This is a genomic window from Burkholderia cepacia (genome assembly GCF_001718835.1).
GTDB classification, from domain to species: Bacteria; Pseudomonadota; Gammaproteobacteria; order Burkholderiales; family Burkholderiaceae; genus Burkholderia; species Burkholderia cepacia_F.
In genome coordinates this window covers 173,014-288,356 of record NZ_CP013442.1, presented here as the reverse complement: position 1 = coordinate 288,356, position 115,343 = coordinate 173,014, and the positions used below count along the sequence as shown (strand labels likewise).

At 65.2% G+C, this 115,343-nt stretch carries 101 protein-coding genes and 5 pseudogenes (2 of these 106 only partly in view); 26 read left to right on the top strand and 80 right to left on the bottom strand.

All coding sequences use genetic code 11. The features are described from left to right. The 3 genes from WT26_RS01070 to WT26_RS01060 form a co-directional block, all read right to left on the bottom strand. Positions 1-1,410, bottom strand: partial view of an ABC transporter substrate-binding protein gene (locus WT26_RS01070; protein WP_059524003.1) — the 5' portion only. The gene continues 174 nt to the left of window position 1, outside the view; the window shows 1,410 of its 1,584 coding nt (coding positions 1-1,410); the start codon lies at positions 1,408-1,410; its stop codon lies beyond the left edge, outside the window. A 110-nt stretch (positions 1,411-1,520) separates the two neighbouring features. Continuing rightward, positions 1,521-1,760, bottom strand: a complete 240-nt coding sequence (locus WT26_RS01065; protein ID WP_069271988.1) for a hypothetical protein — start codon at positions 1,758-1,760, stop codon at positions 1,521-1,523. A gap of 112 nt (positions 1,761-1,872) precedes the next feature. Next, positions 1,873-2,541, bottom strand: a complete 669-nt coding sequence (locus WT26_RS01060) for a haloacid dehalogenase type II (RefSeq protein WP_069271987.1) — start codon at positions 2,539-2,541, stop codon at positions 1,873-1,875. Positions 2,542-3,007: 466 nt separating this feature from the next. Between WT26_RS01060 and WT26_RS01050 the strand changes: the two genes are divergently transcribed. The 5 genes from WT26_RS01050 (at position 3,008) to WT26_RS01030 (ending at position 8,524) form a co-directional block, all read left to right on the top strand. After that, positions 3,008-3,868, top strand: a complete 861-nt coding sequence (locus WT26_RS01050; RefSeq protein ID WP_069271985.1) for a GNAT family N-acetyltransferase — start codon at positions 3,008-3,010, stop codon at positions 3,866-3,868. Positions 3,869-3,880: 12 nt separating this feature from the next. Continuing rightward, on the top strand, positions 3,881-4,807 hold the full coding sequence (locus WT26_RS01045) for a 2-hydroxyacid dehydrogenase (protein WP_069271984.1): 927 nt from the start codon (positions 3,881-3,883) through the stop codon (positions 4,805-4,807). Positions 4,808-4,974: 167 nt separating this feature from the next. Continuing rightward, complete coding sequence (locus tag WT26_RS01040) at positions 4,975-6,375, top strand: aspartate aminotransferase family protein (RefSeq protein ID WP_059666817.1); 1,401 nt, start codon at positions 4,975-4,977, stop codon at positions 6,373-6,375. 85 nt (positions 6,376-6,460) lie between these two features. After that, positions 6,461-6,952: an Lrp/AsnC family transcriptional regulator gene (locus tag WT26_RS01035; protein WP_006749694.1), complete on the top strand. Its 492-nt coding sequence runs from the start codon at positions 6,461-6,463 to the stop codon at positions 6,950-6,952. Between the two features lie 99 nt (positions 6,953-7,051). Next, positions 7,052-8,524: an NAD-dependent succinate-semialdehyde dehydrogenase gene (locus WT26_RS01030; RefSeq protein WP_069271983.1), complete on the top strand. Its 1,473-nt coding sequence runs from the start codon at positions 7,052-7,054 to the stop codon at positions 8,522-8,524. A 306-nt stretch (positions 8,525-8,830) separates the two neighbouring features. On the opposite strand, the gene WT26_RS01025 is transcribed toward WT26_RS01030, so the two are convergent. From WT26_RS01025 to WT26_RS00995, 7 genes are all read right to left on the bottom strand, one after another. Then, entirely contained in the window at positions 8,831-9,094 is a 264-nt protein-coding gene (locus tag WT26_RS01025; protein ID WP_010100378.1) for a hypothetical protein, read from the bottom strand. Between the two features lie 127 nt (positions 9,095-9,221). Further along, positions 9,222-11,150 carry a molecular chaperone DnaK gene (dnaK, locus tag WT26_RS01020; protein WP_069269499.1) on the bottom strand — a complete coding sequence of 643 codons (1,929 nt, stop codon included), beginning with the start codon at positions 11,148-11,150 and terminating at the stop codon, positions 9,222-9,224. A gap of 89 nt (positions 11,151-11,239) precedes the next feature. Continuing rightward, entirely contained in the window at positions 11,240-12,862 is a 1,623-nt protein-coding gene (gene groL, locus WT26_RS01015) for a chaperonin GroEL (RefSeq protein ID WP_069269498.1), read from the bottom strand. A 65-nt stretch (positions 12,863-12,927) separates the two neighbouring features. After that, on the bottom strand, positions 12,928-13,230 hold the full coding sequence (locus WT26_RS01010) for a co-chaperone GroES (protein WP_069269707.1): 303 nt from the start codon (positions 13,228-13,230) through the stop codon (positions 12,928-12,930). Between the two features lie 156 nt (positions 13,231-13,386). Further along, positions 13,387-14,526: an RNA polymerase subunit sigma-28 gene (locus WT26_RS01005; RefSeq protein ID WP_069269497.1), complete on the bottom strand. Its 1,140-nt coding sequence runs from the start codon at positions 14,524-14,526 to the stop codon at positions 13,387-13,389. Between the two features lie 426 nt (positions 14,527-14,952). Continuing rightward, positions 14,953-15,234 (bottom strand): hypothetical protein, encoded by a 282-nt coding sequence (locus tag WT26_RS01000; RefSeq protein WP_231130442.1) that lies wholly within the window; start codon positions 15,232-15,234, stop codon positions 14,953-14,955. A 120-nt stretch (positions 15,235-15,354) separates the two neighbouring features. Next, positions 15,355-15,738, bottom strand: coding sequence for a hypothetical protein (locus WT26_RS00995; protein WP_059902928.1), 384 nt, complete (start codon positions 15,736-15,738; stop codon positions 15,355-15,357). A 249-nt stretch (positions 15,739-15,987) separates the two neighbouring features. Between WT26_RS00995 and WT26_RS00990 the strand changes: the two genes are divergently transcribed. The 4 genes from WT26_RS00990 to WT26_RS00975 all read left to right on the top strand — a co-directional run bounded on the left by WT26_RS00990 (position 15,988) and on the right by WT26_RS00975 (position 17,823). Beyond that, complete coding sequence (locus WT26_RS00990) at positions 15,988-16,428, top strand: Hsp20/alpha crystallin family protein (protein ID WP_059524269.1); 441 nt, start codon at positions 15,988-15,990, stop codon at positions 16,426-16,428. 15 nt (positions 16,429-16,443) lie between these two features. After that, a complete protein-coding gene (locus WT26_RS00985) occupies positions 16,444-16,851 on the top strand; it encodes an Hsp20/alpha crystallin family protein (RefSeq protein WP_059524271.1) in 408 nt (135 codons plus the stop codon). 151 nt (positions 16,852-17,002) lie between these two features. Further along, positions 17,003-17,209 (top strand): hypothetical protein, encoded by a 207-nt coding sequence (locus WT26_RS00980; protein WP_069271982.1) that lies wholly within the window; start codon positions 17,003-17,005, stop codon positions 17,207-17,209. A gap of 50 nt (positions 17,210-17,259) precedes the next feature. Further along, positions 17,260-17,823, top strand: coding sequence for an Hsp20/alpha crystallin family protein (locus tag WT26_RS00975; protein ID WP_059733177.1), 564 nt, complete (start codon positions 17,260-17,262; stop codon positions 17,821-17,823). 120 nt (positions 17,824-17,943) lie between these two features. Here the strand turns inward: WT26_RS00975 and WT26_RS00970 are convergent, their stop codons facing one another. The 3 genes and pseudogenes from WT26_RS00970 to WT26_RS00960 all read right to left on the bottom strand — a co-directional run bounded on the left by WT26_RS00970 (position 17,944) and on the right by WT26_RS00960 (position 18,928). Further along, positions 17,944-18,162 carry a hypothetical protein gene (locus WT26_RS00970; protein ID WP_059529829.1) on the bottom strand — a complete coding sequence of 73 codons (219 nt, stop codon included), beginning with the start codon at positions 18,160-18,162 and terminating at the stop codon, positions 17,944-17,946. Next, a pseudogene (locus WT26_RS00965) lies at positions 18,159-18,567 on the bottom strand (ATP-binding protein); the annotation flags it as partial. The pseudogene WT26_RS00965 and the gene WT26_RS00970, both read right to left, overlap by 4 nt. A gap of 7 nt (positions 18,568-18,574) precedes the next feature. Then, a complete protein-coding gene (locus tag WT26_RS00960; protein ID WP_059529826.1) occupies positions 18,575-18,928 on the bottom strand; it encodes a winged helix-turn-helix transcriptional regulator in 354 nt (117 codons plus the stop codon). Between the two features lie 91 nt (positions 18,929-19,019). On the opposite strand from WT26_RS00960, the gene WT26_RS00955 reads away from it, so the two are divergent. Together WT26_RS00955 and WT26_RS36990 are read left to right on the top strand one after the other, a co-directional pair. Next, positions 19,020-19,769: an SDR family NAD(P)-dependent oxidoreductase gene (locus WT26_RS00955; RefSeq protein WP_059529823.1), complete on the top strand. Its 750-nt coding sequence runs from the start codon at positions 19,020-19,022 to the stop codon at positions 19,767-19,769. A 331-nt stretch (positions 19,770-20,100) separates the two neighbouring features. Beyond that, the gene (locus WT26_RS36990; protein ID WP_155123023.1) at positions 20,101-20,343 is read left to right on the top strand and encodes a hypothetical protein; all 243 of its coding nucleotides are present in this window, start codon (positions 20,101-20,103) and stop codon (positions 20,341-20,343) included. On the opposite strand, the gene WT26_RS36985 is transcribed toward WT26_RS36990, so the two are convergent. From WT26_RS36985 to WT26_RS00930, 5 genes are all read right to left on the bottom strand, one after another. Continuing rightward, positions 20,318-20,698, bottom strand: coding sequence for a hypothetical protein (locus tag WT26_RS36985; RefSeq protein WP_155123022.1), 381 nt, complete (start codon positions 20,696-20,698; stop codon positions 20,318-20,320). The genes WT26_RS36990 and WT26_RS36985 overlap by 26 nt on opposite strands. Positions 20,699-20,782: 84 nt before the next feature. Then, positions 20,783-21,037, bottom strand: a complete 255-nt coding sequence (locus WT26_RS00945; RefSeq protein ID WP_059529991.1) for a hypothetical protein — start codon at positions 21,035-21,037, stop codon at positions 20,783-20,785. Positions 21,038-21,145: 108 nt separating this feature from the next. Beyond that, positions 21,146-22,768: a chaperonin GroEL gene (gene groL, locus WT26_RS00940; protein WP_059912144.1), complete on the bottom strand. Its 1,623-nt coding sequence runs from the start codon at positions 22,766-22,768 to the stop codon at positions 21,146-21,148. Between the two features lie 77 nt (positions 22,769-22,845). Continuing rightward, entirely contained in the window at positions 22,846-23,163 is a 318-nt protein-coding gene (locus tag WT26_RS00935) for a co-chaperone GroES (RefSeq protein WP_060214222.1), read from the bottom strand. Between the two features lie 170 nt (positions 23,164-23,333). Continuing rightward, positions 23,334-23,972: a diguanylate cyclase gene (locus WT26_RS00930; RefSeq protein WP_069269494.1), complete on the bottom strand. Its 639-nt coding sequence runs from the start codon at positions 23,970-23,972 to the stop codon at positions 23,334-23,336. Positions 23,973-24,263: 291 nt separating this feature from the next. Here WT26_RS00930 and WT26_RS38265 point away from each other — a divergent pair. Together WT26_RS38265 and WT26_RS00925 are read left to right on the top strand one after the other, a co-directional pair. Then, positions 24,264-24,500: pseudogene (locus WT26_RS38265) on the top strand (hypothetical protein); the annotation flags it as partial. Between the two features lie 41 nt (positions 24,501-24,541). Then, a pseudogene (locus WT26_RS00925) lies at positions 24,542-24,906 on the top strand (phage integrase family protein); the annotation flags it as partial. Between the two features lie 49 nt (positions 24,907-24,955). On the opposite strand, the gene WT26_RS00920 reads toward WT26_RS00925, so the two are convergent. Beyond that, entirely contained in the window at positions 24,956-26,548 is a 1,593-nt protein-coding gene (locus WT26_RS00920; RefSeq protein WP_418219970.1) for a glycoside hydrolase family 68 protein, read from the bottom strand. A gap of 396 nt (positions 26,549-26,944) precedes the next feature. On the opposite strand from WT26_RS00920, the gene WT26_RS00915 reads away from it, so the two are divergent. From WT26_RS00915 to WT26_RS00900, 4 genes are read left to right on the top strand one after another with little or no spacing between them, the layout of a single operon-like run. After that, entirely contained in the window at positions 26,945-27,748 is an 804-nt protein-coding gene (locus WT26_RS00915) for a transporter substrate-binding domain-containing protein (protein ID WP_080485593.1), read from the top strand. A gap of 3 nt (positions 27,749-27,751) precedes the next feature. After that, positions 27,752-28,486, top strand: coding sequence for an ABC transporter permease (locus WT26_RS00910; protein WP_069269491.1), 735 nt, complete (start codon positions 27,752-27,754; stop codon positions 28,484-28,486). Next, positions 28,483-29,250, top strand: a complete 768-nt coding sequence (locus tag WT26_RS00905) for an ABC transporter permease (RefSeq protein ID WP_069269490.1) — start codon at positions 28,483-28,485, stop codon at positions 29,248-29,250. The genes WT26_RS00910 and WT26_RS00905 overlap by 4 nt, the downstream gene beginning before the upstream one ends. A gap of 26 nt (positions 29,251-29,276) precedes the next feature. Next, positions 29,277-30,659: an LLM class flavin-dependent oxidoreductase gene (locus WT26_RS00900; RefSeq protein WP_060228054.1), complete on the top strand. Its 1,383-nt coding sequence runs from the start codon at positions 29,277-29,279 to the stop codon at positions 30,657-30,659. A gap of 70 nt (positions 30,660-30,729) precedes the next feature. Here the strand turns inward: WT26_RS00900 and WT26_RS00895 are convergent, their stop codons facing one another. Genes WT26_RS00895 through WT26_RS00860 form a run of 8 tightly spaced genes read right to left on the bottom strand, consistent with a single transcriptional unit; the run spans position 30,730 to position 38,283 of the window. Next, on the bottom strand, positions 30,730-31,713 hold the full coding sequence (locus WT26_RS00895; protein WP_069269489.1) for an alpha/beta fold hydrolase: 984 nt from the start codon (positions 31,711-31,713) through the stop codon (positions 30,730-30,732). A gap of 6 nt (positions 31,714-31,719) precedes the next feature. Then, positions 31,720-32,139, bottom strand: a complete 420-nt coding sequence (locus tag WT26_RS00890) for a PaaI family thioesterase (protein WP_059529789.1) — start codon at positions 32,137-32,139, stop codon at positions 31,720-31,722. Between the two features lie 13 nt (positions 32,140-32,152). Further along, positions 32,153-33,955, bottom strand: a complete 1,803-nt coding sequence (locus WT26_RS00885; RefSeq protein ID WP_069269488.1) for a fatty acyl-AMP ligase — start codon at positions 33,953-33,955, stop codon at positions 32,153-32,155. Then, entirely contained in the window at positions 33,952-34,938 is a 987-nt protein-coding gene (locus WT26_RS00880; protein WP_059804259.1) for an amidohydrolase family protein, read from the bottom strand. The genes WT26_RS00885 and WT26_RS00880 overlap by 4 nt, the downstream gene beginning before the upstream one ends. Before the next feature lie 39 nt (positions 34,939-34,977). Next, positions 34,978-36,003 (bottom strand): acyl-CoA desaturase, encoded by a 1,026-nt coding sequence (locus tag WT26_RS00875; RefSeq protein WP_069269487.1) that lies wholly within the window; start codon positions 36,001-36,003, stop codon positions 34,978-34,980. Further along, positions 36,000-36,926 (bottom strand): class I SAM-dependent methyltransferase, encoded by a 927-nt coding sequence (locus tag WT26_RS00870; protein WP_059634600.1) that lies wholly within the window; start codon positions 36,924-36,926, stop codon positions 36,000-36,002. Before WT26_RS00870 ends, WT26_RS00875 begins: the two co-directional genes overlap by 4 nt. Before the next feature lie 12 nt (positions 36,927-36,938). Then, positions 36,939-37,223: an acyl carrier protein gene (locus tag WT26_RS00865; protein WP_059674244.1), complete on the bottom strand. Its 285-nt coding sequence runs from the start codon at positions 37,221-37,223 to the stop codon at positions 36,939-36,941. Between the two features lie 25 nt (positions 37,224-37,248). Beyond that, positions 37,249-38,283: an acyl-CoA desaturase gene (locus WT26_RS00860; protein WP_059776686.1), complete on the bottom strand. Its 1,035-nt coding sequence runs from the start codon at positions 38,281-38,283 to the stop codon at positions 37,249-37,251. A 351-nt stretch (positions 38,284-38,634) separates the two neighbouring features. On the opposite strand from WT26_RS00860, the gene WT26_RS00855 reads away from it, so the two are divergent. Beyond that, positions 38,635-40,041 carry a GGDEF domain-containing protein gene (locus WT26_RS00855; protein ID WP_069272162.1) on the top strand — a complete coding sequence of 469 codons (1,407 nt, stop codon included), beginning with the start codon at positions 38,635-38,637 and terminating at the stop codon, positions 40,039-40,041. 25 nt (positions 40,042-40,066) lie between these two features. Here WT26_RS00855 and uvrA read toward each other — a convergent pair whose 3' ends face one another. The 21 genes and pseudogenes from uvrA to WT26_RS00745 form a co-directional block, all read right to left on the bottom strand. Further along, positions 40,067-45,952, bottom strand: coding sequence for an excinuclease ABC subunit UvrA (gene uvrA / locus WT26_RS00850; protein WP_069271981.1), 5,886 nt, complete (start codon positions 45,950-45,952; stop codon positions 40,067-40,069). 594 nt (positions 45,953-46,546) lie between these two features. Beyond that, the gene (locus WT26_RS00845) at positions 46,547-47,269 is read right to left on the bottom strand and encodes a carboxypeptidase-like regulatory domain-containing protein (RefSeq protein WP_060154585.1); all 723 of its coding nucleotides are present in this window, start codon (positions 47,267-47,269) and stop codon (positions 46,547-46,549) included. A 26-nt stretch (positions 47,270-47,295) separates the two neighbouring features. Beyond that, entirely contained in the window at positions 47,296-49,632 is a 2,337-nt protein-coding gene (locus tag WT26_RS00840; protein WP_060154583.1) for a YjbH domain-containing protein, read from the bottom strand. A 67-nt stretch (positions 49,633-49,699) separates the two neighbouring features. Continuing rightward, positions 49,700-50,758 carry a hypothetical protein gene (locus WT26_RS00835; RefSeq protein WP_059867439.1) on the bottom strand — a complete coding sequence of 353 codons (1,059 nt, stop codon included), beginning with the start codon at positions 50,756-50,758 and terminating at the stop codon, positions 49,700-49,702. Further along, positions 50,755-51,969, bottom strand: coding sequence for a glycosyltransferase family 4 protein (locus WT26_RS00830; RefSeq protein ID WP_059719099.1), 1,215 nt, complete (start codon positions 51,967-51,969; stop codon positions 50,755-50,757). The genes WT26_RS00835 and WT26_RS00830 overlap by 4 nt, the downstream gene beginning before the upstream one ends. Further along, positions 51,970-53,310: a murein biosynthesis integral membrane protein MurJ gene (gene murJ / locus WT26_RS00825; RefSeq protein ID WP_230461549.1), complete on the bottom strand. Its 1,341-nt coding sequence runs from the start codon at positions 53,308-53,310 to the stop codon at positions 51,970-51,972. A gap of 101 nt (positions 53,311-53,411) precedes the next feature. Continuing rightward, positions 53,412-54,437: an NAD-dependent epimerase/dehydratase family protein gene (locus tag WT26_RS00820; RefSeq protein WP_069269485.1), complete on the bottom strand. Its 1,026-nt coding sequence runs from the start codon at positions 54,435-54,437 to the stop codon at positions 53,412-53,414. 53 nt (positions 54,438-54,490) lie between these two features. Continuing rightward, a complete protein-coding gene (tviB, locus tag WT26_RS00815) occupies positions 54,491-55,765 on the bottom strand; it encodes a Vi polysaccharide biosynthesis UDP-N-acetylglucosamine C-6 dehydrogenase TviB (RefSeq protein WP_069269484.1) in 1,275 nt (424 codons plus the stop codon). A gap of 65 nt (positions 55,766-55,830) precedes the next feature. Continuing rightward, complete coding sequence (locus WT26_RS00810) at positions 55,831-58,065, bottom strand: polysaccharide biosynthesis tyrosine autokinase (protein ID WP_060154576.1); 2,235 nt, start codon at positions 58,063-58,065, stop codon at positions 55,831-55,833. 92 nt (positions 58,066-58,157) lie between these two features. Further along, the gene (locus tag WT26_RS00805) at positions 58,158-58,592 is read right to left on the bottom strand and encodes a low molecular weight protein-tyrosine-phosphatase (protein ID WP_060137051.1); all 435 of its coding nucleotides are present in this window, start codon (positions 58,590-58,592) and stop codon (positions 58,158-58,160) included. A 7-nt stretch (positions 58,593-58,599) separates the two neighbouring features. Beyond that, positions 58,600-59,661 carry a polysaccharide biosynthesis/export family protein gene (locus WT26_RS00800; protein WP_059719109.1) on the bottom strand — a complete coding sequence of 354 codons (1,062 nt, stop codon included), beginning with the start codon at positions 59,659-59,661 and terminating at the stop codon, positions 58,600-58,602. 255 nt (positions 59,662-59,916) lie between these two features. Beyond that, entirely contained in the window at positions 59,917-61,050 is a 1,134-nt protein-coding gene (locus WT26_RS00795; RefSeq protein ID WP_059982395.1) for an MraY family glycosyltransferase, read from the bottom strand. Positions 61,051-61,139: 89 nt separating this feature from the next. Next, positions 61,140-62,297 (bottom strand): putative glycoside hydrolase, encoded by a 1,158-nt coding sequence (locus WT26_RS00790; RefSeq protein WP_157380425.1) that lies wholly within the window; start codon positions 62,295-62,297, stop codon positions 61,140-61,142. A gap of 120 nt (positions 62,298-62,417) precedes the next feature. Next, positions 62,418-63,533 (bottom strand): glycosyltransferase, encoded by a 1,116-nt coding sequence (locus WT26_RS00785; RefSeq protein WP_231130441.1) that lies wholly within the window; start codon positions 63,531-63,533, stop codon positions 62,418-62,420. Positions 63,534-63,552: 19 nt separating this feature from the next. Then, a complete protein-coding gene (locus WT26_RS00780; RefSeq protein WP_060025654.1) occupies positions 63,553-64,698 on the bottom strand; it encodes a glycosyltransferase family 4 protein in 1,146 nt (381 codons plus the stop codon). A 41-nt stretch (positions 64,699-64,739) separates the two neighbouring features. Next, positions 64,740-65,239: pseudogene (locus WT26_RS35035) on the bottom strand (transposase); the annotation flags it as partial. A 1,700-nt stretch (positions 65,240-66,939) separates the two neighbouring features. Beyond that, positions 66,940-68,331, bottom strand: coding sequence for a dihydrolipoyl dehydrogenase (gene lpdA / locus WT26_RS00765; protein WP_069271979.1), 1,392 nt, complete (start codon positions 68,329-68,331; stop codon positions 66,940-66,942). A gap of 5 nt (positions 68,332-68,336) precedes the next feature. Beyond that, positions 68,337-69,641: a dihydrolipoamide acetyltransferase family protein gene (locus WT26_RS00760; RefSeq protein ID WP_069271978.1), complete on the bottom strand. Its 1,305-nt coding sequence runs from the start codon at positions 69,639-69,641 to the stop codon at positions 68,337-68,339. 1 nt (position 69,642) lies between these two features. Further along, positions 69,643-70,683 carry an alpha-ketoacid dehydrogenase subunit beta gene (locus tag WT26_RS00755; protein ID WP_059527357.1) on the bottom strand — a complete coding sequence of 347 codons (1,041 nt, stop codon included), beginning with the start codon at positions 70,681-70,683 and terminating at the stop codon, positions 69,643-69,645. A gap of 2 nt (positions 70,684-70,685) precedes the next feature. Then, a complete protein-coding gene (locus WT26_RS00750) occupies positions 70,686-71,918 on the bottom strand; it encodes a 3-methyl-2-oxobutanoate dehydrogenase (2-methylpropanoyl-transferring) subunit alpha (RefSeq protein WP_059527360.1) in 1,233 nt (410 codons plus the stop codon). Positions 71,919-72,184: 266 nt separating this feature from the next. Then, positions 72,185-72,667 (bottom strand): annotated as a pseudogene (locus WT26_RS00745) (porin); the annotation flags it as partial. Positions 72,668-72,761: 94 nt separating this feature from the next. Here WT26_RS00745 and WT26_RS00740 point away from each other — a divergent pair. Then, positions 72,762-74,699: an SMP-30/gluconolactonase/LRE family protein gene (locus WT26_RS00740; protein ID WP_069271977.1), complete on the top strand. Its 1,938-nt coding sequence runs from the start codon at positions 72,762-72,764 to the stop codon at positions 74,697-74,699. A 213-nt stretch (positions 74,700-74,912) separates the two neighbouring features. Beyond that, entirely contained in the window at positions 74,913-76,109 is a 1,197-nt protein-coding gene (locus tag WT26_RS00735; RefSeq protein WP_069269703.1) for a Tat pathway signal protein, read from the top strand. Positions 76,110-76,292: 183 nt separating this feature from the next. Here WT26_RS00735 and WT26_RS00730 read toward each other — a convergent pair whose 3' ends face one another. From WT26_RS00730 to hyfB, 8 genes are all read right to left on the bottom strand, one after another. Beyond that, positions 76,293-76,505, bottom strand: coding sequence for a twin transmembrane helix small protein (locus WT26_RS00730; RefSeq protein ID WP_042585510.1), 213 nt, complete (start codon positions 76,503-76,505; stop codon positions 76,293-76,295). A gap of 2 nt (positions 76,506-76,507) precedes the next feature. Beyond that, a complete protein-coding gene (locus WT26_RS00725) occupies positions 76,508-76,852 on the bottom strand; it encodes a hypothetical protein (protein WP_059956709.1) in 345 nt (114 codons plus the stop codon). Positions 76,853-76,935: 83 nt separating this feature from the next. Continuing rightward, positions 76,936-77,445 carry an NADH-quinone oxidoreductase subunit B family protein gene (locus tag WT26_RS00720; protein ID WP_042585508.1) on the bottom strand — a complete coding sequence of 170 codons (510 nt, stop codon included), beginning with the start codon at positions 77,443-77,445 and terminating at the stop codon, positions 76,936-76,938. Further along, the gene (locus tag WT26_RS00715) at positions 77,445-79,004 is read right to left on the bottom strand and encodes an NADH-quinone oxidoreductase subunit C (protein ID WP_069269480.1); all 1,560 of its coding nucleotides are present in this window, start codon (positions 79,002-79,004) and stop codon (positions 77,445-77,447) included. Before WT26_RS00715 ends, WT26_RS00720 begins: the two co-directional genes overlap by 1 nt. 3 nt (positions 79,005-79,007) lie before the next feature. Further along, a complete protein-coding gene (locus WT26_RS00710) occupies positions 79,008-80,471 on the bottom strand; it encodes a hydrogenase 4 subunit F (RefSeq protein WP_045565666.1) in 1,464 nt (487 codons plus the stop codon). Further along, the gene (locus WT26_RS00705) at positions 80,464-81,123 is read right to left on the bottom strand and encodes a hypothetical protein (RefSeq protein ID WP_059476922.1); all 660 of its coding nucleotides are present in this window, start codon (positions 81,121-81,123) and stop codon (positions 80,464-80,466) included. Before WT26_RS00705 ends, WT26_RS00710 begins: the two co-directional genes overlap by 8 nt. Then, positions 81,124-82,074: a respiratory chain complex I subunit 1 family protein gene (locus WT26_RS00700; protein ID WP_059739246.1), complete on the bottom strand. Its 951-nt coding sequence runs from the start codon at positions 82,072-82,074 to the stop codon at positions 81,124-81,126. After that, the gene (gene hyfB / locus WT26_RS00695; protein WP_059851876.1) at positions 82,068-84,074 is read right to left on the bottom strand and encodes a hydrogenase 4 subunit B; all 2,007 of its coding nucleotides are present in this window, start codon (positions 84,072-84,074) and stop codon (positions 82,068-82,070) included. The genes WT26_RS00700 and hyfB overlap by 7 nt, the downstream gene beginning before the upstream one ends. Before the next feature lie 251 nt (positions 84,075-84,325). Between hyfB and WT26_RS00690 the strand changes: the two genes are divergently transcribed. Together WT26_RS00690 and WT26_RS00685 are read left to right on the top strand one after the other, a co-directional pair. Next, on the top strand, positions 84,326-85,093 hold the full coding sequence (locus WT26_RS00690) for a YoaK family protein (RefSeq protein WP_069271976.1): 768 nt from the start codon (positions 84,326-84,328) through the stop codon (positions 85,091-85,093). Positions 85,094-85,173: 80 nt separating this feature from the next. Then, positions 85,174-85,359, top strand: coding sequence for a CopG family transcriptional regulator (locus tag WT26_RS00685; RefSeq protein ID WP_069271975.1), 186 nt, complete (start codon positions 85,174-85,176; stop codon positions 85,357-85,359). Positions 85,360-85,453: 94 nt separating this feature from the next. On the opposite strand, the gene WT26_RS00680 is transcribed toward WT26_RS00685, so the two are convergent. The 10 genes from WT26_RS00680 to WT26_RS00635 form a co-directional block, all read right to left on the bottom strand. Next, a complete protein-coding gene (locus WT26_RS00680; RefSeq protein WP_231130439.1) occupies positions 85,454-87,019 on the bottom strand; it encodes a sigma-54 dependent transcriptional regulator in 1,566 nt (521 codons plus the stop codon). Then, a complete protein-coding gene (locus WT26_RS00675; protein WP_059799939.1) occupies positions 86,943-88,322 on the bottom strand; it encodes a hypothetical protein in 1,380 nt (459 codons plus the stop codon). Before WT26_RS00675 ends, WT26_RS00680 begins: the two co-directional genes overlap by 77 nt. A gap of 115 nt (positions 88,323-88,437) precedes the next feature. Beyond that, positions 88,438-89,265, bottom strand: coding sequence for a hypothetical protein (locus tag WT26_RS00670; protein ID WP_059909376.1), 828 nt, complete (start codon positions 89,263-89,265; stop codon positions 88,438-88,440). Positions 89,266-89,271: 6 nt separating this feature from the next. Then, positions 89,272-89,982 (bottom strand): C39 family peptidase, encoded by a 711-nt coding sequence (locus WT26_RS00665; RefSeq protein ID WP_059909426.1) that lies wholly within the window; start codon positions 89,980-89,982, stop codon positions 89,272-89,274. 68 nt (positions 89,983-90,050) lie between these two features. Continuing rightward, on the bottom strand, positions 90,051-91,496 hold the full coding sequence (locus WT26_RS00660; RefSeq protein WP_069269479.1) for a cell wall anchor protein: 1,446 nt from the start codon (positions 91,494-91,496) through the stop codon (positions 90,051-90,053). 24 nt (positions 91,497-91,520) lie between these two features. Continuing rightward, positions 91,521-92,183 carry a hypothetical protein gene (locus WT26_RS00655; protein WP_230461546.1) on the bottom strand — a complete coding sequence of 221 codons (663 nt, stop codon included), beginning with the start codon at positions 92,181-92,183 and terminating at the stop codon, positions 91,521-91,523. Continuing rightward, positions 92,180-92,662, bottom strand: a complete 483-nt coding sequence (locus WT26_RS00650) for a hypothetical protein (RefSeq protein ID WP_069269478.1) — start codon at positions 92,660-92,662, stop codon at positions 92,180-92,182. The genes WT26_RS00655 and WT26_RS00650 overlap by 4 nt, the downstream gene beginning before the upstream one ends. Positions 92,663-92,715: 53 nt before the next feature. Then, positions 92,716-93,075 (bottom strand): hypothetical protein, encoded by a 360-nt coding sequence (locus WT26_RS00645; RefSeq protein WP_080406417.1) that lies wholly within the window; start codon positions 93,073-93,075, stop codon positions 92,716-92,718. 369 nt (positions 93,076-93,444) lie between these two features. Next, the gene (locus WT26_RS00640; RefSeq protein WP_069271973.1) at positions 93,445-94,287 is read right to left on the bottom strand and encodes a spermidine synthase; all 843 of its coding nucleotides are present in this window, start codon (positions 94,285-94,287) and stop codon (positions 93,445-93,447) included. Positions 94,288-94,341: 54 nt separating this feature from the next. Beyond that, positions 94,342-94,686, bottom strand: a complete 345-nt coding sequence (locus tag WT26_RS00635; RefSeq protein ID WP_021158207.1) for a zinc ribbon domain-containing protein YjdM — start codon at positions 94,684-94,686, stop codon at positions 94,342-94,344. Between the two features lie 193 nt (positions 94,687-94,879). Between WT26_RS00635 and WT26_RS00630 the strand changes: the two genes are divergently transcribed. The 4 genes from WT26_RS00630 to WT26_RS00615 are packed head-to-tail and all read left to right on the top strand — an operon-like array spanning position 94,880 to position 96,708. Next, a complete protein-coding gene (locus WT26_RS00630) occupies positions 94,880-95,341 on the top strand; it encodes a hypothetical protein (protein WP_059956691.1) in 462 nt (153 codons plus the stop codon). Continuing rightward, a complete protein-coding gene (locus WT26_RS00625) occupies positions 95,281-95,619 on the top strand; it encodes an HPr family phosphocarrier protein (RefSeq protein WP_231130438.1) in 339 nt (112 codons plus the stop codon). Before WT26_RS00630 ends, WT26_RS00625 begins: the two co-directional genes overlap by 61 nt. A 5-nt stretch (positions 95,620-95,624) precedes the next feature. Further along, positions 95,625-96,437 carry a fused MFS/spermidine synthase gene (locus WT26_RS00620; protein WP_059821202.1) on the top strand — a complete coding sequence of 271 codons (813 nt, stop codon included), beginning with the start codon at positions 95,625-95,627 and terminating at the stop codon, positions 96,435-96,437. 49 nt (positions 96,438-96,486) lie between these two features. Further along, positions 96,487-96,708, top strand: coding sequence for a hypothetical protein (locus WT26_RS00615; protein ID WP_059529724.1), 222 nt, complete (start codon positions 96,487-96,489; stop codon positions 96,706-96,708). A 19-nt stretch (positions 96,709-96,727) separates the two neighbouring features. Here WT26_RS00615 and WT26_RS00610 read toward each other — a convergent pair whose 3' ends face one another. From WT26_RS00610 to WT26_RS00555, 14 genes are all read right to left on the bottom strand, one after another. Then, entirely contained in the window at positions 96,728-97,888 is a 1,161-nt protein-coding gene (locus tag WT26_RS00610) for a vWA domain-containing protein (RefSeq protein ID WP_059634552.1), read from the bottom strand. A gap of 14 nt (positions 97,889-97,902) precedes the next feature. Continuing rightward, entirely contained in the window at positions 97,903-100,170 is a 2,268-nt protein-coding gene (locus WT26_RS00605; protein ID WP_069269476.1) for a DUF5682 family protein, read from the bottom strand. Next, on the bottom strand, positions 100,170-101,261 hold the full coding sequence (locus WT26_RS00600) for an ATP-binding protein (protein WP_042585495.1): 1,092 nt from the start codon (positions 101,259-101,261) through the stop codon (positions 100,170-100,172). The genes WT26_RS00605 and WT26_RS00600 overlap by 1 nt, the downstream gene beginning before the upstream one ends. Then, a complete protein-coding gene (locus WT26_RS00595) occupies positions 101,258-102,832 on the bottom strand; it encodes a DUF5691 domain-containing protein (RefSeq protein WP_069269475.1) in 1,575 nt (524 codons plus the stop codon). Before WT26_RS00595 ends, WT26_RS00600 begins: the two co-directional genes overlap by 4 nt. After that, a complete protein-coding gene (locus WT26_RS00590) occupies positions 102,832-104,157 on the bottom strand; it encodes an SWIM zinc finger family protein (protein WP_069269474.1) in 1,326 nt (441 codons plus the stop codon). Before WT26_RS00590 ends, WT26_RS00595 begins: the two co-directional genes overlap by 1 nt. Before the next feature lie 175 nt (positions 104,158-104,332). Next, a complete protein-coding gene (locus WT26_RS00585) occupies positions 104,333-104,863 on the bottom strand; it encodes a GNAT family N-acetyltransferase (protein WP_069269473.1) in 531 nt (176 codons plus the stop codon). Between the two features lie 142 nt (positions 104,864-105,005). Beyond that, the gene (locus WT26_RS00580) at positions 105,006-106,112 is read right to left on the bottom strand and encodes a hypothetical protein (RefSeq protein WP_059799910.1); all 1,107 of its coding nucleotides are present in this window, start codon (positions 106,110-106,112) and stop codon (positions 105,006-105,008) included. Positions 106,113-106,188: 76 nt separating this feature from the next. Continuing rightward, on the bottom strand, positions 106,189-107,949 hold the full coding sequence (tssF, locus tag WT26_RS00575; protein WP_069269702.1) for a type VI secretion system baseplate subunit TssF: 1,761 nt from the start codon (positions 107,947-107,949) through the stop codon (positions 106,189-106,191). A gap of 74 nt (positions 107,950-108,023) precedes the next feature. Beyond that, complete coding sequence (locus WT26_RS00570) at positions 108,024-111,587, bottom strand: ImcF-related family protein (protein ID WP_069269472.1); 3,564 nt, start codon at positions 111,585-111,587, stop codon at positions 108,024-108,026. Further along, positions 111,568-112,929: a hypothetical protein gene (locus WT26_RS00565; RefSeq protein ID WP_069269471.1), complete on the bottom strand. Its 1,362-nt coding sequence runs from the start codon at positions 112,927-112,929 to the stop codon at positions 111,568-111,570. The genes WT26_RS00570 and WT26_RS00565 overlap by 20 nt, the downstream gene beginning before the upstream one ends. Before the next feature lie 2 nt (positions 112,930-112,931). Next, entirely contained in the window at positions 112,932-113,192 is a 261-nt protein-coding gene (locus WT26_RS00560; protein ID WP_069269470.1) for a PAAR domain-containing protein, read from the bottom strand. A 21-nt stretch (positions 113,193-113,213) separates the two neighbouring features. Then, positions 113,214-113,921: a hypothetical protein gene (locus WT26_RS36980; protein ID WP_155123021.1), complete on the bottom strand. Its 708-nt coding sequence runs from the start codon at positions 113,919-113,921 to the stop codon at positions 113,214-113,216. A 37-nt stretch (positions 113,922-113,958) separates the two neighbouring features. Further along, complete coding sequence (locus WT26_RS36975) at positions 113,959-114,561, bottom strand: hypothetical protein (protein WP_155123020.1); 603 nt, start codon at positions 114,559-114,561, stop codon at positions 113,959-113,961. Beyond that, positions 114,558-115,343 carry the 3' portion of a M23 family metallopeptidase gene (locus tag WT26_RS00555; RefSeq protein WP_069269469.1) on the bottom strand. 1,596 nt of this gene lie beyond the right edge of the window, so only the last 786 of its 2,382 coding nucleotides appear in the window; its start codon lies off the right edge, out of view; the stop codon is at positions 114,558-114,560. The genes WT26_RS36975 and WT26_RS00555 overlap by 4 nt, the downstream gene beginning before the upstream one ends.

The following is a 115,343-nucleotide window of genomic DNA, read 5'->3' as shown; positions in this document are numbered from 1 at the left end:
GCGCTTCGCATCGTCGGTTTCCGAACGCGCGGCGAGCAGCAGCTGGTCGAACTTCACGTTCTTCCAGCCCGACTCGTTCCACGGCGCATCCGACTTGAAGAACTGCGTGAACAGCACGTCGGCGCTCGAGCGCGGGTTGATGTTGCCGAAGGTGAGCGGGTGCTTCATCCAGTGGTTCGACCAGTAGCCGTCGGGCGACGCGCGGTTGACCTGCAGGTTCAGCCCGATCTTCTGGCCGGCCTGCTGCAGCAGCACGGCCATTTCGATCGACCCGTTCGCGTCGGACGTCGCATAGATCGGCGGCAGCGACGCGCCCAGCGCGCCGGCTTTCTGGAACAGGAACTTCGCCTTGTCCGGATCGTGCGCGCGCTGCGGCAGCGACGCGTTGAAGTAGCGATGCCCCGGCGGAATCGGCTGGTCGTTGCCGATCACCGAGTAGCCGCGGAACACCGCCGTGCGGATCTGCGCGCGATCGAACAGGTACTTCATCCCTTCGACGAAATCGGGATTGGAGACGATCGGGTTGTCGCTGCGCATGATCAGGTCGGTATAGAGCCCCGACTTCGTTTCCTTCAGCGCATAACCGGGCGTCGACGAAACCCGCTGCGTCGAGCGCGGATCGATCGCGTTGATCAGGTGCACGTCGCCCGACAGCAGCGCGTTCAGGCGCGCGGCGCTGTCGCTGATGCCGATCATCTCGATCTCGTCCAGATACGGCATGCCCGGCTTGAAGTAGCTGTCGTTGCGCACGCCGACGGTCGACACGCCCGGCTTGAACGACTTCAGCTTGTACGGGCCGCAGCCGATGCCGGTGCTGAAGTCGGTCGTGCCGTCCTTGACGATCACGAGCTGCGGCGTCGCGAGGATCACCGGCAGATCGGCGTTCGCGCTGGCGAGCGTCAACGTGACTTCGTCCGGACCGCTCGCCTTCACGTCGGCGAACTGGTCGGCGAGCGGCTTGACCTTCGACGCGGTGGCCGCGTTCTTGTGGCGCATCAGCGAAAACACCACGTCGGCCGGGCCGACGGGCTTGCCGTCGTGGAACGTGACGCCCTTGCGCAGCTTGATGATCCACGTCTTCGCATCGGTCGTCTGCAGCGACTCGGCGAGGTTCATCTGCGGCGTGAGGCTCGCATCGAGCTGCGTGAGGCCGCTGTAGAACATGAAGAAGCGGATGTAGTCCGCGCCCGTCGAGCCCTTGGCCGGGTCGAGCGTATCGGCCGTCGAGCTCGATTCGTTCGCGACCCGGATCTTGCCGCCGCGCTTCGGCGCCGGCGCGGCGAACGCCGACTGCGCACCCGCCAGCAGGCCGCCGCCGCCGACGGCCATCATGCCGCTCGCCGCCATGACCCGCATCATGTCGCGACGCGTGAAGCCGCCCTTGCCGCCGTTGTCGATATCGTCGCTCATCCGAACTGCTCCTGACTGTGGAAAGTGGGTCAAAGGGTCCAGCGTGGTTGTTCAATGCCGCCGAGCCCGCTTGCTGGTGGCGGGCGCGACGTCGTACACATGCAATTCATTTAAGCATCGCCAAAATGCGGTTTGTCGCGATTCGGGCCGCCCGCACGATACGAATCGACCGTTTTGAGCGGCCCGCGCAGCATGAATTGCTGCGTGCCCCGGCGGCGGTCGAAGCGAGCGGAATCCTGATCGAGCACGGCGCGTACATGCTGCCGGACGCCATCCAGGACTGCCGCATGAAAGTTCAGAGGATTGCCCGTCTTGTCGAAGCCGTGGCGAGCACACGAGACGATGCGCACCGTCCATGTGACCTTTTGATGCCGACGAGCCGCCGCGTGCGCGGGTTTTCCCGGACATCGCGGCGGGCCGGCAGCAGGCTGCGCGACGAACGCCGCGCAGGCGGCGCGGCGCTTACAGCCCGAGCTGCGTCGCCAGTTGGCCGATGTCCGACACTTCGTAATAGTTGTAGAACGGCGTACCCGGCTCGTGGCCGCGGTTGACGAACGCCTTGTGCTTGATCCCGAGATCCTCGGCCGTCATCAGGTCGTAGCGCAGGCTCGACGACACGTGCAGCACGTCCTCCGGCTTGCAGCCGAGCCTGTCGAACATGTATTCGAAGCCCTGCATGCGCGGCTTGTACGATTGCGCCTGCTGCGCGGTGAATACGGCATGGAACGGCGCGCCGAGCTTGTCGACGTTGCTCATGATCTGCTCGTCCATCGCGTTCGACAGGATCACGAGCTTGTACTTCGTCGCCAGCCGCGACAGCCCGGCCGGCACGTCCGGATGCGGGCCCCACGTCGGCACCGCATGATAGAAAAGCTCGGCCTCGGCTTCGTCGAACTTCACGCCGAGCCGCGCGCAGGTACGGCGGACCGAGTTGACGACGACGTCACGGTACGGCTTCCACGCACCGAGCACCTCGTCGAGCCGATAGGCGGCGAACGCGCGCACGAATGCCTCCATCGCGGCCGGCGACAGCCGGTCCGCATAGAGTTCGCGCGCCGTCTCTGCCATCCGGAAATGGGTCAGCGTGCCGTAGCAGTCGAAGGTGATGTACTTCGGTTCAAACTGGATCATGATGACGTCCTGTCGGTGTGAAGCCCCGGCAGGGCCGGGGATGGGCTGGGTTTAACGAAATTGAATCAGGGCAAAAAGTCGTTCGCGCATCGTTCGGCGCCCGTCAAAACGCAGAATCGCCGCGTGTTGCCCCGCACGTGCAGCACGATCTGCGGCGCGATCGCGCGGGGCGCTGCGGCGCCGGCCGGCGGCTTCGCGAAACCGCAACGCGGTCGTAGCCCGGCGAGGCTCGCCGGCAAGCGGCAGCGCCACCGCGTTTTCATCGTAGTGGCATTCACACAGCAGAAGCTGTCGGAATGACGGGCCTCGCCGGCACGTCGCGCGCGTTCGCCCGTGCCGATCGAGCCGGTTTGCGTCGATCTCGCGCGACCGCCCGCCGACGCCGTAAAACAGGCGAATCGTCCTATCCGTGCCGCCGTGGCGCTGGCAGAGTCGACATGTCATTCCCACCCATCCGGAGTCCGGCGTGTCCGACCTCAATTCTTCCCGCACGCTTACCTATCGCCCGTTCGCCGAAACCGACCTGCCGGCCGCGCATCGTCTGTCGGAAGCCGTCAAGTGGCCGCACCGGCTCGACGACTGGCGCTTCGCGCTCCAGCTCGGCGGCGGCTTCGTCGCCGAGGACGAAACCGGCATCGTCGGTACCGCGCTCGGCTGGCGCTTCGACGACGCGCATGCCTCCCTCGGCATGGTCATCGTGTCGCCCGAGCGCCAGGGCCGCGGCATCGGGCGCGAACTGCTCACGCGCGTCGTCGACTGCCTCGGCGCGCGGACCGTGTTCCTGCACGCGACGCCGGCGGGCGAACCGCTGTACGCGAAATTCGGGTTCGACGTGATCGATACGATCGATCAGCACCAGGGTGCCGCCTTCCAGCCGCCGCTGATCTCGCTGCCGCCCGGCGAGCGCCTGCGGCCCATCGGCGCAAACGACGGCCCGCGACTTGCCGCGCTCGCGTCGCGGGCCGCGGGCTATCGGCGCGACGAGGTGATCGACGCGCTGCTCGGCGTCGCGAACGGCATCGCGCTCGATCGCGACGGCGAACTGCTCGGCTTCGCGCTGTTCCGCCGCTTCGGCCGCGGCCATGCGGTCGGCCCGGTGGTCGCGCCGGACGCGCAGCGCGCGCAGGCGCTGATCAGCCACTGGCTCGCGCTGCACGAAGGCAAGTTCGTGCGGCTCGACGTGCCGGGCGACAGCGGGCTGTCCGACTGGCTGCAGGGGCTCGGGCTGCCGCGCGTCGATACCGTCGTCGCGATGGCGCGCGGCGCAACGCCCGCGCGCGACCCGGCGCTGCGCGCGTTCGCGATCGTGAACCAGGCGCTCGGTTGAGCGGCGCGCACGATGAGCTTTCTCTACAAGGCCGACGCGGTGCGCGGTGCGCAATGGGCACGGCGCTTCGCGCAGCAGGCGCCCGAGCTTCCGTTCCGGATCTGGCCGGACCTTGGCGATCCTGACGCCATCCGTTATCTCGCCGCATGGCAGCCGCCCGACGATCCGGCCGCGCTGCTGCCGAATCTCGAAGTCGTGTTCTCGGTCGGCGCCGGCATCGACCAGTTCGACCTGTCGCGCGTGCCTGCGCATATCCCGGTCGTGCGGATGATCGAGCCGGGCATCGTCGAAGGCATGGTCGAGTACGTGACGCAGGCCGTGCTGACGATCCACCGCGACCTGTTCGACTACGCCGCACAGCAGCGCGCGCAGGTATGGCGCGAGCAGCCGGTGCGCGCGGCCGCGGCGCGGCGCGTCGGCGTGCTCGGGCTCGGCACGCTCGGCCAGGCCGTGCTCGATACGCTGCGCCGCTTCGGCTTTCCGTGCGCCGGCTGGAGCCGCACGCCGCGCACGCTCGACGGCATCGACTGCTACGCGGGCGACGCGGCACTCGGCGCGTTCCTCGCCCGCACCGACATCCTGATCTGCCTGCTCCCGCTCACCGACGGCACGCGCGGGCTGCTCGGCGCACGCGTGTTCGATGCGCTGCCGGCGGGCGCGTCGCTCGTGCAGGTCGGGCGCGGTCCGCAGCTCGACGCAACCGCGCTGCTCGCGGCGCTCGCGAGCGGCCGGCTCGACAGCGCGATCCTCGACGTGACGGACCCCGAACCGTTGCCGGCCGGCCATCCGTTCTGGACGCACCCGCGCATCCGGATCACGCCGCACATCGCGAGCGCGACACGGCCGGACACCGCGGTCGACGCCGTGCTCGCGAACCTCGCGCGCCATCGCGCGGGGCAGCCGATGATCGGCGTCGTCGATCGCGCGCGCGGCTACTGACCTGCTGGCGCGCGCCCGGCCGGCCGGGCGCGCAGCACAAAATGCCGAAGCGCCCCGCACAAACACCGCGCGCATACGTTTCGGGCCGCAAATTGAAGACGCAAGCGGATTTCTCGCCCGTTAGCATGAACTCACCCGCTGACACCTGACGAGAGTCCCGCCTTCCCATGAACCACGCCGCGCTGATCGAAGCCGATCGTCAACACCTGATCCACCCCGTCGTCAACTACCGTGCGCACGAGGCGCGCGGCGTCACCGTGCTCGAATCCGCCGACGGCGTGTTCCTGCGCGACGCCGCGGGCCATACGCTGCTCGACGCGTTCTCGGGCCTGTGGTGCGTGAACGTCGGCTACGGCCGCGACAGCATCGTGAAGGCCGCCGCCGACCAGATGGCGAAACTGCCCTACGCGACCGGCTATTTCCATTTCGGCTCGCAGCCCGCCATCGAATTGGCCGAACGGCTCGCGGCGCTCGCGCCGCCGTCGCTGAACCGCGTGTACTTCACGCTCGGCGGCTCGGATGCGATCGATTCCGCGGTGCGCTTCATCACGCACTATTTCAACGCGACGGGCCGCCCGACGAAGAAGCAGATGATTGCGCTCGAACGCGGCTATCACGGCTCGTCGTCGATCGGCGCGGGCCTCACCGCGCTGCCCGCGTTCCACCGCCATTTCGACCTGCCGCGCGCGGACCAGCACCACATCCCGTCGCCCTACCCGTACCGCCATCCGCTCGGCGGCGATCCGCAGGCGCTGATCGCCGCGTCGGTGGCCGCGCTGGAAGCCAAGGTTGCCGAACTCGGCGCCGACAACGTCGCCGCGTTCTTCTGCGAACCCGTGCAGGGTTCCGGCGGCGTGATCGTGCCGCCGGCCGGCTGGCTGAAGGCGATGCGCGACGCGTGCCGGCGCCTGGGCATCCTGTTCGTCGCCGACGAGGTGATCACCGGCTTCGGCCGCACGGGCCCGCTGTTCGCGTGCGAGACCGAACAGGTCGATCCGGACCTGATGACCGTCGCGAAGGGGCTGACGGCCGGCTATGCGCCGATGGGCGCCGTGCTGATGTCCGACGAAATCTACGAAGGGATCGCGGGCAGCCGCGCGGAGTCGGCCGCGGTCGGCCACGGCCATACGTATTCCGCGCACCCGGTCAGCGCGGCGATCGGCCTCGAGGTGCTGAAGCTCTATCACGAAGGCGGGCTGCTCGCGAACGGCCAGGCGCTGGCGCCGCGCTTCGCGGCGGGGCTCGATGCGCTGCGCGCGCATCCGCTCGTCGGCGACGCGCGGTCGGCCGGCCTGCTCGGCGCACTCGAACTGGTCGCCGACAAGGCGCACAAGACGCGCTTCGACGCGGCGCTGAACGTGCCGGACAGGATCGCGGCGGCGGCCTACGCGAACGGCGTGGTGTTTCGCGCGTTCGGCGACGGCGTGCTCGGTTTCGCGCCGGCGCTGAGCTTCACCGCGGGCGAGTTCGACCTGATGTTCGAACGCGTGCGCAAGACGCTCGACGACGTGCTGGCCGACCCGGGCGTGCAGCGCGCCCTCGACGCCGCGCACGCGCAGCCGGCCTGACCGGGCAAGGGAAAGCCGGGCTTGTGGCGGCCATCGTTCGACTCTAAAGTAACCGGACATTCCATTTTTTCCGACTCACGTGAACATGACGGACAGCAAGCTGGATCGCATCGACCTGCGCATCCTCTCCCAGTTGCAGAAGCGCGGCCGCATGACCAACGTCGAGCTGGCCGATGCGGTCGGGCTGTCGCCGAGCCCCTGCCTGATCCGCGTGAAGCGGCTCGAGAAGGCCGGTTACATCGGCGGCTACGGCGCGCACATCCAGCTCGAGAAGCTCGGCGACGTGCAGGTGGTGTTCACCGAGGTCACGCTGGCCGACCACCGGCGCGAGGACTTCGACCGCTTCGTCGCGGCGATCCGCAACGTCGACGAGATCGTCGAATGCCACCTCGCGAGCGGCGGCTACGACTACCTGCTGAAGTTCATCACGCGCAGCGTGAGCCATTACCAGACGATCGTCGAAGGGCTGCTCGAGCAGAACATCGGCATCGAGAAGTATTTCAGTTACGTGATCATCAAGTCGCCGTTCGTCAAACGGCACTACCCGCTCGAATCGCTGTTCGGCGAACGTCACTGACGGACGGCGTGCGGCAACCTCGAACGCGGCAGCGTGCTGTCCGCGCGGGGTAGTCGCGCGCCCTCGCTTGCGCCGAGCCGCTTCATCCAAGGACCTCTCATGCCGCTTACGCTGTCCCGACCCGAACTCGTTCGCACCGCCAACCTGATCGACGGCACGTGGCGCGACGCGCTCGACGGCCGTCGCTTCGCCGTCGTCGATCCCGCTACGCTCGACATCGTCGCGCGCGCACCCGACAGCGGCGCCACCGACGCGCGCGCCGCAACGGACGCGGCCGCACGCGCGCTGCCCGCATGGCGCGCGACACCCGCCCGCGAACGGGCGGCGATCCTGCGCGCATGGCATGCCGCGATCGTGGCGCATACCGACGATCTCGCGAAACTGATGTCGCGCGAACAGGGCAAACCGCTCGCGGAAGCGCGCGGTGAAGTCGCATACGGCGCGTCGTACGTGCTGTGGTTCGCCGAGGAAGCGACACGCACGTACGGCGACCTGATTCCGCAGCAGCAGCGCGGCAAGCGGCTGAGTGCGGTGAAGGAGCCGATCGGCATCGTCGCCGCGATCACGCCGTGGAACTTCCCGCTCGCGATGATCGCGCGCAAGATCGCGCCCGCCCTCGCGGCCGGCTGCACGGTGGTCGCGAAGCCGGCGGAGGACACGCCGCTGACCGCGCTCGCGCTCGCGTTTCTCGCGCAGGAAGCCGGCGTGCCGCCCGGGGTGCTGAACCTGATCGCCGCGTCGCGCGAACGTGGCATCGATGCAGCGGCCGACTGGCTCGCCGACGGCCGCGTGCGCAAGATCACGTTCACCGGCTCGACGCCGGTCGGCAAGCTGCTGGCGCGCGAGTCGGCGGCGACCTTGAAGAAGCTGTCGCTGGAGCTCGGCGGCAACGCGCCGTTCATCGTCTTCGACGACGCCGAGCTCGATGCCGCCGTCGACGGGCTGATGGCCGCCAAGTTCCGCAACGGCGGGCAGACGTGCGTGTCGCCGAATCGCGTCTACGTGCAGGCCGGCGTCTACGACGCATTCGCCGCGAAGCTCGCGGCGCGCGTCGCCGCGCTGAAGGTCGCGCCGGCGACCGACCCGGCCGCGCAGATCGGCCCGATGATCAACGCGCGCGCGGTGGACAAGATTGCCCGCCACGTCGGCGACGCCATCGAGCATGGCGCCCGCGTGCTGACGGGCGGCACACGCCTGGCCGAACTCGGCCCGAACTTCTACGCGCCGACGGTACTCGCCGACGCCACCGCCGACATGCAGCTGACCTGCGAGGAAACGTTCGGCCCGATCGCGGCGTTGTTCCGTTTCGATACCGAGGACGAAGCCGTCGGCGCCGCAAACGACACACCGTTCGGGCTCGCCGCGTATTTCTACACGCAGAACGTGCGCCGGATCGCGCGCGTGTCGGCGCGGCTCGAAACGGGCATCGTCGGGATCAACGAAGGCGCGCTCGCGAGCGAGGCCGCGCCGTTCGGCGGGGTGAAGGAGTCGGGCTACGGTCGCGAAGGTTCGCGCTACGGGCTCGACGACTATCTGTCGATCAAGTATTTGTGCCAGGGCGGCCTCGATTGAATCCAGCCGAATCCTCGCGCCGCCTTGCGTTCTCGCCGCATGACTACTTCGTCCGCTGGCGGCTGCCGCGTCGTACCGGAATTGCATGCGGTAAGTGGCATCGAGGGCATCGTGGACGGTCACGTTCTGCGCACCGAGTCGCTGGCCGGGCTGCGGGTGCGTTCGATCATCGATTTGCTTTCGCCGGCTATGCCAGACCGAGAGAATCTGTCGCTCATATACACCTCGATCGTGATCGCCGCTTATATCCCGACAGCGTGCGTCGACGTGCAGATTCTGCCTCCCCGTATCGTTTCGCACGAAAACCTACTGCGGCTGCTCGATCATCAGATACCGAACGACCAGCGCCGGATCGGCGATTTCCAAAATGAGACGGCGCAGGATGCGATTGCGCATGTGGTCCTCATCCAGCAGCCATGGACCGCCGACGTCGCTCAGATGACGGGAAATCGCATTGCGCATGGCGTCGCCTTCCGAAGGCGCGTCCAGCCGCACCGCCAGCAGCCCGGCGATTACGTCATCAAGCTCAATGCTCAAAGGCCTGGAATCAATCGTCAGGTTCAGCTTCATGGTCGACAAACATGGAAATCGTGTCCGCCGCAACGACGAACGGGCGGACCGGCCATTACGAGATGTCCGTGCCGGGTATCGGTTCGTCCAAGCCTGGAATCGAGCCGAAGCATGACTTTGCTGCCGCTTACCGCTTTGTCTTCACCTCCTTGAACTCCGCATCCACGACATCGTCCTCTTTGGTCGCGCCATCGGCTTCCTGACCGGTCGGGCCGCCTGAGCCTCCGGCCGCCTGCGCGTCGGCATACAGCTTTTCGCCGAGTTTCTGCGAGGCCGTGGCGAGCGCATGCACCCGGGCGTCGATCTCGGCCTTGTCGGATCCCTTGAGCGCCCCCTCGAGCTCCTTGATCGCGGCTTCGATCTTTTCCTTCTCACCCGCCTCCAGCTTGTCGCCGTACTCGGTGAGCGCCTTCTTCGTGCTATGCACCAGCGCATCGCCATGGTTACGCGCGTCGGCGAGCTCACGCATCCGGTGATCTTCAGCGGCGTGGGCCTCGGCATCCCTCACCATGTTCCGTATTTCCTCCTCGGACAGCCCTGAATTTGCCTTGATGGTGATGCGATTTTCCTTGCCGGTCGCCTTGTCTTTGGCCGACACGTGCAGGATGCCGTTCGCGTCGATGTCGAACGTCACCTCGATCTGTGGCACGCCGCGCGGCGCGGGCGCAATGCCTTCGAGGCTGAAGTCGCCCAGCAGCTTGTTGCCGGCGACCATCTCACGCTCGCCCTGATAGACCTTGATCGTCACTGCGGGCTGATTGTCGTCCGCGGTGGAGAAAATCTCCGAGAACTTGGTCGGGATGGTGGTGTTCTTCTCGATCATCCTCGTCATCACGCCGCCCTGTGTTTCGACGCCGAGCGACAGCGGGGTGACGTCGAGCAGCAGCACGTCCTTGCGTTCGCCTGTGAGCACCGCGCCCTGGATGGCCGCGCCCACCGCCACGGCTTCGTCCGGGTTGACGTCCTTGCGCGGCTCGCGGCCGAAGAACGCCCTGACCTTCTCCTGCACCCGTGGCATGCGCGTCTGGCCGCCGACCAGGATCACGTCGTCGATGTCCGACACCTTGACGCCCGCGTCCTTGATCGCGATGCGGCACGGCTCCATCGTGCGCTCGACCAGATCCTCGACCAGCGCTTCGAGCCTGGCCCGCGTGAGCTTCAGCGTGAGATGCCTGGGACCGCTCGCGTCGGCCGTGATATATGGCAGATTGATTTCAGTCTGCTGGGTCGACGAGAGTTCGATCTTGGCCTTCTCCGCGGCCTCTTTCAGGCGCTGCAGTGCGAGCACGTCCTTCGACAGGTCGACGCCCTGCTCCTTCTTGAACTCGCCGATGATGTAGTCGATGATGCGCTGGTCGAAGTCCTCGCCGCCGAGGAACGTGTCGCCGTTGGTCGACAGCACTTCGAACTGCTTCTCGCCCTGCACGTTGGCGATCTCGATAATGGAGATGTCGAACGTGCCGCCGCCGAGGTCGAACACGGCGATCTTGCGGTCACGGTTTTCCTGCTTGTCCAGGCCGAACGCGAGCGCCGCCGCGGTCGGCTCGTTGATGATCCGCTTCACTTCGAGGCCGGCGATGCGGCCCGCGTCCTTGGTCGCCTGGCGCTGGCTGTCATTGAAATAGGCGGGCACCGTGATGACGGCTTCGGTGACGGGTTCGCCCAGGTAATCCTCGGCGGTCTTCTTCATCTTGCGCAGCACCTCCGCCGAAACCTGCGGCGGGGCAAGCTTCTTGTCCTGCACCTCGACCCATGCGTCGCCGTTGTCAGCCTTGAAAATCCTGAAGGGCATCAGGCCGATGTCCTTCTGCACTTCCTTTTCCTCGTACCGGCGGCCGATCAGCCGCTTGACGGCAAACAGCGTGTTCTTGGGATTGGTCACGGCCTGGCGCTTCGCCGGCGCGCCGACGAGCACTTCGCCCTCGTCCATGTAGGCGACGATCGACGGTGTCGTGCGCGCGCCTTCCGAATTTTCGATCACCTTGACCTGATTGCCGTCCATCAGCGCCACGCACGAGTTCGTGGTGCCGAGGTCGATGCCAATGATCTTGCCCATGGTGTTCACTCGCTCGCTCTGGTTCGGGGAATGTCCTCGTGAATTTCGCTCCGTTGCGCCGTGTCGCATGCCGCGCGTTCTCGGTCAAGTCAATACTCCATCTCCTGTGATGGTACGGCGGGTCGCGTTTCTTCCTTGGGCAACTCCGCCACCACCGCGTCAGTGGTGAGGATCAGCCCGGCGACTGACGCAGCATTCTGCAGGGTCGTACGCGTCACTTTCGTCGGATCGACCACGCCCATCTCCATCAAGTCCCCATAGGTATCGGTGGCCGCGTTCCAGCCGAAGTTGCCGGGCTGTTCCAGCACTCGGTTCAGCACGACCGAAGGCTCTTCGCCCGCGTTCGACGCGATCTGGCGCAGCGGTTCCTCCAGCGCGCGCAGCACGATCCGGATGCCGGCATCCTGGTCGGCGTTGGCACCGCGCAGCGTCTCGAGCGCCGCGCGAGCGCGCAACAGCGCGACGCCGCCGCCCGGTACGATGCCTTCCTCGACGGCCGCACGCGTCGCGTGCAGCGCATCCTCCACGCGCGCCTTCCTCTCCTTCATTTCGACTTCGGTGGCCGCCCCGACCTTGATGACCGCGACGCCCCCGGACAGCTTCGCGATGCGCTCCTGCAACTTCTCCCTGTCAAAGTCGCTCGTCGTTTCTTCAATCTGACGCCGGATCGCCTGAATGCGTCCGTCGATCGTCTTGCGCTCACCCGCGCCGTCGATGATCGTGGTGGCCTCCTTCTCGACCTCCACCCGCTTGGCCCGTCCGAGGTCTTCCAGCGCGACCTTCTCGAGCTGCTTGCCGGTTTCCTCCGAAATCACCAGGCCGCCGGTCAGCGTCGCGATGTCTTCCAGCATCGCCTTGCGGCGATCGCCGAAGCCCGGCGCCTTCACTGCCACTGTCTTGAGGATGCCGCGCAGCGAATTCACCACGAGCGTGGTCAGGGCCTCGCCCTCGACGTCCTCCGCGATGATCAGCAACGGCTTGCCCGCCTTGGCGACGGCTTCCAGCACGGGCAGCAGGTCATGGATGCTGGAGATCTTCCTGTCATGCACGAGAATGTACGGCTCCTCGAGCACGGCGAGCTGCTTCTCGGGATCGGTGATGAAATACGGCGAGAGCCAACCGCGATCGAATTGCATGCCTTCGACCACGTCCAGTTCGCTCTGCAGCGATTTCCCCTCTTCAAGGGTGATCGCTCCGTCCTTGCCGACCTTTTCCATCGCTTCGGCGATGATTCGCCCAATCTCCTCGTCGGCATTCGCCGAGATGGCGCCGACCTGGGTGATTTCCTTGCTGGTCGTCACGGCTCTCGAGCGCTTCCTGAGCTCGTCGACGACGACCGCCGTGGCCTGGTCGATACCACGCTTCAGATCCATCGGATTCAGGCCGGAGGCGACGTACTTCATGCCTTCCCGCACGATGACCTGGGCCAATACGGTGGCGGTGGTCGTGCCGTCACCGGCGACATCGGAGGTCTTCGCGGCGACCTGCTTGACCATCTGCGCGCCCATGTTCTCGAACCGGTCGCGCAGTTCGATATCCTTCGCCACGGTCACGCCGTCCTTGGTGACCGTCGGTGCGCCGAACGATCGCTCGAGCACGACGTTGCGTCCCCTCGGACCGAGCGTGACCTTGACCGCGTCGGCAAGCAGATTGACGCCCGTCAGAATGCGGTGGCGGGCGAGATCGTGAAACTTGACGTCCTTGGCTGCCATTTTCCGGTTCCTCCCGATATTTCAGGAAAGCGCAACGCCGCGCCATGGATCCGCCATCGAGGCTCTCACGGAGCGGAATCCGCGGTCACCACCGCCAGCAGGTCGGCTTCACGCATGACCAGCAACGCTTCGCCGTCGACCTTGATGGGGGTGCCGGCGTATTTGCCGAACAGCACGCGGTCGCCCACCTTGACGTCCGGTTCGCAACGGCGGCCGTCCTCGAGCCGCGTGCCGGGGCCGACGGCGATCACTTCGCCGTGGTCGGGTTTTTCGGCCGCCGTGTCGGGGATGACGATGCCTGCTGCGGTCCTGCGCGCCTGCTCTTGCCGCCGGACCACGACCCGATCATGCAATGGGCAGATTTTCATGGTTGGCTCCGTATCGTCAGGTTCCATGGGGATTCGGTCGCATGCCGGCGTGCGCGCAATGGGATCGCTGGCCGGAAAGGTTTCCTGCAGCGCCTCGTCGAGCAGCACGTCCGCGCCGGCGAGTTCCGAATGTGGCGTCCTGAGGGTCATGATGGTTCACCTCCACGCCGAGCCCGACACAGGCGCATTACCCCGCATGGCGTCATCGAACTCCCGGGTCAGCCGGGACGCCGGTGGCGGCGCACCCGTCTCGATGTAGTCTCCGGCCACGCCTGCGTCCCGCGGCGTAAGCCGCAACTCGCCGAGCCGGGCCTTGAGAAACGCGTCGGCCTCCGCGAGCCAGCACTCGAGTTCCCGCTCGCTGATACCGAGCACCTGGGCGGCGGAGGCTTGGGGTACGGCTTCCATCCGACACAGCACCAGCGCCTGGCGCCACGACGTCGGCATCTCCGCAATAAGCGCCGTGACGAGACGACGCGTTTCCTTCGCGCTCAACTCCTCTTCGGGCGTACCGTCGGCCGCCGGCGTCACGTCCTCGAGCCGCAGCATTTCGTCGGGCTGCCAGTATTCAAACAGGAGCTCGTCATCGTCTTCGTGCGGCTCGCGCAGCTGGACCGGCGGTCTGCCTTCCAGGGAGACCCAGCGGCCCTCGTCGGTCTGCCGGCGGCTCACTTCCTCGGCGAGCACCTCGAGCGCGATCTGATAGAGCCACTGCCTCGGCTCGAGCCTGCGTGGATACTGCGTGAGTCTTTCGCAGGCACGGGCCAGCGTCTCGTCGACGACCTCGTCGACGGCGGGGGCCCCCGGTGCGAGATCGCCGCGCGCCTGCAGGTAGGCGAGTTCTCGCTCCGCGAAGCGATCGAGTTCCGGAAGCAGCGGACGCACGAGCTCGCCGAACAGCGCCAGCCCGGCACCGGCGGGGCCGGCCACCGCGCCTTTGAGTCGCCGCAACCCGGCGCGGCGCTCCTTGCGGCGCCAATTGTCCTCGTGACGCAGATGGGCGATGTGGCGCTCGAGCTGACGCTCCAGTTCCGCGAAGGAGCGTTCGAGCGCCTTGCGGATCTCGGGCGATTCGTCTGAACAGGTGAGTGTGGTGCTCGGCAATCCGAGCCGGAGCCTTGCCCGGTAGAGACTGCGATGGCCGCTTCGTTCGAGGGCCGCACGCAACCGGACGAGTTCGGCGGGGAAATGCGACAGGTGCGGCTGAAGATGCCGGTCGAGGAGATTGCCAATCAGGCCTTTCAGGTCGGGGCGGGCAAGCTCCGAAATGTTCCGGTAACTGATCGCCGTTTTCATGACAGCCCTGCACGTCTTCCAATGGCCGCCGCATCGGAGGCGGCCGTCACTCCCTCAGGGGCGGGCGCGCGATCGCCGACGGGACCACCGGTCCGACGAATGCGCTGCGAGGCTCACCGTATCCGGTGAAGTTTCGCTTCGCACCCCTGACTCTGCCCGCTCGCTGTGCTTCCCAGACACGCGTCATCCGACGTCACGGGCATACGCCATTTGCCCTTCATCGCTATCCGGGCTGGCAAAACAAAATATAAAAACAGTTGCGAAAAAATCAAGGCCGTCGATGCGCTGTCGGGCATCGCGGGCAACCGCATCGACAGCTCCCCCGCCGGGTCAGTAGATCGGAAATGCGAAGTCCTGCGTCGGTGCTGACCGGATTCCGGAATCCGGTCAGGTAATACGTGCTTTCACCGCGACCCGCTGGTTCGGCTACGGCAACCACCGCAAGTGCTCGGTGCTGCCGGCCCGGCCGAGCTGAATGTCGGTCACGACCTTGTCGCTGCACGGTGACGCGGCCGGGCGATCCAGCCGGATCGTCGTATAGTCCCCCGGAGCGAATTGTCCGCTGCCCCGCTGGATCGTGCCGGAGATCCAGATGTCCTGCTGGGCCGGCAATGCCCGCGGCAGCGGCGCCACGGCAACCACCGCGGCAGGGAAGGCGCCCGCGGCCAGGGCTGCCGCGGCGAGTCGCCCGCGTGAACGTACTTTCATGATGGTGCTCCCATTCCGCGATCGTTGCCGCCGTGCCCGCCCCGCCCCGCGCCGCGCCCGCCGGCGTGGCAGGAGGCGCGAACCTGTGCCGGACGCACGGCGGAGCGCCGGGCCGATCGGTCAGCGGGGCGGCCGAGCCGTACTCAGCTTCTCCGACAGCATCCGCTCGTACACGCCAAAGTGCAGATCCACCTCCTTTTGCGTGACCGGGGTGACCGTGATGTTGATCTGGTCGGGCAACAGGCCCAGCACAACCGCAACCGCGGCTTCAAGTTGCGGTGCACAATCCTTGTCCTCCGCCATCGTCGTGCCGACCAGCACGTCGTAGGTCTGTTCATGCCGGCAGACGACCTCGACGAGTCGCGCCCGCGCGCTCATGTTGTTGTCGATCGCGAGCCTGACGACCTCGGTCACGGTGCGCATCGTCTCGGTCGGAAAGCCCTTTGTCGAGCGCAGCCGGATACGATGCCTGCCCAGCGTAAGCCAGTCCGTGTCGAATTCCATGGCGTCCTCCGCATGCAGTTCCAAGCCGCTGCGATGATAGGTTCAGGCTACGGAATTTCAAGTGCAAAAATCTGCCGGCGCACCTTGAAATTTTTCGCAGAGTGCCTATCTTAGGTTTCGCTCAGGCAGACGCGCGGGCCTCCGGATCCCGCGCGCTGCGTGTTTCGATTTGTTTGCCGACAGTCCGGCAGGCGAACTGGAGCGCGTAGGCCCGTTCGCCTCCCGGCTGCATTCAAGGAGGATACGATCATGAGCGATCTTTACTTCGGAACCGACCTCTTCAGCGAGTTCGAACGCCTGCAGCAGCAGATGGCGCAACGCTTCGGCGGCTTCCCGTCCAGCATCCGCGCTGGCCGGCTTGGCGCGTTTCCTCAGATCAATATCGGTGCGACCGACGAGTCGATCGAGATCGTTGCGTTCGCCCCGGGCATCGACGCCACCGAACTCGACGTATCGATCGACAAGGGCTTGCTGACCATCAGCGGCGAACGCAAACCGACACGGCCCGGCACGGGAAGCGAGACGCGTACGTATGCGCAGGAGCGCTTTGCCGGCGCGTTCAGGCGTGTCATCGAGCTGCCCGACACCGCCGATCCCGACAAGGTCCAGGCGCGCTACGAAAACGGCTGTCTGTCGATCAGTGTCGGCAGGCGCGAATCGTCCAAGCCGCGCGCCATCGCGATCCAGTAATCCGAGGAGCCGATCATGACTGACACGACCCAACTGGCCGAACGCGGCCCATCCACCGTCGCACGTCGCGACACGGAACAGCCCACGCGCCGGATCACGCTCGTCCCGGCCGTCGACATATACGAGGACAGCCAGGCCGTCACGCTATGGGCGGACCTGCCCGGCGTGACGAGGGACAAGCTGGACGTCAAGGTTCACGACAACAGCCTCTCGATCGAGGCCGAGGCGGCGGTGCCGACGCCGGCCAATCTGCGGCTGCAGCATGCCGAGGTTCGCGAACCGCACTTCGCCCGGACGTTTACGCTGTCACCGGACTTCGATACGTCAAGGATCGCGGCGAGCCTCCAGGACGGAGTGCTGAAGCTGACGATCCCGCGCCGCGACGAGGCACGCCCACGACGCGTTGAAGTCAGGACCCGCTGACCCGTCGGCAACGGCAGGTCGGAAGCACAGGCGGCAGCGATCGCGCTGCCGCCTGCGCGGACCAGGAGCAGGGGGACGGGTGTCTGATGTCATGCAGGAGTTCTGACAAGGACATGCGATCCGAATCCGTACGATTCCCGTGCGACGGATCGTGGCTCGCCTGTCCGCACCGGACGGCTACATCGCTATCGTTCGGATCGAACGGAACGACGAGGTGTCGGCGCAACTGGCATCCGCCGCGTTCAAGCGAACGCTGGACAAGCGCGGCCGAAGCGCGGCGCGATGCGGTCGAGTAAGCGGTGCAATCGATCGCGGCGTGCTCGGCGCAGTCGACGCTCGGGGCACGCTCGCTACCTGATGGATTCGCCGCCACGCTCGAGACAGATTGAAGCTGAATCGGAGGACGCCATGAATACCGATTTGAAAAAGTGGAACCCCTTCAAGTTCCTTCGCGGCGCTGCCCGCAAGTCCGATGCGGAAGGCACGGAAAGCCCGCCGACAAGCGAACAGTGGCGGGCCGCGTGGCCTGACGTCCCGAGACTGTTCTCACGCGACCCGTGGCGTGCAATGGAGGCGTTCTTCCACGACCCGTTTGCAGGCCGTGGCGCGCTCGAACGATGGTTTGGCGACTTCAGTTCATCGCGCTTCCAGCCGCGCATCGACGTCGTCGACGAAGGGCCGGTGCTGCGCGTGACCGCCGAACTGCCCGGAATGGAGCGCGAAGATCTGAAGTTGAGCGTCGAGGATGGCGCAATCGTGCTGCGCGGAGAGAAAAGGCAGGATGTGCGCAGCGAGGAAAACGGCTGCTACCGGCTGGAGCGCGCCCATGGAAGCTTCATGCGCACGATCCCGATGCCGGAAAACGCCGACCCCGACCACACCCTGGCAAAGTTTGATAACGGTGTACTCACGTTGACCGTGCCGAAATCGGAACCGGCGCAGTCCGCCAGTCGCACGATCGAAATCGGCTAGGGCGAACGCGCTGTTGATGGCGGTCCAGAACCGCGCTTAAACGGCGGCGCAATGTCAAGCATTTTGCTCAAGTATGAAGGGGCCGCAAGGGCCCCTTTGATGTGATGCGCTCGATGCTGTTCAGAACGGCGGATCGTGTTTTCGCGTGTGGATGTCTCGTGAGGCGCACAGTTCGCTCAGTTGTTCGTGAAGCTGAACGCCGTAGAAGTCAGTGATCGTGGCAAGCAGGTCATCGAGCAGTTCGAACACGACCAGCGCCTGCTCGGGTGTCCAGTCGTCGGGCACGACGAACGGCAGACCGCGCCAGCGTCCCAAAGGCAACAACGGCGTGCGGCTCATGATGCTGCCACCTTCTTTGCCGCGGGCCTGCGGGGGGCCCGGGCCTCGTTAGGCTCGCGGGCCTCCTCGAGTCGGTACGACTCGCCCTCGATCGAGATCACCTCAGCGCGATGCACGAGGCGGTCGAGGAGCGACACTACACAGGCCGCGTTCGAGAACACGTCCGACCACTCCTTGAACGGCTTGTTGGTCGTTACGATGGTCGAGCGCTTTTCGTATCGTCGGCTGACGAGTTCGAACAGCAGGTCCGCGACGGTTCGAGTACGGCAGGTATCCGATCTCGTCGATCACCAGGATGTCCGGCGTGGCATAGTGCTGCAAACGTCGGCGCAACGCCGAGTCGCTGTCCAGTGCCGCAAGCTCGCCGAGCATTTCGCTGGCCGACTTGAACAACACCGTGCGCCCCAGGATGTCAGGAAGCGGTCGACTGAGCTTCCTTCTGCAACTCACCAATCCGAACCCGGTTTTCATCGCCCCAGGCGCAAAGCGGTTTCAGTGCTTGCGCCAACGATAGACCAAATGGCGTCATTTCGTAATCCACCTTCGGCGGAACCGTCTGGTAGTCGCGGCGAGTGATGACACCGTCGTCCGCAAGTTCGCGCAACTGTTGAATCAGGACCTTCTCGCTGATGCCGGTCACAAGGCGCTTCAGCTCGCCAAACCGACGGGGGCCAGGGCTGAGATGAAACAAGACGAGAGGTTTCCACTTCCCGCCGATAATCGTCAACGCAACTTCTAACCCGCAACTGTCCGCACGCAGCTCCATCGAAATCCCCATACTTACCTTTAGGTAGGTACTATCTTATCAGAGCGTGTCGCTCGATAATGCAACCTCGAAACGTAACTGGAGAGTCGAGATGGGTAGGCTTACAGGTAAGGTTGCATTGGTCACTGGCGCGAACAGCGGTATCGGACTCGCAATCGCAAAGCGCTTCACGGCGGAGGGCGCGCGTGTTTTCATGACTGGCCGTCGTCAGGCGGAGTTGGACAAGGCAGTTGCCGAGGTCGGCGGCGACGCGCGGGGCATCGTGGGGGACATATCGAATCTCGCCGACCTCGACCGCCTCTATGCCACCATCCGCGAAGAAGCGGGTGTCATCGATGTCTTGGTTGCGAACGCTGGCGGTGGCGAGTTTGCCGCGCTCGGCAATATCACCGAAAAACATTTCGACAAGACATTCGCCATTAACGTGAAAGGGACGCTCTTCACCGTGCAGAAGGCCCTGCCGCTGCTTAAGGATGGCGCATCCATCGTTCTCACGGGCTCGACGTCAGCGGTCACCGGCATCCCCGCATTTAGCGTCTACAGTGCAAGCAAGGCGGCCATCCGCAACTTCGCGCGCAGCTGGATTCTCGACCTCGCGCCTCGCAAGATTCGCGTCAATGTGCTCGTGCCGGGATCGACGTCGACGCCTGGCTGGCATAACCTTGCTCCGTCGACTGACGTACACGAAGGGATGGTCAGCGCGGTACAGGAGACGACGCCGCTTGGGCGTTTGGGCAACCCTGACGAGACGGCCAGCGCTGCGCTATTCCTCGCCTCGGATGAAAGCAGTTTTGTCAATGGCAGCGAACTGTTTGTCGATGGTGGCTCAGCGCAGATTTAATTCGCATCCGCGACGTCATCGGGTCTGCCGCCATGCTCGATGAGCTGCGAGAGTGGCTCTTGTCCGAATCTTCGATTCGCGTGGCAGACGCGAATGCAGAAGTCGTCGGTCCCTATCGCTTGGGGGCAAGGGCCGATGGTTTCTCCTCACGCCTGCCCAGACTGAACGACGTAAAGCTAGCCTAACGTACGGTCCGCTTAGCGCTCGGCGAAATCCTGGCTTGCCGCATCGTGGTCGGCGCATAAACCTTCTATACGGTGCGGAAAATCCTGGCTAATTTGTCACGCGCCGCCCTGCACTTGCCCCGTAAGCGGTGAACTGAGTACACCGAATGGAGAGCCATTTTCAACTGACGGGTGAGCATTGCCGCATCGCGATGGCCGGGATCGACCGGCGATGTCCGCGTCTGGGTCTCTGTAGCGCGCTCGCTGCGTCAGCTCACGTTCACCTCGGCTTCCTCGACCTCGTTAAACAGGCGATCCTTGCGCTTCTCGCTCTTCGGCGCGTACTGTCGGGCCAGCGCGAGACGATATTGCTCTTCAAGCGTGTCAAGGCGCTTGACGGAAATGCATGAAGCTGGAAACGCTCGACGCATATCGCACAGCGTCGTCCTTTGGACCGGGCTCGATCTCGCACCAGAATTCCTGATGACGGGCACCGAGACGGCGGGCTGCCTCATAGCGGTGAAAGTGACTGGCGAGCCAGAACCGGCAGCCATCAAAGAAGACCTTCATTGCCGGCCGTGCCGCGCGCATTGAACCAACGCGGATGGCGCTCATGGCTTCCTCCAGCGCTTCTTCGCCGAGTAACTCCTCGCCGGGAAGCGCATCGTCAACCGAAAGTTGTAAAAACTTGAGGTAGTCGATTCCGAGCACGCCGGCAGGAAGCCCCCTCGACGAGCGGGCAGACGAACGAGGTTCGTTGGCCATGGTGATGTCCGATTCAGCGGGATAGCAGGACGATCGAGACGCGGGTTTATGTCGCCGCATCCCGACCTGGCTGGTCGGGCAAGTTCATTCGTCAGCCATGAGATGGCGGATGACCAGCGCCGGGTCGGCGATATCCAGAATCAGCCGGCGAAGTATGCGCCTGCGCATGTGCTCCTCGTCGAGACTCCAGGGCTCGCCCTTTTCGCTGAGGTAGCGCGCGAGTGCGTCCTTGTTGTCTGCACCTGCGGGCAGGTTAAGCCGGGCGCTCAGCAGTCCTGCCACGACGTCGTCGAGCTCAATGTCAAGTGGTTTTCCGTCAATGCGAAGTTCGAGTTTCATGTTGGTTTCCGGCAAAATGCGGCGCCGCATGACGAGGACCGCGTGCGGCGCCGAACGCGTTGCGCCGGCCGCGACTGTTGGCCGGCGCTTGCACGACCCGCTGCCGGGTCAGTACTCGAGTTCCGGCGTGGCGGACTGCACCGGCTTTTCGTCCTTCGGCGCTTCGGCAACCGTTGCATCCGTCGTCAGGATCAGCCCGGCAATCGATGCGGCGTTCTGCAGGGCTGTACGCGTGACCTTGGTCGGATCGACCACACCCGCCTCGACGAGATCGCCATACTCGCCGGTGGCCGCGTTGTAGCCGAAGTTGTCCTTGCCTTCGAGCACCTTCGCGATGACCACCGACGGCTCATCCCCCGCGTTCGAGGCGATGACGCGCAGCGGTGCTTCGAGCGCGCGCAGCACGATATGGACACCGGCGTCCTGATCACCGTTGGCGCCCTTCAGGCTCGTCACCGCCGAACGCGCGCGCAGAAGCGCGACGCCACCACCCGGCACGATGCCTTCCTCGACCGCCGCGCGTGTGGCATGCAGCGCGTCGTCCACACGATCCTTCTTCTCCTTCATCTCGATCTCGGTCGCCGCCCCAACCTTGATGACGGCTACACCGCCCGCGAGCTTCGCCACGCGTTCCTGCAGCTTCTCGCGATCGTAGTCGCTCGTGGCCTCCTCGATCTGCGTACGGATGGACTTCACGCGCGCTTCGATGCGCTTCTCGTCGCCCGCGCCGTCGATGATGATCGTGTCGTCCTTGCGCACCTCGACGCGCTTGGCACGGCCGAGATCCTCGAGTGTCGCCTTCTGCAGTTGCTTGCCGGTTTCTTCCGAGATGACGGTCGCGCCGGTCAGGATGGCGATGTCCTCGAGCATGGCCTTGCGCCGGTCGCCGAAACCGGGCGCCTTGACCGCCGCCACCTTCAGGATGCCTCGCATCGCGTTGACCACGAGCGTGGCCAGGGCTTCGCCGTCGACATCTTCCGCAATGATCAGCAGGGGCTTGCCTGCCTTGGAGGTCGCCTCGAGGACCGGCAGCAGATCCCGGATGTTCGATATCTTTTTGTCGTGCAACAGGATCAGCGCGTCGTCCAGATACGCGGCCTGCTTTTCCGGATCGTTGATGAAATAGGGGCTGACGTAGCCGCGGTCGAACTGCATCCCTTCAACCACGTCCAGCTCATTCTCGAGCGACTTGCCATCCTCGACCGTGATGACACCTTCCTTGCCGACCTTCTCCATGGCGTCAGCGATTATCTTGCCGATCGTCTCGTCGGAGTTCGCCGAGATCGAACCCACCTGCGCGATCTCCCTGTTCGTGGAAATCGGCTTTGACAGCTTGCGCAGCTCGTCGAGCACGGCGGCCACGGCCTTGTCGATGCCGCGCTTGAGGTCCATCGGATTCATGCCGGCGGCAACGTGCTTCATGCCTTCCTGCACGATTGCCTGCGCGAGCACGGTGGCCGTGGTGGTACCGTCGCCGGCCACATCGGCGGTCTTCGATGCGACCTGCTTGACGATCTGCGCGCCCATGTTTTCGAAGCGGTCCTTCAGCTCGATTTCCTTCGCGACCGACACGCCATCCTTCGTGATGGTGGGTGCGCCGAAGCTGCGCTCGATCAGCACATTGCGGCCTTTCGGCCCCAGCGTGACCTTCACGGCATCGGCGAGGACGTTCACGCCCTTGACGATACGGGCGCGGGCGCTGTCATGGAATCGGACGTCTTTTGCAGTCATGTTGTTGCTCCGGATAGTAGTCGTTGACTCAACGCGTCGCGAACCACCAGTCGGGTGTTCGCGACCGGCTCAGGATTTCAGGCGGCCTTGCGGGAGGCGCCGATGTTAGCCTCGAGGACGCCCATGACGTCTTCCTCGCGCATGACGAGTAGTTCCTCGCCATTGACCTTGACGGTCTGGCCTGCGTATTTGCCGAAGAGAACCTGGTCACCGACTTTCAACTGGAGCGCGCGCAGCGTTCCATCCTGCAGCAGCCGGCCGCTGCCGACCGCGACGACTTCGCCTTGTTCTGGTTTTTCTGCCGCTGAATCGGGTATCACGATGCCCGAAGCCGTCGTCCGCTGCATTTCGATTCGCTTGACGATAACCCGGTCGTAGAGGGGACGAATCTGCATTTCCATCTCCTGAGCGATTAAAGGATCACCAATAAGGGAATCCGGCTGCGGATACCGGGGCGCGTGGAACGCCGCGGTGCAGCCGAGCCAGTGTCTGGCGGATTGCGAAATAGTGGCGCCCATCGCGCGCTTCAAGAGGGCGTGAAAATGGCTCGTTGTAACAAATTGTTTCAGCGCGGCAACAGGATGCGATGGACCCTGCCGAGGCGATATACGGTGCGGCCGCGTCCATCCGGGCGGCGGGGCTCGGGCGGCACGGGACACGGGGGCCGGCGTCCGCCATCGGCGTCGAGGGTATCGTCCGGCTCATCGAGCGTGCGCCACAGGCCGCCCTTGACGGGCCGGAACAGCCAGCGCACATAGCCCCTGCGCGCAGCGAGCTGCATCAGTTCGTCGCGAGCGGTCTCGTCAATGAGAAGCTGCAGGTCGCGGGCCACGTTCTCTCCGTAGTCGCCGAACGCCTGACGGCACGCGAGCGCCTCCGCAGCGCTGGCGCCGATCACGTTGCAGCCGCGCCGCTCGACGCGCTCGACCTCCCACGCGCCGGATTGCCACGCGGCATCAAGCAGCATGGCATCCACGGTCTCGAAGCTGCGCCACGGCGCATCGAGCTGGATGGCCGAGCCCGGAACCGGCCGTGGCGGAATCTCGACGCCGGGCAGGACGAGCGGTGTCGCGCGCCGGAATCCGTGCCAGTGGAGTATCGCAACGAGCGGCGTATTCACCTGTGCGGCCGCCGTGACCGTGACGGCAAAGAGCGGCATGCGCACGCTCTCGATCTGTTCCCGAAGCCTGTCAAAAAGGTCCATGAAGCCTCCCGGATGACATGTTGCAGGGCCGCTTGAAATTTCCATTGCTTGGGCTATTTTATGCATCGCTCAGGCAGTTGCGATCAGCGCTGCGTGTTCGAATTGTTTGTCCAAGGGGATCCCCCCAGGCAGCGGGCTGGAGCGCGTGGTCCGGTCTTTCGCGGTAACGTCCTCGCGCATTCTCGGTGACCCGCGCCCGCGGTGCGATGCTGAAAGCCGTGCGCCCCGGTCGAACTGCAATCCCGCATTGCCGGGCTTGCTTCGGGCGCAACGCTATGTAGGAGGTGTCATATGCAAACGGACAACGTCATGGCGTATCACGGCTGCGAGGTCCGGCCTGTGGTAACCGCCACCGAAGAGGGCCGCTACGCAGCAGCGGCCATCGTCACCGACCGGGCCGGAGAAACACGCACGCTCGGCGTCGATGGGGATTGCGCCAGCGCCCGGGAGGCACGCGATGAAGCGCTGGAGCTTGCCGTCGCATGGATCCAGCAACGCTCGGTCGTTTCAGAGCGGTATGTCCGACGGATCTGGCGTGCCGGTCGAAAGCCGAGAGCCGGGCGCGCAACCTGCCCGCACCGATGCCACTCATTACCGACACGATCGACCTGTGGCTGCCGCCGCGCATTGTCGAGGCGCGGCACGCACACGGCATCCGTACGCTGGCCGATCTGACCGTGCGGATTCCACGGCGCCGCTGCTGGTGGTCCGCGATCGCTGGACTTGGCGTCGCCGGCGCGCACCGCATCGAGGCGTTCTTCGCAGCCCATCCGGCGCTGAGCGAACGTGCACGAGCATTGATTGTCGCCGCACGTCCGGCGGCATCGTGCCGCGGGAACAGTTGCGCGTGCCGCATGAGGTCGACGGTTCGCGCGGCCAGTTTCGCGCGCCGCGAACCGCCTGCCTGCTGAAAGCTTCGAGCGACTACGAGGCCAGGTTGAATGCCGCATGACATGCTGTACGTGATATCGAGGCACGGTTACTTACGGCGGGCTGCCTCCCCCATTGTTCGCGCCGCCCCGGCCGAGCGCCGGCTGGTTCGCCGAGATATCGCCGTAGCCACCCAATCCGCCGGTGCCGTAGGTCGTGTCAACCGCAGTGGTCGTCGGGCCAATGTTGATTTTCACGGTTGGCGCCAACGACCCGCCGCGCCGCGGGCCGATTGCGTCGATGAAGGACTCGACCAGGCCGCCTGGCATCACGTAATGCGAATACGACTGGAACGTTCGCGGATTCTGATTCGGGTCCAGCGCAAACGGAGCGCCCACCGGTTGCGTGAGATCGGTCGGGTTGCCGAGCACGAGGCCGCCACCTTGGTTCATTGGCAGGAAGTCACTGCGAATGCCATTGCCGACGAAACCCATCACGCCGTCAGGCCCGTCGACGCCGGTGGCGTAAGTCGAACGGTGGGTGATCGTGAACAGGTAGTACTTGCCGTTCGCCAGATAGATTTGCGGCCGTTCGGTCTGATCGTCGACGCAGTTCGCGGAAAGAATCGGCGGCAGAAATTTCCACGCCGTGAGCTGAGGATTGGTCGCGATCGCCAGGCCGACGTTCGCTTTCTGAAATACCGCGCCTGAAGCGTTGACCGCAGCTACCGTCTCCGCGTACGGATCGCCGGGCGCATAGCCAAGATCGGCGGCGGTACAGTTGCGCGCTCCGCGCACGCCCGCGGTATTGCCCTCGAACACCATGTACGTGTTGCCGGGATGCGCCGGGTCAACGAACACGTACGGGTCGCGGAAGTTATAGAAATTGTTTTGCGCGCCGTTCTGATACAGAACGCCGTCGGGTTGCAACAGCGCGATGTGGTCGTTGAAACCATCGAACCACACATGCGTGGCGTCCGCGTGGACATGGCCGTCGGCGCGCGAGATGATTGCGACCGGCGGCGTGATGTCCGGGCCGTTCGGCGACGATTTGTTGAACGCCAACGCGGTGTAGTAGATGCTGAGGTTGACACCGTCGGTCAGCCGGGCCGAGCCGGACCATTCAGCGTTCTCCGTGATCGGCAGATTGGGAGGGAAGACCTTGATGCTCGCGCCATCCGGAAACAGATGACCGCCAAAGATCCATCCGCCGTTCGCGGGCCGCTGCGAGGCGGGAATGCCGGTCTTGCGGTAGAAGAATCCGATGCGCGCATGGACGTGCCGGTCATCGAACGAATAACCGCCGTGGCGATCGGCGGTCAGCGAGAAAATCACATCCCAGCCCTTGTAGCTGAGCTGCACCGCATGCACGTCGGCGAGCGGCCAGGTATCCCATACCCAGACGTCGGCATTGGTGTCAGGAAAGTTCGCCGGGATATTCGGCATCGTGAGCGCCGGCGGGAGCGAGTTCCCGCCGACCGTCGTGACGAGTGAATTGACCTTGATCTGCCGAGCGTCCGCCCTTGTCCATCGGGACGTGAAGTTGGCGGTCGGATCGAAGGCCTGCTGGGAATGCGGCGTCGGAGCGGGTCCGGGAAACTGCGCGTGGACGTGGGACGCGGCAATGATCAGCAAAACTGAGGAAACTGCGTTGGCAAGTGAATGGGAAGGAGCCGATCGGATTCGAGGAGAACGGCGATGTAGCATCATTTTTCTCCTAAGACATGACGCCTTGAAGTGCCAGCAGCGCGCCGCCATTTCTTGCGACGCGTGACACTCAGTCAAGAGCACCCGCGTGAAGGCGTCAAGCGCTTGATTGTGACAGCCCGATACGCAATGGGATTGCTTCGGCGGCCACCATTCATGGAATTACATGCATGGTTCAAAGCCATCCGTGTTCGCCGAGTGACGGACCAATTCGTCTGCATCATGGCACCGTTTACTAGGAGCCGCCTATTCGACGGTGCGCCGTTCCGCCATATCGCGCGATCAGATATTCATCGAAAAAATAACCATTTGGTACACGCTTCGACGCGCATTACAGTTTCGCCTCCTGCCGGCTGCGACGCCGGTCGTTCCGACGTTATTTCAGAAATTCGCCACATGAATCGTTTGATGCATTCCAGGGGCCGCCGCGCCGCGGCCGCGCTGTTCGTGCTCGGCCTCGTGCCGGCTTCCCATGCGGCCCAGCCGACGTTGCGCGTCGGCATCGACGCCGAGTCGTATCCGCCGTTCTTTTCGAAGGATGCGGCCGGCAAGTGGAAGGGCTGGGAAATCGACGTGCTCGATGCCGCGTGCGGCAAACTGAACGTGCGGTGCGAGCTCACCGACATTGCCTGGGACGGCCTGATTCCGGCGTTGCAGAACCGCAAGATCGACGTGATCTGGTCGTCGATGACGATCACCGGCGAACGGCAGAAAGCGATCGATTTCAGCCGTGCGTATTACGAATCGCCGACGGTGTTCGTCGGCGCGAAAAGCGACCGGCGCCGCGTCGACTGCGCGGTGCCTGCGAGCTTCAAGGGCCGCGTGATCGGCGTCGAGGCCGGCACGAACTTCTCGGCGTTCCTCGATTCCCGCTTCAAGCAGGATGCGCAGATCAAGGCGTTCGACAAATTCGACAATGCGCTCGCGGATCTGGTGTCCGGCCGTGTCGACTACGTGCAGGAAGGCAAGGGATTGTTCACGGCGTTCCTCGCGTCGCGCGACGGCAAGGACTTCGAGGTCAAGGCCACGTGCGCGGACAATCCGGTGCTGGGCCTCGGCATCGGCGCGGGCGTGCGCCACGGCGATGCGCTGCGCGGCAAGCTGTCGACCGCGATCGCGCAACTGCAGCAGGACGGCACGTGGGATGCGATCACCGCCCGCTATCCGAACTTGAAGGGCACGATCGAGAAGGGCCGCTGACCGATGGCCGCGGACGATTCGCTGCTCGCGTTGCTCGCATTCGGCGACGGCGGGTATGGCCGTGTGTTCGCGAGCGCGTTCGCGCTGACGTTTGGCGTCGCGGCAGCGTCGTTCTGCACCGGCGTGCTGCTCGGCATCACCGGCGCGCTCGGCAAGCTGTCGCGGTACGCGCCGCTCGCATCGCTCGCGCGGCTCTATACGATGCTCGTGCGCGCGCTGCCCGAGCTGTTGTGCCTGCTGCTCGCCTTCTATACGGTGGCACCGGCCGTCGAGCATGCGCTTCGCGACAGCGGGATCGTGTCCGACGGCTTCGCGTTCGATCCGTTCGTCGTCGCCGCACTGTCGCTCGGGTTCATCCAGGGCGCGTATCTGACCGACATCTTCCGCGCGGCGCTCGTCAACGTGCCGGCTGGCCAGGTCGAAGCCGCGCACGCATATGGGATGACGCCATGGCAGACATTGATCCGCATCCGGCTCCCGGCCGCCGCACGGCTCGCGCTACCGGGCGTCGGCAACGTGTGGCTGAACGCGACCAAGGATGCGTCGTTCATCAGCGTGCTCGGCTCGTTCACGGATCTGCTGAAGGCGAGCCAGCTCGCGGCCGGCGCGACGCGGCACTACGTATTCTTCTATCTGGTCACGGCCGCGCTGTTCCTGCTGCTGAGCATCGCGTCGACGGGCATCGTCGCGGCGCTCGAGCGGCATGCGAACCGTGGCACGAGGCGCGTAACCGCATGATCTTCTCGCTGCCGTTCCTGCTCGATACGGTGATGCCAAAGCTGCTCGCCGCGGTGCCGACGACGCTCGCGCTCACGCTTTTGTCGGGCGCGGCCAGCGTGCTGCTGGGCGTGCCGCTCGCGCTCGCCGCCGGTGCGCGCCATGCGCCGCTGCGCTGGTCTGCACGCGGCTGGCTCATGCTGATTCGCGGCACGCCGCTGCTCGTTCAGCTCTATCTGCTGTACTACGGATTCGGGCAGATCGTCCCGCGCGAATGGATGCGCGACAGCTGGGCATCGCCGTTGCTGCGCGACGCGTTCTGGTACGCGATCGTCGCGTTGAGCGTGAACGAGAGCACGTATGTCGCGACGATCCTGCGCGGCGCGATCGCCAGCGTTCCGGCCGGCGAGATCGAAGCCGGCCACGCATACGGGATGACACGCGTGCAGGTGCTGCGCCGCATCGTCGGCCCGCGCGCGTGGCGGCTCGCGCTGCCCGCGCTCACTGGCGAGGCGATCCTGCTGCTGAAATCGACCGTCCTCGCGTCGACCGTTACCGTGTTCGACGTGATGGGGACGGCCAATACGCTACGCTTCGAGACGTTGCGCGTGTACGAACCGCTGGCCGGCGCGGCTATCGTCTATGTTGCGCTGGTCGCGCTGCTGACCATTCCGGCCGCTCGTCTCGAGAAGCGCGTCAATCGCTATCTGACGCGCGTGCCCGACGCTCGCATGCCTGCCCGGCGCCGCCGCGCATCGTCGGGCGCATGGGCGGCACCCAACTGATTCATGTCCTGGTAACGAATTCCACGATGTCCGATCCTCGCCCCTTGCTGTTTTCCCTGTATGAACAAGCCAGCGTCGGCTGCGGCGGTGCGCCGAGCCTGTGGACCCATCCGGCCGACGAACGGCTTCGCGCGAATACGCTCGCGTTCTGGTCGAACCTCGCGCGCACGGCCGAGCAGGCCGATCTCGACATGCTGTTCTTCGCGGACGTGCTCGGCCTGTACGACGTTTATGGCGGCTCGGCCGACGCGGCACTGCGATGGGCGGTGGAGTCGCCCGCGAACGATCCGATGATGCTGATTCCGGCGCTCGTCGCGCAGACCGAGCGGCTCGCGTTCGGCGTGACCGCGAGCACGACCTATGAGCATCCATTCGCGCTCGCGCGCCGCTTCAGCACGCTCGATCACCTGAGTAACGGCCGGATCGGCTGGAACATCGTGACGTCGTACCTGACGAGCGCGGCGCGCAATTTCGGGCTCGACCGGATGATCGGCCACGACGAACGTTACGCGCGCGCGGACGAGTTTCTCGACGTCGTGTACAAGCTGTGGGAAGGGAGCTGGGCGGACGATGCGGTCGTCGCCGACAAGCACGCGCCGTGCTATGCGCGCGGCGACCGCGTGCGGCCGATCGCGCACGAAGGCACGCATTATCGGGTGCAGGGGCCGCACGTCTGTGCGCCGTCGCCGCAGCGCTCGCCGGTGCTGATCCAGGCCGGCTGGTCCGGGCGCGGACGTGAGTTCGCGGCGAAGCACGCGGAGGTGGTGTTCGTCGCGAAGTCGAATCCGCACGAGATTCGTGCGGGCCTCGACGAGATTCGCCGGCTCGCTGCGGAGCGCGGCCGCGCGGCGGACGACGTGAAGTCGCTGACGGTGCTGCGAATCGTGACCGCGCGCTCGTCGAGCGACGCGAAGGAGAAATACCACACGCTGCAGCAGCACTATCACCGGCACGCGCAACTCGTCAGCTATGCGGGCGACACCGGCATCGACATCGATCGCTATGCGGACGACGAACCGCTGACGACGCAGACGGAAGGCCTCACGTCCTACGTGGTGCGGCCCGACGGCAGCGGCAAGCCGCTCACCGCCGGCGACGTGCGGCGCAAGTTCGCGAGCGTCACGCGCGGCACCGACCTGATCCTCGTCGGCTCGCCCGACGAAGTCGTCGATCAGCTCGCCGAGCATGCGCGGCAGTCGACGACGAGCGGCTACATGCTCAATCCGCTGATCAGCCCGGGAACGCTCGACGATTTCGCCGAACTGATCGTACCGGAATTGAAAAAGCGCGGCTTGTATCGAACGACGCCGCCGGCCGGCACCTTCCGCTCGCGGCTAAGCGGCCGCGACCGTCTGCCGGAGACAGCTTATGGTGCATCGTTTCGGCAACCTGAGACGACAGAACGTTGACAACCGCGGGCAGCCGAATTCGACACGGGCAGCGACTCGGTGCTGCCGTGTCGTAGAACAAGTCGCCCAACTATCCCGAGCGCGGTGACGGCCCGCGCTGATCCCACCAATCCAGCAGCACTGCCGCAAACGCCGGACTATCCTCGAGTTCCGGCGAATGCCCCGCATGCTCGAAGAACGCATGCCAGACGGCGTGCGGCACCTGGCGTGCAATCGACAGCTTGTCGCTGTGCCGATGCGTGCGGTCGGCGGCGCCCCATGTGACGAGCGTCGGCTGCCGGACCGAGACCGCCGGCGGTGCGCGGTCGTAGAAGTGCTGCCAGAGCGAGCCGAAGCAGCAGAACGCGCCCTGCTCGAACGCGGTCTCCAGCAACGGCGTGAATTCACGATAACGGTCTTTCGCCATCGCTTGCCGGAACCACGCGATCCCGATTTTCCGTGCGCCGAACGCGCAAGCAAGCTGCCCGACGAGCGGCGTCGCCAGGAGGTTGCGGGCGTCGACGTGCCGCGCCCAACGGACCTGATCGCTCCACGCGGGGCTTTGCCACAGCATCAGTTTCGCGATCCGCTCGGGCTCTCGCGCGGCGATCTGCAACGCGATGTGCGCCCACACGCACGAGAACGCGAGCAGATACGGCCCCTCGTCCAATTCGATCAGCATCTGCTCGATCGCCGAGCGGTAAGCGTCGAACGAGAACTTGAAACCGCGCTTCGGCACCGAGAAGCCGAACCCGGGCGGCTCTAAACAGACGACGCGCGCGGACGGCGCGAGCAACGAAACCAATCGGTCGTAGTGTTCGATCACGCTTGGCGGATCGCATACCAGCACGATCGTCGGCCGCTCGCCGGACCGCTCGCCCGCGACGCGCACGCGAATGCTCGCATCGGGCAGCTCGCAGAAGCGCACGCCGGGCGTCGATTGCGCGGCCCGGTCGCGCTTGAGCCGCGCCGCGCGCATGCCGAGCCGCAGCGGGTCGAGCCAGGTCATGTCGATTTCGGCGCGCCGTTCGCGAGCGGCCGCATGCGGCGTGTCCTTCAGATCGGGGGCGCTCATCGCGATCTACTTCGTCGGCCAGAGGATCATCTGCGTGCAGCGGAACGTGGCGAGCAGCTTGTCCGTTTCGCGATGCCGGACGGTCGCGTCCCAGACCTGCGTCATGCGGCCGCTATGGAGCGCGCGCGCCTCGCAGACGATCACGCCGGCGCGGGCCGACCCCATGAAATTGCTCTTCAGCTCGAGCGTGCTGAAGCTGGACGCGCCTTCCGGCAAGCTCGCGAGACACCCGTAGCCGCATGCGGTATCGGCGATGCTGACGATCGTGCCCGCATGGAGGATGCCGTGCGCGAGCACGGCTTCGCGAATCGTCAGCTCGGCGAGCACGTGGTTTTTCTCGACCCGGTTGACGACGATGCCGAGCAGGCCCGGCAGATAGTTGGCGCCGAATCGGTTGAAGTAGTCCGCGTCCAGTTTTTCTTGCATGCTGCGTTCCTCGTCAGTTGTTCCGGATGTCGTTCGGCGCGTCGAGCTGCGCGCGCCACTGCGTGATCACCGGCAGCGTGTCGCTGAGAAACAGTTCGCGACAGGCGTGCCGCTGGACCTTTCCGCTGGTCGTCTTCGGTATCGCCGACGGCGACGTGAACACGATGTTGTGCACCGCTATGCCGTGGTGCAGATTGATGGCATGACGCAGCCTGCCGAACAGCGCGTCGGGTGCATGAGCGCTTGCATGATCGCCGTCGCTGAACGCCTTCAGGTAGCGCGCCCGCAACTCGCGCACGACGATCACCTGCGGCGTGGCGTCGGCCTCGAGCGCGAACACCGCGCACCCTCCGGGGCGAAACAGTTCGGCGTCGAGCGGCTCGATCGTCTCCTCGACGTCGTGCGGGTAATGATTGGCGCCGCGGATCAGCATCATGTCCTTCAGGCGTCCCGTGACGAAAACTTCGGACCCCGACCGATAACCGAAATCGCCGGTGCGCAGGAAGCGCCCATCGTAGCCGGGCAGCTCGGCTTCGAAGGTCTGCTCGCTCAGCGCGCGATTGTTCCAGTAGCCGAGCGCGACGCTCGGCCCTTGCGCCCAGATTTCGCCGACCTGGCCGTCGCCGCACGGCACGCGGGTGTCGGGGTCGACGATCAGCGTCAGGCTGTCGCCGGCTGCGTCGCCGCATCCGATCGTCGTGCCCGCGAGCTGCGCGTCGGGTTCACGCGCCGGCTGCGCATCACCCGGCGCGACCGGGATGACGGGGGGCTGCGATTTCAGGCCGCCCGTCATGAATAGCGTATGCTCCGCCAGGCCGTAGCATGGATAGAACGCCCGTGCATCGAAGCCGCAGCGCGCGAAGCGCTGCGCGAACGCTTGCAGCGTGCCGCGCCGGATCGGTTCGGCGCCGACGAACGCGAGGTCCCACGAGCCGAGATCGAGCTTGTCCAGATCGGCATCCGCGATGCGCATCGTGGCGAGCATCTGATACGCGAAGTTCGGACCGCCGCTCGTCGTCGCGCGCCGCTCGCCGATCATGCGCAGCCAGCGCAGCGGATGCTTGAGGAAATCGACGTGCGACATCAGCGTTACCGGAAAGCCGACGTAAAGCGGCTGAAGGATGCCGCCGATCAGGCCCATGTCGTGATACGGCGGCAGCCAGATCACGCCCCGGCTGTCGGCGTCGTGCTCGAAGCGGCTCGCGATCAGCGCGGAATTGTGCAGCAGGTTTCGATGGCTGATCATCACGCCCTTCGGCGCGCCGGTCGAGCCGGACGTGTATTGCAGGTAGACGGGTGCCCCGTGATTCACCGGCCGCGGGACGTAGCGTTCGGCGACGTCGCCCAGCGTGTCGACCGTGACCCAACGCAGGCTGCCGAGCGTGGACGAACCGGCTTCGATGCGACTGGCGTCGTTGCGCACGGCCGTGGTCGACAGGATCGCGGCCGGTGCGCAATTCTCGACGATGCCGATCAGCCGCCGCAACGTGCGTTCCGCCTGCGCAGGCTCGACCGGATAGGCGGGCACCGCGACGACGCCCGCATACATGCAGCCGAACAGCGCGACGATGTAGTCGATTCCGGGCGGAAACAGCAGCAGCACGCGATCCCCGGGGCGGGCGACCTGTTCCAGCGCCGCCGCGACGACGCCCGCGCGCCTGTCCAGATCGGCGCAATCGAGATGCTGCTCCGCGCGCTCGCCGCCCGTCACGAACGTGTAGACCCGCAGGTCAGGCTGATGCGCGGCGCGGTATCGCGTCAGTTCGACGAAATCCGCAAACGTGCCGGCGGACGTCGAGCGGTCGGCATGCGTCATGGTGCCGGCTCCGTGGTGGGTTCTGGCGTGAGCGTTTCGGCTGATGCACCGGCGGGCGCGCCGCCGTCGAACAGTGCATTGGCGTTTTCCCACAGCACCTTGTGAAGCACGCCCTCGGGCAGGTAGCGCTTGAGCTGCTCGATTTCGAAATCCCATTCATACGGGATCAGCGGAAAGTCGCTGCCATACAGAAAGCGGCCGGGACGATCGCAAATCTGCGGCACCAGTTGTTCCAGCGCGGGCTTCCACGGGGTCGGCAGATGCGGATGCGCGCCGCGCGGAAAGCGCGCCTCCCGCAACGGCCGGACATCGGGCACGATCTCGCCGGTTGCGACACGATGGCCGCCTATCGCCATCGCGGTATCGAAGTACAGATTGGGAAATTCGTCGAGCAGGTCGACGTATTCCTGAACTTCGTCGTAGCCGATGTGCGGAACGATGACCTTCAGATGCGGCGTATGCCGCATCGCGCGCCGGAAGCGCCCGACATTGCAGAGGCGGCGGATGTCGTCCAGCTGCGTATTGTTTTTCGCGACGGCGCCCGAATGCAGGTTCAGCACTTTGCCCCGGTCGGCAACCGCTTCGAAAATCGGCGCGAGCGCGTCGTCGTCCGGCGCCATCTTCAGCAAATGGCAGTGAATCTTGAGGCCGGCGAAGTTCAATTCGTCCAGCACGCGGACGGTTTCGCGCGCGCAATCGCGGTCGAGCGGATGCACGGTGCCGAACGGCACCAGGAACGCCGGATGGCGCGACGCCAGTTGCGCGACGAAGTCATTGAGGAACGGCGCGATGCCCGGCTGCCCCGCGTAACAGATGCCCGCGGCGCGTGCGACGCCGCGCGCCTTCAGGAAAGCGATCGATTCGTCGGCGAGCAGTTCATGGCGAATCTTCCATGCGTCGCGCGCGTAGTTCTTCCAGACGAGCTTCGACACGACGTCGGGCAGCACGTGCACGCGCGCATCGAAGATTTTTGATGTCGTCATCGCGAGGTCCGGTTGATGGCTGTTGCAGGGGAACGCGAGTCATGCATCGCGGCGACGCGGGTCCGCCAGCCGTTGGCGGATCGCGTCCGGATCGGGGTGCTGAACGTCCCACACCAGCCCCAGCCTTTCGAGCAGCGCGATCAGCGATCCGGTCACGTCGATCTGCCATCGCTGGAAGCGCGTGCTCGCGTACTGCGGAAAGGCGTGATGGTTGTTGTGCCAGCCGGCCCCGAGCGTCAGGATCGCGAGCCACCACGCGTTGCGGCTCTGGTCGCGGCCGGGAAACGGCCGGCGGCCGCCGAGCGAATGGCCGACGGAATTGACCGCCCAGATCGCGTTCGTCGCGAGGAAGATCCGCACGCTGCCGCCCCACAGGAGGCCCAGCAGCGCGCCCCGCCACGACAGGGCGAGCAGCCCGCCGATCGCGGCCGGCAGCAGCAGGCCCAGCAGCAGCCAGAAGTCGTACGCGAGATGAATGCGCAACAGCGTCGGATCGCGGTACATGTCGTTCGCGTATCGATTCCAGCCGTTGGGGCGCGCGGACGACGGGTCGAACAGCCAGCCGACGTGGCCGTGCAGGATCCCTTTCGCGCGGCCGACGAAGCCGTGTCCGCCCAACTGCGGCGTATGCGGATCGCCGGGGCCGTCGGCGTTCGCATGATGCAGCCGGTGAATCGCCACCCACCACATCAGCGGCCCCATGTAGGCGAGCGAGCCGAGGATCGCGAGCACGACCTTCATCGACGGCGCGGCCTTGAACGTGCGATGCGCGAAGTAGCGATGCAGCGCAAGCTCCATGCCGAGGATGTTGAGCACGTAGAAGATCACGAGCATCGCGATGTCCTGCGCGTGCGGCGCCAGGCCGAATCCGCCCCACAGCGCGAGTGCGGCGACGGTGCCGACCGCCGGTATCGACGCGACGCCCAGATGGCGCGCCGACGACGCGCGGGACAGATGCCCGGCCGCGTGTTCGCCGGGCATGGGCGAGCCCGCCGAACCGGCCGGCGATGCCGCGCGGTCCGGCGCCTGCGCACGGTCGGCGCCGTCGGCGGCCGCGTCCTTCATACGGCGGCCGCCCGAGGCGAGATCGCATGGATCCGGGTCGGCTCGATGCGCCGGAACGTGATCCGGTACAGCACGAACGCGCCGAGATCGAACGAATAGCTCATCGTCCGGTACAGCCGTTCGTAGCGCTCGACCACGTCGAGCGGCGCGAGTTCGAGCGCCTCGCGACGATGCGCGCGCAGGTTCTCGAACCACGCGCGCATCGTCTTCACGTAGTCATGGCGATCGTTGCGGACGAGCTCCACTTCGAACAGCATTTCGGAGGCCCGGACGATATCCGCGAGGTACGGCAGATCCGATTCCGGAAAGACTTCGCGCGCGATGAAGAGATCGGTGTGCCGCGCGTCGCGCGGAACGTCGCCGTAACCCATCGTCTGCAGCGACATCCGGCCGCCCGGCTTCAGGAACGCATGGCATTTCCTGAAGAAATGGCGATACGCTTCGACCTTGTCTTCGTCGATCTTCGCGAAGTGCTCGAACGCGCCGAGCGAGATGATGCCGTCGAACGGCTGCTCGGGCGCGTAGTCCTGCCAGTTCCGCAGCATCACGTCGATGCCCGGGTGCCGATATCGCTCGCCGATGTATTTCAACTGCTCGTTCGACAGCGTGAGCCCCACCGCCTCCTGCACGCCGGCGACCGTGACGAGCCTGTCGAGCAGCGCGCCCCAGCCGCAGCCGATGTCGAGCACGCGCGCCGCGCCGCGCGCCCGGATCTGCGCGATGTGGTAGTCGAGCTTGCGGACCTGCGCCTGTTCGTGCGTATCGCCCGGCTCGTACATCGCGCACGAGTAGTTGCGGCCGCTTTCCTGCGCGAGCGCGAGGAACGCGTTGCCGATGTCGTAGTGATACTGGATCGCGTCGGCGGATGCGCCGTACGGCACCTCGCGCACCGGTGCGCCGGCATCCTGGATCTGGACGGTCATCGTTCGGTCTCCCTATCGCCCGGCCCGCAGATCGGCCAGCGCCTGCGCGAGCGCGTCGATCGTCGGATATTGATAAGGCAGGCTCGGAGACAGCTCGAAGCCGACGTAATCCTCGAGATCGCCGACCATCTTCATCGCGTCGGCCGAATCGAGGCCGTAGTCGATGAACTGCTTGTCCACGTCGATCGATCCTCTGCCGGTGCGTAGTCGGGCTGCCAGATAGCCGGTCATCCAGTCGAGGATGTCCTCGTGGCTTTTCGTGTCGTGTTCCGCTGCGTTCGAGGTGGCGCTCTTCATTCGCTCGGCTCCCGTCGAGAGTTGGTCATGGTGCGATGCGCTTCTTTTCGATCAGTTCCGCGCTGGGGCGCTGCACGTCGTAGACGAGGTGCAGGCGTTCCAGCACGCGCACGAACAGCCCACCCGGATCGACCTGCCACCAATGCAGCCCGGTGAAGGCGGACGCGGGAAACGCGTGATGGTTGTTGTGCCAGCCCTGCCCGAACGTCGGGATCGCGAGCAACAGGCTGTTGCGGCTGCGGTCATGCGCGGTGGTATGGAAATCGCGCCGGCCGATCACGTGACACAGCGAGTTCAGCGCCCAGATGCAATGGCTGACCGCGAAGATCCGCACCATGTCGCCCCACAGGAAGCCGAGCAGCACGCCCATCCACGAACGCGACGCGAGCCCGCAGATCAGCGGCGGCAGTGCGAGCCCGATCCAGACCCAGCGGTAGTACGCCATGTGCTGCTTGAACACGAGCGGGTCCTGATAGAGGTCGGGCACGTATTTTTCCCATCCCGCCGGCCGCGTCGACTCGCCGACGAACAGCCATCCCATGTGACTGTGATACAGGCCCTTGAGCCGGCCGCCGGCGCCCTCGCCCGACAAGTGCGGCGAATGGGGATCGCCGTCGCCGTCGCTGGTCGAATGATGGCGCCGATGCGTCGACGCCCACCAGTTGACGGGGCCGTGCGCGCCCATCGAGCCGAGCGCGATCAGCGCGACCCGCACCCACGGCTTCGCCTTGAACGCCTTGTGCGTCACGTGGCGATGAAAGCCGACTTCGAGCCCCAATGCGGTGGCGAAATAAAAGACTGCGAACACGATCAGTTCGACGGCGCCCGGCACGTAGCCGCCGACCCATAACGCGATCGCCGCGACCGTGCCCAACGCCGGCAGCAGTGTGACGACGGCGGCGATGCGGCGATCGAGACGGACGGTCGAACGGGTCGAGATCCTCGTCGGGCGAGCCGGGCCATGCGAACCGGAAGAAAAAGACGCGGGAATCGCGCTTCCGATCGCACCCTCGGGCTGGCTCGCACCTTCGCTCGAAGACGGAGGCTGGCCGGGACTCATGGAGTGTCTCTCAGTAAAATTAAATTGTCCGGCACATATTCCATGGATGAAATTGGAAACTCAAAATGAATTTTCCTATCGTCAACGCCGACGCATTTGGTATCCCGAAACAAATTTTCGATATTAATTCGCGATTTGAATACGAAAATGAACAAGGGATGGTGGAAACCGATTCCATGAATTCTTGCGTTTACCGGTCAATGCTCTTTCGTTTCGTTTAACGTGCGACGCGCATGAATTCGATATCGAATTGACTTTCTTGCGATGCGGGTTATTCGGCGGGCATGAAGTTCGGTATGGATGCGTCCCTTTGCCTATACTGAAAACCATCCGACGAAAATGGGGCTGAACATGACCCTCCATGTTGCCGCCAATGAGACATCCGGGCAGGTCGTTCAGTCGATCACCAGAGGTTATGCCCGGCTGCTGCTGATCGGCTTCGCGCTGGTGCCGCTGTATCTGATCGCCTATCTGTACTTCTTCCAGGACCCGTCGTTGAGATTCGAGAATCACGCCTTTCACGAACTGGCGATCGCGGCCGCCACGCTCGAAGGCGTGTTCGTCACGTATGTCTGCTGGCGCTGCTATCGCCTGTCGGGTGAGCCGTTGCTGCGCTGGCTTACGCTGGGCTTTCTGGGCTTTTCCGTCATCTATGCGTTGCATGGCCTGTTCACCGGCATGGCGCATCACAACATCTGGCTGTTCCTGCTGTACGGGCCGGCATCGCGCCTGACGATGTCGATCCTGGTCCTTGTCGGGCAGCTTGCGTACAGCCGTGCGGCCGACAGCGAAGCAACCCGAACCGATCGCCGCGTCTGGGCGGCGTGGATCGCGCTGTTCGTGCTGATCGACGTCGCGGTCGCCGTGATCGCCTGCTCGCCGGTGGCCGGCAACCCGTGGGTGCGCGTGTCGATGGAAGGCGGCGCGCTCGCGCTCTTCGCCGTGAACGTCGCCGCGCTCGTGCTGCGCCGCATCCGCTCGCCGCTGATGACGATCTACGGCATGTCGGTCACGTCGTTTGCACTCTCCTCGCTCGCCTTCATCCTCGGGCGGCCGTGGAATCACATGTGGTGGCTCGCACATGCGATTTTCGCGGCCGGCTTCTTCCTGCTCAGTTTCGGCGTCGTGCAGGCCTTTCAAACGACCCGTTCGTTTTCGAAGATCTACAGCCAGGCAGAACTGTTTGCCCGGTTGAGGGACGCGATGGCCAGGACGGAGCGCGCGTTGCAGGCGCTGCAACGGACCAACGAAAAGCTCGAGCACCTGGCGGCCACCGACCCGCTCACGGGCGCGACCAACCGGCGGCATTTCCTCGACCGCGTAGAAACCGAAATCGCGCTGGCGAAACGCAACGGCGCGCCGTTCTCGCTGCTCGCGCTCGATCTCGACCACTTCAAGGCGATCAACGACAGTTACGGGCATCAGGCGGGCGATCAGGTGTTGCAGCGCTTCGTCGACAAATGCGCCGATGCGATCCGGCCGTACGACGGCGTTGCGCGGGTGGGCGGCGAGGAATTCATGGTGCTGCTGCCGCAAGCCGCGCTGGACACCGCCCGGTCGATCGGCGAGCGCATCCGCGCGGCGATCGCCGGCGCGCCGTTCGAAGCGGGTATCGGCGAACCGATCAAGGTCACCGTGAGTGTCGGCGCCTCCGAATTCGGCCGGGACGGCGAGACGATCGACGCGATCCTGCGCAAGGCCGACGAACGCCTGTACCGCGCGAAGCATCAAGGCCGCAACCGGGTCGTTGCGGCTTAGGGCCTGTTCACCGGGCCCATCCCGCTCACGCAGCCCCCGCCTCGCCGCTTCGCCTGTTTTCGCCGCGCTCGGCGCCGCTGCGCGCCAGCACGGGTTCGAGCGCACGCCCCGTATGGCTCGCGCTCACCTGCACGAGCGCCTCCGGCGGCGCCGCCGCGACGATCGTGCCGCCGCCCACGCCGCCTTCCGGCCCGAGATCGATGATCCAGTCGGCTTCCGCGATCACGTCGAGGTCGTGCTCGATCACGACGACGCTGTGCCCCGCATCGACGAGCCGGTGCAGCACGCGAATCAGCTTCGCGACGTCCGCCATGTGCAGGCCGACCGTCGGCTCGTCGAGCACGTACAGCGTGTGCGGCACCTTCTGGCCGCGCCGCGTGATGTCGTCGCGCACCTTCGTCAGCTCGGTGACGAGCTTGATACGCTGCGCCTCGCCGCCCGACAATGTCGGCGACGGCTGGCCGAGCGTCAGGTAGCCGAGGCCGACATCCTTCATCAGCTGCAACGGATGCGCGATGTTTGAGATCGGCGCGAAAAACGCCACCGCCTCGTCGATCTCCATCGTCAGCACGTCGCCGATGTTCCGTCCACGCCACGTGACGGCGAGCGTCTCCGGGTTGAAGCGCTGCCCGTGACACACGTCGCACGGCACCTTCACGTCGGGCAGGAAGCTCATCCCGATCGTGCGCACGCCTTGGCCTTCGCATGCGGGGCAACGCCCGTCGCCGGTGTTGAACGAGAAGCGCGACGCCGTGTAGCCGCGCGCACGTGCTTCCAGCGTATCGGCGAACAGCTTGCGGATCGTGTCCCACACGCCGATATAGGTGGCCGGACACGAGCGCGGTGTCTTGCCGATCGGCGTCTGGTCGACTTCGAGCACGCGATCGATCTGCTCCCAGCCGCTCAGCGACTCGCAACCCTGCCATGCGTGCGTGACGTTCAGCGACGGCCGCGGCGCACTGCGTGCGAGCACGCTCGCGCGACGGTTGGCGGCCGGCGCGTCCTGCTGCGCGGCCTTGCGCGCGCGGCGCGTGGCCGGCGACGACAGCACCGAGCGGCCGACCGCGTCGAGCAGGTTCGTCATCAGCACGTCGCGCGCGAGCGTCGACTTGCCCGAGCCGCTCACGCCCGTGACCGCGACGAGCCGCGCGAGCGGAATGCCGACCGTGACGTCGCGCAGGTTGTGCAGCCGTGCGCCATGCACGGTCAGCCAGGCCTCCGGCACCGCGGCGCCGCCCTTCTTGCCCGGCAGGCTCACGCCGCGGCGCGGCTGCAACGGATGCGTCATCGGCTGCGCGAGCAGGCGGCCCGTCACTGAATCCGGCTGCGCGGCCAGATCGGCGACCGCGCCCTCGGCGACCAGCGTGCCGCCGCGCTTGCCCGCGCCCGGGCCGACGTCGATGATGTGATCGGCGCGGCGAATCGTGTCCTCGTCATGTTCGACGACGACGAGCGTATTGCCCTTGTCGCCGAGCTTGCGCAGTGCATCCAGCAGGATCTGGTTGTCGCGCGGATGCAGGCCGATCGTCGGTTCGTCGAGCACGTAGCAGACACCCTGCAGGTTGCTGCCGAGCTGCGCGGCGAGCCGGATGCGCTGCGCTTCGCCGCCCGACAGGCTCGGCGCCGCGCGATCGAGGCTCAGGTAGCCGAGCCCGACTTCCTCGAGAAACGCGAGGCGGCTGCCGATCTCGCTGACGATGTCGCGCGCGATCTGCGCATCGCGCCCCGTCAGTTCCAGCCCGTCGATCCAGCGGCGCGTGTCCGACACCGTCCATTGCGCGACCTCGACGATCGGATGCGCGTCGAACGTCACCGCCCGCGCGGACGGGTTCAGCCGCGTGCCGTGGCAATCCGGGCACGGCTCGTTGCCGACGCCTTCCGGCTCCTGTTCGTCCGACGGCAGCGTCTGCTCGCGGCCGCGATCGTCCCCGGCGAGCACCGTGTCGTCGTACGCGGCGCGCTGTTCGCGCGTGAGCGTGACGCCGGTGCCGACGCAGGTCGTGCACCAGCCGTGCTTGCTGTTGTACGAGAACATCCGCGGGTCCAGCTCCGGGTAGCTCGTGCCGCACACCGGGCATGCGCGCTTGACCGACAGCACCTTGACCGTGCCGACCCGCGCGGTCGAATGATCGTTCTGCATCGCGTCGTGCAGCCCGTCGAGCGGCGCGAGCAGGTGCATCACGCCCTTGCCGAGTTCGAGCGTCTCGTCGAGTACGCGTCGCAGTTCCGCTTCGTTGTCCGGCGACACGACGATATCGGCGACCGGCAGCTCGATCGTATGCTCGCGGAAGCGGTCGAGCTTCGGCCACGGATCGACCGGCACGAACTCGCCGTCGACGCGCAGATGCGTGCTGCCGCGCGCCTTCGCCCACTTCGCGAGATCCGTATACACGCCCTTGCGGTTCACGACGAGCGGCGCGAGCAGCCCGACGTGTTCGCCGCGATGATCGCGCAGCAATTGCGCGGCGATCGATTCGACGGATTGCGACGTGACCGGCGTGCCGTCGTGGATGCAATGCTGCAGGCCGAGCTTCACGTACAGCAGCCGCAGGAAGTGCCACACCTCGGACGTGGTCGCGACCGTGCTCTTGCGCCCGCCGCGCGACAGCCGCTGCTCGATCGCGACGGTCGGCGGGATGCCGTACACGGCATCGACTTCGGGGCGGCCGGCCGGCTGCACGATCGAGCGCGCATACGCGTTCAGCGATTCGAGGTAACGGCGCTGGCCTTCGTGGAACAGGATGTCGAACGCGAGCGTCGACTTGCCGGAACCCGACACGCCGGTGATCACGTTGAACTTGCCGTGCGGGATGTCGACGTCGAGCGCCTTCAGGTTGTGCTCGCGCGCGTTGACGATCCGCACGACGTCCTCGCCTTCGATCGCACGCCGCTCGCGCGCCGCGTTCAGCACGGCCTGCAGCGGCTTGCCTTCGTCGGCGAGCGCCAGGTCGGCGTCCATCGCGCGTTCGTACTGCAGCAGCGCCACGCCGGTATGCGATTCGGCGCAGGCTTTGACGTCGTCGGGCGTGCCCGCACACAGCACGAGGCCGCCGCCGTCGCCGCCTTCCGGGCCGAGATCGATCAGCCAGTCGGCCGCGCGGATCACGTCGAGGTTGTGCTCGATCACGATCAGCGAATGGCCGGCCGCGAGCAGCTTGCCGAACGCCTGCATCAGCTTCGCGATGTCGTCGAAGTGCAGCCCGGTGGTCGGCTCGTCGAACATGAACAGCTTCGCCCGTGCGATGCGCGCTTCCTCCGTGACGACCCGGCGGCCGTTCACGGCCGCCGCCGATTCGGCGAGAAAGCCGGCCAGCTTCAGGCGCTGCGCTTCGCCGCCCGACAGCGTCGGCACCGGCTGGCCGAGCTTCACGTATTCAAGGCCGACGTCGACGATCGGCTGCAGCACGCGCAGCACCTCGGCGTCGGTCGCGAAGAACGCGGCCGCTTCGCTGACGGTGAGATCGAGCACGTCGGCGATGCTCAGTGCGCGGCCGCCGCGCTCGATGCGCACTTCGAGAATCTCCGTGCGGTAGCGGCTGCCGTCGCAATCCGGGCAGCGCAGGTAAACGTCGCTCAGGAACTGCATCTCGATGTGCTCGAAACCCGAACCGCCGCAGGTCGGGCAACGACCGTCGCCCGAGTTGAAGCTGAACGTGCCGGCGCCGTAGCCGCGTTGCAGCGCGAGCGGCGCCTTCGCGAACAGCTTGCGGATCTCGTCGAACGCGCCGACGTAGCTCGCCGGGTTCGAACGGGTGGTCTTGCCGATCGGCGATTGATCGACGAACACGACGTCGCCCACCTGGTCGGCGCCCGTGAGGCTGCGGTGCGCGCCCGGCGACTCGGTCGCCTTGCCGTGGTGCCGCGCCATCGCCGGATAGAGCACGTCCTGCAGCAGCGTGGACTTGCCGGATCCCGACACGCCCGTCACGCAGACGAGCCGCTGCAGCGGAATCTCGACCGTCACGTCGCGCAGGTTGTGTTCGCTCGCGCCTTCGAGCACGATGCGCGGCGTATGCGCGTCGACCACCCGGCGCGCCCAGTTCGACGCGTGCGCGACATGCTTGCGCCCGCCGAGATACTCGCCCGTCAGCGTGTGCGCCGAGCGGATGTCGCCCGGCGTGCCGTCGTAGACGATCGTGCCGCCGCGTTCGCCGGGGCCGGGCCCCATGTCGATCAGGCGATCGGCCGCGAGCATCACCGACGGATCGTGTTCGACCACCACCAGCGTATTGCCCGCGTCGCGCAGCCGCTGCATCGCCTCGACGATCCGCGTGAGGTCGCGCGGATGCAGCCCGATGCTCGGTTCGTCGAGCACGAACAGGGTTTTCGTGAGCGACGTGCCGAGCGCCGTCGTCAGGTTGATCCGCTGCACCTCGCCGCCCGACAGCGTGCGGCTCTGCCGGTCGAGCGTCAGGTAGCCGAGCCCGACGTCGCACAGGTATTTCAGGCGCGTGCGCACCTCGGCGAGCAGCAGCTTCAACGCATCGTCGAGCAGCGCGCTCGGCAGGCTGATGTCGTCGAAGAAGCGGCGGATGCGCTCGATCGGCAACAGCATCAGGTCGTGCACGGTCAGGCCCGGCAGCGCCTCGAGCTGCGCGCGGCTCCAGTCGACGCCGCGCGGCATGAAACGGGCGGCCGGCGCGAGCACGCCGTCGGCGTTCTCTTTCGACCCGAGCCGCCACTGCAGCGATTCCGTCTTCAGGCGCGCGCCGCCGCACACGTCGCACGGCGTGTAGCTGCGGTATTTCGACAGCAGCACGCGGATATGCATCTTGTATGCCTTCGACTCGAGATAGCCGAAGAAGCGCTTCACGCCGTACCACTGGCTCTGCCACTTGCCGTTCCAGTCCGGCGAGCCGTTGACGACCCAGTCGCGCTCGTCGGAGGTCAGCTCGCTCCATGGCGTATCGCGCCGGATGTTCGCCTTCGCCGCGTAGCGCATCAGGTCGTCCTGGCACTCCTTCCACGCGGGCGTCTGCATCGGCTTGATCGCGCCGCCGCGCAGCGTCTTGCGCGCGTCGGGGATCACGAGGCCGAGATCGACGCCGATCACGCGGCCGAAGCCGCGGCAGGTTTCGCACGCGCCGTACGCCGAATTGAACGAGAACAGCGCCGCCTGCGGCTCCGCGTAGCGCAGGTCGCTGTCGGGATCGTGAAGCCCGGTGGAAAAGCGCCACACCTGCGGCTCTGCTGCCGCGTCCTCTTGCGCGAGCACGTATACGTTCACGCGCCCGCCGCCGCGCTTCAGCGACGCCTCGATCGCCTCGACCACGCGCACCTTGTCGGCCTGCTGCACGCGGAAGCGGTCGGCCACCACGTCGAGCACCTTGCGCGGCCCGGTGGGCGACGCGACCTCGCGCTGCGCCTGCACGCGCGTGTAGCCGCTCGCGGACAGCCACTGCGCGACTTCTTCATCGGACGCCGTATCGGGCAGCTCGACCGGGAACGTGACGACGACGCGCGGATCGTCCGCCGTGCGCGCGACGAGCTCCGCGTAGATCGTCTCCGGCGTGTCGTGCCGCACCTGCCGCGCGGTCTTGCGGTCGAACAGCTCGGCCGCGCGCGCGTACAGCAGCTTCAGGTGATCGTTCAGCTCGGTCATCGTGCCGACGGTCGAGCGCGAACTGCGCACCGGGTTGGTCTGGTCGATCGCGATCGCGGGCGGCACGCCGTCGACCCGCTCGACCTGCGGGCGGTCCATCCGGTCGAGGAACTGCCGCGCGTACGCGCTGAACGTCTCGACGTAGCGCCGCTGGCCTTCCGCGTACAGCGTGTCGAACACGAGACTCGACTTGCCGGAGCCCGACGGGCCGGTGACGACCGTCATCTCGCCGGTGCGCAGGTCGAGGTCGAGGTTCTTGAGGTTGTGCTGACGTGCTCCGCGAATGCGGATCAGATTGCTGGATGACAATTTGCCTGCCCGTCTGAATGAGTTGACCAGAGGTCACGGCGCCGCGATGCGGACACGGGGGTGGACCGGTTTCGGACGAGTACTATACTGTATATTCATACAGTTTTCCATCCGTGGCTGTCTTGGGGGTGTTTCGGGCGGTGCCGCAATTCGGCAGCTTGGGGCGGCCTGCCCTTGATTCTGATGCGTTTTTAATGGGGGCGGACTGATCCGGGTGCGACAGGGCTTGAGTTCCGGGACATTTCGCGCGGACGCGCCAAACCGTCTCGCGTCTCGATCGCAGACTGTCTGTGCAGCGGTTACTAGGATTTCTGTTTGTAGTGTCCCGCAAACCCTTGCCAGCAGGGCATCGCGCGGTCTCCACGTCCGACTCTACAAGCGAAAGGTTAGTCATTGCCTGCGCTTGCGCGGTTGGTATGGGCTTCCGTCCGGATTGCGGGCTTCCGCGATGCGTCTGGACTATCGCTGGTGTAGCTCGGCCGCCAGCCGCGCGTGCTGTGCTCTCGCGAGTAGCCCGGACGCCCAATCCTCTGCGCGTGTCGATGGCGGTATAAAACCGCGCTCAAATGAGTTCGCGCGTGGATTTACCCGTCGTTACGCCGGGTTGCCGCTGCCGCCCGTGCCGCCGGTCGGCTTGCCTGCTGCCGCGCCGGCCGTCTTCACCTTGTCGAGCAGCGTCGGGGACGGCTGGCCGGTTTTCGTGAGCGCGCCGTTGGACTTCAAGATTTCGAGGTCCGCATCCTGGCCGGCCTGACCGGGCTTGAACGGCGTCGTCAGAAACGAGGACGCCGACACCGTCACGCCCGTTTCGTTCTTGATGGTCTGGATGACCCCGTTCTGCGCCGACGCGACCGCCAACGGACTCGTCAACGCGCCCTGATACGTCGGATTGGTCGTGAGGCCCGTCAGCAACCCGTTCAGGTCCGTGCCGAGTTGCGCCGCCATGTAGGTCAGCAGCATTTCGGTCAGCGGCGTCACGTTGAACGTGCCGCCGCCGCTCGCGAACGAGTGCTGCGTGGTCGTCCCGTTCGTCCCCGTGATCGCGCACGGTCCCGCGAACACGAACGAGATCGAGAAGGCGCCGTTCGCGTCGGCTGTCCCCGAACCATTGCCGCTCTTGCAGGCGATCGTGATCGCGGCGTTCGCCATTGGCGCGCCGGTCGCGGCCGTGCCGCTGATCGTGGCCAACGATGCATTCGAAGGCGTCGTGCTGTTGCTGTCGCTGCCCCCGCCACATCCCGCCAGCGTGCCTGCCGCGAGCGCAAACATCCCGATCTTCCATGCTCTCAGTGCCACCTTCTTCATCGTCGTCTTCATCGATTTTCTCCATTAGGTCGACTCGATCATTGAATGCCTGCGTCACTGCCCCGTCCGGGGCCAGCTGCACTACCAGGCAGCTGCGTCGCCTGCGTGGTGGGCGGCGCAGCGCTTGCGGATTTTGCATAGCGCTTGTACGCATCGCGCATCCGGTAAAGCTGCGTCGCAAAGTATTCGGCGCTGAAGCGACCCCGGTTGAGCACGAATTGTTGCGTGTTGTAGGCAAAGTCGAGGTTCTCGGCGCCGTCCTGCGACAGGTAGTTCGTCGATCCGACGCGCGTGCGGAAATTGAGCGAGAACTGCTCTGCGCCGTTGACCTGCACGATCCCCGGCTTCATGCCCTGGCGAGGCGTCAGCGGGAAGCTGACCGATGCCCCGACGAACGAACCGTGCCCGCTGTGCCATCCCTGCACGCTGAACGACACGTCGTCGAACCAGCGCGTCAACGTGATCAGCGGCCCCTTGTCGCCACCCACATAGCGCGCGACGCCCGCCTCGATCCACATCTTCCACGCGGGCTCGACCCACCGGTACGTGAGCAGCGCGTTCTTCTCCGCCGGCAGCGCATCCTTGCCCGGTTCGCGATGCAAATACGCGAGCTTCAGCCGCACGACGTCGGGGCGGCCCGGCACGAATGCGGTCGTCTCGTTCTCGATGCCGAGGTACTGGAGGTTGAACTTGCCGAGCGCGGTCACGTTGAACACGCGCGGCGCAATCCAGAAGCTCTGCACGAGGGCGACCGTCGACAGTCCGCCGCGCAGGCGATACCGGTCGTACACGTGGCCGTTGTCCATGTTCTTGCTGTTCGCGATCGGCACGATCACGCTCGAATACAGTTCCGCCCCGCGCCACAGCGGCACGAATCCTTGAAGGTTCGCGCCGATCGAGTAGTCGAAGTTGCCGTACTCCGTGCCGTACAGGTAGGTCGTGACGGGTGCGATCTGGATCCGCACGAGTCCGTGCTTGCGCGCGTTGCCCGACCATGCGATCGAATCCGCGTCATGCGTCGGCCGCATGCGCATCGACAGCGATGCGCCGGCCGCAGTCGATGCGCCGCCCGCGACAAATTGCGCGTAGTTCGTCCGGTCGACGCTCACCTCGCCCAGCGGCTCATTCGCCTTCTTGATCACGATGCGCACGGTCTCGATACCCTTTGGCGCGTACTGCGCCGCCGCGCCGAGCGCGATGCCCAGCGCGTCCGCCTCGTTCTGGTTGTAGCGGTGGTTTTCATATTCGACGACGAGATCCGTGCCCGCAACGCCGGCCCGCACGCGCTCGAGCCCCGCATCCGCCAACACGCGCACGATCGTGTCGAGCGCCGCCGCGGGATCAGGTGCCATGTCGATTCCCGGCGCGCCGGTCTGCAAGAACGCGGGCGCCATGCGAGGCGCTGGCGTGGCGACGTCGCCGCGCGCCACGTGCGCCGTTGCGGGCATCGGTGCGGCCGGCTCGACGTGCGTGAACGTGCCCAACGGCGCGAGCACGGCGGCCGGTTTCAGCGCATCGCCGTCCGTGGCGTGAACGTCACCGAGCGACGCCGCATTCGCCGCCGCATCCGGTGCGCCGTCGCACAAGCCCTTGCCGCAATGCGCCGCATCGAACCGCTTGCCGAGCGGAATCTGCACGCCGATCGAGAACGACGTGCGCGGCGCAACCCCGTCCGTATGCTTGAGCGAGCGTGTCACGGTGCCGACGAGGCTCGCGTCGGCGAGCCATCCGATCGGCGGCGACTGGTAACGTATCCCCGCATACGGCGTTTTCGAATCGTGTTCCGCAAGCAGCGACAGTCCCGTTTGCCACAGTCGAAGCTCGGCGCCGCCGAACACACCGTCTAGCCGGTCGCCGTGCCCGTAGCCGACCGTCAGTGTCGCGGGCCCGAGCGGCTGCGACACGACGCCATAGGTGGACCGGAAGTAATGCGTCTGCCCGCCGACGTCGTTGATGCCGATCGCGATATCGGGCTGGTATTTGAAGAACTTCGGAATCGAGACCTTCGCGTTCGCCATCAAGTGCCGAAGCACGAAATGGTCGTAGCCCGGCACCGTCGTGCGCACTCTGCCGGGGTAGTCCGCGAGGCCGCCCGATACCTCCACGTACGGAAACAGGCCGACCGCACCCCAGACGATGTCGGAACTCGTCGTGTTCTTCCCGTACTGCGGATCGATGTAGTTGTTGTATTGCCCCTCGAATGTTCCTTCAGGCAGCGTGAATCCGTATGGAATCACGAGCCCGCCGGACGCGCCCATCGAGGTCAGCACCGGCGAGCTCGCCGCACCGGCCGGCAGGGAAAATGCCAACGCCGCCCCCAGGGCAACGGCCGTCGGCTTGTTCGCGGCCACCTTCACACGCAACTTGATTGTCATTGGTCGTGTCCTTGGTTGTTCGTATCGTTTCGTGACACCCAACTTCGCCGAACGTCGACCGATTCCGCTACAGGAAAAAGACGTAGACCCCGGCGAAATAATTCTTGATCGCGTCGTACATGACCATCATCACGACCGCGGACAACAGCAACAACCCGAGCGGCTGCTTCACCTTTGTCTCGGGCAACAGGATGGCGATCATGGCCGGCGCATAGTAGCCAATCCGGCTCATCGCAAACGGAAAGACAAAAAACGACGTGACCAGAAAAACGATCAGCCCGACGTGCATCACCGCGATTTGATCGATGACCAACTCGTGAACGTCCTGCCGCTTTTCAAGAAACCATCGATGAATGATCATTGCAGGTGCAATCGAATAGATAAGCAGCGCCAGCACGTAAGTCGCGTTGAACATGCGTTCGAGATTGCGATACTCGTCGACGCGTCGCCCCCCGAATGTCGCGAACAACAACGGCGATGCCAGGGCAAGCAGCAACCCGACGCAGGCGCTCGCGGATACGGAGACTATCGCCCCCCGCCGTCGCAACAGCCGGGCGACCAACAGAAGCAGCGCCGGAAACGCGAAAGTCGTGTGAATGGTTCCCGCGATCAAGGCGCCGGTTGCCGGACGCTTCCACCGCAGCGCGACGTACATGGCAATGGCAAACGCCATGCCTTGTCGGATCTGGAACAGCCCCATCGTCGCCAGACCGACCGGGATCACCGACCACAGACACAAATCCAATATCGGACGTCGCGTATTCCAGAGTGCCGAGATCATGGCGACGTTGAGCACCACGACCGTGATCCGCACGCCATCCTCCGGGTCCACGCCCAGCGCGTTGATCGCCAGCACCCAGGCTCGCCAGCCGAGCTCCTCCGTCATCACGCTGGTGGCAAAGCCCAGAAACGACGATCTGCCGGCCCATATGTTCGTGAACCAGCCGATGTCGGTCAGGCGGAAGTAATTGATGTAATTGTCCTGATCGAGAAGCTGGCTTCTGTCGCCAACAACCATGAAGCTCAGGACTACGCCAGCCAATCCGACAAAAACGAATGCCGACGGCCGCATCCATCTTTTATCGATCGAGATGGCGATCTTGCCTGGCGAGACGGAGAGTTTCATCGCAGCGTGGCCTTGTCGCAGGAATGTTCAGCCGCACGGGAATCCGTTTCACATGCCGCCCGCTGCGGCGGACGCGCATGATCGGCACCGCTCAGGCCCATGCTCAGGAAAAGTTGCTCCCATAGCGAAAGAATGCGCGACGGGGCGAATTTCGCAGCCACGCCGTTCGCCATGCTCGCCATTCGCTCCCGCTCCCGATGGTCGACCATCAGCTTCAGCAAAGCATCGGCGAGCGCGCCGACGTCACCGGCCGGACTCACCAGCACTCCGTCGACGCCGTCACGAATGATGTCCCGCGGCCCCACGTCGCAGTCGAAACTCACTGCTGCGCAACCGCTTCCCATCGCTTCCATCAGCGTCATCGGCAGCCCCTCGAATCGGGAACTCATCACGTAGAGGTCGGCACGACCATACCACTCCCCGATATTTCCGGCTCTCCCCGGCATCAGGACCAGGTCATCCAGTCCACGCTCCGCGATCGCCGACTGCAGCGTCCCGCGCGCGTCCCCCTCGCCGAGAATGACGAGTTTCCAGCCTGGCCCACGTTCGTGAATCCTTTCGAATGCCTGGATCAGCAGGTCGAATCCCTTTTGCGGCGCCAGGCGCCCGACGGCCAACAACAGCCGCGTATCGGCCGATATCGTTTCCAATGGCGCGAGCCGAGGCTCCATGACCTCCATCGGCAGCGCAACAGGATTGGGAATGATGCTCACGTTCCTGCACCTGCAATGACGCGCAAGCCATGCGCCGGTCTCCGCCGTCAGTGCGACCACCGCATCCGCGTGTCTGAACGTGAGGCTCCGCAGCGTCTCCCATACAGCGTTCATGCGAAGCATCGGCGGATGATTGTGCTCGGTGGCGATCACTTTCAGCCGCAACCCGATACCGCCGAGAATGCCCAGAACCGACGGCACCGTCATCACCCCGATCACGACATCGGGGCGCCGATCCTTGAAGAGCCGGCGAACCGCTGCGAGGCGCCGGACGTTCGCGAGCATTCCGCCAAGCACCCCCGATGAAGCGCCCGCCAACGCCAGGTCGACACGCGCCACCCGACTGTCCAGTTTGTAGAAGTCCGCGTCCGAAGACACGAATGTCGCGACCGTGACATCACATCCGCGCTCGGCCCAATTGTTGGCGAGATTGGCCGTGACGCGCTCGGCTCCGCCGCAACGCATCGAGTGATTGAGCAACACGATCTTCATCGGCATTTAGCGTCCTGTTCTCGAAAGGACGAGATAGCAGCCCAGCGACGACGCATGCATCAGCGCGCTCGCAAGCAGGATGCCGGCGATACCCATCCAGCCAACCAATACGTAATCGCCGAGCGCCTTTACGCCGAAATTGATCATCGCAATCGCGGCTATCGCCCGAAAGCGCCCTTCGCTGGCGAAGCACTGAACCAGAACGAGCACGGCGAAATAAAACGGAAGCTGTATCAATCCCCATCCGAGAAGGGCCGATACCGCCAGCGTGTCCTGTGCACCGAAAGCACCGCGCTGGAACATCAACCGCACGCCCTGCGGCGCGCCCAGCCAGCCCGCGATCGCAACAAGACTGCCACCGACGAACATCACCGCTGCCCACTTGAACGCCGTCGTGCGTGTCCTGTCCGGATCAGCGCTGTTCAGGATGTCCGCGAAAACGGGCAGCGTCGCCCGGCCGATCGCGAGTGCGCCCATGCTCAACAGCAGGCCCAACAACCGATTGGCATAGCCGAGCGTTGCGATCGCGCCGCTGCCGAGGTTTGCGACGAAGTACTGGTCCAGCGGCGTCACGAGGCTCATCACCATCTGCCCCACCATGAAGACCCCAAGCGCGCGATACATGGCCGGCCACTGCGAAGACCGGAAGCCAAACCGCAGGCCCGGGCGGATTCCGTCGGCGCGAGCGGCCAGCACGCTCAGGCAGACCGCTTGCAACAGGAAGCCCGTTGTCGTCCCCCAAGTCAGCGGGACATAGGTGTTCTTGTTCGGCGTGAGCCATATCCAGACGAGGAGCACACCCGCCGGAATGCATTCCAGCAATGTATTGACATGACGCTCGCGCGCTTGCAGGCGTGCGCCCGACACGCAGATCAGCAACGTAAAGAAAGAAATGAACGACATGCCCCGCGCCATTTCACGGGACAGCTCGGCCGTGCGGTAAGGCAGATGGGCATCCATCACCGCCAGGACGGCATCCCATGCACCGTAGAGCGCGCCGGCAAGCAGGGTGCCCAACACCAGGCTTGCTCCCCGCAATTCGCCCAGAAACAGCGTTCGCTCCCTTTCCGGGAGCTTCTGCAGGCGAACCAGCGTCGGTACGAGGACGACACCCAATACCGTCGCCACGGTCCCGGGCACCCACGTGATCATCGTGAGTGTCAGTTGGTACGCGTCGACCGCGGCGCTGATGCCGTAGCGATACGCAATGGCCATTTCCTTCATGGCGCCTGCCGACTTGCCGACAAGCACGAAGAAGGAAACGAGCATCGCGCTGCGCAGGATGCGCTTGTGATCGGCATGAACTGCCGCCAAGCGGCTGCCGATTCGGTCGATTACGGGTGTCAAGGCATGTGCCCTTAAACAGGCCGAGGGCCCGCGAATCCGAAAAGCTTGCATGAAAGTCGTTTCGCCCGGCGGACCGGCCACGATCCGCCGGGCGTACGCGTTCACCCCAGATAGTCGATATACCAAGGCATCGCTCGCTCGATTCCATCGAACAGGCGAACCGAAGCGTCATAACACAACAGCCTTCTTGCTTTGTCGACGCTTGCTTGCGAGTGCCTTACGTCCCCGGCACGAAAGTCCCGGTAAACGGGACGCGCGTCATTCCGGATGCCGTTTTTCACCAATGCCGCCTGCAACGCGGCGAACAGCTCGTTCAGCGTCGTCCGATCGCCGATCGCCACGTTGTAAACCTCGTTCCTGCTCGCATCGTCCGCCGTCGCGGCGAGAAGATTCGCTTCAATGACGTTATCGACGAAACAGAAATCGCGACTCGTTTCGCCATCGCCGTTGATGAACACCGGCTCGTTCCGAATGAGCGCGATCGTCCATTTCGGAATCACGGCGGCGTAGGCGCCATCCGGATCCTGACGCTTCCCGAATACGTTGAAATACCGCAAGCCGATCGTCCGGAACCCGTAGTTCCGCGCAAAGACTTCCGCGTACATCTCGTTCACGCACTTCGTTACCGCGTAGGGAGACAACGGCTTGCCGATCCGGTCCTCGACCTTCGGCAAGCCCGGATGATCGCCATAGGCCGAACTCGATGCCGCATACGTGAAACTCTTGACGCCGGCATCGCGGCCGGCGACCAGCATGTTCAGAAAACCGCTCACGTTGACTTCGTTCGTGGCAATCGGATCGATGAGCGAACGCGGCACCGAACCGAGCGCCGCCTCGTGAAGCACATGGTCCACGCCATTGCACGCGTTGCGGCAATCATCGAGCGAACGGATATCTCCTTCGATGAATCGGAAGCGACGCCATTGGTCCGGCGTGACGAGGCCGCGGACCTCGTCGAGGTTACGTAGATAGCCCGTCGACAAATTGTCCAGGCCGACAACCTGCTGATCGAGGTTCAGCAATCGCTCGAGCAGATTCGAACCGATGAACCCGGCCACGCCCGTGATGAGCCACGTCTTCGGATCCTGTCGCAGCGCTTGGCTGGTTCTGGCGTAGCAATTGCACATGTTGGTGTCGGGTCGAATTGGCCTGAGGCGGAAGCGAATCGAACGGCAATGTCTTACAGACGAATATCGGTCGAATCCACGTGAAAGACGGACTTCAGATCGTAGAAGACATGGTCGGGCCTGCCGAATTCGTGAATGGCGTCCGCGCCGAACTCGGCAAACTCCCGATGTGCAACCGCCAGCACGATGGCGTCGTATTTGTTCTTGGACGGTCGATCGATCGGATTAATGCCGTACTCCTTCCACGCGGCCTCTTTCGATACCCACGGGTCATATACGTCGACGCTGACGCTGTACTCCGCGAGTTCCTTGATGATGTCGACGACTCGGCTGTTGCGTAGATCAGGGCAGTTTTCCTTGAAGGTCAGCCCCAGGACCAGCACGCGCGCGCCTTGAATATCGATACGCCGCTTCGTCATTGCCTTGACGAGCTGGGCCGCCACATACCGCCCCATTCCGTCGTTCAACCTGCGTCCGGCCAGGATGATTTCCGGGTTGTATCCGATCGCCTGCGCCTTGTGCGTCAAATAGTAAGGATCGACGCCGATACAGTGCCCGCCGACGAGGCCCGGAACGTACGGGACAAAATTCCACTTGGTGCCGGCCGCGACGAGCACCGACTCGGTGTCGATGCCCATCTTGTTGAAAATGATCGCCAATTCGTTGACCAGCGCAATATTGACATCGCGTTGCGTGTTCTCGATCACCTTCGCCGCCTCGGCCACACGAATGCTCGACGCCTTGTGCGTGCCGGCGGTGATGATCTCCTTGTACAAACCGTCGACGATATCCGCCACTTCCGGCGTCGAACCGGAAGTCACCTTGCGGATCAGCGGCAGCCGGCGGGTCTTGTCACCGGGATTGATCCTCTCGGGACTGTATCCCGCGAAGAAATCCACGTTGAACGTCAGGCCCGAAACGCGCTCGAGCACGGGTACGCAAACTTCCTCAGTGGCCCCCGGATAGACCGTCGATTCGTAAATCACGATGTCGTCCTTTTTGAGTACGTGGCCAACCGTCTCGCTCGCGCCGATCAAGTGGCGCAAGTCCGGCTGCTTGTGCTCATCGATCGGCGTAGGTACGGTCACGATGAAGACATTGCAGTCCGCGATGTCTCCTCCGTCCGCCGTGATCTTCAAGTGCCGGGCCTGCGCCAGCTCCTGAGCGCTCACCTCGAGCGTCGCGTCGTGACCCTCGTTCAGGGAATCGACACGCGAACGACTGGTGTCGAACCCGACCACCGGAAATTTCTTGCCGAATTCCACGGCCAGTGGCAGGCCAACATACCCCAGGCCAATCACCCCGATCCTGAATTTGAGATTGGACATACGCCCCCCAAGCGCGGCACGGCTTCATGCCGAAATCCCGAAACCGGAAACCGCCTTCAAACTGGTCAGGTACTTTCATAGTTATACGAAACATACCGGTAGCTTCCGTACTTTCCGCCATACCTGTAGTTTCCGCCTCGTGTCTTCATTCCGTTGAAGATCAGGCCGCTCACGTGCGAACCGCTTTGCACCAGCTGCTTGACGGACTCCACCACTTCGCCGACACGTGTCTGGCCGAAGCGTGCAACCAGGAAGACGGTACCCGCGATCGTCGCGATGATGGCCGCGTCCGTGACGGCGAGTACCGGCGGCGAATCGATCAGCACAATGTCGTAGTCGGCGGACGCCTTCTGAATGAACGAAAGCCAGTTCCTGTTCATCAGCAAGGCCGCGGCGTTCGGCGGCAGCGTTCCGGTCGTCACGAGATCGAGGTTTGGCACGCTCGTCTTGCGGATGATGTCGGCGGCGGATCGCGTTCCGGCGATGAAATCCGCGATGCCGGCCCCGCGCTCTTCGCCGAAGTACTTGTTCAGAATACCTCGACGCAAATCGCCATCGACCAGCAGGACCCGCTTGCTTTCGGCCAGCACCACCGCCAGATTGGCCGACGCAAACGACTTGCCGAGGCCGGGTGACGGCCCCGTCAACAGCACCACGTTGTTACGAGCGTCCAGCATTGCGAATTGAAGTGCCGTGCGCAGGCTGCGCAGACTTTCGATGGCCGGGTCTCCCGGGTACAAATTCGCGAGCAGACTTGCCTGACCGGCTGCCGTCGATTCCGCCATGTTGGTCGCGAGCTTGCGTTGCTGCTCGCTGTGCGGAACCGTTGCATAGACGGCCAGTCCGCTTTGCGCCTCCAGCGAGCGCACATTCGTGACGCCGGTGAAGAGCTTGTCACGCAGGAACGCCGCACCCGCGCCGACAAACAAGCCCAGCAGCGTCGCGACGACGACCACGACCATCTTCGTGGGAAATACCGCCCGCTCGGGCAACGAAGCGGTGTCCACGAGACGGACGCTGCCGATCTTCCCCGCCTTCAGCAGCCTCAATTGCTCGATGTTGTTCCTCAACGCCAGGTAGAGATCCGTATTCATCTGGACATCACGCTGGAGTCGAATCGCATCGCGTTGCGCGGTCGGCATGCGCTTGATCTGATCCGTCAGTTCGCCGATATAGTCCTGCGTTTCGGCAATTTGCTCGTCGATCGCCACTACGCCCGGATGCATGGGACCAAAGCGCGTCAACAGTTCCTGACGCTTCTGCCTCAGCGTGAAAAGTTGCTGCTCTGCGTCCGACGACTGCGCAAGAATGGATTTCCCTTCTTCCGTCAGGTCAAGGACCTTGTGCGTGTTCCGATAATCGTTCAGCCGATCCTCGGCCTGTTCAAGATCCCGTTTCATCTTCGGTTCCTGACTGGCGAGAAACTGCAGCGAGTTCTCTGCTTGTGCGGCTTTCCGATCCACGTTTTGCCTGATGTACTGATCGCCGATTTCGTTGAGGATCGCGCTGAGCAGCTCCGGATCGTCGGATCGAAGCGTGGCGCTGATGACGCCCGACTGCTTGCCGAGTTCCTGGATCCGCAGTTGCTTCTGCAGGTCTTCGATCGTGTCCATGCGCGATCCGCGGACAAGATCGAATCTCGCCCCTGCCGCGCCGTTGATTCCGCGCACGAAGAGGTGGATCGGGCCCGCAGACGCCGGGAATGTCTCGGCCGTCCCGACACGGCCGTTGACCGGCTGCTCGAAGCCCGGACCGCTCAGTTCATAGCGGCCGCGTGCCAACGCGACGAGCTTGTACGGCTTGCCTTCGAGCTGTTTCGGCACATCGAATGCCGCGACGTCGATCGACTCCTTGCCCCACGTATAGCCGCCAATACCGAAGAGTCCCGGCACGGACAGGCCGTCATGGCGACGCGCAAGCCATCCGCCAATCACCGGAAAGCGATGCGGCTTCGCATGGATAAAGAGCTTGAGCTTGTCGACCGCTCGCGACACGACGAGGCGCGAGCCGAGAATCTGGATTTCCGCATCGGCGGTCGATTTGACGTCGAACATCGTCGACAGCGTGCCGAGCAGGTCCTTTGCCGCCGACGCATCCGGGCTGTCCTCGATCTGGACCAGGATGTTCGACTCGTAGATCGGCGTCACGAGCAGCGCGTACAGAGCGCCGATGAAGATGAATACCGCAGCAATCGCAGCGATCAAAAGCCGATTGTCGAGCAGGACATCGAGAACCGATGCGAGATCGAGTTCTGCCGTCTCGACGACGTTCACGTCTGGGTGTGGGTTCGATTGGGTCATGAGTACAGCCGATTCCTTCAAGTAATGATCTTGGTTTGCCCGGACGACCTTCCTTGCCTTGTGCCCACCCTTGCGAAGCGTCGAGCCACGGGTTAGCTAAGCTTCCGGATTCGCTGCACCCAATCGTCAACGCCCATCTCGATCATCTCGAGGCACTCCTCGAACTTCCGTCGCTCCTGCCCGAACGGATCGGCAATGTCAAAGCGTCCGTAGTGCCCCAGCGTGAAGACCCGACCGCGCGCGAACGGATAGGCGTATTCGATCGCCCGGCGGTGCCCGTCCTCCACCGCGAGAATGAGATCCGCCCGGCGGCACTCATAGTCCCCAAGTTGCCTGGCGCGATGTGGCCGGATGTCGATCTCGCGTTCCTCCATCAGTTCGATGGAGCGCCTGTCGGCCGGCTGTCCGACCCGCGCATCCAGGCCAGCCGACCGGACTTCGACATCCGTCAGGCGCTCCCGCAGCAGCCCCTCCGCCATCGGGCTGCGGCAAATGTTCCCGACACACACGACAAGTATCGAATGCATGGCTGTATCAGTTCACGGCGTCACGGCCAGCATTCGCACCGATTGCCGTCGGCACGAGCTGATTGATCATCCGGCTCCAGCGGGTCAGGCCAGTCGCGTCGACATATACGACATCCTTCGGCTTCAGCTCGAAATGCTCCGCAAGTGCATAGGCGACCGGCGACTTGCCGTTCAGACGGAAGACTTCCGGCCGAGCGGGATCATCGGTTGCACGGATCACATAGACCGCGGCCGGATCGCCGGAATTCGGATTCACGCCCTGCACGCTCGCCAGCGCATCGCTCAAGGTCAGGCGTCCGTCATGCATCGGGAGCCCGGTCGGCTTGCCGACCTCGCCCGTCACAAAGACCTGGTTGTAGGTCTGCGGCACGATGCGGATGACGTCACGATCCTTCAGCATGATCTGCGCGGTGTTCACGCCTTCCGCCGCCATCTCCCCCAGGTTCAGCCGGAATCGCTTTCCGTTCCGCAGCAGTTCGATCTGGCTGAGGTCGCCCACGCCGGACTGCACGCCGTTCGCCTCGCCGAGCACCTCGGCCAGCGACATCGGAACGTCGGTGATCGGCTTCACGCCGGCCAGCGCCACCGGCCCCTCGACAAAGACACGCTTGCTGCGGTACGCCACCACACTGATCGTCAGTTGCGGAGACCGGATGTACGGTTGCAGCGCCACGGTCAATCGTTGCTGCAGTTCGATCGTCGTCAGGCCCTGTGCGCGGAACGCCCCGATGAACGGAAACTGGATGTTGCCGTCGTCGCCGACCGCGAATCCGGGGACCGCCTGCGAACTGAGTCCCGGGCCCGACGGCTGCAAACCCGCCGTTTCGCCGATCGTGTAGGTCAGGTTCGGAATGACCAGTTCAGGGTGATTCCACACGATGATCGACAGCACGTCCGCAGGACCGATCCGATACGGCGCAACAGCGGTCATCAACTGCCTGTATGCATCGCCCGACGTCTGCAACCTGCTTTCGCGCTGCTGCCTGATGATGGCCGGCGTGATGGTGGTAACCACAGGAAGGACAGACGGTTCGTCCGCATCGATCGACGCATGCGGATCGAACTGCATCCCCGGTGCGAGTGCGCAAGCACCCATGATGAGCGGCAGGACCGACGTGCAAGTCATTCGCGCGAAACGAGAAAGGAAACGCATAGGCCAGGTGACATATAAAAATAGTTATTTATCTTCGTTGCCGGGCACCCCGACTTTCAAACATCCATCCCGGCAAGACCGCCGGATCACGACAACCGGTTCATTGCACCGCGACTTGCGGCATGTCTTCCTTCATGCCTGTTGCACGGAGATGCGTTGCCTGAATATCGGTCAGGCAGCCGAAACATGCGTCCGCGGTTCTTCTGGTCGCCCAACTCTCACGACGATCCATCTCGGCACCTTGAACCGCACGATGCATGCGTAGATCCACACATACATGACTGCGAACAGCACCACGAACGTGAACAGCACGATGGTGTTGCGCCAGAACAGTGTCGCAGGCCCGACGGCCAGCAGGCAGAGCAGCCACAGGTACGGCGACGTGAACGAGTTCCGTTGCGTCAGCTCGCGTGCCTGTTTCGTTCCGACCACCCAGCGCATGATTCGCTTGTACACGAGCATGTGAAGGTGCACGCCGTCCGGCAGGCCCGGCGACATGCCGCGCAGCAGCTTTTTGCGGTAGATCGAGAAGCATGTCTCGAAGATCGGGTACATGAACAGCAGGATCGGATACCAGGCCGAAACCTGCGGATTGCGCTGGACCAGGACGATCGACAGTTCGGCCAGCATAAAGCCGAGGAAGTAGGCGCCGCCGTCGCCCAGGAAGATGAGCCCGGCCGGAAAATTCCAGACGAAGAATCCGAGCACGGCGCCCATCATCATCAGCGACGCGGTCATCACGACTTCGTCGTGGACCTCGAACGCGGTATACGCGAGCGACGCGAACATCATGATCGACACCATCGACGCGAGCCCGTTGAATCCGTCGATGATGTTCACGGCGTTGGCGAGCCCAGCCACCGCCACGACCGTGATCAGGCCCGCGACGATCGGGTAGCTGAGCAAGAAGTCGACCGGCGGCACGCTGGTGCGCGTGACGGCGATATCGAGCAGCCCATAGCCGAGCCCAGCGGCAAACATCGTGCAGAACAGCCGCGCACGCGCCGACACGCGCTTCGTCACGTCCTCGGCGAAGCCCGAAAGGAATGCGGGCGCGCCGCACAGGCACACGTAAAGCAGGTCGCGCGCGATCGTCGGATAGCGCCCCCACAACACGGCGATCGACACGACGACGCCGAACAGGATCCCGACGCCGCCGATGCGCGGCACCGGGCGCACGTGAAATTTCTGCACACCCTGCATGTCGAAATCCACTCCCGCAAACCGCTGGTTGACACCGTGATAACGGATGATCAGCACGGTGATCAGCAAGGACGCCAGCATCGCCACTACGAAGTTCAACATTTTTTCACCCCGTTCCCGTCGCCTCGCATCACGCGCGCCCTTCACCCACGCGCATCCGCACCCCTGCCGCCGATCCGCACGCCCGTTCACTAACAGGTCATGACGCCCGTGCGGTAAAAAACCCGACCTTCGCCCGGCTCCAACTCGAGCGCCGACGGCGCCGGCTTGCCCGACACATCGCTGAAGCCCGGCGGCACGCGATAGACGGCCGCGACCGGCGACATGGGATCGGCGAACACGGTCACGCCCCCCGCATAGCGCCGCGAATAGATGCCGCCGCTGTTGCGGTATTCCTCGCACGGCGCGCCGACCGACCGATCGAAGCCACCATACTTGGGCTCGCTGCCGTAGTCCTGCACGGCGGAAATGGACACGGCACTCTTCGACCACGCATAGATCAGATAGGCGGCCATGGCCGACTGCGCGTTGTCCGCGGACGGTGCCTCGATCTCATAGATCGCGTAGAAGCCCTTGTCCTCCCGCTTCAACCGATCGGCGTAGTCGAGAATCGCCTTGAAGCGGTCCTTGCGGCGCGGCGGAAACATTTCCTCGGTGAGCACCGAGTCGACGGCCTTCGTGATGCGGCCAACCAGCGGCGAGTCGACCGGCCGATCGATCTGGTAATTGACCGTCACCGTCTTTCCCGCGTCATGCAATTGCGCAGTCACGCGTTCGAGCCACGCGACCTTGGCTTCCGCGAATCTTTCGGTGCCGGCGCGGTCGTCCGTGTACTGGCGAACAAAGCGGCCGTTGCGCTTCACGCCGCAATCACGCTCGACGTTCGAGGTCGAAAAGTTGTCGAGCGCGATGTCGCGGTACTGGCCGTTGACGAAATTGCCGACCTGCCAGGCCACCACCTGCGGATTCGAAATATCGAGCGGCACGATGGGCTTGTCGAAGAGCTTGGCCATCGTCTCGCCGTCGCAGCGGTACGCGATCCACTCCGGATGCGACTTCTCCCAGCTCGCGGGATCGGCGCGCGCCGGATCGCGGCCATACGGGAAGTAGGTGCTCAGCACGGTGTTCGGTGCGTACCGCTTCCAGACATCGGCGCGTGCCGGATTGCGCTTGTTGCCGTCGCTTTCGCCCCAGACGAATGCGTATTCGCTCCCGTGCTTCATGATCCACGTATCGGGTAGGCGGCTGGAAAACGTCAGGAACTTGCGCGGTTGCGGCGCGTCGCCTGCCGTCGCATGCACGGACACGCGGCACAGCAAGGCGCCCGCGAGCACAGCCAGCGCTCGCATCGTGTTCGTTACGCCCCAGTTTCGCGTTGTGCTCATGCTCACGATATTCCCGACGTGACGGCATCCCTGTCGATCATTCCGTCCATGCCCGTGGCTGCTCGCCCAGGCGGCCAACCGCGCTTATCCAATCTTCAATGCGTGTACTTCGACATCCTGAACCGTGCATCCGTCGGCCCACACGCGCTCGAACGAACACACCATCTTCTGAAGTGAGAAATGCTGCTCGACGCGCTGACGGCACCGCGCCGCGAGCGCCGCCCTGTCCGTCGTGCGCAGCCAGTCGAGCGCGCTCCGCAAGCCGCTCGCGAGATCGGCCGAATCCTGCGGGCGCACCACCCAACCCGTGTCGCCGACGATCATGCGTGCGTCGCCGACATCGGTCGTCACGACGGGTGTCCCACACGCCATCGCTTCGACGAGCACGTTCGGAAACGCCTCGCCGGAGCTCGACAGGACGAGCAGGTCGAGGGCGTTGAGGATCGAAGGGATGTCATCGCGCAGACCGACGAGCATCACGCGCCGTTCGATGCCGAGTTCGCGAATAAGCGACATCAGTTCCGCGTTGTGCTCGTCCATGTTGCGGCCCACGAGCACGCAGCGGCCGCGGAATCCCTGCTGCGCCAGCATGTGCAGCGCCCTGAGCAGGTTGGGATGATCCTTCTGCACGTCCCAGCGCGCGACACACCCGAGGAGCGTCTCGTCCGGGCCGATGTTCCATGCGCAGCGCGTCGCCTCACGCGCACTGGCGTCGACGCGGAAGCAATTGAGGTCATAGCCGTTCGGGATGTTCACGAACTTCGTCGCGTCGTAACCGAATGCCTTGTGCGTCGCGGTCGCCTCTTCCGAGCAACTGACGATGGCGCGCGGCAACAGGTGCGAGAGGCGCGCGCACAGTCTCGCGACGCGCAGCGTCATCGGAGAATTCTTGTCCCGGTCGAGGTTCGCATGGCGGACGCCCCAGGCAAGGTTGCCGATGCCCGCGAAACGCGCAACCAGCCCGCCGATCAGATCGGAGTGATACATCCACGTCTGGACGACGTCAGGCTGCGCGTTGCGCAGCACGCCATACAGCCGGTGCAGTCCGGATAGCGTGATGCGCCCTTTCGGCATGCCGAGCGGTATCACGGCGATCCCCTTCTCCAGCATCCTGGGACCGTAGAACCCGAGCCCCTGCAGCGAGACGACGATATGGGCGGTCGATTGCGACGACGGGAACGTCGCCAGGCGGAACAACACGCCTTCGGCGCCGCCTTGTTCAAGGCAAGTGATGACGTGAACCACTCTCATATCGCCCCCGAATCGCGCCCACGCGCGCATACAACCGATCCCACCGCGCAAGGATGACCGCCGTCGAGAACCGTTCACGCACCGACGCCGCCGCCTTACGCCCCAATTCGCCTCTCAGGTATTCGCTCGAGAACAGCTCGCGGAGCGCCGCCACGAGGCCGCCGACATCGCGCCTGTCGACCAGCACGCCGTCACGGCCGTCCCGCGTCAATTCACGCGGCCCGCTCGGGCAGTCGAAAGCGACGCACGGCAGGCCGATGGCCATCGCCTCCATCATCGCCATCGGCAAGCCTTCGAAATGCGACGTCAGTGCGTAGATGTCGGCGTTCGCCATTTCGGCCCACAGCTCGCGCGTCATTCCCGGCAGGAACACGCGGCCGTCGAGCTTCAGCGCGCCGATCTGTCGCGCCAGCGCATCCCGTGTCGGGCCCTCTCCCCAGATGTACAGGTCCCAGTCCGGAAACTCGTGCGCCAGCGTGGCAAATGCATCGATCAGCACGTCAAACTGCTTGATCGGATGCAGGCGTCCCGCAGCGAGCACGCGCTTGCGGGAACCAGGCGCGCCCGGCATCTTCCAGAATCGCAGGACGTCGGCATCGACCGGATTCGGCAGGACGACGACGTTGCGCAGCGCGGGGATTTCCTTGCACAACGGATCGACGATTCCCGCTGTCAGCACGGTCAATACGTCGGCACGCGGATAGAGGCAGCGCGCCATGAATCGCTGGAACCGGCCGCGCGGCGCCGCGATCGGATTCGTATGCTCGCAGGCGATGACGGGGACGCCCGTTCCACGGCTCGCCGCGATTACGGCGATGTTGACGTGCGCGAGGAACGAGACCACGACGTCGGCACGTGTCGTCCTGATCAAGCGCCGCAACGCGATGAAACGTCGCCATGCGTTGAGCGCGCCGGTTGCGGTCGATCGCACGAGGTCGGCGAGATACACGATGCGAACGCGCGACGAGATCTCGTAGAAGCAATCGCCGCGTCCCGAGAACGTCGAAACGAGCGTCACGTCATCGCCGCGTTCCGCCCACGCGTTGACGAGCGTCGCTGCCACGCGCTCCGCCCCGCCGCCACCGAGAGAACCGACCACAAGCATTATCTTCACGGTCACAATGTCCGTTGGCTTCGTAACGTGTCCGATCCGTCACGGACCTGACCGGTGTTCGCATCGAGCGCGAGATGCGCCTTCCGCCACGTGCGGCGCTTCGAATAGCCATGCTGGCGCGCCTTTCATTCACCTTCGCCGTAGACCTTCACGCCCGTGCGGTCGACCACCAGATGGATCGGTTCGCCGTCGCGAACGCTCGGCAGTTGGACCTCGAGCGTTTGCGCACTGCGGAACAGCGCTGTGCAGTTCGGCGCGGGCAAGGTGGCGAGCCGGGGCGCAGGCTCTGCGCGAAGCCTTGCAGAGCGCACAGCGGCAGGTGGAACACGCTCTTGAGGCCCAGCAATGCCTGGATCAGCGCGACGCTGTAGAGGCGCGGGCGCCCACACTTCGGTTTGGAGCGGGGTGTCCACGCAAGCGCGGCTTCATCGATCCACATCGTGACCTCACCTCGGTTGATCTGGCCGGCGTTGCAGGCCGCCCAGTTCCTGACGCGGTAGCACGCCTTCGGCTCGCGCGTCCTGCTCCTGTCCCTGCGCATATTCGCGGAAAAAATCGAGAATCTACGCAGGTACCCGAATTGTTAACAGCCACACCCCGGCAATTGTTGCGCACATACGTCAACAAGCTTCGCAGCCGACGGTTTTATGCAACGACGCCCGGCTCTACCCCATTTCTCTTCGGCACACATGCAGAGCATCGTAGAATTCGATGCACATCACGATAAAGACGGCGGGCAACTATTTGATGTTTTTCGTCAAATTCATAGATTATTTTGCAATCAGAAGACGCCATCCTCTTTTCGAGGATGCCGACCGACCATGAAAATATAGGCATTTTTTCCGCACAAATCCAGAAATCTGCAGCCCGTTCACACACGAAATTCTAAAAGATCAATTTATGGGATGATCAGGCACATCGCCACACATTGTTGAATAACGCGCCGATCACTGCAGCCGGCTATGTAGGGCCAGAATTGCGCGTTTTCCGGACAATCTCAGCACCGCAATATGCGAGAGCGCCTTCTGAATCGGTGTTCAGGTCCAGCACGATGCCCAGTTTGAAACTCCGGTCCGTCACTGCGTAGCCCAATCAGCTTGGGGCCCCTCTGTCTAAGCCGAACGTTCTCGCATGTTTTAAATGGCCGACCATCCAAACAAAAGATGGCCGCTTCTTCCAAAAGTCAATTCGCAGAACGCGTGATTTTTTGCAAATTGCAAGGCAAAATGCAAAAAAGAATACAAAAATGAAATTATCGACTCGGAATGACAACATCTCGTCCTCTCCCGGACGCATCTGGACCACAAGGCGTCTGGCGATCGACCGAAAGTTGCAAGTATCTTTCGCTTCACTCGCCTCGCTTGCGCTTGCATTCAGCGCAAACAATAGCGCGTCTTTCGGACGGGGAATATTTGAAATCGTTAGGCGGCAGGTTGCTTGCTATCCGCGCGCGGTCCGAGCAGAAACTGGCGACGGCGGTGATCGAGACGCAATTGCAGCGGATCGCGGCCGTAACGGCCGTCATGCGCGTGCCGCGCGCCGCGTACTCCGGCGAGATGCGACGCCGCGCCCCACCTCGAGCGCGGCCGCGACGGCGCGATACCGGATTCCCTACATCGGGCATTGAGGGCTGATCGTTCGATTCGTGCGGAATCTGGCAATCCTCATGTGGGAAGCCGCATGTCATGAGACTGATCCAATCCGCCAGACTTTTGCACGAATGGTGCGCCGCCCCCTTGGGCAGAAACAAAAGGCCCCGGCCACGGGATATCCCCAGCCGGGGCGCGAAAGCATCCGATCTCAGGCACGAGGAGGGACGCGTATCAAGGTTAGATGCGCGCTTTAACGTTTAAAATTGAGTGAAATACCTATTTCGTCGCCAATTGAACACCAATAGGAAACTATGATCCGAACGCAATCGTAAGCATGGAGGCCGGCAGATGGGGTAATCAGCAGCGGATCCTGTCAGTCGGAACACCCGAAAACCGGTGCAAAAGGAACGCCTTCATACAGATTACCGCCGGATAGCGTCGTTGTCCCACACCGCAATCACAGTTCCGGCTTTCCCGTCGCCGCCGGGCATGCAGGCGGACGTTCGCATCGCCATGCGTCATTCGCCTCGTGTCGGGCGCGTCAGGGCGGCAATGCCGGATACCGGGCAAGCGCATCCGGCACCGCCGACGCCGGCAACCCCCAACGCTTGAACTCCGCGCAAGCATCCACCCGTGCCGACGCCCTCCGTCAGATATGCACCGCGTGCCCCAACGCCCGCAACGCCGCTTCCTGCATCGCCTCGCCGAGCGTCGGATGTGCATGGATCGTGCCGCCGATGTCCTCCAGCCGCGCGCCCATTTCCAGCGACTGCGAGAACGCCGCGGCCAGCTCCGACACGCCGCGCCCGACCGCTTGCCAGCCGACGATCAGGTGGTTGTCGCGCCGCGCGACGACGCGCACGAAGCCGTCGGTCGCCTGCAGCGTCATCGCGCGCCCGTTCGCCGCGAACGGGAACGACGCGCTCACGCAATCGACACCGGCCGCCCGTGCGTCGTCCGGCGACCAGCCGGCCGTGACGATCTCCGGATCGGTGAAGCACACGGCCGGGATCGACGCGGGCATGAACTTGCGGCGCTTCCCGGCGATCAGCTCGGCCACCATCTCGCCCTGTGCCATCGCGCGATGCGCGAGCATCGGCTCGCCGGCCACGTCGCCGATCGCCCAGACGTTGCGCATCGACGTCCGGCATTCGTCGTCGATCCACAGCGCGCGGCCGTTGCGATCGAGCGGCAACGACTCGAGCCCGAAGCCGTCGACGCGCGGCCGGCGGCCGACCGCAACCAGCACGCGATCGGCCTGCAGCGTCTGCTCCGCGCCGTCCACGGCCTGCACGCGCACCGCGCCCTGTTCCGCGGGCCCGAGCACCTTGTGGCCGAGCAGCAGCCGCACGCCGAGCCGCGCGAGCGAATCGGCGACCGGCCGCGCGAGTTCGGCATCGTACGCGGGCAGCACGCGCTCCGCCGCTTCGACGACGCTCACGTCGACGCCGAGCTTGCGATAGACGATCCCGAGTTCGAGCCCGATGTACCCGGCCCCGACCACGACCAGCCGCTTCGGCAAGGTCGTGGGCGACAACGCCTCGGTGGACGACACGACATGCCCGCCGAACGGCATCGTCGGCAGCGCGACCGGTTCGGAACCGGTCGCGAGCAGCAGGTGCTCGCAACTGATTCGCGTCGTGTGGCCGCCGGCGACCACGTCGACGGTCTTGCCGTCGACCACCTGTGCGTCGCCGTGCAACACGCGCACGCCGTTCTTCTTGAGCAGCGCGCCGACGCCGCGCGTGAGCCGGTCGACGATACCGTCCTTCCATGCGACGCTTTTCGCGATGTCGATCTCGGGCGTGCGCACGCGAATCCCGAGCGCGCCCTCGCCTGCATGGCCGCGCGCCTGTTCGAATGCGTCGGCCACGTGGATCAGCGCCTTCGACGGAATGCAGCCGATGTTCAGGCACGTGCCGCCGAGGCGGTCGCGCTCGACGAGCACGGTCGGAATGCCGAACTGGCCGGCGCGAATCGCGGCGACGTAGCCGCCCGGGCCGCCGCCGATCACCAGTAGCGTGGTGTGTTCGTTCTTCATTGCGCTCACTCCACGAACAGCAGTGCCGGGCGCTCGAGCACCGCGCGCACCGCCTGGATGAATTCGGCCGCGTCCGCGCCGTCGACGACACGATGGTCGAACGACGACGACAGGTTCATCATCTTGCGTGCGACGACCGCGCCGTCGCGGATCATCGGCCGCTCGACGATCCGGTTCACGCCGACGATGCCGACCTCGGGATGATTGATGACCGGCGTCGACACGATGCCGCCGAGCGCGCCGAGGCTCGAAATCGTGATCGTCGAGCCGCTCAGTTCGTCGCGCTGCGCGCGGTTCGTGCGCACCGCGTCCGCGAGCCGCGCGATCTCGGCGGAAATCGACCACACGTCCTTCGCTTCCGCGTGACGCAGCACCGGCACCGTGAGGCCGCCGTCCGTCTGCGTCGCGACGCCCATGTGCACCGCGCCATAGCGCGTGACGACCCCCGCTTCGTCGTCGAAACGCGCGTTGATCTGCGGAAAGTCGCGCAACGCGATCACCATCGCGCGGATCAGCAGCGGCAGCGGCGTGAGCTTGCCGCGCGTGTCGCCGTAGCGGCGGTTCAAATCCGTACGCAACGATTCGAGCTCGGTGACGTCGATCTCCTCGACGTAGCTGAAGTGCGGAATGCGGCGCTTCGCTTCCTGCATCTTGCGCGCGATCGCGCGCCGCAAGCCGATGACCGGCAATTCGGTCTCGTCGGTCCGTTCGTCATGGCCGCGCGCAGGCTGGGCGCCTGCCCGGCTGCCGGTGCCCGCATACGCATCGAGATCCGCGTGCAGGATCCGGCCGGCTTCCCCCGTGCCGCGCACATAACGCAGCTCGATACCCATGTCCCATGCGCGCTGGCGCACGGCCGGCGACGCGAGCGGCCGCTCACCCGGCGCGAGTGCCGCGCGCGGCGGCGCGGCGTGCTCGGCGCGCCGCGGTTCGGCGGGCGCGCGGCTCGCCGGGTGCCCCGCATCCGAGGACGATACCGTGGGCGCAGGCGCTGCCGGAGCCGCGACAGCGGCTGCGTCGGCCACAGCGGCCTCGCGCACGTCTGCGCCCGGCTTCAGGTTGCCGGCACCTTCGACCTCCAGGCGGATCAGCTCGCTGCCGACCGCCATCATCTCGCCGATCCGGCCGCCGAGTTCGATCACCTTGCCCGTCACCGGCGACGGAATCTCGACCGCCGCCTTGTCGGTCATCACATCGGCGAGCGGCTGGTCTTCCTTGATCGTCTGCCCGACTTCCACGTGCCAGGCCACCAGTTCGACCTCGGCAATCCCTTCGCCGATATCCGGCATCTTGATGACATGAATCCCCATCTCACGCCTCCATCACGCGTCGCAACGCTTCACCGACCCGGGCCGGGCCCGGAAAGTACGCCCATTCCTGCGCATGCGGATACGGCGTGTCCCAGCCCGTCGTGCGCTCGACCGGCGCCTCGAGGTGGTAGAAGCAATGTTCCTGGACCAGCGACACCAGTTCCGCCCCGTAACCGCAGGTACGCGTCGCCTCGTGCACCACGACGCAGCGCCCGGTCTTGCGCACCGACGCGACGACCGTGTCGAGGTCGAGCGGCCACAGCGTGCGCAGGTCGATCACCTCCGCATCGATGCCGGTCTCCTCGGCCGCGGCGACCGACACGTGCACCGTCGTGCCGTAGGTCAGCACCGTCACGTCGTTGCCGGGACGCACCACGGCGGCCGTATCGAGCGGCACCGTGTAGTAGCCCTCGGGCACCGCGCTCGACGGATGCTTGAGCCACGACGTGACGGGCCGGTCGTGATGGCCGTCGAACGGCCCGTTGTAGAGCCGTTTCGGCTCGAGGAAGATCACCGGATCGTCGTTCTCGATCGACGCGATCAGCAGCCCTTTCGCGTCGTACGGATTCGACGGCATCACCGTGCGCAGCCCGCACACCTGCGTGAACATCGCCTCCGGGCTCTGGCTGTGCGTCTGGCCGCCGTAGATGCCGCCGCCGCAGGGCATGCGGATCGTCATCGGCGCGATGAACTGGCCGGCGGAGCGATAGCGCAGCCGCGCGCCTTCCGACACGATCTGGTCGGATGCCGGGTAGAAATAATCGGCAAACTGGATCTCGCACACCGGGCGCAGCCCGTATGCGCCCATCCCCACCGCCGCGCCGACGATCCCGCTTTCGGAGATCGGCGCATCGAACACGCGCGACTTCCCGTATTTGTTCTGCAGTCCTTCGGTACAGCGGAACACGCCGCCGAAATAACCGACGTCCTGCCCGAACACGACCACGTCGCTGTCGCGCCCGAGCATCACGTCCATCGCCGAGCGCAGCGCCTGGATCATCGTCATCGGCTGCGTCGCCGTGCCTGTCTCGTGTTGCGCCATGATCATGCTCCCAGTTCCTGGCGCTGACGGCGCAGGTGCGCGGGCAGCTCCTTGTACACGTCGTCGAACATCGAGGCCGGCGACGGAATCCGGTCGTCGGCCAGCGTGCCGAATTTTTCCGCTTCCTTCTGCGCGGCGATCACCTCGACCTCGAGCTCGGCCGTCAGCGCTTCGTGCGCGCTGTCCGACCAGATGCCCTTGACGATCAGGTGACGCTTGAAGCGTTCGACGGGATCGCCGAGCGGGAAATGGGACCAGTCGTCGCTCGGCCGGTACTTGGTCGGATCGTCCGACGTCGAATGCGCGCCCGCGCGGTAGGTCACCCACTCGATCAGCGTCGGGCCGAGATTGCGGCGCGCGCGTTCGGCCGCCCAGCTCGACGCCGCGTAGATCGCGAGGAAGTCGTTGCCGTCGACGCGCAGCGACGCGATCCCGCAGCCGACGCCGCGCCCCGCGAACGTCGTGCCCTCGCCGCCCGCGATCGCCTGGAACGTCGAGATCGCCCACTGGTTGTTGACGACGTTCAGCACGACCGGCGCACGGTACACGTGCGCGAACGTGAGCGCGGTGTGGAAGTCGGATTCGGCCGTCGCGCCATCGCCGATCCATGCGGACGCGATCTTCGTGTCGCCCTTGATCGCCGACGCCATCGCCCAGCCGACCGCCTGGATGAACTGCGTCGCGAGGTTGCCGGAAATGGAGAAGAAGCCCGCGTCGCGGTCCGAGTACATCACGGGGAGCTGGCGGCCCTTGAGCGGGTCGCCTTCGTTCGACATCAGCTGGCAGATCATGCGCTCGAGCGGCACGTCGCGCGCGATCAGGATGCTCTGCTGGCGGTAGGTCGGGAAGCACATGTCGCCGTCGCGCAGCGCCATCGCATGCGCGGTGCCGATCGCCTCTTCGCCGAGGCTCAACATGTAGAAGGAGATTTTCTTCTGGCGCTGCGCGATCATCATGCGCGCGTCGAAAATGCGGGTCTTGAGCATCGCGCGCAGGCCGGCGATCAGCCGCGCATCGTCGAGATCCGGTGCCCACGGGCCGACGGCCTTGCCGCTGTCGTCGAGCACGCGCACGAGGCTGCGGGCGAGATCGGCGGTGTCCGCCGCGGCTACGTCGATCGGCGGGCGGCGCACCGCACCGGCCGGCGATAGATGCAGATAGGAAAAGTCCGTCTTGCAGCCCGGGCGCCCGGTGGGCTCCGGCACATGCAGACGCAATGGCTCTGACAGGCTCATCGTGTCGTCTCCACGCTCGATTGTGTCTCACGCTGTTTGGGAACGCGCGACCGGTTGCCGGCGCGCGCGTGGCGTGGCGCGCGGATAAGCGCACCAACCTTGGGAATCTATGCAATGCCGCTCTGGCCGTCGATGCCCAAGCCGCTCGATCGCGGTGAGCAGATTTGCCATGCCGGGTGCGCCTGGGGCGCACGGCTCTGCGCGCTCGCCGCGCGCCGTCGTTGCAGCGTGTCGGATCGTTCCGGAAATTCTTACCGCTGCGGCAACACGGCCGGGGTGACCTGATACGCACCGCTCACGTGCACAAAGTTCACCTTCGCGCCGTTGACCGAATTGCCGTTCAACGACGACACCGAGGTCTGGTGGAAGCCCGTGTTGATCGACGCCGGACCGTGCGCATAGGTCAGCTCCACGCCGTACGTGCTGTCGAGGCCCATTGCGCCGGCGTGATTGCCGAAGCCGTAGATCGCGTCGACGCTGAAGCCGTTGTACGAGAACTGGTACTTGACGGAGTTCGGCACCGTCAGGAAGTTGCCGATGCCGTTGTACGTCCAGCTGTCCTGCCAGTAGTTGCCGACGGTCAGCGGGTCGAAGGTGTCGCCCATCGTGTCGTACAGCGGCGCGTACTGGTTGCCGAAGGTCAGCGTGCCGTAGCGGTTGCGCGACAGCCCCACGTACGCCTGCCGGCTGAACAGCGTGTTCGCCGCGTGCAGTCTTCCGTCGCCGAGTTCGAAGCCGTTTAACAGTGCAGCGGCAGCGGCGACGGGCGCGCGCTTGTCAATGCGCAATGGCCTGCCTATCTTCATACGTGATACTGGTTGCCACCTTCAGGAGAGCCTCCCCATGGTCGAAAAAAAACGAATTCACGCCGTGCTCCTCGCCGCCGCGATCGCGACGATGGCGCCGGCCTGTCCTGCTGCGCAAAACACCACCGACTGGCTGGCGAACACGTACGGCACGCTGGCGGCCCACGTCGGCAACGTCGCGCGTGCGATGTGGGTCGCGCCCGAAGGCGTGATCTATACGGCGTCGATGTGGGACGAGGACGAAGGCGGTGTCGCGATCTACCAGGACGGCAAGAGCGTCGGCTCGATCGGCACGCACGCGGAGTTCCAGGGCAGCGCGATCACGGGCAACGCGACTTCGATCTTCGCGGCGCTGCAGGCCAACAGGTCGTACGGCAGCGGCGCGGTGGGGCGCTACAACCGCATCACCAAGGCCCGCGATCGTTTCATTCAGGTCAGCGCGGCCACCAACCAGCCGCGCATCGACGTCGTCACCGGGCTCGCGACGGCCGGCTCGCTGCTCTATGCAAGCGACTTCTACGGCAATCGCGTGCGCGTGTTCACCACCGACGGCGTGTGGCAGCGGGACATCAACGTGCCGGGCCCGGGCGCGCTCGCCCTTGATGGCGCCGGCAACGTGTGGGTCGCGCAGAAGCGCGCGGGCTCGATCGTCGGCTTCAGCCCGGCCGGTGCGCTGCTGAACACGATCCGGATGGCCGGCGACTCGCGGCCATCGGCGCTCTATTTCGACGCGTCGTCGAAGCAGCTGCTGGTGGGCGACCAGGGCCCGGACATGAACATCAAGCGCTACGACGTCGCCGGCACGCCGACGCTGGCCGGCACCTTCGGCGTGCGCGGCGGCTATCTCGACACGACGACGGGCATCAAGGGGCAGGTCGGTGCGCAGCGCTTCACGCGCATCGTCGGGATCGGCAAGGACGCCGGCGGCAATCTCTACGTGCTCAACAATCCATGGGGCGGCAGCTGGGATCTCGGCCGCAACGGCGCGACCGACATTCATGCGTACAGCAGCACCGGCAGCCTGCGGTGGACGCTGCAGTCGCTGAACTTCGAAGGCATCGCCGCGCCCGACCCGGTCACGGACGGCGCGCTGTTCTACGGCGGCACGCACGTGTACGGCGGCAGCGCGGGCGGCACGTTCATCGCGAACACGGTCGATCCGTTCACGTACCCGGCCGATCCGCGCATCGACATGAACGACACGCAGCGCGACGAGCATTTCGGGCTGCTCACGTCGGTGGGCGCGAACCGGATTCTCGTCGCGGCCGGCCAGAACCCGCCGGTCTTCTACTTCTTCCACTTCAACGCGGCGAACGGCTATGTCGCGATTCCGGACGGCTCGATCCCGGGCCCCGCGTTCAATACGACCCTGCGCGTCTCGAGCGGATTCAGCGTCGACAGCAAGGGCGGCGTGTGGGCCGGCCTCGACAAGACCGGTTCCATCTATCACTACCCGCTGACCGGCTTCGACGCGAGCGGCAAGCCGTCGTGGGGGCCGGGTGTCGCGACCCGCGTGCCCGACAGCATCCAGCCGCTCACGCGCATCGTCTATCTCGCGGACAGCGACACGATGATTCTCGGCCAGGGCATCGTCGGGAGCACGGACTGGACGTCGATCGGCACGCGCATCGAGGTGTATCACGGCTGGCGCGCGGGCAACACCACCGCGCCCAACCCGGTGATCACCCTTCCCGCTTCCGGCGCGAAATCGATCGACGCGGCGGGCAACCATCTGTTCGTCGGCTACTGGTTCAGCAGCAGCGGGCCGCTGTGGCCGAACGTCGACGCATTCAACCTGACGACCGGCAATCTCGACACGACGCTGGTCAACGCGAGCCCCGCGACCGTGGATACCAGCAGCGCGATCGATGCGATGTACAGCATCCGCGCATACCGCCGCTCGAACGGCGAGTACGTGGTGATGAAGAACAACGTGAAAGGCAACAGCATCACCGTGTACCGGTGGACGCCTTGATCGTTCGGCATCCGACACCCGGCGCCACGCGCAGGTCCCCCAAGGGCGGCCTCCGGCGGCGTAACCCGCGCGGCGTCGCGGCACGGGTTGAACGGCACGCGACGCCACGCGTAACCGATGTCCTATTTTGCTCATCCGGTCCGGCGACTAATTTTGGTTCATCGGCGAGCCTGACGGTTCGCCGGTGTCAACCGATCGACAAGGACTGCAATGATGAGCACGATCCCCTCTTCAAAGACCTATACGGTTTGCTTCAGCGGAACGGCCTGCACGCGTGACGAAGGAGAAGTGACGCGCCCCGATAGCGACAAGCGAATCTACTGTGGCGAAACCGGCTATATTCCGGTGCGCCTTCACAAGGAAATCTCCGGTTCGCTGACCAGCAAGGCGCCGAGTGCGATCGTGCGAGGCGTCGGCGAAAACGACTGGGCGCTGCCGAGGAACGACAGCGAACCGCTTGTGTTCGACGGCCCGTTGAAGGCGTCAGCCGACCTGCTGGAATACGTTCGAAGCTACTCGGGCGGCGACCAGCAAGCGAAAATGACCCAGGGCATCGGATGGAGCGCGGCAGCCCTCGCATTGCACGCCGCCAACCTCGCAGCCGGCAGCGGCGCGCAACAGTACAACTTCATTGGCCATAGCCGCGGCGCCGTCGAGTGCATCATGGCCGCGTGGTTTCTTTATGCGTATGGCCGCAAGGACATTCCGATCAACCTGTTCGCGATCGATCCCGTCCCCGGCCCCGGCGAGTGGTACGGAGTCCTGACGCAGCTGCCTCCGAACGTCGTGCATTACGTCGGCGTCTACGCGTGGGACGAGTTCGATCGAACCTTGATGGCACTGGTCCCGCGGCCCAACGGCGCAATGATGGGGAAATCGGACGACGTTTCGGCGGGCCGGAGCTGGAAGACGCTCGCGGACGAACATCAGCTGACCGATCCGCTGCTCCCCGGCACGTCGCCGCAACCGAACGGGTTCGAGCTCTACGCTTGCCGTGGCAGGCACGGGACGGTCGCGGGCAATGTCACCAACGACGGGAATTACATCCCCGCCAACGTGGATGCACGCGTGTCGCCGGTGCCCAAGCTCGTATACAAAATGGCCCGGAGCTATTTGAGTCGATGGGGAACGGCGTTCGCGACATCCGACGCCGTCGCCGACAGCACCGCGTCGCTGCAGCAGAAGATCCACGCCGACCACGCGCTGTTCGACGCGATGAGAAATGCCGGCACGCGAACCAGCCTGGGACCACTGGGTTTCGGCGCCCGCCGGGTTTCCTCGATCTCCGGGTCCAATCCGCTGAACCGCTATTACCTTGAACAGGTCGCGGGCGTTCCCCCGCTAGGGTCGGGGTACCCGGGCGCCAACGACGGCGCAAGCGCCAGCTGGGTGAAATGGATGTTCCTGTAAGCGCACGACGGGCAGGACTGCTTCGAGCGTCGTGGCGACAGTCACGACGTTTTCTTCTACGTTCTTTCTCGTACGCGCAGCCCGAGACAGGCGAACTTTTTGCCGCACAACCCGCATAAGCGAAGGTAGCGGATTCGATGCGACGGGCCTCGCTTCGGCGGGTGATCGACAGGCCCCACTCTCCTACCGCCCGATAGGCAGCCCGGTCGGCTCGATCCAGCCGAGCCAGTATGCGAGAAGGAGCGCCAGAAACAGCGTGATCGACAACCCCACACGCGCCGCGAGCGCCCACGCCATTCGCTTGGTCGTTCCCCGATCGCGATTCATGTAGTACAGCGCGGAAATCAGGCTGCCGATAATCAAAATGAATGCGACAGCAACCAGTAACGTCTTCATCTTTAATGCCCTGCGAGATCAGAATCGGTTTCAATCAATGCGGCCAGCTTGCGCCGTTCGGCAGCGACGTCGCTCACGCCCGTCGCCGGCCAGTCCAATGCGACGCCGTTGGCCAGCGAGTCGCGCACGAGCGTCTGGTACTGCCAGTCGCTGATCCGGCCGTGTTCCATCGCATTCGCGATCTCGTGCCGGAATGCCGAAGGAAAGCTCTGGTACGCGCGTGACAGCGCCGCATACTGCCTCGCATCGATTTCCTTCGAGGACGGCATGGCAGCCCAGATGACGACCGCCACGATGGCGGTGAACGGGATGGCGGTATAGCGAAGAATGAATTTGAGCGGAGTCATGCGGCGAAAACTTGAGTCAATGCGAACAAGGGTCGTATCGAAGTTGGTGAAGCTTGGGCCTTCAGCGGAAATCGCCGTCGGGCTCAGCGAGACCGGCACGCTGCCAGGATGCCTCGCAGCAAGTCGACCGGCGGCGGCGGACACCCGGGAATCGTCACGTCGACCGGCAGGATCGACGAGACCGGGCCGCACACCGCATAACTGTCGGCGAAAATGCCGCCCGTGCACGCGCATTCGCCCGCGGCCACCACGAGTTTCGGGCTGGGTGTCGCATCATACGCGGCGAGCACGGCCGCACGCATGTTCAGCGTCACGGGCCCGGTCACGAGCAGCAGGTCGGCATGCCGGGGGCTGGCGACGAACTTGATCCCGAGTCCCTCGATGTTGTAGACGGGATTGTTCAGCGCGTGGATCTCCAGCTCGCAGCCGTTGCACGAGCCCGCGTCGATCTGCCGGATGCACAGCGCGCGCCCGAGCAGATCGAGAATCTGCTGGCGAATCTGCTGCGCGTCGTGTCGCCATGCGTCTTCCGCCGCCGGCACGGGTTCGTCGGGAAAATCGGTGCGCGCGAATTGCCGGATGAGCTGCCACATCAGAGATCGTGCCCCGCGTAGTTCAGGTTGAACGATTTGTTGATCAGCGGGAAATCGGGAACGATGTTGCCGATGATCGCATGCTCGAGCGCCGGCCAGTTCTGCCAGGACGGATCGTGGCAATGGCATCGTGCGATCACGTCGCCCGGTGCGAGCTCGAGCGCGACGAACACGTCGCCGCGCCAGCCTTCCACCCAGCCCACGCCTCGGGCAGGCGCCGCCGCGGGCGTCATGTCGACGGCAGGCGAGCCCTCGGGAAGATCGGCCAGCAGCGCGCGAATCACGCGCAGCGATTCATCGATCTCGGCGAAACGCACCGCGACGCGCGCGGCGACGTCACCGCGCGCGTCGCTGGCCGCAACGACCGCGAAGTCGTCGTACGGCGCCGGCCGCAGGTTCGCGCGCACGTCGAACGTCTGCCCGCTGGCGCGGGCCGCCATGCCGCGCACGCCGAAATGCTCGACGACCGTGCTGTCCAGTCGCCCCGTGCCGAGAAATCGATCCTGCAATCCGGACTGGTCGTCGTAGATTTTTCGCATCACGTGGACGTCGCGTTCGATGCGTTCGCACTGCGCCGCCAGCACCGCCGCGTCCTCGGCGCGAACATCGACCGCCACGCCTCCCGGCACGATCCGGTCCATCAGATATCGATGCCCGAAGGTGCGAGCGTTCTCCCGTATCCAGTCCTCCTTGAGCCGCGAGAACTGGGCAAGCCCGAACCCGAACCCCGCATCGTTGCCGAGCGCGCCGAGGTCGCCGAGGTGGTTGGCAACGCGCTCGCGTTCCAGCAGAAGCGCACGCAAACGGAGCGCGCGCTTCGACAGCGTCACGCCACACGCCTGTTCGAGCGCCATGCAATAGGCCCACGAGAACGCGACGGTCGAATCGCCCGCAATCCTGGCGGCCACCCGCTGACCGCGCGACGCCGGGGTGCGCTCGAAGAGCCGCTCGACGCCGCGATGGACGTAGCCGAGACGCTCTTCAAGGCGCAGCACCTTCTCGCCGACGACGGAGAACCGGAAATGCCCCGGCTCGATGATGCCGGCATGGATCGGCCCGACGGCAATCTCGTGCACGCCGTCGCCCGCAACCTGCACGAACGCGTAATCCGCCTCGCTCGACTCGAATGCCTCGACGCCCGTCGCCTGCTTTTGCAGCGGGAAATAATCCGCGGGCCAGTTGCCGTGATTGAGCCACGGCCGCGTATCCTCGGCGCCGCGGGCCCGCAGGCCGGTCAGGTCGAAGATCGCCCGCTGCATGCGGGCCGCGCACGGAAACATCGGAACGAGATCGGGATAGTCACCGCCGGCATCGGGCTTGCGCCCGATTGCGATGCGCGCCCACAGGATGCCGTCGTCGCATTCGTACGCGGCGTTCACCGCAAACGCGCCCTCGACGGCTTCGCCGCCCCACATCGCAACGAGCCGGTTGCGCTCCGCTCGCGCCGTCCGCGCAATCTCGAGCCACCCTGCTTCATCGGCGTCCACCACGCCCACCGGGATCTGGCCCGCATCGCGCGCGACGCGGGCGGCGGCAAGCTGCATCGTTTCGAGTCGCATGCGTCACCCCGCCAGCATCGTTGCGGCCTGGCGATACCACATCGCCAGGTACGGCGGCACATAGAGCCCCAACATCAGCCCCAGGCCCAGATGCACGAAGACCGGCAGCGGCGCGGGGCGATGCTCGAGCGGCCTGGCCGTCGTCGTCGCACCGAACACCATGCGCTGCACGCGCGCGAAGATCGCCGCGAAGGCCACGGCGAGCCCGAGCAGCAGCAACGGCGCCGCCCACGGCAGCGTGTTGATGGCGGTCGTCAGGATCAGGAATTCACTCGCGAACACGCCGAACGGCGGCAGGCCGAGAATCGCGAGCGTGCCGAGCATCATGCCCCAGCCGACCGTCGGGCTGACCTGCAGCAGCCCGCGAATCCCGTCGATCGCCTGCGTGCCGGCCTTCTGCGCCGCGTGGCCGACCGCGAAGAAGATCGCCGACTTGACGAGGGAATGCACCGTCATGTGCAGCAGCCCGGCGAACGTCGCGACCGGGCCGCCGAGACCGAACGCGAACGTCATCAGCCCCATGTGCTCGATCGACGAATAGGAGAACAGCCGCTTGACGTCCTTCTGCCGGAACAGCGAGAACGACGCAACCAGCACCGACACGAGCCCGAAGCCGACCAGCAGCCGCCCCGGCAGGCCATTGCCCAGCGCGCCGTCGGCGAGCACCTTGCAACGCAGCACCGCATACAGCGCGACGTTCAGCAACAGCCCGGACAGCACCGCCGAAATCGGTGTCGGGCCTTCGGCATGGGCGTCCGGCAACCAGCTGTGCATCGGCACGAGGCCGACTTTCGTGCCGTAGCCGACGAGCAGGAACACGAATGCGATCGACACGATGGTCGGGTCGAGGTGCGTCTTGACGGCGGCCAGGCTCGTCCACAGCAGCGCGTCGCCGTCGGCCAGCTGCCGGCTCGCGGCGAGGTAGAGCAGGATCGTGCCGAACAACGCCTGCGCGATGCCGACGCCGCACAGGATGAAGTACTTCCACGCGGCCTCGAGGCTCGCGGCGGTCCGATAGACGCTGACGAGCAGCACGGTCGCGAGCGTGGCGGCCTCCATCGCGACCCACAGCACGCCGAGGTTGTCGGTCAGCAGCGCGAGCAGCATCGCGAACATGAAGAGCTGATACATGCTGTGATAGAGCCGCATCCGCGCGGCCGTCATCCGGCCGCGGGCTTCCTCGACCTGCATGTACGGGCGCGAGAACAGCGACGTCGTCCAGCCGACGAACGCGGTCAGCGCGACGAGGTAGACGTTGAGCGGATCGACGAAGAAGGCCCGTCCGAACGCGAACGACGGGCCGTGCTCGACGGTGCGTGCGGCGAGCACGAGCGCCGCCGCGAACGTCGCGAAGCTGAAGCCGGCGTTCAGCGTGCGCGCGACATGCGTGCGTCGCACGCACGCAAGGCATGCGGCGGCCACGAGCGGAATGCCGAGCACGACGGGCACGACGTGGGCGTCACTCATCTTTGAGTTTCTCGAGGTGATGGATGTCCAGGCTGTCGAACTGCTCGCGGATCTGGAACATGAACACGCCCAGGATCAGGATGCCGACCAGCACGTCGAGCCCGATGCCGAGCTCGACGATCATCGGCATGCCGTTGGTGGCGGCCGTCGCCGCGAAGAACAGCCCGTTCTCCATCGACAGGAAGCCGATCACCTGGGGAATCGCCTTCGCGCGCGTGATCATCGCCATGAACGACAGCAGCACGCACGCGAGCGCGATGCCGAGCGTGCCGCGCGCGACCGACGTCGCGAGCTGGCTGATCGGCGCCGCGACGTTGAACGCGACGATCACCAGCACGATGCCGATCAGCAGCGTGGTCGGAATGTTGATGAGCGGCTCGACGTCGGCCTGCACGTTGAGCCTGCGCACGAGCCGATACAGGATCCACGGAATCACGCCCACCTTCAGCACGGCCGTCAATCCGGCGGACACGTACAGATGCGCATCGCCCGTCACGATACCGAGGATCAGGTTGGCCAGCACCAGCGCCACGCCCTGCAGCGTGTAGAGATGAATCAGCGACAGGATCCGCCGCTGGCTCAGCATCGCGAACGACAGCAGGAGCAGCACCGCCGCGAGGAAATTGATCAGTTGCGTCGCGTAGCCGTGCATTCACGCCCCCAGCAGCAGATGGACGAGCATGCCGATCACCGCGAGCAGGAACGCCGTCGCAAGAAACTCCGGCACCCGGAAAATCCGCATCTTCGCGTTGGCCGTCTCGACCACGGCGAGCGCGGCGCCGCCCGCCATCAGCTTGATGAAGAGCGCCGGCACCGCGAACACCAGCGCGAGCGGATTGCCCGCCGCGGCGATGCCCCACGGCATGAACAGGGCAAGGCCGATGCACGAGTACGCGAACAGCTTGAGGCTCGCCGCCCACTCCATCAGCGCGAGGTGCCGCCCCGAATATTCGAGGATCAGCGCCTCGTGGATCATCGTCAGCTCGAGGTGAGTGGCGGGATTGTCGACGGGCAGCCGCGCGTTCTCGGCGAGCGACACCAGCGTGAACGCGATGCCCGCGAACGCGAGGCTCGGATAGATCGCCAGCTCGCCCCGCCCAAGCGTCGCGACGATGCTCGTGAGCAGCGTCGACCGCGTGATCAGCGACGCCGACAGCAGCACCATCAGCAAGGCCGGCTCCGCCAGGAAGCCGATCAGCATTTCGCGGCGGGCGCCGAGCGTGCCGAACGCGGTGCCGACGTCCATCGCGGCGAGCGACAGCGCGACGCGCGCGAGCGCAAACAGGCCGACGAGCGCGATCGCATCCGCGGCGGGCGACAGCGGCAATTCGGTCGACAGCGTCGGCACGATCGCGCAGGCGAGCGTCATCGCCGCCCACACGACATAGGGCGCGCCACGGAACACCGGGCTGGCGTCGCCGGCGACGACCGATTCCTTGTTGAACAGCTTGTGGAGCATCCGGTACGGCTGCCAGATGCTGGGCGCGCGCCGGTTCTGCAGCCACGCGCGGCACTGGTTGACCCAGCCCGTGAGCAGCGGCGCGGCGGCGAGCGCCACGACGATCTCGAGGGTTTGCGACAACACGCCGGATACGGTCACCATCGTCTCACCAGCAGCAGGAGCAGGATCAGCACGGCGAAGCTGTAGGTCAGGTACACGGCGATCTTGCCCGTCTGCAGACGGCCCGCCCATTCGCCCATGTGTTGCGCGAGCGTCGCGATGCGCTCGTAGAGCGCGGACCAGGTGCGGTCGGTGACCGAGACCCGGTAGGCCGGCTGCGCATCGAACGGCGACGGCAGGTGCCGCTCGATGCGCAGGAACGGCGCGAAGATCTCCCGGATCGGCTGCCCGAACCCTTCCGCCGTGTCCTGCATGCGCGCATTCGAGAACGGGAAGCCGCAGCACCATGGCGCGGCGCGGCGCAGCCGGCCGTGGTAGAAGCGTCGCACCAGCACCCACGCGAGCGCGCAGCACGCGACGAAAAACAGCATGAACACGGCGGGCATGTAGCTGGCCCGCGCAGTCGACACGGGCACGAACAGAAGCCAGCCGTGGTTGTCCGCGCCGATGCCGGCGCCGACCAGCGTACGCGTGACCCGGTCAAGAATCCTGACGAACTGCGCGGGCATCAGGCCGAGCAGCACGCCGGCCGCCGCGAACCAGCAGAACGCGAGCCGCTCCCAGCCGTTCGCGTAGCGCGCACGGCTCAGCTTCGCTTCTCTCGGCTGCCCGAGGAACACGATGCCGAAGAACTTGACCATCGTGTAACCGGCCAGCGCAGCCGTCATCGCGATCAACGCGGCCGTGATCGGCACCGTCATCGCGAGCACCGAATTCGGCAGGCTCGGCGTGAACAGGAAGCTCTGCAGCAGGAGCCATTCCGCGACGAACCCGCTCAGCGGCGGCAAGCCGGCGCTGGCGACGACGCCGGCGAGCACGGCCCACGCGGTCCACGGCATGAAGCGGATCAGGCCGCCGAGCTTGCCGAGATTGCGCTCCCCGGTGGCGTGCAGCACGGCCCCCGTGCCGAGGAACAGCAGGCTCTTGAATGCCGCATGCGCGACGATCTGGTAGAGCATCGCCGTCAGCGCGAGCGCGGACAGGCTCGTCATGCCGTACGCGCGAAACAGCACCGCGACGCCGAGCGCGACGATCATCAGGCCGATGTTGTCGATCGACGAATACGCGAGCAGGCGCTTCATGTCGACCTGGATCGTGCTGAACACGACGCCGAGCAGCGCGGTGCCGACGCCGAGCACGAGCAGCAGCACGCCCCACCACGCGAACTGCACGTGCAGCAGGTCGAACAGGGTGCGCAGCAGGCCGTACAGGCCGACTTTCAGCACGAAGCCGCTGAGCAGCGCCGATACGGGGGACGGCGCGGCGGGATGGGCATCCGGGAGCCAGACGTGCAGCGGGAACACGCCCGCCTTCGCGCCGAACCCGACCAGCGCGAACAGAAACGCGAGCGACGCCCGGAGCGCATCGAGCGACTGCGCACGCATGTTGGCGAACGTGTAGTCGCCGGTGCGCGCCTGAAGAATGCCGAAGCACAGCAGCAGCGCGAGCGCGCCGACATGGGAGATCAGGAAATACAGGTAGCCCGCACGGCGGATCTCGCCGATCCGGTGGTTGGTCATCACGAGGAAGGTCGCGGACAGCGACAGCGTTTCCCACGCGACCATGAACACGTAGGCATCGTCGGCGACGAGCACGAGCGCGATGCTCGCGAGGCAGACGTGGTATTCGAAGCAGATGAGCCCCGGCGCGGCCCCTTCGCCCTTGCGGAAATAGCCGGCGGAGAACGCGCCGATCCCCGCGCTGACGACGCCGAGCACGAACAGGAAATAGCCGGAGAGCCGGTCGACGCGCAGATGGAACGGCAACTCGGGCAGCCCGAGCGGCAGGATCGCGGTGGACGGTTCGGCAAAGATGGCGGCGAGCCCCGCCGCCCCGAGCAGCAGCCCGCCCAGCGCGCCGAGCGGAAACAGCCCGTGCGCAACGAACCGCGTGCGATGCAGCACCCCGAGACCGAGCGCGCCGAGCGCAAGCCAGGCGGCCGCGACCAGCAGGACGAAATGGACGACCGGCACGGGTGCCATCCGGAATGTCTCCAGTACGCTCGGATTGGATGAGCAGCATGGAACGAACCCGAAGCGCCGGGCGCGATCCGTCCGTATTATGACATCGAAAGCCCCATCCAGATAACAGGATATGATAATCGCGTTATCATGCGAGACACATGCTTGACGAAATCGGGCGCGCCGCGGCGGACACCTTGCCGGCCCGCGGCGCCCGAAGGTCCCATCCGCGACGCCGTTGCCGTGGTGCCGAGTGAACGAGCAAAGAGCCTATGCCAGCGCAGTACTTTCGAAACCTGACGGGAAAACACCGCAGCGCGACCGCAAACCGTCAGCTGGGCTTTTCGCTGGCGTTCGTCGCCGGCGCGGCCAATGCCGGCGGCTTCCTCGCGGTCAAGCAATACACGTCGCACATGAGCGGCATCGTATCGGCGATCGCCGACCAGACGGCGCTCGGCGACGTGCGGCTCGCGCTGGCCGGCATCGGTTCGCTGGCCTCGTTTCTCGTCGGAGCGGGATGCTCGGCGGTGCTCGTCAACTGGGGCCGCCGTCGCGGCCTGCACAGCCAGTTCATGCTGCCGCTGCTGGTCGAGGCCGCGCTGCTGCTTCTGTTCGGGCTGCTCGGCAGCCATCTCGCGCTGTGGGAAACCTTCTTCGTGCCGGTGACCGTGACGCTGCTGTGCTTCATCATGGGCCTGCAGAACGCGACGATCACGAAGCTGTCGGGCGCGGAGATCCGCACCACGCACATGACCGGCATCGTGACGGATCTCGGGATCGAGTTGGGCAAGCTCTTTTACTGGAATCGATCGGCGGTCGATCCGGACGCGCACGCGGTCATTGCCAACCGCGCGAAGCTGCGGATCCACGGCACGATGCTGGCGTCGTTCTTCATCGGCGGACTGGCAGGCGCAATCGGCTTCAAGCATGTCGGCTACGTATCGACCGTGCCGCTCGCCGCAGTGCTCGTCACGCTCGCGATCGTACCGGTGATCGATGATGTCCTGGCCTATGTCTGCCGGCTCGACCGCAGGCATTGACCTCGCGGGCGCTTCCCGCCGCGCCGCCGAAGGCAAATGCATTATAATTCGATTAGCATATTCGCCGACCCGTCCCCGCAATGGAAACGAAAACCGCCCGCCTGACCGTCCTGATCGACCCCGCGAAGAAGGAAGCATTCGAGATGCTCTGCTCGGCACAAGATCTCACGCCTTCGCAAGTCGTGCGGCAACTGATCCGCGAGTATCTCGACCGTCACGGCGTGACGTACAAGACCAAGAGCGCGCTCGGCAAGCGCGTGAAGTGACGCGCTGAATGCGTCCGGGCGGGCACGAGCGCGCATGTCGCGCTCGACGGCCAACCTCGAAACTCTGCTGAATCGGTCGGAATTTCGGCAGATCCTATTCCTGTTGCGGGGCGTCATTCGTCGTGGGATCGCCGCCCCCTTGCAGGCCATGCAAGCACATCAGCCGATACAAGGTCGTACGGCTGATCCCGAGGTCCTTCGCTGCTTCGGAAAGCATGTTCCGGCGGCGAAGCAATGCGGCTTCGATCGCGCGCCTTGCGGCGTGCTCGCGCACTTCAGCGAGCGTCATCGGCACCTGCCCGTCGGGCTGGCCAAGCCCGAGGTCACGTGCCGAGATCAAGTAGCTCTCAGCCATTACGACCGCGCGGCGAATACGATTGATCAGCTCCCGCACGTTGCCCGGCCACGGGTAGCTGTACATCGCCTCGATCGCGCATGGCGTGAAGCCGCGGATCTTGCGCGCGCTGTCGCTGCGGAACTTCAGCAGCACGTGATGCGCGAGCAGTTCGATGTCCTTGCCGCGCGCGCGCAGCGGCGGTTCGTCGATGCGCAGCACGCAAAGGCGATAGAACAGATCTTCGCGAAAGCGCCCGTCGGCGATGGCTTTTTCGAGATCGACGTGCGTCGCCGAAAGGATTCGAACATCCACCGGGATTGACTCGCGTCCGCCAAGCCGCTCGATCCTGCGCTCCTGCAGGAAGCGCAGCATGCTCGCCTGGCTCTCGAACGGCATGTCGCCGATTTCATCGAGAAACAGCGTCCCGCCGTGCGCGGCCTCGATGCGGCCGATCTTGCGCTGGTTCGCGCCGGTGAATGCGCCGCGCTCGTAGCCGAACAATTCGGATTGCAGCAGGTGATGCGGAATCGCGCCGCAATTGATCGCGACGAACGGCGCCTTGCGGCGCGACGAGCGCTCGTGGATCGCGAGCGCGGTCAGTTCCTTGCCGGTGCCCGATTCCCCGGAAATGAACACGGCCGCATCGGTGTTGGCGACCTTGCGGATCGTGCGGAACAGCTTCTGCATCACGTCGCTGGTGCCGACCATTTCGTCGTCGCCGGTTGCGGCGACGTCGGTCGCGCGATCGAGGTCGCACAGCGTCATCATTCCGTATGCGTGACCGACGAGGTAGCCGATCGTCGTGAGCGTCGGCGCGTCTTTCACGTAGTCGAAGCAGCACTGGCGGATCAGCTTGCGGATGTCGGGCTCGGCGAGGCGCGTGGAGTCGGCGAGCGCGATCCAGCCGATCTGCTGATGGCGCAGGATCGGCTCGAGCGTGGCGATGTCGCGCGACGTGAAGCCGTCGAGATCGACGATGCCTGCATGCGCGATTTCGGGCTTCACGAGCCGCTGCGCTTCGTGCGCGCTTCTCGCGTGCAGCACGTCCCAGCGGCGCTCGAGCAGATGCGCAACGAGCGCCGCGTCGGGACAGGGCGACAGATACACGAGCGGCCGGACCGCGGGCAGTTGGGCGGTGCCGGCCTCATCCGAGTGCGCGATCGTCAACCGCGGCGCGCTGCCCGGGGCGAGGATTGACGAGACGGAGCAGGAGTCGTGCACGATAACCTCGCTGTGATGGCGCGCTTCAGAACGTATACGGGAAGCGCAGGCCGACGACGAAGTTCGGCGCGTCGGGCGTGAGACCGATCGCGACCGACGCATTCATGGTCAGATGCTTGTTGAACACATGGTTGAGGCCGAAGCCCAGTGTCGATGCGGTCGTCTGGCTGCCGGGCACGCGCTGCCAGCTGCCGCCCGGCGCCTGCGTCCGGGTGGAAGGTTCGATCGCCATCGTGTAGGCAATGCTTGCCGAGTCGCGCTCCGAGAACGCGAGCGCGACGCCGCCGCCGAACTGGACGATGTCGCCGAGCTTCACCTTCGCGGGCTGCGTCTGGCCGACCACCGACGAGATGTCGGAGAATGAGCGCGCGACGTTGTACGTATAGGACACGCTGCCGAACAGCACGACCGGGTCGTAGGTCTTCAGCACCGACACGCCGGCCGTGATGCTCCAGAAGCCGGTGCCGGTCGGCAGCTTGCTCGGCGCGACGAGGTTCGTGTTGTTCGGGTCGGCCTGCAGCAGCTTGATGCCGAACGGCGACGTGCCGGTCGGCGCCTTCACGCGCAGGCTGCCGACGATGTCCGGCACGCTGCCGTGTTCCTTCACGAACTGGTAGTAGAGGCCGAAGTTCACGTCGCCGAGCGCGTGCGAATTCACCGACGTGTCGGACAGCGTGTTCGCCGCACCGCCGGCGCCGCCGTTCATGAAAGTCGACGTGCGGTACATGTAGGGCACGTCAGCGTCGACGCTGATGCGCTCCGTGAGTCCGTAGCGCACGTCCACGTCGGACATCAGCTGGTGCGACTTCGTCTGGCCGAGATTCAGATTGCCGAGGAAGATCGCGTCGAGCGCGAGGAAGCCGGACAGCTGCAATTGCCGGCGGTCGTAATAGGTGTCGCTGATCCCCCAGTCGATCGTCAGCTTGTGTTCGAACAGCGGCGCGTGCTCGCGCTGCGCAACCGCTTCCTCGGCGGCCGTGCGGGTGGGTTCCGCGGCCTTCTGCGTGGTGCCGATCGCGCCGGGCGCGCCCGGCTCAGCGGTGCCCGGACCGGCGGGCGGCGGCGGATTGACCGGCACGCCGGTCGCGGTGCCGGTGCCTTCGCCGGGCGCGGGCGAGACCGGCGTGTATTGCGACATCAGCGTCGCGGGCGCGGCGTCGCCGGGGCCGCCCGGTTCGCCGCGCCCGCGACGCGCCATCTCGAGATCGACAACCTGGCGTTCGAGCGCGTCGATCTTGCGCTGCTGTTCGTTGACGACTTTCATCAACGTGTTGAGCCGTTCTTCGAGCGACTGGTCGGCGAGCGCCTGCGCGTGCGCGCATTGCATGAAAACGACGCAAAGGACCGCGGCCGGAATGGCCGCGAGCCTTGTGCCCGGACGATCTGTTGACGACTTGTACGACATGGTGCTTCCCCCGGGTGGCGCGGAGACGAAGCGGGCCAAGGGGGCCGCTCCGTCTCCGCCGGATACCGCACATGCAAACGCTGCACATGCGAAGTCGCGGCTCGCGCGCCGCGGGTCATCTCCTCAAGAGGGCGCTGCTTTGCAGCGCCTGCAGGACGCCCGTCTGACGGAGCGTCGCGGGTGACATCTGTTGCGTCCGCAGCAGGATCTGCAGCTGGTTCGAGACGACTTGGCGATTGCCCGTGATCTGCAGCAGTTGCACGAGCGAGCCGGCCTGCTGCGCGATGGCCGGGTTGACCGACTGCGTGGCGAGACCGGCGGGCGTCTGCAAGACGAGCGAGACCCCGTTGCTGGTGAACGAGGCCCCGGCCTTCACCGTGCCCGACGTATCGGTTGCGAACGCGCTCGTGCTGGATGTCGAGCCGGGCAGCGGGGCCGACGACGGGTTGTGCGCGTTGAAATCGATGACTGCAGTGTTGGTGCCGGCGTTGTTGTTGCCTGCGACCTGCGTGATCTGCGAAATGCCGTTGACCGATACCGCTTGCCCGCCCTTCGCTACGGCGTGCGGGTCCGCGCCGCTCGGCGCGTCATTGCCGTCGACGACTTTCGCGAGCGTCGTGACATGCGCGTTGTGCCGGTTGGCGGCATTCGTGGTGGCCGACAGCGTGCCTTGCGCAATCGCGACGGCGCCGTTCGGAAGCCGCCATTGAGACACCAGGTTCACGACGAACTCCGAGATCATCGAGGCGTCGGCATACTTGCCGGTCTGGCGGGCGAGGACGTCGTCGTCGACGAGCTGCGTGGCGGGTGCAGGCAACCGATTGTCGAACGGACGCAAAGCATTGAGCGCGCCGGGTGCGTTCTCGGCTGCAACGGCGCTGCTCGCGTAGCCGCACATGGTGACGAACCATGCGAGACGGAGCGGCGAGAGATAGCGTTTCATGACGGGTCAGAACAAGTCTGCCTTGATCAAGCCGAATTCGACGAAAGGAATCGCGGCGGATCCCGTGTTGAGCGCCTGATCGCGCAACTTGAGCGCCAGCGATTCGTTGTTCTGCAACAGAGGCGAGTCCTCCCTGAACGGTTTGCCCAGCACGGCGAATACGAGGCCGTTCCAGCTCTTCACGAAATCCTGTTCGAGCACGATGCGGTTGCCGAGCGCCGGATCGGCGATGAAGATCCGGCCGTTTTCCGCATGCTTGACGATCACGAAATGCTCGTAGCCGTCGAGATCCATCAGAACGAGCACGGGAATCTGCAGGTGGTACAGCGCGTCGATGCCAACCCGGAAGCCGCGGCCGCGCAGGCCCAGCGTTTCCACGAATTTCTTCATGTCGAGCATCGAGAAGCCGTTCCTGACCACGACTTCCGGCATCGAGAACGCCATCATTCGCCGAATCAATTCGGTTTCCGGAATGTCGATGCCGTAACCGTACTTGAGCAGCGTCGCGAGCGCGGCCGAGCCGCAGCTGAAGTCGAACTGCTGGTTGACGACGTTGCGATAGCGCAGATCGCGGATCGATTGAAGATGCTTCGTGATCGGCACGCCCACGAGCGTGGACGTATCGATGCTCGCTTGCGCACCCGCTGCCCCGCACCAGACACCGCTTGCGAAGGCAACGGCAATGCGCAGCGACCTTCGCCCATGTTCCCCGGACATGCTGTTCTCCTGCTGCGCGCCGCGCCGTACGACAGGCGGCACGGCGCGCATTCCCCCGGTTGCAACGATCAGTGACCGTTGTTGAGCGCCGCGATCGCGAGACCGTTGTGCTGCAGGTTGCCGACGCCGCCGGCGATGTTCACGCCGATGTTGCCGGTCGCGTTGTGCAGCGTGTTCGCGCCGAGCGTCGCGCTGCCTTCGAAGCGTCCGCTCGCCGCCGCCGCCGCGCTTTGCGCGTTGTCGTCGGTCGCCACCATCGCGACCGTCTGCGCTTGCGTCGCATTGACGGTCGTTACGGCGCCGGCGAGACTATTGTTCTGCACGTTGCCGATGCCCGACGCGACGTTCACGCCGACGTTGCCGGACACGTTCGACAGCGAGCCGTCGCCGACCGACGCGTTCAGCTTGAAGTTGTTGACGCTGGCGTAGCCTGCCGACGACTGCTTGCTGAAGATCTGCGCATTGCCGAACACGTTGCCGATATCGACCGACGCGAGTGCGACGTCGTTGCTCTGCGCGTTGTCGATGCCTTCCGCGATGTTCACGCCGAGGTTGCCGGTGACGCCCGACGCGGCGTCGCTGCCGGTGCCGGCATTCAGCACGCCGGCATGGCGGGTGTCGGTGTAGCGCGTGACGCTGCCCGTCTTCGACACGTCGGTCTTGTCGAGGTCGAGGTTGTAGCTCCACGACTTGCTCTTCGAGAACGACTCGGATTTGCTCTTCTCGTACGACTTGCTCGACGATTCGGCCGATGCCATCTCGTCGTGATGCAGGCGCACCTTGTACCCGGATTCGCTTTCCGACTCGCTCCTGTTCCACGACGCGCTCGACATGTCGTCGTGCGTCTTGCTCTTCGACGATGCGCTGTCCCACGCGACGCCGGCCGAGCCCGCTACCTGGAGACTGCCGTTGAGGTCCTGGCTCGCGCTGCTGCCGCCGTTGCGGCGGTTGCCGGTATGCGTGTGCGTCTCGCTTTCGCTCGCGGACGCGGCGACCGTGACCGCCAGCGCACCCGCGACGGCCTTGTGGCCGCTACTGGCGCTCGTGTCCGCCGACGACGAAGAATGCTGCGAGTTGTGGCTTCCCTGCGACTTCTCGTCTTCGCCCCGCGCCCATGCCGTCACGCTGAGCGAATCGTGCGACGACGCGCGCGACTCGCTCGACTGCGACGACGACGTTTTCATGAACGACTCTTGCGACGAGAACGACGCGCTGCCATTCACCGAGACGTTCTTGTCCTCGTTGTTGTAGGTCTTCGTGACGGCGCCCAGCGTGTAGCTGTGATAGTTCGGATCGAGCGACGTCCCTTCGGGGAGCATCACGGTCTGGTTGTTGTTGATGACTGCGCCCGCGGTGCTGGTCACGGTCACGCATCCGAAGATCCGGACCCAGCCGCGAATGCCGACCGTTTCGGTCACCCCGGTCGTATTGAACAGATATGCCTTCGACGGCGCGGCATGGACGGAACCTGCCGCTGTCAAGAGAACCGCCGCTGCAATGAGTGTGCGCTTCATAGTACGCTCCGTTACGGTAATGGCTTAATTGACAAGCGTGCCCGCCGGGGGACGGAGCACAAAACTGTTCGCCGTTGCGTTACCGGCTCCGGAGGTCTGGTTGACTTGTACGATGCCGCTGATATGCTTGAAAGCGTCGCCGCTAATCGACGCCTCGGGCATACCCCGCCCGCCCACCGGAAGTCCCATTCCACCGTGTCCTGGAGCCGTCTCGGATAGTTCAGTATCCGAGACGGTCCGCACTTCCGCGCCCAGCGTCCCGAGCATGGTGCTGTTGCGCTGAAGATTGCCCGCTCCTGCGCTCTGATTCACCATCAATGCGCCGGAAATGTTCGAGAAGGCCGAGCCCTCGATGCGCGACGCCGTGTCACCCATGCGCGCGGACGTGCTCGCCGCTTGCCTGACGCCGACATAGCCGACGCCGGGCGCACCCGTTGCCAACGCGAGTTGATTGCCTTGCGCGTTGTCGAGGCCGGCGGTTTCGTTGATCGCGATCGCGCCGGTCGCGCCGGTCGCGGCGCCTGTCGCGATCGTCGCGGCGCCGCTGACGAGCGCGACGCCGAAGGGCGCGCTCTGCGCGCATGCGCAGGGCGGCGCAATCAGGACGAACAGCGCGAGCGCCGCCGAATCAATACGCAGTCCGATGGATAGGCGGCGGATCGCTGCGTGGGACGTGTGCGAATTCACCTTGCCGCTCCCAATGCGTTCGTAAGCGGCGCCAGCGCGCCCGATACCGAGTTCGAGATCGTGCCGCCGATGCCGCCCAACGTCGGTGCGCCGCCGACCGCGCCGCGCACGACCGAGCCGCCGCCCGTATCGCCGGCCAGCACGCGCGTGACGGCCTGCATGCCGATGTCGCCGAGCATGCCGCCGGGCGCGACGCCGTTCGAGCCGTGCGCGTTCGTCAGGTCGAGATCGGAGACCACCGTCGCCATCATCGGATCGAAGCTGTTGGCCGGGAACGTCGTCGCCCGAGAGAGCACGGAATCCTGAGCCGTCGGCACGTTGCGATAGGCAACGTGTGGCTTGACGTCGCGCATCACGATGACGTCGCCGGGGTTGACGACCTGTTCCTGCGCGCGGGCCGCGCCGCATGCCGTGCCGGCAAGCGCCGCGCACAGGACGGCGAGAGCCGGATGGCGCAGCGAAATCAGCGGATGGTTCATCGCATGCCTCTTCGTCGGGCGCGTCGGCCGCCGGCCTATGCGCGGGTGACTGGTTACTTGCGCGTGTAGCTCGCGTTGTTGCCTTGCATCGCGCGTTGCGCGTCGACCGGAATCGGCAGCGGCGCAGGCGGCGCAATTTCGTCCCACAGCGTCACCGACGGATTGCCGCCGGCCATTTGCGATGCCGACGAGATCGCCAAGAGGCCCGGCGCCCGGCCGCGCTGGCGGCCGAGCGCATCTTCGTCGAGCGGGGTATAACGCGTCGTCCACGAGGCGTCCGCGAGCGGCGACGCAATCGTGACGGCCGGCTCGCCAGGCTGCGAAACTTCCTGGGCATGGGCCGCAAGCGGCAGCCACCCGGTCGCGAGCAAGGCAGCCATCGAGGCAAGAGAGAGGCGAAGGAGGTGTCGCATGGCAGGTCTCCGGTGTACGCAGTATTCAGCGAAATACATGCCATCGATCCCAAACCGTTGCCACGATTGCGATTTGCAGGCCAGCGCCGCGGATTGTTCTGGAAATTCCCGAAAAAATGTTTCAGGAATGAAACGGGGACAGGTGGGAGTACTGCGGATTCAAGCAAAACGATCCGGAGATCACAATCGGCGGTGCGTGTCCGTACGAAAGCGCCCCCGGCCTCTGCTCATATAGACCGACGAATGGAGAGCATCCGGTACGTTCGGGTGCCGTTCGAGCGCCGGCATGACGCCGAAACCGGCTTGTCGTGATCGGCGTGCCGAGATTGGGCTACACCGGGAAACCGCTCGAAACTCCAACGGAGGCCATCAAGCACCGATCGTCCAGTGCCCGTGCGCAGCCCCTTGCGCGTGCCACGCCAGCCGTTCCGGATCGAGGCGCTCGCCTTGTTTCAGGCGCCCGGCGGTGGCGGCCAGCTCGAGTTCGCCGGCAAAGGCAAACGAGCGCGCGCGCTCGAGCAGGACCTGCCTGGACGGCAAACGATGGCCGCTCTTCCAGGCGAACGCGACGAAGTTGCTGTCGTCGCCGCACCGCACGATCGAACAGGACGCACCGAACACGGCCTTCAGGCGCTCGAGGTGCAGCGGCAGCGCCGGATCATCGTCCGTGAAGTTGATCACGAGCACGCCCGCGTCGGTCAAGCGCTCGCGACATGCGTCGAAGAAGGCGATGTCCGCGCAGCGGCTCGCGATCCCTTCCGTGACGAAAGCGTCCAGCAGGATCACATCCGTCCGGACGTCCTCCAGCATCACGTAGTCCGCGCCATCGGCGCACACCACCGTGAACCGGCCGTCATCGGCAGGAATCCTGAATACGTCCCGCAGCGCGATCACGTCCGGGTTGATCTCGACCGCGTCGATCGCCGCACCGGGCAGGTGCCGGTAGCAGTACTTCGCCAGCGAACCGCCGCCGAGCCCGAGCATGCAGATGTGCTTCGGAGCGGGCTGCAGCAGCAGAAAGCCCATCATCACGCGCGTATAGTCGAGCGTGAGCTTGTCAGGATGCCTGAGCGACATGAAGCTCTGCGTGCCGAAATGGTCGAAGTGCAGCGAGAGCGCGTGCTGCGTCTCCAGCACGAAAGGCCGCTCATCGCTCATCGGCGTCGACAGGAATTCGACGTACGCATCGTAGGAGGTTCGAGCCTCAGCCATTCTCGGTCTGCCCGCGCAATCAAACAGTGGATCGAATCAACCGCGAGCAACCGGTCAGACCTTCTTCAGGTAGCAGGCCTTCAGCATGAAGCCGCCCATGTCGGTCTTGCAGTCGACCTCGTGATCGCCGCCGACGAGCCGGATGCTCTTGACCTTGGTGCCCATCTTCAGCGTGATCGACGAGCCCTTCACGCGCAAGTCCTTGATCAGCACGACCGAATCGCCATCCGACAGCACGTTGCCGTTCGCGTCCTTGACGACGTCGCCGGCCGGCTCGTCGCCGGTTTCGGCGCCGGCGCCGGCCGACCATTCATGGCCGCAGTCCGCGCATACGGTCAGCGTGCCGTCCGGGTAAGTGTTTTCCATCGCGCATTGCGGGCAGGCGGGGGCGGCGTTCATTGCAGCTTCCATCAGGACGGTTTCGAGGCGATCAGTAAAAAAAGTACCGGCGAGCAACCCGTCTCACCCGAGGCGGCCATGTTCCGGTACGCACGGCATTATAATGCAATTCACATATTCTTACCGCGCGATTATAATTTGTCGTTCGCCGCCTTTCACCGGACTTGCGGGCGGTTTCGCTGAGGATGTCGACATGTTCGAGCTGGATGGTGCGTTGCTGTTGCCCGACCGGCGTCCCGTGACGCTGCGTGAAATCGCGGGAAGCCGGGGGCTCGTCGCCGTGGGCGTCGGGCGCGGCGGCGAACGCGGCTTCCAGATGGTTCACCGCTTCCATGACGTCGGGGAGCAGCTCGCGGCGGCGGGCATCCATCTCGTGTTCGTCTATCCGGGGGAGTCGGCCCGGCATGTGATGGATCCGATCTCGGTCTCCAGTGCGCGGTTCCGGCGCCATCCGGGCCTGCTGCTGGATGCGGACGACAGCTTTTTCGAACAGGGCATACCGCCTCGATCGCTGCGCGCGGTGCACCTGAACGACGACATGAAACGACTCGACGGCATCGACATCGATCTGCAGAGCCCGACGTGGGAGATCGAGTGCCGGGCCTTTCTGACGCGCTGCCAGATCGACACGGCGCACTGCCCCCAACGACCCTAGAGCAAACCAATACCGTGGCCACCGTTGTGCACTTACAAGTCGGTTCCGGCTGGAATCGAAATCGCGCATACGCCGCTCAAGACGCGCTCGTCGACATGGCGCGCGGCTTCGAAAGCGACATCCTGCTGATCGCGAACGGGCGCCGCGGCAATGCGAAGGACGGCATGGCGATCGCATCGTTGCAGGTGCACGGCGGCACGTCCGCTCAAGTGCTGGCCGCCGGCCCGGATGAAGAAGCCGCGCTTCGGGCGCTGTTGCCGTTGCTGCAGGAGGGGTGACCTGCATGCCGCCCATCGATTCGCCGTTCCTGGGGATTCGCGCCGCTCACTCAAACGCTGGCGCGGATGTGCCGGTGATCGTGGAATCCGAGCACCTCGTCTCGCTGTGCTTCGACGGTCGCGGCATGCAAAGCACCATGCTGCGCGTCGCCCCCGATGCGCTCGCACTCGGCTACACGCGCACGATGATGGGCTTCCTGCTGCTGCAGCCCGCTCCGGCGCACATCGGCATGATCGGGCTCGGCGGCGGCTCGCTGACGAAGTATTGCCGTCGGCATCTGCCGGACGCGCACATCACCGTCATCGAGATCAATCCGGACGTGATCGCGCTGCGTGACCGATTCTGCATCCCGCCCGACGACGAGCGGCTGTCGGTGGTCTGCGCGGACGCCGCGCAGGTCATGTCGACGACCACGCAGACCTTCGACGCGCTGCTGCTGGACGGCTTCAATGCGCACGGCCTTCCCGCCGAACTCGCCGGCGCGGCCTTCTACGCGGCGTGCCGCGCGCGGCTGAATGACGACGGCGTGCTGGTCGCCAACCTGCTGCATGGCGATCCGCGACTCGGCGACGCGCTCACCGCGCTGCGCGATACGTTCGGCCCCTCGGCCGCACTGGCCCCGGCCGAAGACAGCGCGGAGAACCTCATCGTTTTCGCGTGGACGAGCGATGCCCGGTTGCCGTCGCTCGAGACGCTGATGGCCCGCGCGGCTCGTCACGCCGGGCGGCACAGCGTCGATCTCGTCGAAGCGGCCGTGCGCATCGAGCTCGGCGCCAGCTACGACTGGACGCGCCTGGGCGCCTGCGTTGCCCCCTGATCCTGCAACACCCGGCGCCCCTGGCCACCCTCAACTTTCTGGAGAAGCAATGAGCGACAGCGATACGTCAAACGCCCCAACCATTTCGGCGTCCGCCATCTGGGCGCTGGAGCGCCTGGCCGAGATCCGCTACGGACGGGAGACGCCAGCGCTGGGCTGGTCCGTCACGCGGGAGCTCATCAGCGCGGGCTTCGTCAACTACCCGATGAACGGCCGGCCCAACATTTCAATCACGCCGGCCGGACGGACGTTCCTGAAGAACCGGAAATAGCGTCCGCCCGCCTGGCCCCTTACGCGGCCCGGTTGGTCACGAAACCCTGCCTGGCCGCCCACAGGTTGACGTCCTGTTTCAGGATGGCGGCGGACATCAGCGCGGGAAACTGGTCCGGCGTACACGCGAAGGCGGGAATGTCGAGCGCGGCGAACCGGGCGGCGTTCTGGTGATCGTAGCCGGGCGCGCCGTTGTCGGCGAGCGCCAGCAGGCAGATCACATTGACGCCGGCATGCTTGAGCGCGGCCGCGCGCTGCAGCATCTCGTGGCGGTTGCCGCCTTCGTACAGGTCGGTGATCAGGATCATGATCGTGCGCTCGGGCCGATCGATGATCTGCTGACAGTAGCCGAGCGCGCGGTTGATGTCGGTGCCGCCGCCCAGTTGCACGCCGAACAGCAGGTCGACCGGATCGCCCGCTTCGTCGGTCAGGTCGACGACGTTGGTATCGAACACGACCATGCGCGTGCGCACCGCGCGCAGCGACGCCATCACGGCCGCGAAGATGCCCGCATAGACGACGGACGCCGCCATCGAGCCGCTCTGGTCCACGCACAGCACGACGTCGCGCAGCGCCGAGCGCTTGCGCGCGTAGCCGACCCGTTTCTCCGCGATCACGGTGCGCCGCTCGGGCGCATAGCGGCTCAGGTTCGCGCGGATGGTGCGATGCCAGTCGATCTCGTTCGGGCGCGGCCGATAGTTGCGCTCCGCGCGGTTGAGGCTGCCGGCGATCGCCTGGCGCATCGGCTCCTTGAGCCGGCGCTCCAGCTCGTCGACCACCTTGCGCACGACGCGCCTGGCCGTGTCGCGCGTCTTGGCCGGCAACACGCGCGACAGCGACATCAGGCTGGCAACGAGGTGAACGTCGGGCTCGATCGCTTCGAGCAGCTCGGGCTCCAGCAGCATCTGGCGCAGGTTCAGCCGCTCCAGCGCGTCCTGCTGCATCACCTGCACGACCGGCGCGGGAAAGAACTCGCGGATATCGCCGAGCCAGCGCGCCACATTGGGCGTGCTGGCGTTCAGCCCGCCCTTGCGCTCGCCGCCGTACAGGTCGTCCAGCGCCTTGTCGGCGCGCGTCAGCGTGTCGTCGAGGCTGACGCCGCAACTGTTTTGCGCGTCGCTGCCCAGCACCAGTCGCCAGCGCGTCATGCGGTCGGTTTCGATCGGGGAATCCTTGCTCATCTCATTTACCCGGCTCAGTTGCCCAGAATGGCCGCCAGCACGGGCAGCACCCGCGCCGCCCGCTCGGGGTCGATGTCGACGGACACGCTCGCCGCCGCCGGCGGCGCATCCATGTGCTTCACCTTGCTGCCCATTTCGCGCCGCTCGGCCGGCTGGAAATCGGCGAACGCGCGGCGCAACAGCGGCAGGCGCTCCATGAACACCTGATCGTCGAGCCCGCTCAGCCAGCCGTCGATCACGCGCCACAGCGCGTCCTGCTGCAGCAGCAACAAGCCGCTGCCGCGCAACAGGCCGGTGAGCCAGCCCGTCGATTCCGCCGGCGGCGTCGCGGCGGCCAGCGCGAGGCCGGCCTGTCGCGCCAGTTCGTCGGCATCCAGACGCCGGCGATCGAACGCCTGGCGCAGCGCGAAACCGCGCACGGCGGGCGCGACCGCGTCGTCACCGGTCAGGGCCACGAGGCAGCTCAACCAGTCGCCGAGCAGTTCGGCGGCGTCGAGCGTATCGAGCGCGGCCTGCACCTCGTCCATATGGCCAAGCAGCGCCATCGCCATCGGCTCGTCGACGTGGCGCGCCGCCGCGGCAAGGCCCACGACGATGCGCTCGACCAGGCCCTCCACGATCGGCCGCAACGCGTCGACGTCCGTGCCGCGCACGTCGCCATAGCGCGCCACGCGAGCCAGCGGCGGCAGCGCGGCCATCAGGTGCGTCAGGTCGGCGGCGACGGCCGCCTGGGTCTGCACGCAGGCGAGCAGCACCGCCACCGCCTTCGGCAGCCGGGCCAGCACGGCCTGGTCGAGCATCGCGGTCAGCGCCGGCAGCTCGGCGGCCGCCTGCGCGCGTTCGCACAGCTTGTGGGTCGCGGCGTCCTCGATCGTGTTGCCGTAGCGGCTGGACCCGATCAGCGCGACCACCATTTCGGGATTCCAGCGCAGTTGCCAGGATTCCCGGAACGTGCCCGTGCGATTGGCGTCGCCCAGCAGCGTCCCCCAGCGCACGTCGATCAGCCCGAGCCGGTGCAGCAACAGGCTGCGCTCGCGGCCGCCGTCCTCGCGCAAATCGAGGTCGAGGTTCCTGATCTCCGTCGTGGGCTTCAGGCGCAGGCGCTTTTGCTGCGCCTCCAGGTCGCGCTGCAGCGGCGCGGCGGCGGCCGAGTCGGGCACCGCGCCGAGCCGCTCGCCGACCTCGAGCTTGCGACGGATGATGTCCAGCGGCTCCGGCTGGCCGTGGCACAGCACCGTGAGCATCGCTTCGCGCTGCTCGGCCAGGCCCGGCAGCGGCAGGTCGCGCATGGCCGCGAGCGCGTCGGCGAGACGCACCGTCTCGATCACGCTCGCGGACGACGCATCCAGCCCCTCGTCGCGCATCAGCCGCGCGCCTTCGGCGACCCAGCGCAGGCCGGCGCGGTCCGGGCTTTGCCACAGATGCCGGTACCAGCCCGGCGATTCGACACCCGCGCCGTAGCCGCTCGCATAGGCCAGGCGGTCGTCGCTCCAGGGCACCCAGGTCGCCTCCACCTTCGTCCTGGGCAGCCCCTTGAGCAGCGCCGCGTCGTCCTTGACGGTCGCGGGCCCGACCAGCGCGGGGACGTGCCACGCGCCGCACACGACGGCAAGGTTCTCGTAGCCGCGCTTCTGCGCTTCGCGGATGCGCGTGTGCATGTGGGCTTCGCGACGCGCATCGCGAAGTTCCGGCGCAGGCGCGTGTTCGCGCAACGCGGTCATCGCTTCCTCGATGGCCGCGAACAGCTCGCCCGCGTCGCGCCGTTGCTCGATCTCGACCTCCCACCACAGCTCGTGGTCGTCGAACCCGGCCGCGCGCGACAGTTCGCCGATCGGGTCCATGCGCCATGAAACCAGCGCGTCCGCGTCGCGGGCCTGCTCGCCGCTCGTATCCGCGAGATCGAGCGTTCCCGCATCGTCGGGCGCAGCCTCGCGCGCCTCCGCCTCCTGCTCGCGCGCCAGCGTTTCGGCGAAGCCGTGCATCGCGGGCAGGTCGATGAACCAGAGCGGGATGCCTTGCGCGCACGCGTGGCGGATCGCCTGCCATTCTGGCGAGAACTCGGCGAACGGGTAGAACACGCCGAGGCGAGGCGCGTCGTTCGGGTAGATCAGCAGCGCGACGGGCGGCACCATGCCCGCGTCGGCCGCGAGCGCGACGATCCCGTCCGCTTCGGGCGGGCCTTCGAGCAGCACGATGTCGGGCTGCTGCGCCGCCAGCGCCGCCTGCAGCGCCCGCGCGCAGCCGGGGCCGTGGTGGCGGATGCCGTAGTAGCGCACGGCCATCAGGCGACGTCCATGCAGGCGCGGTAGAAGTCCTTCCAGTCGTCGCGCTCCTTGACGACCGTCTTCAGGTACTCCATCCACACGAGCTTGTCCTGCACGGGGTCCTTGACGATCGCGCCGGTCAGGCCGGCGGCGAGATCGGCGGCGCGCAGCACGCCGTCGCTGTAGTAGCCGGCCACGGCCATGCCGTGCCCCAGCACCGAAATCGCCTCGGCGGTGGACAGCGTGCCGCTGGGAGATTTCAGCTTGGTCTTGCCGTCTTCGGTCAGGCCGCTGCGCAGCTCGCGGAACACGGCCACGACGCGTCGCACTTCTTCGAGCGCCGGCTTCTCGGCCGGCAGTTCGAGTGCGCGGCCCAGTTCCTCCACGCGGCGGCTGACGATGGCGACTTCCTCGTCGAAGCTGTCCGGCGTGGGGAGGATCACCGTGTTGAAGCGGCGCATCAGCGCCGACGACATTTCGTTCACGCCGCGGTCGCGGTTGTTGGCCGTCGCGATCACGTTGAAGCCGCGCTGCGCCTGTACCTCGATGCCCAGCTCGGGCACCGGCAGGGTCTTCTCCGACAGCAGCGTGATCAGCGTGTCCTGCACTTCGCTCGGCACGCGCGTCATTTCTTCCAGCCGCGCGAGCTTGCCGTCGCGCATCGCGTTGAGCATCGGGCTCGGCACCAGCGCCTGTTCCGTCGGGCCTTCCGCCAGCAGGCGCGCGTAGTTCCAGCCGTAGCGCAGGGCCGTCTCGTCCGTGCCGGCCGTCCCCTGAATCAGCAAGGTCGAGTCGCCGCTGATCGCGGCGGCGAGGTGTTCCGACACCCAGCTCTTGGCCGTGCCCGGCACGCCGTACAGCAGCAACGCACGGTCGGTAGCCAGCGTCGCCACGGCGATCTCGATCAGCCGGCCGCTGCCGATGTACTTGGGCGTGACCTCGAAACCGTTGTCCAGCTTGCCGCCGAGCAGGTAGGTCTTCACCGCCCACGGCGACAGCTTCCAGTTGGCCGGCCGCTGGCGCTGGTCGTGCCGCGCCAGTTCGGCCAGTTCCTCCGCATATTGCACTTCGGCGTGTTTGCGCAGCACGGTGTTGAGGTTGGCCGTCATAGCGGCATCTCCTTGATGAAGGTTCGTCTTGCATGCGCGAGGGCGACGATGCCCCTCGCGCGGTCGAGATTGAAAATCGCGTCGGCGGGCGCTGCCGAAAGGCTACCGGCGTACACGTCGACGACCGGGTCGAGCACGGCGAGGTCAGCGTCCTGCACGCGCAGGAGCGCCAGCTCGATCAGGCCGGTCACGTCGTCGTGCTGTCGGGTGTCGCCGGCTTCACGCCGGGCGCGCCAAGCATCGAGCGCCGCGCTGGCGACGGCGCTGACCACCGCGTTCGGCCACGGTGCGGACATCGCCTCCAGGCCGCGGCGGGCCACGTACCGATTGCCGAGGGTCAACTGGCGGCACACCATCTCGACACGCGCGTCCGCGCGCACCACTTGCCACAGGCGTTCCTGGTACGGATGCAGCACGTTGGCATCGGCCAGCGCGCGACGGAGCAGCGGTTCGGCCCAATCGGCGTCGCCGTGGCGGCAAGCGGCAGCGGCACAGCCGGCCAGCAGCGCGTCGGCCCATTCGTGCGCTGCCATCACGTTCAGTGCGCCGTCAGGCGTCGTCGCCGCCGACGCGGACCAGCGCGCGGGCGCAATCGCCGCAACCAGCTGGCGCAGCCAGAACGCACGCTGACCTTCGCCCGGCGGCGGCTTGGCGGCGACGCCGTCCCGCTCCCAGTCCTTGGGCAATTCGGCAGGCACCTCGAGCTGAAGGACCGGCTCGGCGCGTTTGCCGAGCATCGCGACCAGCCGCGACACGGCGCCGCTTGCCGCCCCGACGGGCTGCCAGCGCACGCAAGCGTCGGCACGCGCTTCCATGCGCTTGACCAGCGCCGATTCGGGCAGCCGCAGCAGCAGTTCGGCGGCACTCTGGCGCACCGCCTGGCTGCGGTCGTCCAGCAGGCGCTCCAGCATCGGTTCATCGGCCGACGACAAGCCGTGCTGCAAGACCGCCACGAACGCCTGACGCTGCTCGGCCTTTTCCTTCGGCAGCACGGCGTTCAACGCATCGCGCGCGCGGGCCGCATCGCGGCGACGCAGCGCAGTCAGCGCGCGCACGCGCGCCGCCGTGTCGCCCTCGTCCCACGCTTGCAGCAAGGTCGCGTCGTCGTCGGCCGGGGCCTGTCTGGCGGCCAGCAGCGCCTGCCACTCGGGATGCTGCGAGGCCAGCCAATGCCCGCGCCGCCCGATGACGGGCCACCACACGTCCAACCGTGCCGGTCTCGCGAACACGGACGGCAGCAGCGCATGCGGAAGGCGCCAGTTCGCGCGCGTCATGCGCGCCACCAGCCATTCGGCCAGGCCGCCCAGCTCGCCCGCAATGGCCGACGTCAGGATGGGCGTCAACGTGACCGGCGTTTCCGGCACCGGGTCCGGCTCGGCTGCCGGTTGCGCCGTGGCCGAAACCGGCACGCGGCCGGCAGCGCCGTAGACGGCCATGCAGCCCGCCTGCCACAGCAGGCGTCGTTCCGGGCTGGCGGCGGCGGGCAGTTGCCCGTCGATTTCGGCAATCGTCGAGACATCCGCACTCACGTTTGCGGTGCCGATCAGGGCGGTGCGAACCAGCGCCTGCATCACTGCACTCCCGTCAGGACCTGATACCGCCCGTCCGCATACAGGCCCAGCGGACGCACCGCCTGCCCGTCCCATTCCACGGCGACCGCGTGCGGCGCGCCGCCGGCGATCGCGGCCCACAGCCACTGATCGCGCCCGGCCAGCGGCAGCGCATCGCCATCGGCGCCGACCACCTGCCACTGCCCGTTCTCGAACGCGGGCACGCACGCGTCGAGCACGGTCGCCATGCGCTCGTGCCATGGGTTGAGCGCCAGCAGCGAGGCAGCCGCATCGAGCAGCTGCCGATGCGTGCGGGCCAACGGAAACGCGCCGGGCGCAGCCGCGGGCGTCGCGACGCCCTTGAGCATCGCACGCAGCGAACCGGCGCCCGGCCAGAACGCCAGCTCGCCTTCGAACGCGGTGCCGGGCAGCCACGATGCGGCAAACGGCTGGTTGCCCGCGGCGAACTGCAGCAGCAGCGCATGACGCCCGCTGCGCGTGCCGATCAACCAGCTGCGCTGCACGCGCACCCGCTCGTCGGCATCGACGTGCTGGCCGATCACCTGCCAGCAGTCCTGTTGCGTGTCGCCGTGCGCCAGCACCTCGTCTTCCCGCAGCGAATAGCCGATCAGCTGGCGCAGTTGCTGTTGCAACGACGGATCGAGCTGCTCGATGCGTTCATGCGCGCGCACGGCCAACGACAGGCGGCCCAGTTCGGCCAGCAGAAGTTCCGGCCAGTCGGGACGACTGCCGGGCAGATCGGCCAGCGCCCGCACGCGCGCGGCCAGGCCGCTCGCCTGCGCATCGACCAGGCGTGCCGCCGCCTGCTCCCAGAAGCCGGGCCCTTCAGCGGGCAGGCGCGCCAGGCCGTTGCGGACCAGATCCTCGAGCCACACCTGCAGCGCCGCCAGGCCGTCGCGCACGCGCTGGTCGCGCTTCTCCGCCCGCTTCTGCTGGGCCGCCTCGTCGACGGGCGCGTCCGCCTTGGCGGACGCGCGCGCCTCTTTTTTCGCGGCATTGTCGGCGCGCTTGTCGAGCCAGCCGGCAACCCATTCCGGCTCGTCCGATTCGGCAACGGCGTCCGGCTGGTTGGCGGCCAGCACCAGCAGGCCGAGCGCATGCTTGCAGGGGAACTTGAAGCTGGGACACGAGCACTTGCTGGCGAAGTCGGCCAGGTCCACGCGCACCTGATAGGGATTCTTGCCGCTGCCCTGGCATTCGCCCCAGATTGCCCGGGCGTTGCGCCCGAGGAGCGGCCATTGTTTCGGCTGAGCGAGTTTCTTGCCGTTCGAGGCCGACCCGCTGTCGGGCGCAAGTGCAAGGACCTGCTGTTCGGTTAGCTGCATAGGGGCCGCAATGTGAGTGACGGTGCAGTGATGTGCGGGGGGTGAAGTCGTGTTGAATTCTGTGATGCCCTCGACCTGGCCCGAGTATATCCGAGGGGGTTGTCCTTCCGGTCGCGCATGGCCCGGCGGACGCCGGGCCTCGTCGGCGGCCAATGATCGCCGAGGGCCGACCAGCCTAAGCCAGTTGCTTGTGAAAGAAGGTCGTCGCGCAATACCTGCCGTCCGGCATCAGCGCGTAGTTTGGCACGTCCCCGACCCGTTGCCACCCCGCCCGCTCATACAGTCTCGCGGCATCGCTGCCGGTCACCGTGTCGAGCAAGAGAACGGCCTTGCCGGCCGCCCTCGCCGCATCATCCGCCGCGGCCATCAGGCGCGCGCCGACGCCCTGGCGTCTCGCGTCGCGATGGACCAGCATCTTCGCGACGTCGGCGCGATGCGGCTGGTTTTCGGGCAATGCGGTGATCAGTTGCACGGTGCCGACGACGCGGCCGTCAGCGCGCTCCGCAACGAGCAGGATTCGCTCGCCGCGAATAACGCCGTCGGCGACCTGCCGCCAGAACCGCGCGGCGGTATCCCGCGAGATCGGCGACATGAAGCTGACGGATGCGCCGCCCTCGACGCAGTCGATGAGCACGTCGGACAACGCGTCGATAAAGGTCGTCACCTCGTCGCCGCTCACGCGCCGGATGGTGATCGGTTCGGTCATTTTCTGCTCCGGGGTTCGTTGGCGGACAGGCTGCACAGCGCGACAGGTTGGCGAGCCGGACGGGCCGACGTATTGCGATAGCCGATCGGACGGTCCAGCTTCATCGCAACGCAATCGCCCGTTTCGTTTCGGCAAACGTGAATCAGGCCGACCTCCCGTTGTCCGCATGCGCGTCGTGTCCCAGCCGGTCCGCCCGGATCAGGGTAGGAGCGATGAAGATCAGCTTGCGCAAGCTGTTTTGTGGCCCATGCGGCTGCATGCGCAGATGCCCGCGCCGCCAGTGCGGCGACATTTCTCCGCCCGCGTGCTGCTCGATACGCGCCGGACCGACGATGATCCGGTTGTAGCGGCTCGCCAGTTGCCGCTCGATGCGCGACACCTTCCGGTTGCCAACCCGCGTCAGGCGCGCCATCGTATCGTCGCCGCGCATCTCGTCAATCCGAACCGCGCCGGCAGTCTGCAGATACAGCATCACCTTGATACACATCTCCATCGCCGGCTTCAGGTCCTCGGCCTCCAGCCTCCCCTCCCCCGACGAAGCACTGGCCACGTGAGCCATCAACGGATCGCGCTCGTCGGTAAAAATGAGCTGGACGATGATGGGCAGATCGCACCGATCGGGACGTGATGTCGTTTTCACGCCAATCGGAATGAACACCAGGTCGCGGCGCGATCCGACACGGGTGTCGAACACGTACACGCCAACCGTGGTGACCGGCGTTTCGATATGTGCCCAGAGCGCCGCGTCGACGGCTTCGGCCATTTCCGGGCCGAAGCGCACGAAGACCGCAGGCATCGGCAACCGGAACAGAGACGCCGGAACATCAGGGCCGATGTCCGTGCGAACGAGCCAATGCTGCAAAGCCGCCGTCGGCTCGATGACGGCGTGGGGTCTCGCGAGATAAAGGCCGGCGGCCATGCCCAGCGTCGCCAGCTTCTGCACTTCCCACTGCTGCAGGCGTTCGTGGCGCGCCGGGTTATGAACACGGATGGCCTCAACCAGCAGTTGCGTGAGCGCTTCTCCTGCCTGGGGCGGACCATAGTCGCTATCGGCGCACAATGTAAATCCGGCCGGCACTTCGCCGTCACGGCGCCGCAGTGCGTCCACCCAGGCTCGCCAGGCGGGAATGAGTCCGACCCGGGCCGCGCGAGCGGGTGGCAACGCGCGGTCGGTGCGCATCGTCGAGTCGACCGCCACCAAAAAATCCCTCGCGCGCCGGTCGAGCTCCCGGAACAGCATCTCGTTCATTGCACCAACTCCATCCTGTTGCCCAACACGACAATCGAGATTGGGTAAATCGAGCGCTTTTGTCATGTTTGGCCTGTTACAACCACCCTTGCGTCTTGACCGTGCGCGGATAGCGCCGGATTGGCCCGCCGACGCCCTCGTACAGCACCAGCCGCACCGCATGATGGAAGCACGCGTAGCGGCCGACGAATCGACTCAGCACGTCTCCGAACAACGCGACGTCGCCCGGTCCCGCGAACGCTGTGGGCTCGATGCCGACGTTGATGTTGACGATCCGCTCGATGCCGGCTCCCACGACCTCTTCCTCCTGATCGAGCCACACGTACTCGATCGCCGCGATGCGTCGCCGGTTCTCGTCCTGCCGCGTCCAGTCATACAGACTCAGCGCGCCGCGCAGCACGTTCGCGTCCATCATGTTCAGTTCGGACGAGCCGGCCGCATTGAAGTGCGAAATCACCCGCCAATCGTAATCGCCGCCGCGCGGCGGATAGAGCGGCATGGTCGGCGCGGTGAGGTTGCACACGCGCTCGACGCCCGTGAAGGCCGACGCCGGCGCGGTCAGCATCGATTCGCGCAGCGCCATGCGCGGCAAGCGCCCGTTGTTCGCCAGCACCCGGATCGTCACATGCTCATCCGGCAAGCTGTCGGGCTCATCCCATAGATAGCCGCCTAGCGTCACCCACATTTCTCGCTGCCCCGTTACGCCATGGCGGTTGAACGAGTGGTAGTAGCGCTCGGGCGACTCGTGGAACAGCATCCCGCCACGATGGCGGAATTCCTTGAACGACCGGTATTCGTGGCGCGTGGCACTGCCTGGATCAGCCGCCACGACCGACACCGCGTCGTAGGGTTCGACGTGCGCGCCGGCCGACGCCGGGGCGCGCACCGGATAGTCGCGGTCGTGCGCATTGGGCCGGATCGCCTGCGCATCCAGCTCGAACAGGTTAATCACCGGCGTGCAAAACAGGCGGACATTGCGCGCATCGAAGCTGACGTCGCCCGCGAGGCGTCCGTCGATTGCAATCTCGAACGCGATGCGTGTCTCTCCCGGCGGCACGCTTGCCGCGTCGAAGCCGCACAGGTCGACGAAATGAAACTTCTCGGGAAACGCGAAGTACTCCAGCAGCGTCTGTTCGCGATCGAGCTCGGCGTTGCGCGTGTCATGGTCGACGGGCCACAGTCGCGTATCGGGGCCGAAACCTGCCGCCTCGAAGCGCATACCCGGCCGCGGTTGCAACTGGCCGTCCAGCACGCCCGGCATGCGCACGCCAATCGACGTCACCTGCCGCGTAAGCGCTGCGTAGAGCGCCGAAGCAGTCGGACGGTCGCCATGCAGGAACAGACGGATGCGCGACAGATCGTCGAGTGCACGCTGCTCGCGATGGAGCAGCCCAAACGCGATACGGATAACCATGCGACCGTCGGCCAACACGGCCTGCTCCGCTTCGTTCACGTCGAGCGGCAACAGGCGCACCGGCTGGGTGGTGCGATAAACGCATACGGTGCCGTCCGGGCCGACTGGCGTCGAGCGCACCTGCAACCCGGCCGGCAACGTGTCCAGCACACGCGCCTCGCCTGTGCGCGGCACGCACTCCAGAATCGCCAGCGACGGAATCGTACGGCCCGCATGTGGCCACAGGTGGTCGATCAGCGGGTCGGCAATCTCGGGCAGTGCGTCGTCGAGCTTCATCCTGAAGCGGCTCGCGAGGAATGCGAATCCCTCGTAGAGCTGCTCGACACTGTCATGGCGCGCGCCGGGGGTGGAGAGGCCAAGCCGGCGGGCGCCCTGGGGCTGGGCTCGAGCGAATTCCTTGCCCGCTTCGCGCAGGTAGCGCATTTCCGCGTCGAAGTAACGCAGGAACGGATCGCTATCGTCGTGGACGTCTGTCGGCTGCGGGTTGCTGTTCTGGCTCATGGTTGCAGGTCCGGCGGCAAGGGGGGAAGGGATGGGAATGCCGACATGGCGCCAGCCTTGTCGACGACGAAGATCCGCTCGGGCATCCGGAAGCCGCGCAGCTTCAGCAGATCCAGCGGCCCGGCACCGACCTGCGCGCGCAGCACATAACGCAGCGGTTCGTCGGTTGGCGCGTTCCACGTGAGTTGATAGCGGGTGCTGTCGAGCGGCTTCACGTCGGCCTTGCCCAGCAAGCGCAGGAACGCCCAGTCGCCCGTCGCATCGAATGCCTGCCGCAAGCCCGCATCGATCGTCCGCCACGTCAGTCCCGCGTGCCCGTTCAAGCCGTTGCCGGGCCACGCGAGCGGCGTCCAGCTTTCCTGCTGGTTAAAGTAGACGATCTGCTTGCCGTCCACCGACAGTTCCGAGCGCGTCACGTTTGGCGTCGGCAGCGCCATCATCTCGAAGCGTTCGCTCGCGTCACCCTGCAGATAAAGCTGCGCGCCGACCTTGGACAACTGCCGGATGGCGCTCAGGAATTTCGGATCGAACTGCAGCGCCTGCGGCGCCAGTTCGTTCGGTACCCAGTAATCGCCCTCGAGCTTCAGCACGCCGGCCAATTGCGTCGACACGAAGCGCGTGAGTAGCCCCGAGTCCGGCCGCACGTAGCGCCCGAGTTCGGCGAAAGACGCATCGGCCTGCGTATCGAAGAACGGATAACGGCCGCTCATCGCCGTATTGAACGGCGCGGCAACGCTAGCGCGCCACGCTTCGTTCAGGCTCGCCGCGGCCGGCTGCAGGATGGTCTGCCACGCCGCTTCGAGCGGTCGCGCGAACACCGCGTCGCCGAAACCGGACCAGGCCGCGCCCAGACTCGCGGCCGTCAGTGCCGCGTCGTCGCGGGCCTGCGACAGTTCCGACAGCTTGCCCTGGAATACCGCCTGCGCGAGCGAGCGAGCCATCGCCTGCGCATCTGGACTGCTTGCGATCTGCTGCAGCTTCAGGCGCATTGTCGTCACCGCGGTCAGGTAGCGCGACAGGCTCACGCCGTTCAGCGTGATATTGGCCGCCACCGCCGTGTTGCCCTTGCCTCCGGCCGATACGGCGCCCGTGTCACCCAGAAGCGCGAGCAGCGGGCCGAACGGCTTGTCGAGCGGATTGACAGATGGCGTGTCCGCCTGCTCGGTGCTGCCGATCAGGCTTTGCGCCTTGCGCACCAGCGTGTCGGTCAGCGCCTGCGACGGCCGGCCCGCCTGCGCCTGATATTGCACAGATTTCATCAGCGCGATCAGCGGCGAGGTCTGCGCATCCGCCAGCCGCGACAACTGCTCGATCGCACCGTTGAGGTTCGGCGCCGATCGCCACTGCAGACTGTTGAGCATGCGCTGCCAGGCGGCCGTGTATTCGGCGAAGTAGCGCGCCCTCAGCCGCTGCTTGAGCGCGTCGGCCGCGCGATTCTCGCCGATCGTCGCCTCGGTCAGGATGGCGCCTTGGGCCAGCTTGCCGCTGATCTGCTGCGCGCCGGTCAGCACCCAGTCGCTGCTCACGCGGCGCTCACCGGATGCCCTGTCGATCGCCGAGGAGATCATGCCGTCCCACGCGGCGCGCGTATAGATGCCCGGCACCGTCTGCGATGCCGTGAACATCCCGTGCACGTCGGCGCCATTGAGCAGCGACTCGAGCGACGCGTCCGCGTACTTGCCCTTAACCTCGTCGAGAATGCTCTGATACACCGTATCGTCGGCCGACGCGAGGCCCATCTGCGTGACCAGCATGCTGCGGGTCGACGCCACGAGGCCGTCGTTCAATGCGATGCGCCATTCAGGATGCGCCTTCAGGTGATCGGCATAAAAACCGGCAAGCCGCCGGCCGGTGTCATCACGCTCACCCAGAGGCATCTCGACCGGGCGCGACCACAAGGACACCAGCATGCGCTTGAGGAATGCGGATTCGGCACGCGAGGGATCGCCCAGCATCAGGTAGGTTCTGAGCGCGTTGTAGGTGCTGCTGCGCGTGTCCTGCGAATCCAGGCTGTCAGCGCGGGCTTGTCCAGCCGCCTTGAGCAGGTCGCCGATTGTCTGCACGACGGGTATCTGCAGATTGCGTGTCGCGGCGATCCGGTACGGCTGCCAGAGTTCGGCCAGCACTGCATCGCTGCGCGAGAGACCCCCACGCAGATACCACGGCGCGCCGTACTGCTGGCGATATTCGAGCTTTTCCATCAGTTGTTGCAGTGCGAGCTGCGCGCGCCATGCTTGCGCCGTTTGCGGCCGAGCCTCGAGCGCCGCATTCGCCGTCGCGCGCGCTTCGCGGGCAAGCTGCTGGTTGCCGATGAACGAAATCGTCATCCACGCGCACCATGCGATTGCGGCGACGGTCAAGAACCAGGCCGCCAGATCGGGCCCATAGAAACCGACCCGCCGGCCGGTACCGCGCCGCCGCACTATTGCACCCCAGGCGGGCAGCAGCGCGGCGGGCTGACTCAGGAATACGACCGGTTGCGCCCCCACCGGCGTGCCAGCGGACGCTTCCGCCCCGGCTTGCTCGTCCGCGACCACCGGAATGGGCATCGGCATCGCGGTGGAAGTCTCGAATACAGGTGCGAACATGACGCCGGTCAGCGAGGAACGATGCCCGTGCGAAGCGAGCAGCGCATCCCAGCCCGAGATGATGGCTTCACACTTCTGGTCGATATATTGGGAAATCTGGGCCAGATAGGTGATCTGCGTTGGCGCGGCACAAAGTCGCACGCCCGCATCCGCCGTGTGCTGCCCGAGCGTGGCAAGCTGGTCGCGCAACACCGAAGCCGGCTTCGTGCCTCGGTGTGGCGGCCCGGGGAACGCGCCGATTGCCTCGAACGTCTCGGGGTGTCCGCCTCGGGCCGGCACCGCATGCAGGAACGTAACGGGCGCGGCCCAGCCGAGATCTGCCGCGAGCGTCGCCAGCACGCGCGGCAGTTCGGTCTCGCGTGCATCCGCATGGGTGACATGGACGACGTTGTCTATCGGACGCCGGCGGCGCAACTGCCGGATCTGGCCGCGCCATTTCCCCGCGTCGACGCCGTCCGGCGCGGCGTGCACAAGGATCGCGTCGGCAACGGGCATGACACCCGCGCGTTTCAGGCCCGGCGCGACATCCTCGATCAGCGAGTCCGCTCCGTTCACGAGCAGCCAAGGCGTCCGATAGCGCCACCGCCAGCCGCGCGTGGCGCGAAGTTCGTCGCACAGGGCCTGCAGGCGAGCGTCGCGTTTGAGCACCTTCTTCTGCTTCACTGCGCCCCCGCGATCGCCTACGTCGGCGCGAAACACTCGCCCGACGAGTCGATACGCTCCACCGAACAGCAACCCGACGTGCAAAAGCACCACCGCTACAAGCGCCAGGAATATCCAGATCGACGCGACAAGCCTGACCTCGCGCGTGCGCACACCAGGCAGGTCGACCTTGAACCACACCAGCGCAAACGCGGCCCCGGCAAGGATCAGTGCCAAAAGAATAGGGCCCCAGGCGAGCAGCCGGCTGGTTTCGGTCGATTCAGCCTTGGCTGCCCCGAGAATCTGCATGTTATTGCGAGCGTTCGTCATCGGGTTCTTCGTGGTTCTTTGGGGCGTTGACGTGCAGGATCGCGGCCTGCGCGTTTGTCGTTGACGACGGTGCATGGAGGATCAATTGCGTACCGGCGGCTGCCTCGAGCGCCGCCGCGACCGAAAGCCACCCGCCCGCTGCGCCGGCATGCCCGACGAGCGCGTCGAGCCGGTGCTGGACCTCTTGTTTCGCGATGCCTTCCAGGCCGACATCACGCAGCGCCGCGAGCAGTTTCGTGTCGTGCGAGCCGTCCAGCCCGCTGACCCACGCTGTTGTGACACCGGTCAGATCGGTGTTGCCCCAAAGCACACCGTTTTCCAGTACCGCGCCCAGACCTTCGAGGTCGTCGGTAACCGGACGGTGCAGCAGACCGAGCACGCTAACGGGTTCCGGCAACTGGAACACGCCCGGGCCGAGTAGTACGGCGACCGCGCCCTCGGTACTGCCCGGCGGTGGCGCGTCATGCCATTCCGCCGCGACGACCAGCAACGGCCGCTGTTCGCCTGAATCCAGCCACGCGTCGGCCACCATCAGGCCATCCGTGGCCGGAACGACCAGGCACTCGAGTTCCGGCAGGCCCGCCTGTTGCAGCGCCTGCCGGACCTGCTCCACACGCATATCGGCCGTCTCGGGGGGCGACAGCACGCGCACCGAGGGCGCATACCGCGGCCCGTATTGCGACAGAGCGAGCAGGCTTTCCACAAGCGGTACCAACGTTTGCTCAATCACATGCACGATGGGTGCCGGCGGCGCAGATGGAGCCGGTTCTTCAATCGGTGGGATGGTCTCGGTGATTCCAGCCTCGATTTCATCGAGCGGTTCGCCATCAGGTTCGTCATCAAATTGCGCTGGCTCGTCTGCATCTTTCGTTAGTACAGGATCGTCATCGGCAAAGCGGCTATGCACGACACGACCGGTGCCGCTACGCGGTGCGCGCGCTTCCAGTTGCGACGTTTTCGCGGCAAGCACGTCGTTGAGCGACTTGCCGTCCAGTGGCAGGCAGTAGCCGGCGCCGAGCACTTGAAGCGGTCGTTGCGCCGCGCTGATCCGATCCCGGAGCCACCCTGCGCGATGCCGATCGCGGAACAGCGCATGAAGGAAATCCGCCTCATAGATCGTCCGGGCGATGGCAAGCGCCGTGAAAAATACGGCGTTCGGAATGCCGAACAGGCAAAGCCAGAACTGCGTGCCGCGCGCGGGCGTGCCCGCCGGCCACAGCAGCAATACCGCCGCCGCGCCAAGTCCATTGCACAGCAGCCAGGCGAGCAGCCACGGCCAAAGGCGCGGGCCGTGTGCCGGATACGCTGATGGAAGGCCTGCAGGCGAAAGATCGACGGGCATGGTCAGCCGATGTGTACGTTCTGCAACGACGAGATCAGCCGGCAGCCACACGCACACCGATGCAGATGCATCGCCACGGGCTTGCCGTCCTGGTCGGGAAACGATTCGTCGCCCTCGTCGATTACGGTTTCGCCGTGCTGGTTGCAGAGTGCGGCGTCGCCCTTGCGCGCCAGCGGCCGGCCCATGAAGTCCATGGTCGAAGAGCCGCCGGTCACGTGGCCGCCGTGCTCAAGTTCGTCATATTGGCGAATAGGTGATCTCATTTATTTAGTCTCCCGCGTACATCATCTATTTTCCAAATCGAACAAAGAGGAGCATGAATTTTCGTTAAGAACGACCTTCTTGTTGTTTGCAATATCCCACACCCCAGGAAATGCATCATATGTGCATGACACGACGCCATTCGGAGCGACATATCGGCCGTCAGGAGATATTAGTGACGCCCCGGCCTCCCCACTTGCATTAAAAGCATGCACCCTTATCTGAGGTAGAGATTTTCCAGAAATGTAAGCACCATTTAGCATCACAACATTCCTCGAAGAACCGATATGTGCAACGGTTGCCAAATAGAGAAATGGCTGAATATTAACAAATTCTAGGGCAACATATATCTTTTTCCGCAGATTGATATCAGACAAAAATCCAACGCGATCCGGAATCAAGTGCACACGCACAGGAATTTCCGACCGGCAATTATCAAGGTCCGCTTTTTTAACGTACCCCCGATCAGAAACGATGACGGCAGATCGATCGTAGCTTGCAACTGCATAGATGGGTTTGGCATCAAGTGTGCACGAGCGGGTTACATCCGAATTAACCATCTTTATTTCTTTCCCTGTGACCTCGTAAAATTCGGCCGCACTTGCAATCCCGAAAAGAGATAAACTATTAATCAGAAAAAATGAAAAAAGTAGCGTCACATTCTTAAGAGAGGATCTCTTTCGCCGCCATAGTGTATTGCAGCAGCCGCTCATCATCTGTACGGCCCCCATTGATCACACATGTAACCTCATGAGAAATATTCATCTTTTAATTTCGAGCCCTTGACAAAACCCCTTGGAGAAAACCTGGAATCGTATCAGCCTCCTCTCTCGTGAGATTGGCCTCACCTTGAAACTCCAAGGAGAAGCAGGTTAAATCCGATCTATTCGGGCAAGTCACAAAATATCCCGGGATTTTTTGCGCCACGCCGTCACCAAACAAAGAATCAATGTATGCGATGGTCCCGATAATATTCGGATTATTAAAATCTCTTTGCCAAGCAACATGCCGGAAGTAACGCCCCCCCGAGTCTTCTTCTGCAATTTCTTCACGCGCCGTCACCCTCGCCTTCCCGTCATCTTCGAGCGAATCCGGCACAGGCGATTGACAGCCAAAGGACAAAATGGCAAACATTGGGCGATTTATCGGAACTATCTTAAGCTTAAAATAGATGCGGAAAATGTCTCCCTCCACACTAGACTCCGACGACTCCACTCTGCTAACAATTGATTTATCAAGAGAATATCCACATTGCTCTCGAAGTAGATTCAAGTTGTTCGCAACTATCACATCTTCTTTAGGTGCGGGATGAGCGACCACAACCCCATAAAATATACTCCCGACCATCCACGCAGAAAATATTGCTCTCATAGAATTTCCCGTCTAATAAAATTCTCCGGCCAGTCGCGAGGCTCCCCCGCTTCATCTTGAAATATGGCCCCATCCAGTATAACCATGACTGCATTAATGAATGCTGTCGATCGATCCACAAGCCCATTCATATTTGGCGGATTTTTCCCAGTGGCACCAGGATAATTGACTGATGCAGCACAATTAACAAAGGATTGGTTGTAATACCATACTTTAACTTGCGACCTAGTGTTAATCAGCCTCCTTTCATTGATGCAAGCGGTGTCGGCATATTTATTTGCACTATCAACGATTGGTCGATCACGGTTTTTCTTCGTCGGCCGAGACTTTCCAGGCCACACCCAGTAAGCACACGCACTATGACTTGCATGAAAAGATTCGCGACCAATCTGATTTTTCCATTGCATTTCTTGACTACCAGGCGGAATCAAAGGATTGCGCCCTAAAAATACAAAATACTTGTAGTAGTTGTTGTTTCCACCCCCCAAATCCCCATTCGGATTAGTCAGCTGCAGAAAACCTCTACCGAACCATCCTTTGTGCAGATCCGCGGCATCGTCACTTCGATTTCCTTCGGTAAGATACCGAAACCACCCAGTCTCCTGCGTTGCATTGCCAAAGAAGCACGCCTGTCTAATCGGGCTGTCAATCTTGAATTTCCTCAATGACCTATTTAAATCTGCTCCGCACATATCTATCAGGCTATTTGCAACTGAAATATTTGGCGACTCCCATACGCCGAGACTTGAAGAATTGTGTGAACCGGGTTTTCTGATAACCCA

What these genes read in the sequence shown, in the direction of transcription:
- WT26_RS00730 (WP_042585510.1), bottom strand. Translation starts at nt 76,505, where the DNA reads ATGAAGACGTTACTGGTTGCTGTCGCATTCATTTTGATTATCGGCAGC.
- WT26_RS01010 (WP_069269707.1), bottom strand. Translation starts at nt 13,230, where the DNA reads ATGAAAATCTGCCCATTGCATGATCGGGTCGTGGTCCGGCGGCAAGAG.
- WT26_RS00970 (WP_059529829.1), bottom strand. Translation starts at nt 18,162, where the DNA reads ATGAGCCGCACGCCGTTGTTGCCTTTGGGACGCTGGCGCGGTCTGCCG.
- WT26_RS36975 (WP_155123020.1), bottom strand. Translation starts at nt 114,561, where the DNA reads ATGAGAGCAATATTTTCTGCGTGGATGGTCGGGAGTATATTTTATGGG.
- WT26_RS00875 (WP_069269487.1), bottom strand. Translation starts at nt 36,003, where the DNA reads ATGAAGGACGCGGCCGCCGACGGCGCCGACCGTGCGCAGGCGCCGGAC.
- WT26_RS00660 (WP_069269479.1), bottom strand. Translation starts at nt 91,496, where the DNA reads ATGAAGCGCACACTCATTGCAGCGGCGGTTCTCTTGACAGCGGCAGGT.
- WT26_RS00685 (WP_069271975.1), top strand. Translation starts at nt 85,174, where the DNA reads ATGGAAACGAAAACCGCCCGCCTGACCGTCCTGATCGACCCCGCGAAG.
- lpdA (WP_069271979.1), bottom strand. Translation starts at nt 68,331, where the DNA reads ATGAAGAACGAACACACCACGCTACTGGTGATCGGCGGCGGCCCGGGC.
- WT26_RS00885 (WP_069269488.1), bottom strand. Translation starts at nt 33,955, where the DNA reads ATGACGCATGCCGACCGCTCGACGTCCGCCGGCACGTTTGCGGATTTC.
- tviB (WP_069269484.1), bottom strand. Translation starts at nt 55,765, where the DNA reads ATGTCCAATCTCAAATTCAGGATCGGGGTGATTGGCCTGGGGTATGTT.
- WT26_RS00840 (WP_060154583.1), bottom strand. Translation starts at nt 49,632, where the DNA reads ATGACAATCAAGTTGCGTGTGAAGGTGGCCGCGAACAAGCCGACGGCC.
- WT26_RS00805 (WP_060137051.1), bottom strand. Translation starts at nt 58,592, where the DNA reads ATGCATTCGATACTTGTCGTGTGTGTCGGGAACATTTGCCGCAGCCCG.
- groL (WP_059912144.1), bottom strand. Translation starts at nt 22,768, where the DNA reads ATGACTGCAAAAGACGTCCGATTCCATGACAGCGCCCGCGCCCGTATC.
- WT26_RS00915 (WP_080485593.1), top strand. Translation starts at nt 26,945, where the DNA reads ATGAATCGTTTGATGCATTCCAGGGGCCGCCGCGCCGCGGCCGCGCTG.
- WT26_RS01040 (WP_059666817.1), top strand. Translation starts at nt 4,975, where the DNA reads ATGAACCACGCCGCGCTGATCGAAGCCGATCGTCAACACCTGATCCAC.
- tssF (WP_069269702.1), bottom strand. Translation starts at nt 107,949, where the DNA reads ATGCGCTACCTGCGCGAAGCGGGCAAGGAATTCGCTCGAGCCCAGCCC.
- WT26_RS00900 (WP_060228054.1), top strand. Translation starts at nt 29,277, where the DNA reads ATGTCCGATCCTCGCCCCTTGCTGTTTTCCCTGTATGAACAAGCCAGC.
- WT26_RS00960 (WP_059529826.1), bottom strand. Translation starts at nt 18,928, where the DNA reads ATGGAGCTGCGTGCGGACAGTTGCGGGTTAGAAGTTGCGTTGACGATT.
- groL (WP_069269498.1), bottom strand. Translation starts at nt 12,862, where the DNA reads ATGGCAGCCAAGGACGTCAAGTTTCACGATCTCGCCCGCCACCGCATT.
- WT26_RS00610 (WP_059634552.1), bottom strand. Translation starts at nt 97,888, where the DNA reads ATGAGCAAGGATTCCCCGATCGAAACCGACCGCATGACGCGCTGGCGA.
- WT26_RS00795 (WP_059982395.1), bottom strand. Translation starts at nt 61,050, where the DNA reads ATGTTGAACTTCGTAGTGGCGATGCTGGCGTCCTTGCTGATCACCGTG.
- WT26_RS00615 (WP_059529724.1), top strand. Translation starts at nt 96,487, where the DNA reads ATGAGCGACAGCGATACGTCAAACGCCCCAACCATTTCGGCGTCCGCC.
- WT26_RS00870 (WP_059634600.1), bottom strand. Translation starts at nt 36,926, where the DNA reads ATGACCGTCCAGATCCAGGATGCCGGCGCACCGGTGCGCGAGGTGCCG.
- WT26_RS00675 (WP_059799939.1), bottom strand. Translation starts at nt 88,322, where the DNA reads ATGTCGTACAAGTCGTCAACAGATCGTCCGGGCACAAGGCTCGCGGCC.
- WT26_RS00800 (WP_059719109.1), bottom strand. Translation starts at nt 59,661, where the DNA reads ATGCAGTTCGATCCGCATGCGTCGATCGATGCGGACGAACCGTCTGTC.
- WT26_RS00920 (WP_418219970.1), bottom strand. Translation starts at nt 26,548, where the DNA reads ATGCTACATCGCCGTTCTCCTCGAATCCGATCGGCTCCTTCCCATTCA.
- WT26_RS00720 (WP_042585508.1), bottom strand. Translation starts at nt 77,445, where the DNA reads ATGTGGCAGCTCATCCGGCAATTCGCGCGCACCGATTTTCCCGACGAA.
- WT26_RS00750 (WP_059527360.1), bottom strand. Translation starts at nt 71,918, where the DNA reads ATGAGCCTGTCAGAGCCATTGCGTCTGCATGTGCCGGAGCCCACCGGG.
- WT26_RS00855 (WP_069272162.1), top strand. Translation starts at nt 38,635, where the DNA reads ATGACCCTCCATGTTGCCGCCAATGAGACATCCGGGCAGGTCGTTCAG.
- WT26_RS00760 (WP_069271978.1), bottom strand. Translation starts at nt 69,641, where the DNA reads ATGGGGATTCATGTCATCAAGATGCCGGATATCGGCGAAGGGATTGCC.
- WT26_RS00955 (WP_059529823.1), top strand. Translation starts at nt 19,020, where the DNA reads ATGGGTAGGCTTACAGGTAAGGTTGCATTGGTCACTGGCGCGAACAGC.
- WT26_RS36985 (WP_155123022.1), bottom strand. Translation starts at nt 20,698, where the DNA reads ATGGCCAACGAACCTCGTTCGTCTGCCCGCTCGTCGAGGGGGCTTCCT.
- WT26_RS00740 (WP_069271977.1), top strand. Translation starts at nt 72,762, where the DNA reads ATGGTCGAAAAAAAACGAATTCACGCCGTGCTCCTCGCCGCCGCGATC.
- WT26_RS00670 (WP_059909376.1), bottom strand. Translation starts at nt 89,265, where the DNA reads ATGAAACGCTATCTCTCGCCGCTCCGTCTCGCATGGTTCGTCACCATG.
- WT26_RS00690 (WP_069271976.1), top strand. Translation starts at nt 84,326, where the DNA reads ATGCCAGCGCAGTACTTTCGAAACCTGACGGGAAAACACCGCAGCGCG.
- WT26_RS00890 (WP_059529789.1), bottom strand. Translation starts at nt 32,139, where the DNA reads ATGCAAGAAAAACTGGACGCGGACTACTTCAACCGATTCGGCGCCAAC.
- WT26_RS00635 (WP_021158207.1), bottom strand. Translation starts at nt 94,686, where the DNA reads ATGAACGCCGCCCCCGCCTGCCCGCAATGCGCGATGGAAAACACTTAC.
- WT26_RS00630 (WP_059956691.1), top strand. Translation starts at nt 94,880, where the DNA reads ATGTTCGAGCTGGATGGTGCGTTGCTGTTGCCCGACCGGCGTCCCGTG.
- WT26_RS00835 (WP_059867439.1), bottom strand. Translation starts at nt 50,758, where the DNA reads ATGAAACTCTCCGTCTCGCCAGGCAAGATCGCCATCTCGATCGATAAA.
- WT26_RS00585 (WP_069269473.1), bottom strand. Translation starts at nt 104,863, where the DNA reads ATGACCGAACCGATCACCATCCGGCGCGTGAGCGGCGACGAGGTGACG.
- WT26_RS01005 (WP_069269497.1), bottom strand. Translation starts at nt 14,526, where the DNA reads ATGAAAACGGCGATCAGTTACCGGAACATTTCGGAGCTTGCCCGCCCC.
- WT26_RS00650 (WP_069269478.1), bottom strand. Translation starts at nt 92,662, where the DNA reads ATGAACCATCCGCTGATTTCGCTGCGCCATCCGGCTCTCGCCGTCCTG.
- WT26_RS00725 (WP_059956709.1), bottom strand. Translation starts at nt 76,852, where the DNA reads ATGACTCCGCTCAAATTCATTCTTCGCTATACCGCCATCCCGTTCACC.
- WT26_RS01030 (WP_069271983.1), top strand. Translation starts at nt 7,052, where the DNA reads ATGCCGCTTACGCTGTCCCGACCCGAACTCGTTCGCACCGCCAACCTG.
- WT26_RS00880 (WP_059804259.1), bottom strand. Translation starts at nt 34,938, where the DNA reads ATGACGACATCAAAAATCTTCGATGCGCGCGTGCACGTGCTGCCCGAC.
- WT26_RS00595 (WP_069269475.1), bottom strand. Translation starts at nt 102,832, where the DNA reads ATGCAGGCGCTGGTTCGCACCGCCCTGATCGGCACCGCAAACGTGAGT.
- WT26_RS01035 (WP_006749694.1), top strand. Translation starts at nt 6,461, where the DNA reads ATGACGGACAGCAAGCTGGATCGCATCGACCTGCGCATCCTCTCCCAG.
- WT26_RS00820 (WP_069269485.1), bottom strand. Translation starts at nt 54,437, where the DNA reads ATGTGCAATTGCTACGCCAGAACCAGCCAAGCGCTGCGACAGGATCCG.
- WT26_RS00560 (WP_069269470.1), bottom strand. Translation starts at nt 113,192, where the DNA reads ATGAGATCACCTATTCGCCAATATGACGAACTTGAGCACGGCGGCCAC.
- WT26_RS00755 (WP_059527357.1), bottom strand. Translation starts at nt 70,683, where the DNA reads ATGGCGCAACACGAGACAGGCACGGCGACGCAGCCGATGACGATGATC.
- WT26_RS01060 (WP_069271987.1), bottom strand. Translation starts at nt 2,541, where the DNA reads ATGATCCAGTTTGAACCGAAGTACATCACCTTCGACTGCTACGGCACG.
- WT26_RS00715 (WP_069269480.1), bottom strand. Translation starts at nt 79,004, where the DNA reads ATGCGACTCGAAACGATGCAGCTTGCCGCCGCCCGCGTCGCGCGCGAT.
- WT26_RS00700 (WP_059739246.1), bottom strand. Translation starts at nt 82,074, where the DNA reads ATGGTGACCGTATCCGGCGTGTTGTCGCAAACCCTCGAGATCGTCGTG.
- WT26_RS00665 (WP_059909426.1), bottom strand. Translation starts at nt 89,982, where the DNA reads ATGTCCGGGGAACATGGGCGAAGGTCGCTGCGCATTGCCGTTGCCTTC.
- WT26_RS00830 (WP_059719099.1), bottom strand. Translation starts at nt 51,969, where the DNA reads ATGCCGATGAAGATCGTGTTGCTCAATCACTCGATGCGTTGCGGCGGA.
- WT26_RS00990 (WP_059524269.1), top strand. Translation starts at nt 15,988, where the DNA reads ATGAGCGATCTTTACTTCGGAACCGACCTCTTCAGCGAGTTCGAACGC.
- WT26_RS00565 (WP_069269471.1), bottom strand. Translation starts at nt 112,929, where the DNA reads ATGCCCGTCGATCTTTCGCCTGCAGGCCTTCCATCAGCGTATCCGGCA.
- WT26_RS36980 (WP_155123021.1), bottom strand. Translation starts at nt 113,921, where the DNA reads ATGGGGGCCGTACAGATGATGAGCGGCTGCTGCAATACACTATGGCGG.
- WT26_RS00620 (WP_059821202.1), top strand. Translation starts at nt 95,625, where the DNA reads ATGCCGCCCATCGATTCGCCGTTCCTGGGGATTCGCGCCGCTCACTCA.
- WT26_RS00845 (WP_060154585.1), bottom strand. Translation starts at nt 47,269, where the DNA reads ATGAAGACGACGATGAAGAAGGTGGCACTGAGAGCATGGAAGATCGGG.
- WT26_RS00945 (WP_059529991.1), bottom strand. Translation starts at nt 21,037, where the DNA reads ATGAAACTCGAACTTCGCATTGACGGAAAACCACTTGACATTGAGCTC.
- WT26_RS00790 (WP_157380425.1), bottom strand. Translation starts at nt 62,297, where the DNA reads ATGCGAGCGCTGGCTGTGCTCGCGGGCGCCTTGCTGTGCCGCGTGTCC.
- WT26_RS00600 (WP_042585495.1), bottom strand. Translation starts at nt 101,261, where the DNA reads ATGACGGCCAACCTCAACACCGTGCTGCGCAAACACGCCGAAGTGCAA.
- WT26_RS00570 (WP_069269472.1), bottom strand. Translation starts at nt 111,587, where the DNA reads ATGACGAACGCTCGCAATAACATGCAGATTCTCGGGGCAGCCAAGGCT.
- WT26_RS00935 (WP_060214222.1), bottom strand. Translation starts at nt 23,163, where the DNA reads ATGCAGATTCGTCCCCTCTACGACCGGGTTATCGTCAAGCGAATCGAA.
- WT26_RS01025 (WP_010100378.1), bottom strand. Translation starts at nt 9,094, where the DNA reads ATGAAGCTGAACCTGACGATTGATTCCAGGCCTTTGAGCATTGAGCTT.
- WT26_RS00645 (WP_080406417.1), bottom strand. Translation starts at nt 93,075, where the DNA reads ATGCGACACCTCCTTCGCCTCTCTCTTGCCTCGATGGCTGCCTTGCTC.
- WT26_RS00580 (WP_059799910.1), bottom strand. Translation starts at nt 106,112, where the DNA reads ATGAACGAGATGCTGTTCCGGGAGCTCGACCGGCGCGCGAGGGATTTT.
- WT26_RS00930 (WP_069269494.1), bottom strand. Translation starts at nt 23,972, where the DNA reads ATGGACCTTTTTGACAGGCTTCGGGAACAGATCGAGAGCGTGCGCATG.
- WT26_RS00680 (WP_231130439.1), bottom strand. Translation starts at nt 87,019, where the DNA reads ATGCGTCGGTCGCGATCGGTCTCACGCCCGACGCGCCGAACTTCGTCG.
- WT26_RS00860 (WP_059776686.1), bottom strand. Translation starts at nt 38,283, where the DNA reads ATGAGTCCCGGCCAGCCTCCGTCTTCGAGCGAAGGTGCGAGCCAGCCC.
- WT26_RS01045 (WP_069271984.1), top strand. Translation starts at nt 3,881, where the DNA reads ATGAGCTTTCTCTACAAGGCCGACGCGGTGCGCGGTGCGCAATGGGCA.
- WT26_RS00705 (WP_059476922.1), bottom strand. Translation starts at nt 81,123, where the DNA reads ATGCACGGCTACGCGACGCAACTGATCAATTTCCTCGCGGCGGTGCTG.
- WT26_RS00985 (WP_059524271.1), top strand. Translation starts at nt 16,444, where the DNA reads ATGACTGACACGACCCAACTGGCCGAACGCGGCCCATCCACCGTCGCA.
- WT26_RS00640 (WP_069271973.1), bottom strand. Translation starts at nt 94,287, where the DNA reads ATGGCTGAGGCTCGAACCTCCTACGATGCGTACGTCGAATTCCTGTCG.
- WT26_RS00710 (WP_045565666.1), bottom strand. Translation starts at nt 80,471, where the DNA reads ATGAGTGACGCCCACGTCGTGCCCGTCGTGCTCGGCATTCCGCTCGTG.
- WT26_RS00975 (WP_059733177.1), top strand. Translation starts at nt 17,260, where the DNA reads ATGAATACCGATTTGAAAAAGTGGAACCCCTTCAAGTTCCTTCGCGGC.
- WT26_RS00590 (WP_069269474.1), bottom strand. Translation starts at nt 104,157, where the DNA reads ATGCAGCTAACCGAACAGCAGGTCCTTGCACTTGCGCCCGACAGCGGG.
- WT26_RS00605 (WP_069269476.1), bottom strand. Translation starts at nt 100,170, where the DNA reads ATGGCCGTGCGCTACTACGGCATCCGCCACCACGGCCCCGGCTGCGCG.
- WT26_RS00995 (WP_059902928.1), bottom strand. Translation starts at nt 15,738, where the DNA reads ATGGAATTCGACACGGACTGGCTTACGCTGGGCAGGCATCGTATCCGG.
- dnaK (WP_069269499.1), bottom strand. Translation starts at nt 11,150, where the DNA reads ATGGGCAAGATCATTGGCATCGACCTCGGCACCACGAACTCGTGCGTG.
- WT26_RS00810 (WP_060154576.1), bottom strand. Translation starts at nt 58,065, where the DNA reads ATGACCCAATCGAACCCACACCCAGACGTGAACGTCGTCGAGACGGCA.
- hyfB (WP_059851876.1), bottom strand. Translation starts at nt 84,074, where the DNA reads ATGGCACCCGTGCCGGTCGTCCATTTCGTCCTGCTGGTCGCGGCCGCC.
- WT26_RS00905 (WP_069269490.1), top strand. Translation starts at nt 28,483, where the DNA reads ATGATCTTCTCGCTGCCGTTCCTGCTCGATACGGTGATGCCAAAGCTG.
- WT26_RS00910 (WP_069269491.1), top strand. Translation starts at nt 27,752, where the DNA reads ATGGCCGCGGACGATTCGCTGCTCGCGTTGCTCGCATTCGGCGACGGC.
- WT26_RS00895 (WP_069269489.1), bottom strand. Translation starts at nt 31,713, where the DNA reads ATGAGCGCCCCCGATCTGAAGGACACGCCGCATGCGGCCGCTCGCGAA.
- WT26_RS01000 (WP_231130442.1), bottom strand. Translation starts at nt 15,234, where the DNA reads ATGAAAGTACGTTCACGCGGGCGACTCGCCGCGGCAGCCCTGGCCGCG.
- WT26_RS36990 (WP_155123023.1), top strand. Translation starts at nt 20,101, where the DNA reads ATGGAGAGCCATTTTCAACTGACGGGTGAGCATTGCCGCATCGCGATG.
- WT26_RS00735 (WP_069269703.1), top strand. Translation starts at nt 74,913, where the DNA reads ATGAGCACGATCCCCTCTTCAAAGACCTATACGGTTTGCTTCAGCGGA.
- WT26_RS00865 (WP_059674244.1), bottom strand. Translation starts at nt 37,223, where the DNA reads ATGAAGAGCGCCACCTCGAACGCAGCGGAACACGACACGAAAAGCCAC.